We start from the raw sequence: 114,109 nt of genomic DNA, 5'->3' as shown, positions 1-114,109 counted from the left end.
TCGGCTTCTCCACCAGCACGTGCTTGCCGGCCTCCAGCGCCGCCCGCACCAGCGCGTAGTGCGCGCCGGCCGGCGTGGCCACCGCGACCGCCCCGACCCGCCCGTCCGCCAGCACCCGCCGGTAGCTGTCGGTCGCCCCGACGGTGCTGTACTCCCCCAGTACCGCCCGGGCCTTGGCCTCGTCCAGGTCGCACAGCCAGTGCAGCCGCAGCGCCGGGGTGTGCTGCGCGTTGCGGACCAGTTTGGGGCCCCAGTAGCCGGCCCCGACCACGGCCAGCCCGACCGGGTGCTCCGGCACGGGCCGGGGCGGCTCGCCCGGTGTGGGCACGTGGCCGCCGGGCGCCTGGTTGGCGGCCTGCCCGTGCTCGGCCTGCGGTTGCGACGTCATCGCGCGAGCCCCCTTGCTCAGCGCCGGCGCGGGCGCAGGCCCACCCCGGCGGCCTCAACGTCCTCGGCGGGCACCGGAGTCGGCCCCGCCGGCTGCCCGGTCGGCCGGCCGCGTCCCCTCGGCTCGCTGCCGGAACGGTACCGGCCGGCGCCCCGGCTCGGCGGCGGTTTCGGGAAATCGGCGGACAAGTCGTGACGAGGGGGTGCGCATTCGGCCAGCATCGGGTGACGCCCGCCCGGTGCGCTCCGCGGTCCGTCGCCGCCGCACCCCGGTTGTACGGATGTCGGTGTCGTTTGACAGGCTTGCCCAGGACCGGCCGCGCCACTCCGGCCGACGCCGGGCAACGAGGAGGAGGACGACGGATGACCACCGGTGAGCCGGCGGACCCGCCCGTGCTGCGCCACCACCGCGACAGCCTGCTGCCCGCCGTCGCCGCCGCGCTGTCGCTCAAGGGCGGCGAGGTGCACACCCTGGCGGGTGGCAAGGACGCCCGTCGCCCGGTGCTGCACCACCTGGTCACCGAAGTCCTGAACGGCCTGCCGCCGGAGGCCCGCGAGCGGTTCACCGGCCGCTGCCCGGAGGCCGTCCTGCTGTCCCGGTACCTGACCGCGGTCGACGGCCGGCGCTCCAAGCGCGCCGCCCGCAAGCCGATGACCCTGCACGAGGCCCGCAAGGCGCTCAAGGGCTCCCGGATGACGACCATACGGATCCGCGAGGAGGGCGATCCGGCGCACGGCACCCACGCCCCGCCGTGCCGGTCCTGCGCCCCGATGCTGGAGCACTTCACCGTGCAGAGCGTCGCCGTCGGACCGCCCGCGCACTGACCGGCCGCATGCCGCCCCGGTCCGTCCCCCGTCCCCGAGCCCTGGAGTCCGCCCTGAACCCGCCCAGCCCACCCCCGCCTCCGCCGGCCACCCTGTCCGCCGCCGGGGCCCCCGTCGGCACCGCCGACACCCTCGACACCACCGGCACCGCCGGCGCTGTCGGCGCTGTCGACACGGCCCGCCCCGTCGGCACCGCCGGGCGGGCCCGCCCGCGCCTCCCCGCCGACGTCGCCGCCGAGCTCAAGGCGGCCGGCTGGCACCCGGGCCGCTGGCAGATCCAGCAGGCCGAGGAGTGGGCCGACACCCTGGTCGGGTACGGCGCGCCCACCGGCGTGCGGCACGCGGTGTTCCCGGCGGCGGTGGAGGCCTGGGCGGAGTTCGGCGGCCTGGCCTTCGACCTGTCCGGCCCGGGCCGCCAACTGGCCCGCACCCCGTTCCTGATCGACCCGCTGTGCGGCCTGCACCAGCCGCGCACCCTGCTCGACCTCGGCCGGGCGCTGGGCACGCAGCTGGCCCCGCTCGGCGAGGAGGCGTACGGGCAGGCGCTGCTGGCCGTCGACGAGGAGGGCCGGGTCTACAGCCTGGACCACACCGGCGAGTGGTTCCTCGGCCACGGCATCGACCAGGCGATCTCGGCCCTGGTCCTGGGCACCGCCCCGGAGCGGCTGCGGACCGCGGACGAGTACTGAGCCCCGGCCCCGGCGAGGGCTGACGGCCGACCGCCCGCGGCCCACAGGCTGACGGCCCGCGGGCCGACACGCGGCTACCGCAGCCGCTCGGCCCGCACCGCCAGCCGGGACGGCAGCACCGCCTCGACCCGGAACCCGCCGTCCGCCTCCGGCCCGGACGAGAAGGTGCCGCCCAGCGCGACCACCCGCTCCCGCATCCCGACCAACCCGTTGCCCCCGCTGGGCAGCTGGGCCGCGCCCCGCTCCCCGCCCGGGCAGGCGTTCACCACGCTCACCCGCACCCCGTTCGGCGCGTACGCCAGCAGGACGGTCACCAGTGCGCCGCCCGCGTGCTTGTGCGCGTTGGTCAGCCCCTCCTGGACGACCCGGTAGGCGGTCCGCTCGGCCTCGCCGGTGAACTCCTGCCGGCTGCCGCTGACCGTCAGCGTCACCGCCATCCCGGCCGCCCGGGACTGGTCCACCAGCCGCGGCAGTCCGGCCAGCGAGTCCGGCCCGGGCTGCCGCTCGTCGTCCATCCGCAGCACGCCGAGGATCTCGCGCAGCTCGTTCAGGGCCTGCCGGCCCACCTCGCCCATCAGCTTGGCGCTCTGCGCGGCCTTCTCCGGGTCCTTGGCGACGATCCGTTCCAGCGCCCCGGCGTGCACCACCATCAGCGACACCCGGTGCGCCACCACGTCGTGCATCTCCCTGGCTATCCGGGTGCGCTCCTCCAGCCGGGCCCGGCGGGCGCGTTCCTGCGCCTGTTCGGCCAGCAGGTCCAGCTCGGTCTCCAGGCCGTGGGCGCGGTCCTTGAGCGATTCGATCAGCCGCCGCCGCGCGCCCACGTACAGGCCGGTGACCACCGGGGGGACGGTCAGTCCGACGGCCACCAGCACCGCGATCAGGACCTGTCCCCACAGCGGCGGCTGCTCCACCGCGGAGTCGCCGGGGGTCAGCATCGACACCATCATCACGGCGACCGCCTCGCCGAAGGCCAGCCCGGACAGCGCCACCACCCGCCAGCGCCGCGAGGGCCACTCCCAGGTCTCCGCCAGCGTGTACAGCGCGACCACCAGCAGCAGCACGCCGAGCATCCCGGGCATCGCGACCAGGGTGACCAGCACCGGTACGGCAGGCCAGCGCCGGCGCAGCACCAGCGAGCCTCCGGCGAGCGTGCCGAGCAGTGCGACCCCGACCTTGCCCGCGGTGGTCAGGTCCACCCGGGCGGACAGGAAGGCGATCGTGCTGGCCGCGCACTCCAGCGCGGCGAGCAGCGCCAGCCCGATGTCCAGGAAGGCGCTGCGTGGCCGCTTCCACCACCAGAACGACCGGTCCGGCGCGCGCTCCCCAGGCGACTTGCTCATGTCCGACAGACTATGCGGCAACCCCCACCCCTCCCCACCGGGATTGTCCGGCACACCTGCCCCGGTCCGCCAAGTGGTCCAGACCACAGGCGTTCCCCGGTGGCCCTGTCCGCCATCCGGCCACCTCTCGGACAGTGAACGCCCCGACACCTATGCTGGTCGCGTCGGACAGCGCGGTCCGCACGCGTCACAACCGCCACACGCGGGTGGACCTGTGACGATGAGCCGTTGCCGAACCCCCACCACCACAGGGAGCCAGCCGTGACCGCTCCGGTCCCCAATCCGGCGGACAGCGCCACCCATGTCAGTGTCGTCGCTGACAACGCCGCCCTGCGCGCGGACATCCGCCGCCTCGGCGACCTGCTCGGCGAGACGCTGGTCCGCCAGGAGGGCCCCCAGCTGCTCGGCCTGGTCGAACAGGTCCGCCTGCTCAGCCGCACCGACGGCGAGGCCACCGCCGAACTCCTCTCCGGCATCGACCTGGACACCGCCGCCAAGCTGGTCCGGGCCTTCTCCACCTACTTCCACCTCGCCAACGTCACCGAGCAGGTGCACCGCGGCCGCGAGTTCGCCACCCGCCGCGCCCGGGAGGGCTCGCTGCTCGCGCTGACCGCCGACCAGCTCGCCGAGGCCGACCCCAAGCACCTCGAGGACACCCTGGCCCACCTCGCGGTCCGCCCGGTCTTCACCGCCCACCCCACCGAGGCCGCCCGCCGCAGCGTCCTCAACAAGCTGCGCCGGATCGGCGAACTCCTCGACCGCATCCACCGCGAGGAGATCGCCTCCGGCCTGGTCGCCGCCGACGCGGCCCGCACCAGCAGCGCCAAGCGCTCCGCCGACCGCCGCCTCGCCGAGGTCATCGACCTGCTCTGGCAGACCGACGAGCTGCGCATCGCCCGCCCCGAGCCCACCGACGAGGCCCGCAACGCCGTCTACTACCTGGACGAGCTCTACCGCGAGGCCGTCCCCGAGGTCCTGGAGGAGCTGCACGAGGAGCTCGCCCGGGTCGGCCTCACCCTGCCCGACGGCGTCCGCCCGCTCACCTTCGGCACCTGGATCGGCGGCGACCGCGACGGCAACCCCAACGTCACCCCGCAGGTCACCTGGGACGTCCTCAACCTCCAGCACGAGTACGGCATCAAGGACGCGCTGGACGCCATCGACGACCTCCGCGGCACCCTCTCCACGTCCGAGCGGCTGGCCGGCGCCTCCGTCGAACTGCTCGCCTCGCTCAACACCGACCTGCGCCTGCTCCCCGAACTGAGCCCGCGCTACAAGCGGATGAACGCCGAGGAGCCCTACCGCCTCAAGGCCACCTGCATCCGGCTCAAGCTGGAGAACACCCGCGAGCGCCTGGCCGGCGGCACCCCGCACGTCCCGGGCCGCGACTACCTCGGCACCCGCGAACTCGTCGCCGACCTGCGGCTGATCCAGGACTCCCTGCGCGCCCACCGCGGCGAACTCATCGCCGACGGCCGCCTCGCCCGCGCCATCCGCACCGTCGAGGCCTTCGGCCTCCAGCTCGCCACCATGGACGTGCGCGAGCACGCCGAGGCCCACCACCACGCCCTCGGCCAGCTCTTCGACCGGCTCGGCGAGGAGGCCTGGCGCTACGCCGACATGCCGCGCGAGTACCGGCAGAAGCTGCTCGCCAAGGAACTGCGCTCGCGCCGCCCGCTCGCCCCCACCCCGGCCCCCCTCGACGAGGCCGGCACCAAGACCCTCGGCGTCTTCAACACCGTCCGCGAGGGCTTCGAGCGCTTCGGCGACGAGATCGTCGAGAGCTACATCATCTCGATGTGCCAGGGCGCCGACGACGTCTTCGCCGCCACCGTCCTCGCCCGCGAGGCCGGCCTGATCGACCTGCACGCCGGGATCGCCAAGATCGGCATCGTGCCGCTGCTGGAGACCACCAACGAGCTCCAGCAGGCCGACCGCATCCTGGACGAGATGCTCTCCGACCCCTCCTACCGGCTGCTCGTCTCGCTGCGCGGCGACGTCCAGGAGGTCATGCTCGGCTACTCCGACTCCTCCAAGTTCGGCGGCATCACCACCTCCCAGTGGGAGATCCACCGCGCCCAGCGCCGGCTGCGCGACGTCGCCCACCGCTACGGCATCCGGCTGCGCCTCTTCCACGGCCGCGGCGGCACCGTCGGCCGCGGCGGCGGCCCCTCGCACGAGGCCATCCTGGCCCAGCCCTGGGGCACCCTGGAGGGCGAGATCAAGGTCACCGAGCAGGGCGAGGTCATCTCCGACAAGTACCTGCTCCCCTCCCTCGCCCGGGAGAACCTGGAACTGACCATCTCCGCCACCCTGTCCGCCTCCGCGCTGCACACCGCCCCGCGCCAGGCCCCCGAGTCGCTGGCCCGCTGGGACGCCGCGATGGACCAGGTCTCCGAGGCCGCCCACACCTCCTACCGCGCCCTGGTCGAGCAGGAGGACCTGCCGAAGTACTTCTTCGCCTCCACCCCGGTCGACCAGCTCGCCTCGCTGCACCTGGGCTCCCGCCCGTCCCGCCGGCCCGACTCCGGCGCCGGCCTGGACGGCCTGCGGGCCATCCCGTGGGTCTTCGGCTGGACCCAGTCCCGCCAGGTCGTCCCCGGCTGGTACGGCGTGGGCTCCGGCCTCGCCGCCGCCCGCGCCGCGGGCCTGGGCGACGTGCTGGACGAGATGCACGGCCAGTGGCACTTCTTCCGCAACTTCCTGTCCAACGTCGCCATGACGCTGGCCAAGACCGACCTGCGGATCGCCCGCCACTACGTCGAGCAGCTGGTGCCCGGCGAGCTGCACCACGTCTTCGACCAGATCAAGGCCGAGCACGACCTCACCCTGCGCGAGGTGCTCCGACTCACCGGCGAGGACGAACTGCTGGAGCACAACCCGGTGCTGAAGCAGACCTTCGCCGTCCGCGACGCCTACCTGGACCCGATCTCCTACCTCCAGGTCGCGCTGCTGCGCCGCCAGCGCGAGGAGGTCGCGGCCGGCCGCCACGACGACCCGCTGCGCGCCCGCGCACTGCTGCTGACCGTCAACGGCATCGCCGCCGGCCTGCGCAACACCGGCTGAGCAAGGCCGGCTGAGCAACACCCGCCGGCGGCCGGGCCGGGAACGACGAGGGCCGGTGTCTCATCCGAGACACCGGCCCTCGCCTTCGCTTCCCGCTGCCTTTCCTACTGCGTTCGCTTCCTACTCCACGGCCTCGCCCGCGCGCCTGCGCTTCAGCCACAGCGCCGCGCCGCCGGCCGCCACCACCAGGCCGCCACCGACCGCCAGCAGCCCCGCGTCGGGGCCCATCGACTCGCCGAGCACCGGGCTGAACTGCGCCGCGGCGGGCTCCGGGGTGGCCGCCTGGTCCGGCTCCACCGGCTCCGCGTGCGCCACCGCACCGCCCGTCAGCAGCACTCCGGCCGCCCCCAGCGCACCGGCCGTGCCGACCCGCCGTCCGAGCTGCTTCAGCCGGACCACCCGGCTCCGCCGCGTTCGGCGGACCGGACGCAATCTCCGCATCGAGGACTCCCCAGGACTCGTTCGCGTACCGCTCCGACGCTATCCGATCCCGCAGGGCCTTCTCACACCGATTCAGGTGCGCTCCGGCAAGCGTTGTACGACTGTTGCGTACCCGGCGCGCCCTGTTGACGGACGTTCAGGAGTTGTACGTTCCCTGCGCCCGCTCCAGCCCCTCGGACAGCAGCGCCTCCACCGCGTCGGCCGCGCGGTCCACGAACCACTCGAGTTCCTTGCGCTCGGTCGAGGAGAAGTCCTTCAGCACGAAGTCCGCGACCTCCATCCGGCCCGGCGGGCGGCCGATCCCGCAGCGCACCCGGTGGTAGTCCGGGCCCAGCGACTTGGTGATCGACTTCAGCCCGTTGTGGCCGTTGTCCCCGCCGCCCAGCTTCAGCCGCAGCGCCGCGTAGTCGAGGTCGAGCTCGTCGTGGACCGCGACCACCGCGGCGGCCGGCGCCTTGTAGAAGTCGCGCAGCGCCGTCACCGGCCCGCCGGAGAGGTTCATGAAGGACATCGGCTTGGCCAGCACCACCCGCCGGCCCGACAGCCGTCCCTCGGCCACCTGCGCCCGGCTCTTGTGCGCCTTGAACTTGGCGCCCATCCGCTGCGCCAGCAGGTCCGCCACCATGAACCCGATGTTGTGCCGGTTCCGGGCGTACTGCTCGCCCGGGTTGCCCAGCCCCACCACCAGCCAGGGGCCCTCGTACTCGTCCGCCATGCCGCTTCCACTCCTCGTCTGCGCGCTCGTCGCCATCATCCCGGACACACCGCTGCCCCGGGCGCTCCAGCGGGAGCGACCGGGGCAGCGGTCTCAACTAAGCGGTCTCAACCAGCGGTGCGAGGCTCAGGCCCCGGCAGCGGCCTCGGCGGCCTCGGCGTCGGCGTCGGCCTGCGAGGCCTGGGCACCGATGACCTGCAGCACGACGGTGTCGGCCGCGACGGCCAGCGAGGTGCCCTTGGGCAGCTCGATGTCGCCGGCGGTGATCGAGGCACCGGCCTCCAGGCCCTCGACCGAGACGGTGACGAACTCGGGCAGGTGGGTGGCCTCGGCCTCGATCGGCAGCGCGTTGAGGACGTGCTCCAGCAGGTTGCCGCCCGGGGCCAGCTCGCCCTCGGTGTGGACCGGGATCTCGACGTTGACCTTCTCGCCGCGCTTGACCAGCAGCAGGTCGACGTGCTCGAGGGTGCGCTTGATGGCCTCGCGCTGGACGGCCTTCGGCAGCACGTACTCGTCCTTGCCCTCGATCGGCACGACCAGCAGGGCGTTCGGGGTCTTCAGGGCCATCATCAGGTCGTGGCCGGGCAGGTTCAGGTGAACCGGGGCGTGGCCGTGGCCGTAGACGACACCCGGGACGAGGCCGGCGCGGCGGGCGCGACGGGCGGCACCCTTGCCGAACTCGGTGCGGGTCTCAGCAGCAATACGGATCTCGGACACGACTGCACTCCTCGTGGAAAGTGGCGCGGGGGTGCAGGCAACGCGAAAAACCGCCGGGACCACACCCTCAGTACGTTCGGGGGTCACTCGGCGGCAACGGCCTGCCGGCGGACGGGAATCCGGACCGGCAGCGCGTCGATCACGGATCGGGCGCCCGGCAAGCAGGCGCACGGCATCCCTCGCCGAGCAGTTTCACGAGTCTAACCGCACGGGTGGCCTCTCGTGAAATCGGCGGCGGCCCCGACCCCTCACGGGCCGGGGCCGCCTGCGCGGGCCTTCGTCAGTGCACGCCCTCGAAGAGGCTCGTCACGGAGCCCTCCTCGAACACCTCGCGGATCGCGGCGGCGATCGACGGGGCGATGGACAGCGTGGTGATCTTGTCCAGCTGGAGCTGGGCCGGGGTGGGCAGCGTGTTGGTGAACACGAACTCGCTGACCCGGGAGTTCTTCAGCCGGTCCGCGGCCGGGCCGGAGAGCACGCCGTGGGTGGCCGCGACCAGGACGTCCGCGGCGCCGTTGTCGAACAGCGCGTCGGCGGCGGCACAGATCGTGCCGGCGGTGTCGATCATGTCGTCGACCAGGACGCAGACCCGGTCCTGGACGTCACCGACGACGTCGGCCGACAGGATGGTGTTGGCCTGGGTGATGTCGCGGCGCTTGTGGATGATCGCCAGCGGGGCGGCCAGGCGGTCGCACCACTGGTCGGCCACCTTGACCCGGCCGGCGTCCGGCGAGACGACGGTCAGCTTCGAGCGGTCCACCTTGCCGCCGATGTAGTCGGCCAGCAGCGGCAGCGCGAAGAGGTGGTCCACCGGGCCGTCGAAGAAGCCCTGGATCTGCGCGGTGTGCAGGTCCACGGCCATCAGCCGGTCGGCGCCGGCCTGGCGCAGCAGGTCGGCGACCAGGCGGGCCGAGATGGGCTCGCGGCCGAGGTGCTTCTTGTCCTGGCGGGCGTAGCCGTAGAACGGCAGGATCGCGGTGATGCTCTTGGCGGAGGCCCGCTTCAGAGCATCGATCATGATCAGCTGCTCCATGATCCACTGGTTGATGGGAGCCGTGTGGCTCTGCATCACGAAGCAGTCCGCGCCACGGGCGGACTCCAGGAAGCGGACGTAGATCTCGCCGTTGGCGAAGTCCAGGGCCTTGGTCGGGACGAGCTCGGTCCCGAGCGCCGCCGCCACCTCCCTCGCCAGTTCGGGGTGGGCACGGCCGGAGAAGAGCTTCAGCTTCTTCTCACCCGACGTCGTGATCCCGCTCACTGCACCGTCTCCTCGCGTTGCGGACGCTGATCCTCGACCGGTTCCGGGCAGGCGAGGCCCACGCGCGGTACGGGGTCGGGGAATTGTCGGTACGCCTGGACACGGGCGGTTGGCCCAGTGGCGCACGTATGTCCCCCAGGTTACGCGCCCGCACAGAAACCGTCCGCCTCGGGACCGTCCCTCGGACTCCGGCCCGCCCCGTCAGGCGTCCGCGGCCCCGTCCGTCGCGGCCTTGGCGGCCTGCGCGGACGCCGTCCCGGGGCGCTTGCGCTCGACCCAGCCCTCGATGTTGCGCTGGTACGCGCGGTTCACGCCGAGCGCGCCCGGCGGGACGTCGGCGGTGATGACCGAACCCGCGCCGGTGTAGGCGCCGTCACCGATGGTGACCGGGGCGATGAACATGTTGTCCGAGCCGGTGCGGCAGTGCGCGCCGATGACCGTGCGGTGCTTGTTCACGCCGTCGTAGTTCACGGTGACCGAGGCCGCGCCGACGTTGGTGCCCTCGCCGATCGTCGCGTCGCCGATGTACGACAGGTGCGGCACCTTGGCGCCCTCGCCCAGCTCGGAGTTCTTCACCTCGACGTAGGTGCCGACCTTCGCCCTGCGGGCCAGCTTCGCGCCCGGGCGCAGGTAGGCGTACGGGCCGGCGGTGGCCAGCTCGCCCACCTCGGCGCGGTCGGCCGTGGTGTTGCTCACACGGGCGCCGGCGCCGACCAGGGTGTCCGTCAGGGTCGAGTTCGGGCCGACCTCACAGCCCTCGCCGAGGTGGGTGGCGCCGTGCAGCTGGGTGTTGGGCAGCACCAGGGCGTCCGGCTCGTAGGTCACCTGCACGTCGAACCAGGTGGTCGCCGGGTCCACCACGGTGACGCCCGCGCGCATCGCCCGCTCCAGCAGGCGGTCGTTCAGCAACCGGCGGGCCTGCGCCAGCTGGACCCGGTCGTTGATGCCGAGGATGTCCCGGTGGTCCTCGGCGACCACGGCGCCCACCCGGTGGCCGGCCTTGCGCAGGATCTCCAGGGTGTCGGTCAGGTACTCCTCGCCCTGCGAGTTGTCCGTGGTGAGCTCGGCCAGCGCCTCGGCGAGCAGCTTGGCGTCGAAGGCGAAGACACCCGAGTTGATCTCGGCGATCGTGCGCTGGACGGCGGTGGCGTCCCGCTCCTCGACGATCGAGGCGACCGTGCCGTCCTCGTCCCGCAGGATCCGGCCGTAGCCGAAGGGCTCCGGGACGACGGCGGTCAGCACGGTGACGCCGTTCTGCTGGGCCGTGTGCGCGTCCGCCAGCCGGCGCAGGGTCGCCCCGGTCAGCAGCGGCGAGTCGCCGGCGGTGACGATCACCGTGCCGTCCAGCACCACACCGTCCGCGCCCAGCGCCTCCAGCGCCGTGCGCACCGCGTGCCCGGTGCCGTTCTGCTCCTCCTGCACGGCCGTGCGCACGGCCGGGTGGTGCGCCGCCAGGTGCTCCTGCACCTGCTCGCGCTGGTGCCCGACGACCACGACGAGCTGCTCCGGCGTCAGTTCCCCGGCTGCCGAGACCGCATGACCGACCAGCGACCGTCCGCACAGCTCGTGCAGCACCTTGGGCAGCTTGTTCGACTTCATCCTGGTCCCGCCACCGGCGGCGAGCACGACAACGGCGGCAAGCGAATTGGCACCCATGCGGGGAGGCTCCTCGGTCGGTTCACAGAGAGGGCGGGGCAGGCCAGAACGCAGGTCCGCACATATGCCCTGGCGCTACGAGGATAGCCGCGGAAGGGAGACCGCCCGCTGGCCAGACCGGACCACGGGACGCATACAGGGCTCCGCCGGATGGATTCGAACCATCACTGCAAGGTTCCAAAGACCTGCGGGCTGCCGATTACCCCACGGCGGATAGCTGGTCAGACCCTACCCGAGTCAGCCCCGCCCTGGGTATCGCTCTGCCCATCCACCGTTCCTCGATCCGGCGGCACGGGTCCGCGCTGCCGGAAACGCTGATCGTGAGGCAGCCGCGGCGGCCGGTCCCGGGGGTTCTTCGCGGCGCCTCCCACGAGGAGCCCCCGGCCGCCGAGGTCGAGGAGTGTGTGTGCGACTCGTCCGGTCGCGGGGCGGTTCCCGGGTTCATCCATCCAGTCGGGTGAATTCACTCGAGCGCCGCGCGGCGCCGTGTTTCGCTGGACCCGGAGCGCAACCTACGATTCCGTAAGTTACGCCAACGTAGGCTCCGCTCCTCTCCCGTACCGGGACGCCGCAAAGGGACGCCCATGACCATCCAGGCCGACGAGGCGCGCGCGGGGAACGCCGCGTCCCGTACTCCGTCTCCCGATCCCGACACCGACACCGACTCCGACTCCGACACCGACACCGATGCCGCCACCGCAGCCGCAGCCGCCACCCAGCTGTCCGCCACCCGCGGCGGGGAGAAGCAGGGCCTGGCCGAACGGGCCGCGCTCGGGCTGTTCATCCTCGTACCGTTCACCGCGCTGCTGGCCGCCGTCCCGGTGGCCTGGGGCTGGGGGATGGGGTGGACGGACGTCGCGATCACCGTCGCCATGTACTTCCTCACCTGCCACGGCATCACCGTCGGCTACCACCGCTACTTCACCCACGGCGCGTTCAAGGCCAACCGCCCGATGCGCCTCGCGCTGGCGGTCGTCGGCAGCCTCGCCGTCGAGGGCCCGCTGGTGCGCTGGGTCGCCGACCACCGCAAGCACCACCGGTTCAGCGACAAGGACGGCGACCCGCACTCGCCCTGGCGCTACGGCGAGAGCCTCCCGGCGCTGCTGAAGGGCCTGTGGTGGGCGCACATGGGCTGGCTGTTCGACGAGGAGCAGACCCCGCAGCTCACCTACGCGCCGGACCTCGTCCGCGACCCGGCCATGAGGCGGATCTCCCGGCTGTTCTGGCTCTGGACCCTGATCTCGCTGCTGCTGCCCCCGCTGGTCGGCGGCCTGGTGACGCTCTCCTGGACGGGCGCGCTGTCCGCCTTCTTCTGGGGCTCGCTGGTCCGGGTCGCCCTGCTGCACCACGTCACCTGGTCGATCAACTCGATCTGCCACGCCGTCGGGCGGCGCCCGTTCCGCTCCCGGGACCGCTCCGGCAACGTCTGGTGGCTCGCTGTGCTCTCCTGCGGCGAGTCCTGGCACAACCTGCACCACGCCGACCCGACCGCGGCCCGGCACGGGGTGCTGCGCGGACAGATCGACTCCTCGGCCCGGCTGATCCGCTGGTTCGAGCTGGCCGGCTGGGTGCGGGACGTCCGCTGGCCGGACGCCCAGCGGATCGCCGCCCGCCGCGCCGCATGAGGCGGCGCTTCCAGCATGATGTAGGGGTGAACGGGAGCAGCGCAGACAGCACAGGCGGTCACCACAGCACGCGGACGGACGCGGCGCCCGCTACGGCGCCGGCCCGTCCGCGGGCCGCTGCACCGACCGGCGGGACCGCCGACGACCCGGCCGCCCCGGCCTCGCGCCGCCGGGGCGGCCGGGTCCGGATGACCGGCAAGCAGCGTCGCGAACAGCTGCTGGAGATCGGCCGGACGGTCTTCGCGGAGCGCGGCTACGACGGCACCTCGGTGGAGGAGATCGCCGAGCGCGCCGGGGTGTCGAAGCCCGTGGTGTACGAGCATTTCGGCGGCAAGGAGGGGCTGTACGCGGTGGTGGTGGACCGCGAGATGCAGCTGCTGCTGGACATGGTGACCGGCGCCCTGACCGGCGGGCACTCGCGCGAACTGCTGGAGCAGGCCGCCTTCGCGCTGATGGACTACATCGACACCTCGACGGACGGCTTCCGGATCCTGGTCCGGGACTCGCCGGTGGCCCAGTCGACCGGCACCTTCGCCTCGCTGATCAGCGACATCGCGACGCAGGTGGAGGACATCCTGGGCCTGGAATTCAAGTCCCGCGGCTTCGACGCCCGGCTCGCCCCGATGTACTCGCAGATGCTGGTCGGCATGGTCGCGCTGACCGGGCAGTGGTGGCTGGAGGTGCGCAAGCCGGACAAGGCGACGGTGGCGGCGCACCTGGTGAACCTCGCCTGGCACGGGCTGGAGGGCCTGGAGCGGCACCCGCGGCTGGTCGGCGACCGCAAGGGCTGACCGCCGTCGCCGGTCGCCCCTGCCGCTTCGTCCGGACTGCGCCGCCTCGTCCGGGCTGCGTCGCCTACCGCCTGATCCCCACCGCGAAGATCCGCCGGAACGGGAACACCGTCCCGTACGGCCCGGCCGGGTACGCCTCGCGCAGCAGCCGCCCGTACTCGGCGAGGAAGGCGGCCCGGTCGGCCGGGTCGGCGAGCCGGGTGAGGACGGGGCGCAGGGCGGTGCCCTTGACCCACTCCAGCACCGGATCCGGCCCCGGCAGCAGGGTGCGGTAGGTGGTCTCCCAGACGTCCGGGAGGCAGCCGGCGGTGGCGAGGGCGTCGAGGTAGCGCTCGGGCGGGTGGACCCCGGCCCGCACGCTGTCGTCGCCGAGCCGGTCGCGCCAGCGGGGGCTGCGGCGCAGCCCGGCGAGCAGGGTGTGGCTGGGGGCGTCGAAGTTGCCGGGGACCTGGAAGGCGAGGGCCGCGCCGGGGCGCAGGGCGGCGGCCCAGCGCGGGACGAGGTCGAGGTGGCCGTCGATCCACTGCAGGGCGGCGTTGGAGACGATCAGGCCGGGCCGGGCCGGGGCGGGGTCGTAGTCACGGGCGTCGGCGAGCAGGTAGTCGGCGCTCGGTTCGCCCTCGGTGCGGGCGGTGGCGAGCATGGGGGCGGAGTTGTCGACGCCGGTGATCCGGGCGTGCGGCCAGCGTTCGCGCAGGACGGCGGTGGAGTTGCCGGGCCCGCAGCCGATGTCGAGGACGGTCTCGGCGCCGGGGTGCGGGAGTTCGGGGACGCGGGCGAGCAGATCGCGCAGCGGACGGGTGCGTTCGTCGGCGAAGCGCAGGTACTGCGCCGGGTTCCAGACGGGGGTGGTCATGGTTCACCTCGCAGGTATCTCGACATCAAGATATCTCGACGTAGCCTCACCGGCACATTTCTCGATGTCAAGAGACTTCACATCGACACATCCACCGATACACTGATCGTCATGGAGGACGAGGTCGACAGGCTGGTCGCAGCGTGGCGCCGGGAGCGCCCCGACCTCGACGTGGAACCACTCGAGGTGCTCAGCCGGGTCAGCCGGCTCGCCCGGCACCTCGACCGCGCCCGCCGCACCGCCTTCGCCGAGCACGGCCTGGAGCCCTGGGAATTCGACGTCCTGACCGCCCTGCGGCGGGCCGGCACCCCGTACCAGCTCTCCCCCGGCCAGCTGCTCACCCAGACCCTGGTCACCTCCGGCACCATGACCAACCGGATCGACCGGCTCACCGGCAAGGGCCTCGTCAAGCGCCTGCCCGACCCGGACGACCGGCGCGGCGTACTCGTCCGGCTCACCGACGACGGCCGCGACCGCGCCGACCAGGCGCTGGCCGGACTGCTCGCGCACGAGCGCGAACTGCTCGCCCAGCTCACCTCCGGCCAGCAGACCGAACTCGCCACGCTGCTGCGGCTGCTGGTCGCCCCCTTCGACAACATCCCGGGCTGAACCCCCGATCGGCCGGCCTCACGGCCGCTCGACGGCGGCCGCCACCGACGGCGGCGGGACGGCCGGCTCGGCCGGGCCGACCCCGGCCCGGCGGGCCACCGCGACGGCAGCCAGCGTGGAGTGCACCCCGAGCTTGCCGAGCACGTTCTGCATGTGCGTCCGGACGGTGTGCGGCGACAGGTAGAGGCGCTCCGCCACGGCCTGCCGGCCCAGGCCCGCCACCATGCAGCGCAGGATCTGCTTCTCCCGCGGGGTGAGGGTGTCCACCAGCCGCTCACTCTCGGTGCGGTCCCGCCGGGCGGTGGTCAACTCGCGGATCACCCCGGTGAGCAGCGCGGGCGGCAGGTGTGTCTCGTCCCGCAGCACGCCGCGGACCACCGCGAGCAGCCGGGCCAGTGAACTCTCCTTGGCCACCCAGCCGGTGGCGCCCGCGTGCAGGGCGCGGGCGGCGCGGTGCGGGTCGTCGACGGCGGCCAGGACGACGGCCCGCAGCCCGGGGTGGGCGCGGCGCAGCCGGGCCAGCAGGCTGATGCCGTCGGGCGGCGGGGCCGCGGGTCTGAGGTGGTCGACCCGGAGCGGCTCCACCCCCGGGCGGCCGCCCGGTGGCACGGACGACCGTCGTGGCGGGGGTACGGGCGGCGCCACCCGGCGCCGCACCTCGTCTGCGGGATCCGGCCCCGGCCGTCTGCGGGCGCCCGGCGGGGCCAACCCCGGCGGACCGGCCGGCCCCGGCGTGTCGGGGGCTCCGGGCGGCCCGGTCCCGAGGTCGGCGTCGATCAGTGCCACGTCGTAGGCCCGGCCCTCGGCGGCCGCACGCTCCAGCGCCCGTTCGGCGGCGGCCGCGCCGCCGACCGCGCCCACCTCCACGTCCGGCTCGGCGGCGAGCGCCGCGGCCAGCGCCTCGGCGAAGATCCGGTGGTCGTCGACCACCAGGACGCGAATCCGCCCCATCGTCCCTCCCCTGCTCAGACCGCCCGAGCCCGGGAGCGGGGGACCGGCCCGGCATCCGCGCTCCGGACCCGCCGCTCCGCCCACCGGTGGCCGGTGAAGCCGAAAGCGCGCCGGCCCCACCGGTGCCGCACTCAGCGTACGGGTCGGGAAACACCCTCGTGGTGATTTGGTGAAGTTACGTCAGAAGGTGCGTGTGTGACAGGACTTGCGTTACCTGCGAGCGGACCGTCCGCCGCGGCCTACCGGCCGCTCTTCCCCAGGGTGAACTTCCAGGCGTCGGCGACGATGTCGTCCAGCTCGGGGCGGCGCGGGGTCCAGCCCAGCGCCTCGTGGGCGCGGGCGGCCGAGGCCACCAGCACCGCCGGGTCGCCGGCGCGACGGTCGGCGACCTGCACCGGGATCTCCCGGCCGGTGACACGCTTGACCGACTCGATCACCTCGCGCACCGAGAAGCCGCTGCCGTTGCCCAGGTTGCAGATCAGGTGCTCGCCCGGCTTGGCGGCGTCCAGCGCCAGCAGGTGGGCCTCGGCCAGGTCCGCGACGTGGATGTAGTCGCGGATGCAGGTGCCGTCCGGGGTCGGGTAGTCGTCGCCGTACACCGCGATGTGCGGGCGCTGCCCGAGCGCGGCCTGGAAGACCAGCGGGATCAGGTGCGACTCCGGCTCGTGCCGCTCGCCGAACGTGACACCGGAAGAACTGCCGTACGCACCCGCCACGTTGAAGTAGCGCAGCGAGACGGCGGCCAGGCCGTGCGCGACGGCCTCACTGGTGATCAGGTGGTCCACGGCGAGCTTGGTGGCGCCGTAGGTGTTGGTCGGCGCGGTACGGGCGGTCTCGGCGATCGGCACGGCCTCCGGCTCGCCGTAGGTGGCGGCGGTGGAGGAGAACACGAGCTTGCGCACGCCAGCCGCGCGCATCGCGCTGATCAGCTCCAGCGAGCCGGCCACGTTGTTGCGCCAGTACTTCTCCGGGTCCACGACCGACTCGCCGACCTGCGAGGAGGCGGCGAAGTGCAGCACGCCGTCGAAGGAGCCGTCCAGCACCTTGCCGGCCTCCTGGATCCGGCCCTCGACGAACTCGGCACCGGCCGGAACGCCCTCGCGGAAGCCGGTCGAGAGGTCGTCCAGGACGGTCACCTGGTGCCCCGCCTCCAGCAGGTGGGCGGCCACCACGCTGCCGACGTAGCCGGCGCCACCCGTGACCAGGTACTTACTCATGTTGAGACCTCCAGCGGGCGATGGTCCGCGGTCGGCGGAGCCATCGACGGAATGCGTACGACTGGCGCCATTCTCCCAAGCCCGCCGGATGCTCCGGACCACCCGGGAGCCGCCCGCACGGTTTTCACCAAGTCCTCAGCCGGCGGCCATCCGCTCCAGCAGGCCGGTGCGCGCCGCCACCGCGGCCGCCTCCAACCGGGTCCGCGCGCCGAGCTTCATCAGCACCCGCTGGACGTGAGTCCGGGCGGTGCTGGCGGCGATCCGCATCCCGGCGGCGATCGCCGCGGTGTCCTCACCGTCCGCGATCCGGGCCAGCACCTGCACTTCCCGGCGGGTCAGCAGCCGCAGCAGCCGGACCGCCTCGTCGTCCGGTTCGGCCACCGGGCGCAGCAGTTGGTCGAAGGCCCCGCGCAGGATGTCCACCCCGACCGCGGCCTCGCCCGCCCGGGCCCGTCCGATGGCCCGCTCGACCACCTCGATCCGCTCGTCGCTGGGCACGTACCCCGCCGCGCCGGCCGCGAACGCCCCGGCCACGCCCCGCAGTTCACCCACCGGTCCGAGTACGATCACGGCCACCTCGGGACGCTCCCGGCGGATCCGGCGCAACCCGTCGAAGGCACCCGACCCGGTCGGTGCCGCCACCCCCAGCAGACACACCTCGGGCCGCCGTCCGACCACCAGATCGGCGGCGACACCGGCGGGGGAGCCGACCGCGAGCACCCGGTGGCCGCGCAGTTGGAGCGCGGCGGCCAGTGCCTCGGCCAGCAGTCGGTGGTCGTCCACCACCACGAGTCGAACGCCCATGACGCCCTCCCGGTCAGGGTCCGGCTCGCGCCCGAACCCGTCGGGCGGGCCGCCGATGACGCCCCATCACAGCGCATTCCGTACCCGACCCGCTAGGCCGTCGCGCGTCGACTGTCACCGGAAACGCAGAAGACCCCCGCCGCGAGGCGAGGGTCTTCCAGTTGAGCCCCCATGCGGAATCGAACCGCAGACCTTCTCCTTACCATGGAGACGCTCTACCGACTGAGCTATAGGGGCTTGCCGGGCTTTCACCGGGCCGGTCGAACGAGGAAAACATTACACGGCCGTCGGCCCGGAAGGGAAATCGGCCCCGGCCGGCCCCCGACCGGCGGCGCTCGGGCCCCTCTCCGCCTCCTCCACGCCCCCCGCGGGCTCAGCCTTCGGCGTGGGCCGCGTCGAACTCCTCGCGGGCCGCCATCATCTGCCCCGCGCGGTGCTCCGTCCATCGGCCGAGCGGCGTGACCAGCTCGGCCAGTTCGCGGCCGAGCGGCAGCAGGTCGTAGACCACCCGCGGCGGCGTCTCCGGGAAGACCGTACGGAGCAGCAGGCCGCTGCGCTCCAGGTTGCGCAGCGACTGGGTGAGCATCTTGCGACTGACCCCGCCGATCCCGCGCTGGAGCTCGGAGAAGCGCTGCGGTCCACAGGCGGCGAGGCTCATCAGGATCAGCAGTGACCACTTGTCGGCCAGCTCGGCGAACACCTCGCGGCTGGGGCAGAGCCGGCCGAAGACGTCGTACTCCTCCTCCGCCGACTCGTCCTGCCCCGCCGGCTCGTCCCGCTCCGCCGGCTCGCGCCGCGCCCGCTGCTCCTCGTGCTGCCCAGCCCGGGCCCGGGTCGCTTCCTCGGTCGTCATGCCATCCAGGGTAGCCCGGCGGTCTCCAATCCACCCCTGGTAACCAATAGAGACCTGGTCTATATTAGAGACCGCAGACGCCCCGGGGCCGCCTCACCTTGATCTGCCCCACGTCCGTCCGCACGCCCGTCCCCACTTCTGTCCCACGCCTTCGGGCCGGCTCCCGCCGGCCCACGCCCGACCCCTCCCTGGAGTGCCCGCATGACCGCCATCCGTCCGACCATCGCCCTCGCCTACCACTCCGGCTACGGCCACACCGCCGTGATCGCCGAGGCCGTCGCCCGCGGCGCCGCCGACGCAGGTGCCGAGGTCGTCTCGATCGCCGTCGACACCATCACCGAGGAGCAGTGGGCCCAGCTGGACGCCGCCGACGCGATCGTCTTCGGCTCCCCCACCTACATGGGCACCGCCTCCGGCGCCTTCCACGTCTTCGCCGAGGCCACCAGCAAGCGCTGGTTCACCGACGCCTGGAAGGACAAGGTCGCGGCCGGCTTCACCAACTCCGCCTCCAAGAGCGGCGACAAGGCGGGCACCCTCGGCTTCTTCCAGACCCTCGCCGCCCAGCACGGCATGAGCTGGGTCAACCTCGGCCTCAAGCCCGGCTGGAACGCCACCACCGCCTCCGAGAACGACCTCAACCGCCTCGGCTTCTTCAGCGGCGCCGCCGCCTCCTCCCCGTCCGACGCCGGCCCGGAGGCCGTCCACAAGGCCGACATCGCGACCGCCGAGCACCTGGGCGCCCGCGTCACCGAGCACACCGCCGTGGTGCTGGCCGGCCGCGCCGCCCTGGCCGGCTGACCCTCGCCGCGCCCACGCCACACCTGCACCGCGCCGACGCCACGGCCTACGCCGCCGGATCCGCCCCCCACCGGGGCGCCCGGCGGCGTCCGCCGTCCACCGCCCCGAGCTCGGCCCCGATCGTCTCCGGCAGCAGTCGCAAACACCCCAGGGCCAGCGCGCCCAGCCCCGCCAGGTACCAGCCCACCGGCTCCGCCGTCCCGTACGCCCCGGTCAACCGCGTCGCCACCAGCGGCGTCGCCGCACCACCGATCACGCCACCCAGGTTGTACGTCAACGCGGCGCCCGTGTACCGCACCCGGGTCGGAAACAACTCCGGCAGGAACGCCGCCACCGGCCCGAACATGCAGCCCAACACCACCATCGCGCCCGCCAGCCCGACGAACATCAGCGACCGGCTCACCGTCTCCAACAGCGGGAACAACACCAGCGACCAGCCCACGGCAAGGCCCGTCGCCCACCCCAACGTCCGCCGCCGCCCCCACCGGTCACTGCGCGAGGCACTCAGCCACACCATCCCCGCCATGCCCACCGCACCGACCAGCAGCATCGTCAGCACCACCGTGCTCGCCACCCCGAGCCCCGAGGTCGCGTACGCCAGCGAATACGTCGTGGTCAGGTAGAACAGCGCGTACCCCATCGTGATCGCCCCGCCGCCCGCCAGCACCGGACGCCAGTGCTCGCGCACCACCTCCAGCACCGGCGGCCGCTCCCCGCGCCCAGCCGACCGGAACAGCGGCGACTCCTCGATCCGCAGCCGCACGAACAACCCCACCACGACCAGCGCGAACGAGGCCAAGAACGGCACCCGCCAGCCCCACGCGCGGAACGCCCGCTCATCCAGCCCGAGTTGAAGCGCCAGGAACACCCCGTTCGCCAACACGAACCCGCACGTCGGCCCCAACTGCAGGAAGCCCCCGTAACGCCCCCGCCGCTCCGCCGGCGCATTCTCCGCGATCAGCAACGCCGCCCCACCCCACTCCCCACCCAACCCGACGCCCTGGCACACCCGCAGCACCACCAACACCACCGGCGCCCACCACCCCCAGGCCGCGAACCCCGGCAACACCCCCACCGCCGCCGTCGCCAACCCCATCAACAACAGCGACACCACCAACGTCGCCTTCCGCCCCACCCGGTCCCCGAAATGCCCGAACACCACCGCCCCCAACGGCCGGGCCAGGAACGCCACCGCGTACACCGAGAAAGCCGCCAACAGCGCCCCCACCGCGCCCAGTCCGGGAAAGAACACCACCCCGAAGACGAGCGCGGCCGCCGTCCCGTAAATGAAGAAGTCGTAGAACTCGATCGCCGTCCCGATCAGCGCCGCAGCCGCCGCCCGCCGCAACTGCCCTACCCGCCAAGCACCCTCCGCGTCCATACCACCACCCTCACCACCCGCCCCGACCCCCACCAGCCCCCACCCGAGTGACCACGGCGCACACCCGCTCCCACGCGCCGGGGCCGTACCCGATGCAAGCCACCGGCAGGTCGGCAGGAAACTGACGCATTCAACTCAATCCGCAGCAAAGCTCATCCACGGCGATACGGAAGGGAAGCGGCCGGGCAGCGCGCCCCTCCGGGGTTCCGAACCGTCCGGGACCCGGAGAACCGGGCGGGCGCCACGTGTCAGCGACCGCGCCTATACATTGGGTCACAGAGGGCGACAGGCCACGGGAAGGTGTGTCGCATAGCGGCAGGCGGGGGATTTCGATGGTTGACCTGGACTTCGAGCGACGGATGAACCCTTGGCTCTTCGACAGCTCCGGAAACCTGACGGAGGCGGCCAAGAAGCAGTTTCCGGACCTGGCGGCGGCCGCGGCCGGGGCGCCGGCACCCGGATTCACGCCGAGCACGCCCACGCCGGGCGGGTCAGCAACCACCGTGACAGTCAGTCCGGCGGCACTGAGGCAGGCGGCGACCAACACCGACACCATGAAGACCAAGTTCGGTCAGGCGTGCAAGCAGCCCACCGCACATGCCTCCACCGCCTCCGACCAGATCCCGAACAGCTGGGCCCTGCGATCGGCGATCACCACCGCGAACGGTGTCTGGACGGATCAGGTCAAGGCTCTGGAGGACGCAATCGGGAACCTGGGCGAAGTGCTTCGCGCCAACGCCGAGAGCTATGCACGGGCAGACCAGGTGAACACGCAGAATTTCGGGAAGAACTGAGGCACCGATATGAACTTCCAGGAGCTGAAGAACGCGCAGTTCACCGGTCTGGACACCCTGGCCGGAGATTACGAGGCGCTGGTCCAGAAGTGGGACTTCTCGTCCGAGCTGACCGGCGACGTGATCACGCCATTGCAGGGCTCGGGTTGGCGCGGCCAGGCGGCCGAGGCCGCGGCCGGAAGCATCACGAACATACGCAACGAGATCGACGCTGCCTTCGAGGAGGCCAGTGGCATCGCCAAGGCCCTTCGAGACGCCCACACCGAGCTCGCCGGAGCGAAGGCCGACCTGGATACGGCGATTCACTCGGCCACCGATCAGTCGCTGACGGTCGCAGACGACGGCAGCGTCCACTGGCCGCCGCCCACCAACGAGGCGGACAAGAAGGACCCCGAATACGCAAAGGTCTACCGCCAGAAGGCGTCCGACGTCGCCGACGCGATAGGCAAGGCGCTGTCGCGGGCGTCCGAGGCGGACGCCGCTGCGGCAGCCGCACTCGCGGCGGACACCGGTAGTGACCGGACGGCCTTCAACAAGAAGCCGGTGGGCGGGGTGTCCGAGCAGGAGGCCAAGCAGGCAGTGGACCTGATGCGACTGGCGGACAAGGCCTCGCCCGCGCAGATCGTCCAGCTCAACGCGCTGTTGAAGGCACACTCCGCGGATCCGCGTTTCGCCACCGTCTTCTTCGACTCCATGGGTCCGGACGGCTTCCTGAAGTCCTACGGTTCGATGTCCGAGTTCAGCGGCTACTACGGCAACGACGCGACCAAGCGGGCCCTGGCCGAGATGCAGGCCAACCTCGGCCTCACCCTCGCCACGGCGACGAGCGGAAGCAATCAACCGCACCTGTCCGACGCCTGGCAGGCCAGCCTTCGCAAGGCGGGCGCCACCCAGTACCAGCTACTGCCGGACCAGCTCCAGGGCGGCAACCCCTACGGGTACCAGATCCTCTCGAACATCCTCCGCAGTGGCACGTACGATCCGCACTTCCTCAATCCGGTGGTCGAACACATCACGCAGCTCAGCGCGGCGAACCCGGGCCGGTGGGAGGACGCGGTCAGCAAGGCCAACCCGCTCGGTCAAATTTTCTTCCTGGGCAAGGACCACTCCGGCATCAACCCGATGTCGGGTGCGCTCGAGGGCCTCGGCCACAGCCCGGAGGCGGCGACCAAGTTCTTTCACGACCCGGCGACCATCTACAACGACGACGGCACCGTCAAGGCCACTGGGCAGCCGAACACCTACCTGAAGCAGCTGACCGGCACCGGGTTCAACTCCATCCTCCAGGACATCGAGCCCGACCACTTCACCCCGCACAGCAAGACCGCCTCTCAGGAGGCGACCGCCCTCGGCCACGCCCTCGAGGCGGCCACCACCGGCCGCGCGTTCGACGCGACGGACGGTCCGATGCCCCAGCACACTGCGGAGATGAGCGCGGTGATGAAGGACGTCGTCGACCGCTTCGGAAACGGCGACGGCCCCGGCCTGCTCAAGAAGGACGGACTCTTGGCGAACATGGACTCGAACTTCGGGCACATGATGGCCTCGTACATGGGCGACGTCCAGACCGCGGTCGACCACAACAATCACTCGCTCCCGACCAACGGCGCCCCGGCCGGCCTCGACCAGAGTGCGACGCAGAAACTGCTGGGCGTCCTCGGCCGGGACCCTGACGCCTACGGCACGATCGCCCAGGCACAGCAGGCCTACACCACGGCCCACCTTCAGGACGTCATGCAGCACAAGGACAAGTACGGGGAGCTCTTCGGCGAAGCCATCACGAACGCCGCCCGGCCAGGAGGCGAAGTGGCCGGCATCCTCAACGCCGTGGCGACGGAACAGGCCTACCAGGAGAAGAAGGGGGAGATGGACGCCTACAACGCGAGCGTCGACCAGAAGGTCGGATGGGCCAAGCAGGTGTGGACGGCCACCGTGAGCAAGCCGCTCGAAGGGATACCCGGGGCGGACAAGCTCCTGGAGATTCCCACCGACGAGATGTTCAAGAACATCGCGGCGGGCTACTACATCGATACTCACCCCAGCGACACCGCGGCGGACTCGTACAACAACGGGAGGAACGCCGCCTCGGACGCAGCGGCGGCGGCAATCACCCAGGCCGGCAGGGGCCGGGACCTCGACCCGACCTATCTCAACACGCTGGCCACCACAGCCGCCAACGGCGCGAAGCAGGGCCTCGCCGACGGCGACATCCTGACGACGGCGATCCGTGCCTGACATCGCAGAGGCGTCCGTGGAAGGTGCCACCTCGTCGCGGGTGACCTGGTACCGACGGCGCTCGGTGGCGCTCGCGGTGGCGCTGGCAGTACTCGTCGGCACGGGCGGCGGGCTCTGGTGGTGGACCACCTCCCGCGACCCGCTGAAGTTGCCCACGAGCGCCTGTTGGTCGCTGCTGGACCAGAACGACCTGCGGCGGCTCGCAGGCGATGCTGGTGGAACGTTCACCGCGCGCAACGTGACGGCCGGGCACGAGGACGATCCGTCCCTCTTCCACATGGACGTGCGCATCAAGGAATGCGTGGTGTCGAGCGGCAACCGAGACCTGCTGGTCGTCAGGGTCAGCCTCATGAACGAGTCCAACTTCGGCGACTACGACCTGGGGCACCCGCCTGCGCAATACGCCCCGGAGAGAGCGCTCGACGCGGGGCCTGACATCCTGGCGCGGCAGAGCACCGGCACGATTCGGCTGGCCTTCCGGTGCGAGAACCTGACGACGGAGAACATCGGCCTCACCGGCCTGGAGGTCAGAGTCTCCGAGGACGGCCGAATCACCGACCCCAAACAGGTATCGACCCAGCAGGCGCGGTTGGACATCGCCCTGAAGGTGGCCAAGGCGGCCGCCGAACGGGCCTATCCGTGCCTGAAGAAGGTCGAGTTCCCGGAGAAGGCGACGGCAGGCGGGTTTTAAGAGCCAACACTGTACAGGCTGCCACAACACTTACGGCCGGGGTAGCAGCCGGTGCGTTCGCGCCAGGTCATATCGGCGAGTTGACCCGGATCCTGCCGTTCAAGATGGCCCCGTCGCCATCCGTAGGCCCCCGGCCCGCCACTGTTCCTGCCGACTCCGGCGATCAGACTGGCCGTCTCCGTGCCGTGCCCGTCAACGAAGGACTCAACGGCGCCGGGACTGCCGCTGAGTCCTTACCTGGAAGGAACTGCTCCACCAGATCCGGATGATCGAGCTTGAAGCCCCAGTCCCACATCCAGCGGCTCCCCATGCAATTCCCCCACAACACCGGACAGCCAGAACTACTTCGTGTGCGGGTTGTCCTCCGGCAGCGCTTGCGGCTCGTACGACGGCGGGGGCGGGGGCGCCGCCCCGGGCTGCGACTGTGACGGCACCGGCGGCACGTGAGCCGGCGGCTGCGCGTCCGCCGCCTTCCGCCGCCGCCCCACCGCGAACATCACACCCGCCAGCAGCACAAGCCCGGCCACCACACCGCCGACGATCGGCAACGTGCTACTCAACTCGGACGACGCATCAGCCTTCGGCTGCGCCGACGGCGCACCCACCGCTCCGCCGACCGGGCTCTCGGCAGGGCTCGGCACCGACGACGTGGGGGTCGGCGAACTCACAGACCTGGACGGGCTTGACGATGGGGACGGATCCGTCACCGGAACCGGAGACACGTTTGCCGGGCCAGGATCCCCCGGATCGGTCAGGGCGATCCGGGGCCGCACCGCGCCGTAGCCGACGTCATTGTTTCGCACGGATCCGTCATTCGGCTTCCCCGACGTACTGATGAGAACCCGCAAAATCTGATTTGCCGTCCAATCCTTGTGAACGGCCCAAACCAGCGCCGCCGACGCGGAGACCAGAGCAGCAGCGTCGGAGGTTCCATGACTCTGGCAGTATCCGGTATCGGCCGCACAGGCGGCAACGATATCCGTACCAGGTACGGCGAGAACCACCTGCGAACCTTGCTCGGATTCATCAGTCGCCACTGCATCGCGATTGACGGCCCCGACGCCAACGACGTTGGGCAAACCGCCGGGATAAGAGACGGGATTTCCCGTCTGCGCCTGGTTTCCGGCGCTGGCCACAACCAGGGCCCCCTGGCTCTCGCCTGCGCGAGGATACCGTTCAGCTTCCCCACGCTCTCCGCAGAGAACCTGGCCGCATCCATGCCCTGCGAAATATTGATGACCTTTGCACCCCGGTCAACCGCGAAATTTACCGCCTGGCCGATCTGGTCAAAGAAGTCGGATGGAAGAGCCGCCGAGACAGAGCCATTATTGATCTTAAGCGGTAGGATCTTGACGCCAGGAGCCAAGCCGTATGCGCCTGTCCCCCCGCCGCTCTTGCCAGTTCCGGCAATCAGGCTCGCCATCTCCGTACCGTGTCCGTCGGTGTAGGCCCCTACACCTCCGGAGCCGCCACTGAAGTCCTTGCCCGGAAGGTACTGCCCCGCCAGATCGGGTGATCCAGCTTGAATCCGCCGTCGATGATCGCCACCGTGATCCCCTGCCCCTTGGAGATCTTCCACATCTCCGGCGCGTGCATGGCATCCAGATGCCATTGATCGGCTCGGATCGAGCCATCCGCGACGGCCGGCACCACCGTAACCCCCGCCACCCAGAGGCTCGCAACCCCAACGGCCACAAGCCGCCGCACCCACATCCAGCGGCTCTCCACCCGGTCCCCCACCACACAAGACGGCCTGAACTACTTCGCGTACGGGTTGTCCTCCGGCGGCACAGGCGGCTGGAACGACGACGGAGGCGGCGGCACAGCCCCCATCGGCTGCTGATGCGGCATCGGCGGCACCTGCACACCAGACCGCCCAGCGGGCCTCCGCCGCCGCACCACGACGAACACCACACCCGCCACCAACACCAGCCCGGCCACCGCGGCAGCCACGATCGGCAGCGTGCTACTCGAACCGGACGCCGCGTCCGCCTTCGGCTGCGAGGTCGGGCCACCGACCGCCACATCGGTCGGGCTCTCGGCCGGGCTCGGCACCGAAGCGGCAGGAGCCGAGGCACTACTTGAGGGCGACGCAGTCGTCGACGGGGCAGCCGTCGCCGTCGGAACCGGCGATACGTCCGCGGAACCGGGGTCGCCCGGATCTGTCAGCGCAATGCGCGGCCGGACTGCTCCATATCCGGCGCTGTCTGTCCGAGCCTCCCCACTGGCCGGCTTGCCGGCCGTGTTGATGAGCACGCGGAGGACCTGATTCGCCGTCCAGCTCGGATGCACCGACCACACCAGTGCCGCCGAGGCGGAAACCAGGGCTGTCGAGTCCGACGTCCCGTGGCTCTTGCAGTACCCAGTCGGACCTGGGCAAGCCCCGATCATGTCCATGCCAGGAGCTACCAGTACAACCTGCGGTCCGCGCTCGGATTCGGAGGTCACCACGCCATTGCGATCCACGGCCCCCACGCCCACCACATTGGGCAGGGCTCCCGGGTATTCGACGATATTTCCCTTCTCGGCCGAGTTGCCGACGCTGGAGACCACCAACGATCCCTTGGCCCGAGCCCACGCCAAAACCTTGTTCAGCTTCTCCACGTCATCCGGGGAAGTCGTGACGGCAGCCGTTCCTTGCGAGACGTTGATGACCTTGGCCCCCTGCTCGACCGCATACGTCACGGCCTGCCCGATCTGCTCCAGGAAATCCGCCGAAATCACCGCCTTCTCGGACCCGTTGGCGATCTTCAGCGGAAGAATCTTGGCACCCGGGGCAAGGCCGTAAGCTCCCGTTCCGCCATCCGATTTCCCGGTGCCCGCAATGAGGCTCGCCATCTGCGTCCCGTGACCCTCGGCGTAGGATCCGACGCCCCCCGGGCTTCCGCTGAAGTCCTTGCCCGGCAGGAACTGCCCGGCCAGGTCCGGGTGGTCCATCTTGAAGCCGCTGTCGATCACAGCAACGGTGACGTTCTCGCCTCTGGAGATCTTCCACATCTCCGGAGCGTGCATGGCATCCAGATGCCACTGGTCTCCACGGATCGGCCCATCGGCAACCGCCGGTGCTGCGACCGGGCCGACCACGATTCCCGCTGCCAGTAGCGCCGCAGCAGCCGCTCGCCCGCGCCTTCGTGTGTTCGTCCGCCCCATCACAACTCCTCGTCAATCTCTCCAGCGGCCGGGCGGTGTGCCCCGAACAAGCCTGCCCGGCCACCGGGGAAGCCCAGTGGCCGGGCAGTCGTTGCCGTCCTACTCAATCACGTCCGGATTGCTGTGCGGCGTACCGCTGGTCCAGGTCTCCTCGTCCTCGTGCAGGTAGTCGGCCCGCTTGCGGCGGTCGCGCTCGTTGCGGCCTCCGTGGCCCGCCCCGCCGGGGGCCATCATGCCGTTCTGCCCGGACCGGGCACCGCCCTCGGCTGCTCCCGCCGCGGCCGCCCGATTGCGCAGGCCCGTGCCGCCAGGGGTGAACTCCCCACCCGCGGTAGGTCCCTTGCGGCCGCCGACCGCGCCACCGGGCGTCGAGGCCAGGCCCCGGCCACGCGAGCCGCCACCCGAACCGACGGCGCCACCGCCGCCATGGCCGCCCATGCCAGGCTGCATGCCCATGCCGTTGGGGCCGCCGACGCGGCCGCCTCCCGGCCCCGCCTCCCGTCCGCCGAAGACCGTCCCGGTAGGAAGCCCCGGGGTGCCGTTCTTCCCGGGAGTCTGGCCGCCGAACGGCGTGCGGGGGTTGACGCTGCCGCCCTTGCCCTGGAGTGAACCGCCCCCCTTGGTCTGCACAGAACCGCCACCGGGCCCGCCCGGGAACCCGGGAACCGGGCCGCCGGGGCCACCAGGCCCGCCGCCGGGACCACTGGGCCCGCCCGGGTGGATGGGTGCCGTGATCGGCCCGTCCGTCGGCAGCGGGCCGCCACCGGGGCCGGACGGACCGGTCGGGGTCGGGAGGGTGGGCACACTGTCGAGCCCGGTGCCCGGGCGGTTGACCGGGTCCGACGGGTGGGACGGCGGGATCGAGGAGCCCGGGTCCTGCGGCGCGGGCGGCACCTGGCCACCGCCATGCGGCGGGGGCGAGGTGTGGCCCGGGCTCCCAGGTCCGGAGCCGCCCGATCCCGGATCGCGAGGCGTCACCGTGCCACCGCCGTAGCTATCACCGGAGGATCCGCTGCCTCCTCCGACACTCCCGCCGCTCGAACGGGGGGCGCGAACCGACCCCCCGGATCCGCCGGTACCCCCGGCGCCGCTGCGGTGGGGGTAGTACGAGGTGTCATCCCGACTCTTTGTATCGGGCGTCCCCGGCAGCACCACATCGGAAGGGATCCCGTTCAGCGTCGTCGTCGCCGCGCCGTACGCCTGCGCCAGTTTCTCCATCTGGAGGACGGCTTCCTGGTGCTCCTTTTCGACGGTCGCCTGGGCCTGTGCGGCGCGAGTCGCGGTGACCCAGTTCTTGTTGACGGAGACCATGTAGTCGTCGACGGTCTGGCCGACGGCGAGTTGCACGCTCGACGGCATGTAGACCGTCTGCGAGTTGCGCTTGGCGACCGCGTCGATCTCCGTCTGCGGCGGCTCGGGCACGGCGGACTTGGCGGTGCTGAGCGCCTCCCCGGCCTGGTGCATCGCGTTGCCGGCGGTCGTCGCGTGGTCGCTGATGATCTGTGCCGACTGCTGGAGGTTGTTCGCCCAGGTCTTGAAGTTCTCGGCTGCCGGGCCTTCCCAGGTGACTCCGCCGACGTGCGCCTTGAGCGCCGAGCTCAGTTCCTTCAGCACCTGGCCGGCGGCCTGCAGTTGGGTGCCGCGGCTGAGGACCGTCGCGGGGTCCGTGCTGTCCACCATCTTCCGCAGGTGGGCGTGGTCGATGCTCTCGAAGTTCGTTCCGCCTGACACTACTTGCTCCCCGTTTCCCCGTAGGAATCTCCCCAGACCGCCATCAGTACTTGGTGGTGTCCGACCCCGGCTTCGGCGTGGTGGTATCCGTGCTCTTGGCGACCGTGTTCTGTGCGGCCGTCGTCTGGTCCTCGTTGGCCGCGTAGTTGGTTGCCGTCTGCGAGACGGCCGTCTGCATCGACTGGATCTGGGCCGCGAAATCCTTGTGCAGTTGGACGAGCTGGGCGTGCACCTTCTCGTAGGCGGTTGTCAGCGCCGTGGCCTCCGCGAACTGCGCACTGGCGAAGCTCTGCGCGGTGAGCTTCTGTTCCTGAAGCTTGTACGGGGCCGCCGCCGAGCCCTCCATGACCTGCAGCAGGGCGTCGACCTTCTTGGAGAACTCGGTGAGCGTGTCCAGCTCGACCTTCACGTTCTGCTTGCCGAAGGCGGCGACCAGGGCGTTGGCGTCGCCGTACGTCTGCGCCTCGCTGACGAAGGGCCCGTACGTCCCGGGGCTGGCGGGCAACACGTACGGTTTGACGTCGGCTGTCGAAGCGCCCGGGCCGGCCCCCGCCGGGCCGCCAGGGCCCGCAGGCGCCGTGGGGTTCGTCGTCGTCCCCGGCTTGCCGTCATCTGCCACAGCAGTTCACCTCTCCCCCGTACGGCGGGCCCGTGCCCGGGGCGTCCGGGTGGCTCCGCGCCGCAATACTCCGTCAACTTCTGGTTGGTGCCGTCGTCGTACCGTCCTGGTCGGCGAACGGGCCGCCCTGGGGGCGGTTTTCGCCTCCGCCATGGTAGCCACCGCCTCTGTCGGTCGGGCAGGGCCCTTGGCTCGCCCGCGCGCGATCGGTACGAACTTGACACGTACAGTCTCCACCTCCTGCCGCTGGGTAGACTGACCCGGTACGCCCCATCTGCCGCGCAACGTCGCACAGCAGCGACTGCAGGCCGCAGAACGGACGTGATCGCATGAGTTCCCTGGAGGCCACCCCGTGGTGGGCGCGTGCGGTGCGGCCGGTGCGGGTGCCGTTGCCGGTGGGGTTGATGGCGCGGGCGGCGGCGGGGATGGGGGTGCCGTTGGCGGTCGGGTTGCTGGCGCACCGGTTGGACTTGGGGGTGTTCGCGGGGCTCGGTGCGATGCACGCGACGATGAATGACCGGGTGGAGCCGTTGCGGCTGCGGGTGGCCCGGATCGGGTGGGCCGTGTCGGCGTCTTCGCTCGGCATGTTGGCCGGTACGGCGCTGCAGCGGGCGGATGTCGGCGGGGTGGTGTTGGGGGCGGCGCTGACGTGCACGGCCTTCGTGTCGGGTGCTTTGAGTGCGACGGGTCCGCGCGGTTCGGCGGCCGGGATGCTGTTGTTGGTGTCGGCGGCGTTGGGCAGTGGGATGCGGTTGCCGGATCCGTGGTGGGCGGCGGCCCCGATGTTGTCGGCGGGTGCCGTGTTCGTGGTGGTGCTCGGGTTGTTCGCCGGGGTGCCGGGTCGGCCGGCGGCCGATCCGCGGGTCCGGGCGCTCGCGACCGTGTACGACGCGCTCGGCCGTACGCTGGCCGACCTGGGTACGGCGGGGGCGGCGGCTTCGCGCCAGGTGCTGACGGCCCGTTTGAACCAGTTGCAGGATCTGCTGCCCGGCCGGAGTGCCGGTACGGGCCGGATGTACGAGGCGGCGCTGGCCGCGACGGAGGCGGCGACCGGTCTGTTGTGGGCTCGGCGTCCGGTGCCGCCCGAGGTGGCGGGGGTGCCGGTCCGGCTGGCGGCGGCGGTGCGGTTGGGCGGTGGCGAGGTCGTCGTGCCCGACTGGGGGCCGGATACGCCGTCGCGGCAGGCTTTGGACGTGGCGCTGCGGGCCGCTGCCGACGCGGTGGCGGGCCGGGGCGGGCGGCCGGGCACTGCGCCGGCGCCGCCGCCCGATCCGTGGCGGTTGCGGGTGCGGTTGTTGTCGCGGGGTTCGGTGCGGTACGGGCTGCGGGTTGCGCTGTGTATCGCGGCGGGTTCGGTGGTCACCGCCAACTATCCGCTCAGTAAGGGTTACTGGGTGCCGATGACGATCGCGTTCGTGCTCAAGCCGGATCTCGGGTCGGTGTTCCTGCGGGCGGTGAGCCGGTCGGTCGGCACGGTGCTGGGGGTGGCGGTCACGGCGGCGTTGGTCGTGTTGACCACCGACGAGTGGGCGTTGGCCGCGATCGCCGCGTTGTGCGTGGCTCTGCTTCCGTACGCGACGGCGGCGCATTACGGGCTGAACACGGTGGCGATGACGCCGATGGCGCTGGTCCTGCTCCAGCTCGGCGGGCAGAGCAGCGCGGCGGAGTTCTGGCCCCGGGTCCTGGACACCGTGCTGGCGAGTGCGATCGTGCTGCTCTTCGGCTGCCTGCTGTGGCCGGAGCGCCCGCGGCACCGGATCGAGCCCCGGTTGGTCGACGCGGCGACGGCGTTGCGGGCGTATCTGGACGCGGTCACCGGCGGGAGCGCGGACGGGGCCGGGGTGTGGCTGCGCCGTACGGCCTACCGGTCGCTGGCGGATGCCCGCCAGGAGGTGCGGCAGGGGTTGGCCGAGCCGCCGCCGACCGGTCGGCTGGCGGCGGGCTGGCTGCCGGCGACGGCGGCGTTGGAGCGGCTGGGGGGTGCGGTGGCGGCGTTCGCGGCGCAGATCCGGTACGGCGGCCGGGTGCCGGACCCGGACGAGGTCGACCGGGTCCGCCGCGCGTTGGACGAGTTGACCGCTGCCGCCCGCGCGCACCGCCCGCCGTCCGGTCCGTCGAGCGCCCCGCCGTCCGGTCCGACGGCCGTGCCGCACGACCCCGAGCGCAGTGCGCTGGGCCGTGCGGCGGACGAACTGGAGTCGCTCCTGGCGAGGCGGTAGCCCGCGACCTGCAGCCCCCGGCCCCGCCCTCCGCCGACCCCCAACCCGCGCCCCGCGCGGTCGGCGGATCAGACCTGTTCGGCCAGTTCCAGCCAGCCCATCTCCAGCTCCTCCTTCTCCTCCCGGACCGCGCGAAGCTGCGCGTCCAGCTCCGCGACCTTGGAGAAGTCGGCGGCGTGCTCGGCGAGTTGGGCGTGCAGCTTGGACTCCTTCTGGTCCAGCTTGGCGATCTGCCGCTCCAGCTTCTGCATCTCCTTCTTCGCGGCCCGCAGGTCCCCGCCGGACAGCGCGGCGCCGGCGTCGGTGGCTGGGGCGGCGGCAGCGGCGGCGGCGATGGGGGCGGCGGCGGCTTGGGCGGCCATCCGCGCCCGTCGCTCCAGGTACTCGTCGACGCCGTTCGGCAGCATCCGCATCTTCCTGTCGCCGAGCAGCGCGTGGACGGTGTCCGTGGTGCGCTCGATGAAGAAGCGGTCGTGGCTGATGACGATCATCGAGCCGGGCCAGCCGTCGAGCAGGTCCTCCAGCTGGTTGAGCGTCTCGATGTCCAGGTCGTTGGTCGGCTCGTCGAGGAACAGCACGTTGGGCTCGTCCATCAGCAGACGCAGCAGCTGGAGGCGGCGGCGCTCGCCACCGGACAGGTCGCCGACCGGGGTCCACTGCTTGTCCTTGCCGAAGCCGAACTGCTCGCACAGCTGGCCGGCGCTCATCTCCCGGCCCTTGCCGAGGTCGACCCGCCCGCGGACCTGCTCGACGGCCTGCAGGACCCGGGTCGCCGGGTCGAGTTCGGCGACTTCCTGCGACAGGTAGGCGAGCCGCACGGTCTTGCCGACCTTGATGACCCCGGAGGCGGGCTGGATGTCGCCTTCGGAGGTGTACGCGTCGCGCAGGGCGCGCAGCAGCGAGGTCTTGCCGGCGCCGTTGACGCCGAGCAGGCCGATCCGGTCGCCGGGGCCGAGCTGCCAGGTGAGGTTCTCCAGCAGGAGCTTCGGGCCGGCCTTGACGGTCACGCCTTCCAGGTCGAAGACCGTCTTGCCGAGCCGGGCGTTGGCGAACTTCATCAGCTCGGACGCGTCGCGCGGCTCGGGTACGTCGGCGATCAGCGCGTTGGCCGCCTCGATCCGGTAGCGCGGCTTGGAGGTGCGGGCGGGGGCGCCGCGGCGCAGCCAGGCGAGCTCCTTGCGGGCGAGGTTCTGGCGCTTCTGCTCCTCGGTGGCCTCGATCCGGGAGCGCTCGGCGCGGGCGAAGACGTAGTCGGAGTAGCCGCCTTCGTACTCGTGGACGGAGCCGTTCTGGACGTCCCACATCCGGGTGCAGACCTGGTCGAGGAACCAGCGGTCGTGGGTGACGCAGACGAGTGCGGAGCGGCGGTTCTGGAGGTGCTGGGCGAGCCAGGCGATGCCCTCGACGTCGAGGTGGTTGGTGGGCTCGTCGAGGACGATCAGGTCGGGCGAGCCGAGGAGCAGCTTGGCGAGGGCGATCCGGCGTCGCTCGCCACCGGAGAGCGGGCCGATGACGGTGTCCAGGCCCTCGGCGAAGCCGGGCAGGTCGAGGCCGCCGAAGAGGCCTTCGATGATGTCGCGGATGCGGGCGTCGCCGAGCCACTCGTGGTCGGCGCGGCCGGCGATCACCTCGTGCCGGATGGTGGCCTTCGGGTCGAGCGAGTCGTGCTGGGTGAGCACGGCCATCTCCACCCCGCCGGCGTGGGTGATCCGGCCGCCGTCAGGCTCCTCCAGCTTGGCGAGCATCCGGATCAGGGTGGTCTTGCCGTCGCCGTTGCGTCCGACGACGCCGATCCGGTCCCCCTCACTGACGCCGAGGCTGACTCCGTCGAGAAGGGCCCGGGTGCCGTAGACCTTCGTGACGGACTCGATGGTGGCGAGGTTGACGGCCACGTGCGCTGCGCTCCTGGGTTCGGCGGTCGGCGGGGAAGACCCCGACCTCCTCAGCCTAGTGCGCCCGGCTGCGGGGCTCAGCCGCCGAGGGCGGCGGCCCCTGCCGCCGAGGTCAGACCCCGGGTGCCGAGGTCAGCTGCCGGGTTCGGCTTCCCCGGACACCGTCGCCCCGAGCACCGCCGCCCCGGGCACCGGCCCGTGGGTGGCGTGCGCCGTCCGGCAGGTGCCGGAGGCCCGCAGTGCCGCGGCGACGGCGGCGGCCGCTTCGGCGTCCTTGGCGAGGAAGGCGCAGGTCGGCCCGGATCCGGAGACCAGTGCCCCGAGGGCGCCCGCCTCGGTGCCGGCCCGCAGGGTCGCGGCGAGCGAGGGGCGCAGTGCGAGCGCGGCGGCCTGGAGGTCGTTGGCGAGCGCGGCGGCCAGGGCGACGGCGTCGCCGTCGGCGAGGGCGGCGAGCAGCGCCGGGTCGGCGTCGGGGGTGGGCACCTGGGCGTCGCTGGAGCCGGTGCCGGCGTCCTCGCGCAGCCGGTCGCACTCGCGGAAGACGGCGGGGGTGGACAGGCCGCCGTCGGCGACCGCGAAGACCCAGTGGAAGGTGCCCCCGACGGCCAGCGGTTCCAGGATCTCGCCCCGGCCGCGGCCGAGTGCGACGCCGCCGAGCAGGGCGAACGGCACGTCCGACCCCAGTTCGGCGGCCAGTTCCAGCAGCGTCTCGAAGGGGGTGTCCAGCTGCCACAGGGCGTCGCAGGCGACGAGCGCGGCCGCGCCGTCGGCGCTGCCGCCGGCCATGCCGCCGGCCACCGGGATGGCCTTGGCGATGTGCAGGTGCACGCCCGGCTCGGCGAGGCCGTGGTGGGCGGCGAGCAGTCGGGCGGCGCGGGCGGCGAGGTTGGTGTCGTCCAGCGGGACGACGGCGGCGTCCGGCCCGGAGCAGGTCAGGGTGACGCCTTCGCCGGGGGTGGCGGTGACCTCGTCGCCGAGGGCGACGGCGAAGAAGACGTTGGCCAGGTCGTGGAAGCCGTCGGCGCGCAGCCCGCCGACTCCCAGCTGGACGTTGACCTTGGCCGGCACCCGTACGGTGATCACTCGACGTCCTTCCCGGGCGTGTGCTCTCCCGCCCCGGCATCGCCGGTCCCGGCCTCAGCGGCCCCGGCCCCGGCAACACCGGCCGTGGACTCGCCGCCCCCCGGCTTGTGCTCGGCGATCTTGGCGAACTGCTCGACGGTCAGCATCTCGCCGCGCAGCTTGTGGTCGATCCCGGCGGCGGCGAGCGCCTGCTCGGCGGCGGCGGCGGAGCCGGCCCAGCCGGCGAGTGCGGCGCGCAGGGTCTTGCGCCGCTGGGCGAACGCGGCGTCGACCACCGCGAACACCTCCGCGCGGCTGGCGCTGGTCTGGGGCGGTTCGCGGCGGATCAGCGAGACCAGTCCGGAGTCGACGTTGGGGGCGGGCCAGAACACGTTGCGCCCGATGGCGCCGGCCCGCTTCACGTCGGCGTACCAGTTGGCCTTGACCGACGGGACGCCGTAGACCTTGTTGCCCGGCTTGGCGGCGAGCCGGTCGGCGACCTCGCTCTGCACCATCACCAGGGTCCGCTCGATGCTGGGGAAGGTCGCCAGCATGTGCAGCAGGACGGGCACGGCCACGTTGTACGGGAGGTTGGCGACCAGCGCGGTGGGCGCCGGCCCGGGAAGTTCGGTGACCTCCATGGCGTCGCTGAAGACCAGGTCGAAGGCGTCCGCCTTGCCGGGCATTCGCGCGGCGACGGTGTCCGGCAGGTGCTGCGCGAGCACCGGGTCGATCTCGACCGCGGTCACGTGCCGCGCCACCTCCAGCAGCGCCAGCGTCAGCGACCCGAGTCCGGGCCCGACCTCGACCACGGAGTCCTCGGCCGTCACCCCACCCGCCCGGACGATCCGCCGCACGGTGTTGCCGTCGATGACGAAGTTCTGCCCGCGCTGCTTGGTCGGCTTCACGCCGAACGCGGCCGCCAGTTCCCGGATGTCGGCGCTGCCCAGCAGGGGGGTCCCCCCGGCCGGAGGCTGGGGGCGGCTGTCAGGGGTGGGATCGGTGGTGCTCACGGGCCAAGGATACGGGCGCGGGGGGTGCCGTCCGGACCGCGCCGATCCGGACGGCACCCCCGGTACCGGGCCATCCGGGTCAGCCGGGCCGGCCGGTTCAGTACCCGAAGGCCCGGGCGGTGTTGGCCGCGATCGCCGCCGACAGCTCGTCCTCGTGCAGTCCCAGCGTCGCGGCCATCGAGCGCACCGTGACCGGGATCAGGTACGGGGCGTTGGGCCGGCCGCGGTAGGGGTGCGGGGTGAGGAAGGGGGCGTCGGTCTCGACCAGGATCCGGTCGAGCGGGGTGGCCAGCAGGGCGTCCCGCAGCGGCTGGTTGGACCTGAAGGTGACGGGGCCGGCGAAGGAGAGGTACCAGCCGTGTTCGGCGCAGGTCTTGGCCATCTCGGCGTCGCCGGAGTAGCAGTGGAAGACCGTTCGTTCCGGGGCGCCTTCCGCCAGGAGGACGGCGATGACGTCCTCGTGGGCGTCGCGGTCGTGGATGACCAGGGCCTTGCCGTGCCGCTTGGCCATCTCGATGTGGCGGCGGAACGACTCCTTCTGGATGTCCACGCCTTCCGGCCCGGTGCGGAAGTAGTCCAGTCCGGTCTCGCCGACGGCACGGACCTGCGGCAGGGCGGCGAGCCGGTCGATCTCGGCGAGCGCCTCGTCGAGCGCGGCGGCGCCGCCCCCGGCGCGCTGCCGGCCGGACCAGCCGTCGGCGTCGCCGAGGAAGATCCGCGGCGCCTCGTTGGGGTGCAGGGCGACGGCCGCGTGCACCTGCTCGTACTGGGCGGCCAGGTCGGCGGCCCAGCGTGAACCGGGCACGTCGCAGCCCACCTGGACGACCGTGGTGACGCCGACCGAGGCGGCCCGGGCCAGGCCCTCGGCCGGGGTGCCGGACTGCATGTCGAGGTGGGTGTGCGAGTCGGCCACCGCCACTGCCAGGGGTTCCGGCAGCGGCGGCGGGGTCGACCGGTCGTCGTCCTTGACGGCCATGTCAGGCGGCCGGCTTCTCTTCGAGGCGCGGGAAGAGGATCTCGCCCTTGGTGACGGTGGCACCGGCGGGCAGCCGGCCCCAGTCGGCGGCGGTGGCGATGGTCTGCGCGGCCAGGGCGCCCAGCCCGGCCTCGGCGCCCAGGGAGTCCCACAGCTTCTCGGCGGTGGACGGCATCACCGGGTTGAGCAGGACGGCGGTGGCGCGCAGCGACTCGGCGGCGGTGTAGAGGATGGTCGCGAGGCGCGCCCGGCCCTCCTCGGATCCGTCCTTGGCGACCTTCCAGGGCTCCTGCTCGGTGATGTAGCCGTTGACCTGCTTGACGAACTCGAAGATCGCCGCGAGGCCGCCGGCGAAGTCCAGCTCCTCGCCGATCTTCCGGTCGGCCGTCGCGACGGCCTTGGCCAGCCCGTCGGCCACGGCCTGCTCGGCGTCGCCGGGGGCGGTGGCGGCCGGGAGCGCCCCGTCGAAGTACTTGCCGACCATCGCGGCGACCCGGGAGGCCAGGTTGCCGAAGTCGTTGGCGAGTTCGGAGGTGTAGCGGGCGGTGAAGTCCTCCCAGGAGAACGAGCCGTCCGTGCCGAACGGGATCGCCCGCAGGAAGTAGTAGCGGTACGCGTCCACGCCGAAGTGCGAGGTGAGGTCGGTGGGTGCGATGCCGGTCAGGTTGGACTTGGACATCTTCTCGCCGCCGACCATCAGCCAGCCGTTGGCCACGACGCGCTTGGGCAGCGGCAGGCCGGCGGCCATCAGCATGGCGGGCCAGATGACGGCGTGGAACCGCAGGATGTCCTTGCCGACCAGGTGGACGGAGGCCGGCCACAGTTCGGCGAAGCGCTCCGGGTCGCTGCCGTAGCCGGCCGCGGTGATGTAGTTCTGCAGCGCGTCCACCCACACGTACAGGACGTGCTTCTCGTCCCAGGGCAGCGGGACGCCCCAGTTGAAGGTGGAGCGGGAGATCGAGAGGTCCTGCAGGCCCTGCTCGACGAAGCGCAGCACCTCGTTGCGGGCGGACTCGGGGGCGATGAAGCCGGGGTTCTCGGCGTAGAACTCGAGCAGCTTCTCGCCGTACGCGGACAGGCGGAAGAAGTAGTTCTCCTCCTCCAGCCACTCCACCGGCTTCTTGTGGATCGGGCAGAGCTTCTCGCCCTCGTTCGCGCCGTCGAGCAGTTCGTTGGGGAGCTTGTACTCCTCGCAGCCGACGCAGTACGGGCCGGAGTAGCCGCCCTTGTAGATCTCGCCCTTGTCGTACAGGTCCTGGACGAACTCCTGCACCCGGTCGGTGTGGCGCTGCTGGGTGGTGCGGATGAAGTCGTCGTTGGCGATCTCCAGGTGCTCCCAGAGCGGCTTCCAGGCCTCCTCGACCAGCTTGTCGCACCACTCCTGCGGGCTGACGCCGTTCGCCTCGGCGGTCCGCATGATCTTCTGACCGTGCTCGTCGGTGCCGGTCAGGTACCACACCTTCTCGCCGCGCTGGCGGTGCCAGCGGGTGAGGACGTCGCCCGCCACGGTGGTGTACGCGTGGCCCAGGTGCGGGCGATCGTTGACGTAGTAGATCGGGGTGGAAACGTAGTACGCCGGGGCGCTCGTCCCGGTGGTGCTGTGGTCTGCAGTGGCCGCCATGGTCGGAAAGCTTAGTCGGGCCCGCCGCCGCCCCTCGACCGCGTGACCGCGCCGTCCTGCGGTCACGCGGTCACGAGGTCGTACGCGGTCACCCGGCCCTGCACGGTGACGCCGTCACCCGCGCCCCGGACCGGTCAGCGAAGCAGCCGCGCCCAGAACCGGGCCCAGCGCCCGCGCGGCCGCGCGGGTGCGGCGGCCCCGGCGGGCTCCGTGGCCCCGGCGGGCTGCGCCGCCGCGGGCGGCCCGGCCGGTTCGGCGTGCGCCGGGTAGCCGGGGGCGTGCTGCCAGGCCTGGTCGGCGGAGGCCACTCGGCCCTCGCGCATGATCCGGACGGTGTGGCCGCCGCACCCCGGGCAGGTCGGCTTGAGCAGCGGAGACGGTACCCGGACACCGTTGGCGTGGTACTCGAAGACGACGTGCCCGTCCTTGGCCACGTGGTGCTCGATGTCGTACGCCTGCTCCCACCCGTACCCGCAGCGCAGGCACGCGAAGGAGTAGGCCTCCCGTACGGTCTCGACGGGAGTCTGCGGCCGGCCGGCCAGGCCTGCCGTGCTCAGTGCGTTGCCACCGCGGGGGCTACCGACGATCTCGCTCATAGCCGTCTCCCAGCGCCCGCCGGACGCTCGCCCGGCTGGGTCTTTCCCTTTCAGGGAATGCCCGGACCGCCTCGGCCGATGCCGCACTTGTGAAGACTTGGATGCGGGTTGGGAAGTCCTATACGCAGGGCCTCCCGGGGGCTGGAAACCGCGACCGAAACTTCAGCTCAGCGGGCGTTTACCGGGGCCTTCCCTCCAAGGTACGACGCCCCGTGGGCAACGCAACCCCCGGGGTTCACCCCTTTTCCAGGGCCCCGTCGCCGGTCTGCTTCTTGGCTGCCACGACCGCGTCGAAGACCTCCCGCTTGGGCAGCGAGAGCTCCACGGCGACCGCCGCGATGGCCTCCTTGCGCCGTTCCCCGGCCTCCTCCCGCAGGGCGACCAGCCGGGCCAGCTCGGCCGGGGTCAGGTCCTGCGGCGCGGCGGGCGGGGCGCCCGCGACCACGACGGTGATCTCGCCCCTGACGCCGTCGGCCGCCCAGGCCGCCAGGTCGCCGAGCGGCCCGCGCTTGACCTCCTCGTAGGTCTTGGTGAGCTCGCGGCACACGGCGGCCGGGCGTTCGGGCCCGAAGGCGTCGGCCATCGCGGCCAGTGCCTCGGCGATCCGGTGCGGCGCCTCGAAGAAGACCATGGTGCGCGGCTCGGCGGCGATGGTGGCGAGCTGCCGAGCCCGGTCGCCGGTCTTGCGCGGCAGGAAGCCCTCGAAGGTGAAGCGGTCGACCGGCAGGCCGGACAGGGCGAGCGCGGTGAGCACCGCGGACGGCCCGGGCACCGCGGTGACCTTGATGTCGGCCGCGACGGCCGCGGCGACCAGCCGGTAGCCGGGGTCGGACACCGAGGGCATGCCGGCGTCGGTGACCAGCAGCACCCGGGCGCCGCCGAGCAGCGCCTCGACCAGTTCGGGGGTGCGGCCGACCTCGTTGCCCTCGAAGTACGAGAGCACCCGGCCGGTCGGGGTCACCCCGAGCGCCTGGGTGAGTCGGCGCAGCCGCCGGGTGTCTTCGGCGGCGATCACGTCCGCCGTGGCCAGTTCGGCGACCAGCCGGGGCGGGGCGTCCGAGACGTCGCCGATGGGTGTGCCTGCAAGTACGAGTACGCCTGTCACGGGCCCCATCCTTCCAGTTGCGGCCGCGCGGGGCTTTTGGTGACGATTCGGGCAGCTTCCGAGGGCGCGGACACGCGTGCGAAGAGCGCCCCTACGATGTGGCGGATGAACGGCGACACGGCGGCGCAGGCGCCCACGGGTATAGACCGGTCCGCGCAGGGCGGCGTCGGTCTGCCGTCCCCGCGCGCGGCGGAGTGGGCCGCGCCCGCGGTCTCCGGCTGGCGCGGCCGCCTGGCCCGCCACGGCTACGTCGCCCGTCCGACGGCGCCGCTGGCCGAGCGCCTGGTGCCGCCGATGCCGGACGGCCCCCGGGTGACCCCGAGCGACGTGCCGCAGTCGCCGCTGCTGCTGCGCCTGGGTCTCTCGCTGCCGCAGGGCCTGTGGTACTTCCTGTGCCGTTGGTCGGGCTGGCTGGGCCCGGTCGCGGTGGCGGTGTTCGCGGGGGCGCTGCGGTTCACCAATCTCGGCGAGCCACACGCGATCATCTTCGACGAGACGTACTACGCCAAGGACGCCTACGCGCTCTGGCACGGCGGTTACGAGATCAGCTGGCCGGATGACGCCAACAGCCGGATCATGACGCCCGGCGCGGCCGTCCCGTACCGGGCGACTGCCTCGTACGTGGTGCATCCGCCGGTGGGCAAGTGGATCATCGGCGCGGGCGAGCAGTTGTTCGGCATGAACCCCTTCGGCTGGCGCTTCGCGGTGGCGCTGCTCGGCACCCTGTCGGTGCTGATGCTGGCCCGGATCGCCCGCCGGATGTTCCGCTCGACCCTGCTGGGCTGCGTGGCGGGTCTGCTGCTCTCGGTGGACGGCCTGCACCTGGTGCTCAGCCGGGCCGCCCTGCTCGACCTGGTGGTGATGTTCTGGATCGTCGCCGCCTTCGGTTTCCTGCTGCTGGACCGGGACCGCACCCGGGGCCTGCTGGCGCAACGCCTCGGCGGGGTGGCGGACGCGGCGCTCGCGCAGCGGCTCAACCTCGGGTGGCGCCCGTACCGGATCGCGGCGGGCGTCTGCGTCGGCCTGACCTGCGCCACCAAGTGGAGCGGCCTGTACGTGGCGGCGGCCTTCGGTGTGCTGACGGTGCTCTGGGACGTCGGCGCCCGCCGGCTGGCCGGGGCCCCGCGCCCGTACCGCGCGGTGCTCGCCCGGGACGTGGTGCCGGCCTTCGTCTCGATCGTCGTGGTCTCGGTGGCCGTGTACCTGACGTCCTGGTGGGGCTGGTTCGCGAGCAGCAACGCCCCCGGCAAGGGCGGCTGGGGGCGGGACTGGGCGGTCGCCCGCTCCACCGACTACCCGTGGATACCCGAGGGCCTCCGCGCCCTGTGGCACTACCACTCGACGGTCTACGACTTCCACACCCACCTGAGCGATCCGCACACCTACCAGTCCAACCCGTGGTCCTGGCTGGTGCTGGGCCGCCCGGTGTCCTTCTACTACGAGTCCCCCAAGCTGGGCCAGGCCGGCTGCACCGCCGCCGACTGCGCCCGCGAGGTGCTGGGCATCGGCACCCCGCTGCTCTGGTGGACGGCCGTGGTGGCCCTGGCCTACTGCCTGTGGCGCTGGGCGGCCCGGCGGGACTGGCGGGCAGGGGCGCTGCTGTGCGGCCTGGCCGCCGGCTACCTGCCCTGGTTCGCCTACCAGCAGCGGACGATCTTCCTCTTCTACGCGGTGGTCTTCGTCCCGTTCCTGGTGCTCGCGGTGACGATGCTGGTCGGCGCCCTGATCGGTCCGCCCGGCGCCTCCCGGGACCGCCGGATCATCGGGGCCACGACGGCCGGGCTGCTGGTGCTGCTGATCGTCTGGAACTTCCTGTTCTTCTTCCCGCTCTTCACCGGCCAGACGATCCCGCTGGAGGACTGGCGCCGCCGGATGTGGTTCAACAGCTGGATCTGATCCGGCGCCGCGGTCCGGCACGCACCGCGTCCCCCCGATTCGTCCGTATGCGGTGCACGACACGTACCAGATCCGTCACAAGTGGCGGGCGATTCGTCGGCGCACCGATCCGCGCTGCCTAGGGTGGGGGTGTACCGCGTTTCCGGCCCCGGCCGGTTGCGCCCGGCCGCGAGACCCCTGGGGGAACTGCACCATGCGCAGTGGCGCGAAGATCGGCATCATCACCGGCGTGTCCATCGCCGTCCTCGCGGGCGGCGGTTACGGCGCGTACAGCCTGGTGGGCGGCTCGGACGACTCCGGATCCGGGGGCAAGAAGGCCCGTACGGTGGTCGCCGAACCGCCCTCGGCCGATCAGGCGGCGGCCGGGGCGAAGGACTTCCTGGCGGCCTGGGCGTCCGGCGACATCGCCAAGGCGGCCTCGCTGACCGACGACCCGGCCACGGCCACCACCGCGCTGACGGCGTTCAGGGACCAGGTGAAGCCGAGCGCGCTGACCCTCACCCCGACCGGTCCGACCACCCAGCAGGTCTTCACCGCCGCCACCGGCACCCCCGCCCCGGCCAAGCCGACCGCCGGCGCCTCCGCGACGCCCCCGGCGACCGGCACTCCGGGCGCCGGCGACTCGCCGTCCGCCACCGCGACGCCCGGGCCCACCGGGACGCTGATGAGCTTCAAGGCCCGGGCCGAGTTCGAGGGCACCGCCCGGGTCTGGGACTACCAGGGCTTCCTCGGCGTCGTGAAGATGAGCGACGACACCCCGGCCGTGCACTGGGCGCCGTCGGTGATCCACCCCCACCTGTCCGGCAACGAGACCATCGCCACCCAGCAGGTCTTCGCCCCGCCGTCCACCGTGGTGGACCGCAACGGCAAGCCGCTGCAGGGCGCCTCGCTCACCCCGGCGCTGATGAACACCCTGCAGGACAACGCCCAGAAGCTGCTCCCGCCGGATCCGGCCAAGGACCAGGACGCGGGCAAGGCGGTGGTGATCAGCGACCCGGCCGGGAAGGCCGCCGCCGACAAGCTGTTCACCATCGTGGAGCCGAAGCCCGGCAAGCCGTTCAAGGTGACCATCGACAACACCGTCCAGGCCGCCGCCGAGAAGGCGATGACCGACCTGGGCGGGAAGCCCGGCTCCATCGTCGCGATCGAGCCGAGCACCGGCCAGGTGCTGGCCTTCGCCAACGCGCCCGCCAACGGCCAGAACCGGGCCTTCACCGGGCTGCTCGCGCCGGGCTCGACGATGAAGATCGTCACCTCGACGGCCCTGCTGGAGGCCGGCGTCAACCCGGACACCGTGGTGGCCTGTCCGGAGAAGAGCAGCAACGCGGTCGCGATCCCGAACGACTTCCCGGGCGCCTTCCCGAACAACACGCTCCAGCAGGACTTCATGGTGTCCTGCAACACGGCCTTCATCAACCAGGGCCTGACCAGCCTCAAGCCGGAGACGCTGTCCGCCACGGCCAAGGACGTGTACGGCATCGGCCTGGAGTGGAAGACCGGCCTGCCGAACGCCGACGGCAAGGTGCCGCCGACGCCGGGCAGCAAGGACGAGCAGGCCATGAACTACATCGGCCAGGGCAAGGTCCAGATGAACCCGCTGGCCATCGCCTCGATCACCGCGACCGTGCAGAGCGGCGCGTTCAAGCAGCCCGTCCTGGTGGCCGGCCTGCCGCAGCAGCCGGCGGCCCGCCAGATCTCGCCGGACGTCGCCGGCAAGCTGCGCGCGATGATGAACGCCACCGCCGTCGGCGGCACGGCCAAGGACGTGATGGCCGGGATCACCGACAACGCGGGCGCCAAGACCGGCTCCGCCGAGGTCACCGGCGCGTCCACCACCAACAGCTGGTTCACCGCCTTCCGCGGCAACATCGCGGTCGCCGCCGAGGTCCAGGGCGGCGGCCACGGCGTGGACGCGGCCGGCCCGGCGGTCGCGTCCCTGCTGAAGGCGGCTGCGGGCCGCTGACCCAGGTCGTACCGGAGCCCGCTCAGCCTCTCGGCAGGGCGGGCTCCGGTGCGTCCCTCACCGGCCTGGGCGGCACCGGGCGCCGGCTGGTCCAGCGCCGGGCCGCCAGCCGGGGCCAGATCACCAGGACGACCGGCAGCGCCAGGTACCCGAACCGTCCGGCCGGGGCGAGCGTGAAGGCGATCGCGAGGCCCGCGGCCAGCAGGTCGGCGGCGCCGATCGCGGAGACCGGCGGCCGGGCCAGCAGCCAGATCCCCACCCCCAGCAGGGCCACGGTCATCAGCGCGAGGGAGATGGAGTGCCCGGTCGGCCCGAAGCCGGCCAGCACCTTGCCGGGCAGCGGGCTGCCCGCCGGGGTGCGGATCGCGGTCATCCCGAGCGGGAAGCGCACCACCTGTTCGCGCAGCGCGGCCGACTGGGTCAGGACGGACGGCAGGATCACCGCCGCGCTCACCCCGACCCCGATCAGCGCGGTCCGGGCGGCGGGCCGGCGGCCGTACAGCCGCCAGAGCAGCAGCACCGCCACCGGCAGGGCCGGCCAGGCGGTCCACTTGAGGCTGCAGGCGAGGGCGAGCACCAGTCCGGCGCCGACCGTGCGGTCCCGCTCGGCGAGCGCCATGGCCAGGCAGCAGACCCCGATCAGCGGCAGGTCCACCCCGCCGACCACCAGGGCGAGCGCTATCAGCGGCGAGGCGGTGAGGACGGCCAGCGGCAGCAGCGGCGCGCGCGGGTCGCCGCCCCCGGCGGGGCGGGTGGGCCGCAGCAGCCGCCAGGCGGCCAGCAGGCAGGCGAAGAAGGTCAGGGCGAACCAGATCCGGGCGTCCCCGGCGACCTTGGCGAAGGCGGTGGAATCGCCGAGCATCTGGCGCGGCAGCCCGAACAGGGCCATCGCGGGCAGGTACGGGTTGTAGTCGGTGACCACCACGGGGTGCGGCAGGTAGAGGTCGCCGGTGGTGAGCAGCAGGTGGGCCGAGCGTTCGACCACCATGACCTCGGACTGGTGGCGGCCGTGCAGGGCGAGCAGTCCGAGCGGTACGACGACGGCGCCGACGATGGCGACCGCGGCGGCGGCGTGGGCCGCGCAGCGGCGCGGCAGGGTCAGGCAGAGCAGTCCGGCCAGGAGGTAGGCGGGGGCCGCGATCAGGCCCCACTGCCGCTGGTTGGCCAGGTCGGAGACGAGCGGGAAGGCGCCGGCCCAGCCGGCCGCGACGAGGCAGCCGAGCAGTTGGACGGTCCGCGTCGAGGCGAGCGTGGCGGGATTCAGCCGATCGTGCGTGGGCGGGAACGTGTTCTCACCACGCTGGCGGGGGAACGGCCGGACGGAGAATCCTCTCGGCGGTCGTCCGGATCCGGGCGACGTCTCGGGCGCGAAGGTCGGGGCCGGCGTTCTGCTGCGGCCGGTGAAGCGGCCGCGCGGGCGGAGGTAGCCGGGCGTGCGGGTGCTCACCATGGTGGAAGGTTAGGGGTGCGGGCCCGGCCCTGTCGCCATGACGTCGGGCACTGGGCGGGTGGCGGCACGAAAAGGGCCGCCGGGTGTCGTACCGGTCGGCGGCCCTTCACGTCGGGTTCGTGTTCCGGTCAGCCGGCGGCGTGGTCGACCGGTACGGGCTGCTGTTCGACCTGCTCCAGCCGCGAGTGCCTGATGCTGTAGCCGAAGTACACGACCACGGCGACGGCGAGGGCGATCGCCCCGGCCCGGAAGGTGTCGGCGTGCAGGCCGGTGATCAGGTAGATGCAGAAGCCGACGCTGACCAGCGGGACGACCGGGTAGCCGGGCACCCGGAAGCCGCGCGGCAGGTCGGGCTGGGTGCGGCGCAGGACGATCACGCCGATGGAGACCACCGAGAAGGCGATGAGAGTGCCGAGGCTGGTGATGTCGGCCAGGACGTTCAGCGGGATGAAGGCGGCCAGCGCGCCCACCCCGAGGCCGACCACGATGGTGTTCCAGACCGGGGTGCCGGTGCGCGGGGAGAGCTCGGCGAAGCGCTTGGGCAGCATGCCGTCGCGGCCCATCGAGTACAGGATGCGGGTCTGGCCGTAGATCACCACGAGGGTGATGCTGAAGATCGAGAGGATCGCGCCGACCGCGAAGACCATCGCCGGCCAGCTCTGCCCGGTGATGTCCTGGAGGATCTGGGCGAGGCCGGCCTCCTGCCCGTCGAACTTGTTCCAGGGCTGGGCGCCGATGCCGGCGAGCGCGACCAGGATGTAGAGCAGGGTCACCACGACCAGCGAGATGATGATCGCCATCGGCAGGGTGCGGCGCGGGTTCTTGACCTCCTCACCGGCGGTGGACACGGCGTCCAGGCCGATGAAGGAGAAGAAGATGCTGGACGCGGCGACCTGCACGCCGCCGATGCCGAGCGGCATGAACGGGGTCAGGTTGCCGGAGTGGAAGCCGGTGAGTGCGACGCCGACGAACAGCACCAGGATGAGGAGCTTGATCCCGACCATCGCCGCGTTGACCTTCACCGACTCGCTGACGCCGCGGACCAGCAGGACGCACACCATGGCGACCAGCAGCAGCGCCGGCAGGTTGAACCAATGGGTGCTGTCCGGCGCGCCGGCGAGCTGCTCGGGGATCCTGACGCCGAAGGCCAGGTCGAGGAACTTGTTCAGGTACTCGGCCCAGCTGACCGCGATCGCGGAGGCCGAGACGCCGTACTCCATCAGCAGGCAGATGCCGACGCCGAAGGCGACGCCCTCGCCGAGGGTGGCGTAGGCGTACGAGTAGGAGGAGCCGGACACCGGGATCGCGGACGCCATCTCGGCGTAGCAGAGCGCGGTGAGTCCGGCGGTGACCGCGGCGATCACGAAGGACAGGATGACGGCCGGGCCGGCCGAGGGCACCGCGGTGTTCAGCACGAAGAAGATGCCGGTGCCGATGGTGGCGCCGATGCCGATCGCGGACAGTTGCCAGAGCCCGATGGAGCGGCGCAGGTGGATTCCGGAGCGTCCGCCCTCCTCGGGCGCGCCCGCCGGAAGGGCATCCCTGCCCTCGCTCTCCGCGATCAGTGACGAGACGGGCTTGCGTCGCAGCAGACGCGCACCGAGGGTGTTGCTGGTCAAAACCGCGATCCTTCTGGGCGGGGGAGGGTGTCCTAGCGGTCGGCCGCCCGGGACGCTGGGGGGTGTCATCGGGGACCAACCGAACAAAGATGGGACAGTACCCGTCGAAAGCACCAGTGTCGCAAACGAACAGTCCGGATCAGCGCATTGTACGAATTGGCGCATATCGATGTACAAACCGGACACTTCGCAGACGGCGCACCTGCCACCGAGCAGCTAAAGCAGCAGCTCAGAGCCCTGCGGCGGCCCCCCGCCGAACCCGCTGCCGAGCCCGTCTGCGCGGCCCGCTCCGCCACGCCGGAGGCCGCCCGCTCACTCCGGCCGCCGCCCGGCCAGCGCCGCGGCGCCCGCACAGCCCGCGGCCAGCAGGACGACGGCGAGCAGCAGGTCCACCCACGGCACCACGACCCGGCCGGTCCTGGCCGCGCCCACCAGGGCGCGCACCGCCGCGTTGGCCGGCGAGCCCGGAACCACCAGCAGCAGCGTGGCCAGCGCCAGCGCCGCCGGGATGCCGTACGGCGCGCGGACCGGCACCGGCCGGCTGGTCAGCACCCCGGTAAGCACCCCCAGCAGCGCGCAGACCACCGAGGTCAGCAGCCCCGCCGCCAGCGCCGTCCCGCCCTGCGGCCGGCTCTCCGCCCCCGGGTTGGCCACCGGCCCGCTCGACCACCACAGCACCGCCACCTGGCCCACGGCCAGCACCAGCGAGGCCGCCAGCGCCGCCAGTAGCGCCGCCAGGTGCACCCGGGCCGGGCCCGCCACCGCGACCAGGCAGGCCCGCGAGGCCGGCGGCTCCGCGGCCAGCGCAGCGCGGACGTACCAGGCGCTCACCGGCAGCAGCACCCCCGCACCCAGGCCCAGGCTGCCCAGCAGCGGATCCCCCGGCGTCACCCCGACCACCAGCAGCAGCGCGTATGCCAGGAACGGCGGCAGCCAGCCGTGCGAGCGCAGCAGCAGCTCCACGTGGTACCGCGCCAGCGGACCGATCCGCCCCGTCACCGCTCCCCCTCCGCCTTGCCCGACTCCGCCTTGCCCGACTCCGGCCGGCCCGGCTGGCCGCGCCGACGCACCGCCAGCACCCGGACGGTCGGGCGGCCCCGCAGCAGGAAGCGCAGCAGCGCGTCCGAGTGCGCGGCCGGTACGGCCAGCCGTACCGCCGTCCCGGCCAGCGCGGTGAGCTCCGGCGCGCCGGGCAGCCGGGCCGGCAGCGGGGCGCCGTCCGGGACGTCCACCTCGATCTCCATCACCGGGCCGCCCTGCGCCGGCACCGCCGCGCCGTCCTCCACGGGCCGCAGTGCACCGTCGGCGCCGACCCGGTACGCGGCACTGGTGAGCCCGGCCAGCCGGGCCGGGTCGTGGTCGACGAACAGCACCGTGCCGCCGGCCGCCGCGCGCTCGGCGGCCGCCTCGTCGAGCACCGCCCTGGCCTCCGGGTCCAGCCCGGTCCAGGCCTCGTCCAGCAGCAGCACCCGGGCCTCGGCGAGCAGCGCCTGCGCGACCGCGACCTTCTGGCAGGTGCCCTTCGACAGCCGGCTCAGCGGGGTGCCCGCCCGGTCCGCGATGCCGAACCGGTCCAGCCACTCGCCCGCCCGGCGCCGCGACTGCTCCGCCGGCAGCCCGTGCACCCGGCCCATCCGCAGCAGGTAGGAGGCCGCGTCGAACGGCAGCGCCGGCGGGAAGCGTTCGGGCACGTACGCCGTCGCGCCGGGCCGCACCACCCGGCCCGCGCTCGGCCGCTCGATCCCGGCCGCCAGCCGCAGCAGCGTCGACTTGCCGCTCCCGTTCGCACCGGAGATCCGCACCAACTCCCCCGGCCCGACGGCGAGATCGACCCCGCGCAGGATCCACCGCCCGCGCCGCCCGTACCGTTTGCCGACTGCCGCCAGCTCCATCGCGACCCCGCTCCCTCCGCCGTGCACGAAGGCTATCCGCTCCGCGTAAAGCCGCTGTGAGGCCGCCGCGAAGCCGCGGTGGGGGCCGTGGCGGGGCCGGATTCGGCACGCAGGCGCCGGAGTTCACGCCGGGGCGGCCCGGTGCGCGATCCGGACTCGTTTCGCCATGGCGAACTGATGATCCCTAGGATCGGCCGGGTGACTACCGGACGACGACCACAGACCAGGCTCGGCAGCCTGCTGGCCGCCCTGGCGATAACGGGCGCCTCGCTGCTCCTCGGCCTGCCCGCCCACGCCGACGAACCATCAGCCGGTGCCGCCGCCGGGCCCAAGGAGGCCCCCCGGGTCGACCTGGTCCTGGACGTCAGCGGCTCCATGACCGCCACCGACATCCAGGGCAAGAGCCGCATCTCGGTGGCCCAGCAGTCGCTGAACGAGGTGATCGACGCACTGCCCGCGGAGACCGAGTTCGGCATCCGCACCCTGGGCGCGACCTACCCGGGCAACGACAAGACCCAGGGCTGCCAGGACACCAAGCAGCTCTACCCGGTCGGCAAGACCAACAAGGTCGAGGCCAAGACCGCCATCGCCACCCTGCGGCCCACCGGCTGGACCCCGATCGGCCTGGCCCTGCGCGGTGCCGCGCAGGACCTCGGCAAGGGCGAGACCACCCGCCGCGTGGTGCTGATCACCGACGGCGAGGACACCTGCACCCCGCCCGACCCCTGTGACGTCGCCCGCGAACTCGCCTCCCAGGGCATCCACCTGGTGGTCGACACCCTCGGTCTGGCCCACGACGACAAGACCCGCCAGCAGCTGCTCTGCATCGCCAACGCGACCGGCGGCACCTACACCGACGTCCGCACCCAGGAGCAGCTCACCGACAAGGTGAAGCAGCTGGTCGACCGTTCCAACGACACCTACACGGTGACCCCGGTCAAGACCGCCGGCACCGACAAGTGCGAGAGCGCGCCGGTCCTCGCCCCGGGCGTCTACACCGACCGCGAGAAGTTCTCCGAGCACCGCGTCTACAAGGTGCCGGTCAAGGTCGGCCAGGAGCTGCGAGCCTCGGTCAGCGTCGGGCTCGACCGCCCGGTGGCCCGGGACTACGGCGTCCTGCTGCAGGCCACCAGTGCGACCGGCCAGGAGCTGGTCCGCGGCACCGACGCCGGCAGCGGCCGCACCGACGTGATCTCCACCGGCCTGCGCTGGTCCACCGCCGACTCCAAGGGCTACGTCACCGCGAGCCCGACCTCCTCGTCGAACTCCTCGAACTCCTCGAAGGAGAAGCCGGACACCACCGTCTGCCTGGTCGTCAGCAACGCGCTGGCCCCGCAGGCCGGCGTACAGGCCGACCCCGGCCTGCCGCTGGAGCTGACCGTGGACCTGGCCTCCTCCTCGCCCGCCCCCGAGGGCGCCGCGATGGGCCTCGGCCGCGGCTGGATCCTGCTGCTCACCCTCACCCTGGCCGGCCTGGCCTTCGGCCTGCTGTTCGGCTGGATCGCGCGCTGGCGAATCGCCGTCTGGCGGGAGAACTGACCATGCGTACGACGATTCGCGGCGCCCTCGCCGCCCTCGCCCTGCTGCCCGCCGTCGCCTTGGCGGCGCTGGGTGCGCCGGCCGCCTCGGCGGCCTCGGCCGCACCGTCGCCCTCGGCCAGTGCGAGCGGCACCCCGGCCCCGGCCACCAAGGCCGGCACCTCGTTCCTGACCGCGGTCAACCTCTCCCCCGGCCAGGACGCCAACGTCGCCATCTCGACCGGCGACTACCTGTACTGGGCGTTCGGCGCGTCCGAGGGCCAGACCCCGACGGTCCGGCTGACCGTCAACCTGGCGCCCGCGACCGACCGGCACGGCCCGCAGACCTGGTCCGTCGAGGTCTTCGACGGGCTGCGCCGCCGCCAGGCGTGCACCGCGGGCACCCAGAACGCCACCGGCGACCAGAACACCGCCACCCTGGCGCTCGACTGCACCCTGCGGGAGGTCCGCACCTGGGCCGAGCCGTGGTCCGGCGATCCACTGCCCGGCACCTACTACGTACGGCTGTCGGTCACCGACGTCCCGCAGCCGGACCTGGGCCTGGCCTCCTCCGTGCAGCTGCACGTCGCCGCCAAGGGCAACTCCGACAACGCCCAGCCGGAGGGCGGGGAGCTGAAGGCCCCGCTGGTCCCGCCGGTCGGCGGCGGCGCGAGCACGGCCAAGGCGGCCGCCCCGGTGGCGGAGGAGGAGCACTGGTACACCGGCTGGTTCTCCGGCTGGAACAGCCGCTGGTACTGGACGATCGGCGGCGGCTTCCTGGCCGCGCTGGCGGGCGTCCTGGGCTACCGCCTGACCCGGCACCCGCGCGGCCACCGGCCCGGCCACCACGGCGCCGCCGTCCCGCCCCAGGGTTCGCACCACCACCAGAGCGGCTCGTACGCCGACCGCCCCTGACCCCTGGCACAACCCCGAGGGCCGGCCGGAGACTCCTCCGACCGGCCCTCGGCCGTGACGCGTCCCGGCGGCCGTCAGCCGCGGAACAGGTCGTGCCCCACGTCCGACGGCACCACGTCCTGGACCGGCTTGCTGTCCGGCCCCGGCACGTGCTCGCCGGGGACGGGCTCGCCGCTCTCCCGGTGCAGCAGCACCACCCCGTCCTCGGCCCAGAGCTGCCGGTACCCGTGGTCCAGCAGCAGCTGGATCCGCGCGGCCTGCTCCTTGTCCGCGGCGAACGGGAAGGAGCGCTTGTTCGACCTGGTGAGCACGTACTCGCGCCCGCGCGGCGTGCCGTCCACCAGCACCACGTCCGTCCGGGCGGTCAGCCGGGGCGCGATCTGGTTGTCCGCCTCGACCGAGGCCCCGTCCGGGATCAGCGCGGCGGCCCGCACCAGCGCGGCCTCGCTGGGCTTGGCCGCCCAGGAGGACGGCAGGGCCGGCTGCAGCAGTCCGATCGGCACGGCGGCGACCAGGGCGATGCCGCCCGCGCCGAGCCCCAGCAGGCGCGCCCGCCGGACGGTCGGGGCGGGCCGCTCGGCGCTGCTCATCCGGCCCAGCACCTCGATGGCGGCGGTGAGCAGGATCGGCCAGAGCATCGAGTCGTAGTGCCGGGCGATCGACCAGTGGTTGGGGTTGCTGGACAGGATCCGCTCGGCCAGCAGCGGCAGCGCGCACAGTACGGTGGCCGAGCGCAGCGGCAGCAGGAGCGTCGTGCCGAACAGCCAGAGCAGCAGCAGCGGCTTGAGCGGCTGGTCGAACGCCGTCTGCACCAGCAGGAACGGGTTGTGCAGCAGGTGCCGAAGCGCGTCGCCGCCGTCCGCGCCCAGCGCCTGGTAGTTCCAGTAGTAGCCCGGCTCCCCGCCCATCGCCGGGATCAGCCAGGTGATGGCCACCGCCGAGGCGATCGGGCCGCCCAGCAGCAGGCCGAGGCCGGTGAAGCGGCCCGCCCGGTCCCCGGTGCGGCGGGTGCGCAGCAGCAGCACCAGCCCGTACGCGCCGACCAGCAGGCCGAGGTCCTCCTTGGTGCAGCACAGCAGGACGGCGGCGAGCACCACCGTGCCGTACCGGCGGGCCAGTCCGCGCTCCAGCATGAGCAGGGTCAGCGGCACGGCGAAGGCGACCTCGTGGAATCCGACCCGGGCGGCGACCAGCAGCGGCCAGCCGAGGGCGTAGACCAGAGCGGCCAGGTCGGCGGCCCGACGGGCGGTGCGCGGCGGTGCGGCGGCGAAGCCGTGTGCGGCGATCCGCCGGATCAGCGGCACCCCGGCCGCGAAGAGCAGTGACTGTCCGATGATCAGCGAGCGCGGGTCGTCCCAGATCCAGTACAGCGGCGCGAGCAGCGCCAGGACGGGCGAGAAGTGGTCGCCCAGCAGCGAGAAGCCGGGCGGGAATTCATGGTGGTAGCTCTTCAGCGTCGAGACGGGCAGCCCGAAGTGGGCGTAGCCGCGCACGCCCTGGTCGAAGATGCCGAGGTCGAAGCCGCCGAGCGACACGGATGTCCAGCCCTGCAGGCCGATGGCGCACATCACCGCGAAGCAGAGCGCGGTGAACAGCGCGGTGCGCCGGCCGGGGCCGACCAGCAGGGCCGCGGCCACCTTGCGGGCGGCGGGTACGGCGGCGGCCGGCGGCGCCGGAGGTGCGGTCTGGGTGGTCACGTGAGGTCTGATCCGTCCGGTGTGGTTCCGTCCGATGTGGGTCCGTCGGGTGCGAGTCCGTCCGATGCGGGTCCGCCGGGGTCCGGCCCGTCAGTTCCGGTTCGTCAGCTCGGGGTCGCGGTCGAGCTTGGCGGCCAGCAGCGCCCACGCCCCGCCGCCGCTCCCGTCCACGGCCTGCCGCCGGGCGCGGTACAGCCGCACACCCAGGACGACCAGGACGGCGACGCCCAGCGGCGGGTAGAGCGAGCCGGGCAGCTGCCAGTACCAGACGACTCCGCGCCCCCACCGGTGCGGCACCGCCCACATGAGGTGGGAGAGGAACACGGCCACGGTCACGCCGAGCAGCACCTGCCGGGCCCTGGTCCGGGCCTCGACCACCAGCAGGGCGATCAGCGGGATGCACCAGACCCAGTGGTGGGTCCAGCTGATCGGCGAGACCAGCAGCGCGGTGAACGCGGTGCAGACCGCGCCCCAGGCGTCGGCCCGGCGCAGCACCCGCGCGGAGCGCCCGGCCAGGACGGCCACCGCGATCCCGAAGGCGCCGACCAGTGCGGAGGCGGCCAGCCCCACCAGGCCCGGGTCGTTGACGTCGAGCAGCCGGCAGACGGCGCCGCGCAGCGACTGGTTGTCGACCAGGACGGTCACGCCGACCCGGCTCGGATCCCAGAGGTACTTGGTCCAGAACCCCCAGGTGGCGTCCGGCAGCGCGGCCCAGCCGATCAGGCCCGCCACCAGGAAGGTGCCGCCGGAGACCAGTGCGGCCCGGATCCGGCCGGTCAGGAGCAGGTAGACCGCGAACAGGCCCGGGGTGATCTTGATGGCGGTGGCCAGCCCGATGCCCACGCCCTTGAACCGGTTCCGGTCCGAGCGGGTCAGGTCCCACAGGACCAGGCAGAGGATGCCGAGGTTGACCTGGCCGTACTGGAAGGTGGTGAAGACCGGCTCCAGCCAGATGCCGAGGCCGGTCGCCAGGATGACCACGGCGGTGCGGTGCTGCTTCGCCCATCCGACCAGCTTGAGCGACAGGTACACGGCCAGGGCGAGCAGCGCGTAGTTGAGGAGCATCACCAGGACGCGCAGGGTGCTCACGTCGAACCAGGTGCTCGGCACGAAGAGCATCGCGGCGAACGGCGGGTAGGTGGCCGGCAGGTCCCAGCCGGGCAGCCGCATCGCGTACAGGTCCTCGCCGCGGACGACGGCCTCGCCCTCGGCCCGGTAGACCAGCATGTCGACCATGGTGGCGCCGTGGGCGTGCCGGAAGAAGGCGAACACCACCAGTGACACCGCGGCCGCGCAGGCCGCCGCGAGGTTCCAGGACTTCGGTCTTCCGGGTGCCGCGCCGTCGCCGGGGTCGTCCGGGCCGGACTGCCGTGCCCACCGTGTCAGACCGAACTCGCGCACCGCGATGGCACCCCGTTGAGATAGACCAGATCGTTCCGTCGTCCGCGTCTGGGCCCACCCACCATAACCGACCCCCCTGAGGCCCCGGCCGCGTCAGAAACCGCCCCTGGAGGGTGTTGTGACCTCGACCACGGCGGGCGCCGGATCCGATCCGGTGTCAGGAAACGCGAAATCCCGCCGGGAGTTTCCTCCTGGCGGGATTCGGTGGACCGGCCGGAGCCGGTCCGTTGGGTGGAGCTGAGGGGATTCGAACCCCTGACCCCCTCGATGCGAACGAGGTGCGCTACCGGACTGCGCCACAGCCCCAACGAGAAGAAACTCTAGCACCTTCCGGAGGGGGTCCGTGACCACCCCCGCGGCCGCCCCCGGACGACTGCCGGCCGGGGGCGACCCGAGGCGGCCCGGGTCATTCGTTGGCCGCGCGGGGCCGGCTCTCGGGGGCCTGGGACTCGGCGTACTGGTCGAAGAGCGGGGTCCTGCGGGCTTCGGCGGGACGGCCCGCGGTCCAGGTCCCGGGGGCCGTGAGGTCGAGCCCGCGGGAGACCCGGGGGGCGACCGGTGCGGTCACGTAGGTCGGCAGCGGGACGGGGACCGGCTCCCAGGAGTCGGGGCCGGCCGCGCCGCGCTCGCGCATGCCGTCGACCCACTCCTCGTGCTCGGTCGCCTCGGCGACCGCGGAGGCGGAGGGCACCGAGACGGTGGCCTCCTCCGGGTCGGCGGCCAGCCGCAGGTGCTGGCGGCGTCCGGTCCGCTCCTCGGCGCGCGCGGCCGGGGCCGGCTGCTCCGTCGCGGGGGCCGCGGCCGGGGCGTCGCCGGCCGCCGGGGCCTGGGCCCGCTGCTGCTCGCGCTTGCGCAGCCGCTCGGCCGCCTGGGCGGCCCGGACACGGTCCAGCTTCACCTCGTAGCGCTGGCGCTCCAGCTTGCGCAGGTGCCCGATGTACAGGGTGAGGAGGGTCGCCGGGACGGCCGGCACCCAGAGGAAGGCCAGTCCGGCGACCGCGGCGACCACCGCGCCGAGCGCGAAGCAGAAGAAGAGGACGGTGACCATCCGGCGCCGGCGGGCCAGCAGCCGCGCCCGGCGCTCGACCCCGGCCTGTGGCGCGGGCGCCGACCGCTCGGCCGGGCGTTCCGCCGGGGGTTCGGGCTCCGGCTCGCCGGGGTCGCCTGGGGCGGCCTCGTCCCGTTCGGGAGGGCCGTCGTCGCTGTGCTCGTCGTCACGCGGTCCGTCGCCCAGGGCCCGGGCTGCCCGCCGCTCCATCGCCGAACGCCCGGCCAGCAGGCGGATGGCGGTGCTGAAGCGTTCCGTCGGGCGGGCCTCGTTGAGTTCGTCCTGCCTGCGGAGCCACATCGGCACCAGATAGGCGGCCCAGGCCCCTACGATGACGGCGTAGATAAGGCCGCTACTGCTCACGATTCACACCGTACGGGCGGTGGGGAAGGCGTGGCAGCAATTTGGCGCGGCGTGTCGTGTGATCAAGCTGATTCTCCGACTATTTTGCCGGCATTTGTGACGGTCCGCCATCGCGCCGATGCCATATCGATATTTTTTTCGAACATGTATTCAATTATTCGATTCACGGCCGGAACTGAGGGCCCGGCGGCGCGCCAGCATGCCCTCCGGGACCTCCTCGTCGGTCAGCGCGTACACCAGGTGGTCGCGCCAGTCGCCGTCGATGTGGAGATAACGCGGGCGGATTCCCTCCGAGCGGAAGCCCAGCTTTTCCACCACGCGTCGGCTCGGGCCGTTCTCGGGGCGGATGCAGACCTCGATCCGGTGGAGTCCGAGTGTGCGGAAGCAGTAGTTCACCGCGAGTGCCACGGCGGTCGGGATGATGCCCCGGCCGGCCACCGTCTCGTCGACCCAGTACCCGATGTTGGCCGAGCACATCGAGCCCCAGGTGATTCCGCCGACCGTCAACTGGCCCACCAGCTGCCCCTTGTAGAGCACCACGAAGGGCAGCATCCGACCGGCCGAGGCCTCGCCGCGCAGGAAGCGGACCATCTGCCGGTACGTCGGGCGGGGCCCGGCGGCCTGGCCGGCCGTGCCGGGCGGCACGGTGGCCTCCCAGCGCCGCAGCCAGTCCCGGTTGCGGCGGCTCACCTCCTGCCACTCGCGCTGGTCACGGACCCGGATCGGGCGCAGCGTGACCTCCCCCTCGTGGAGTTCTACCGGCCAGCCGGCGTTCAGTGCCCTCTCCCGGATGCTGGAGCCCCGGGTGCCGGGGCGTCGGGCCGGGGGTGGTCCCCGCCGCCGAGCTGGTCGACGGCGTGGGCGAGCAGCGGCTCCAGGACGGCCAGGCCGTCCTTGACGCCGCCGGTCGAGCCCGGCAGGTTGACGATCAGGGTACGTCCGGCGAGCCCGGCGAGCCCGCGGGAGAGCGCCGAGGTCGGCACCTTCTCGCGGCCGTACGCACGGATGGCTTCGGCGATGCCGGGGATCTGCCGGTCGATCACCCGGGCGGTCATCTCGGGGGTGAGGTCCATCGGCGAGATGCCGGTGCCGCCGGTGGTCAGCACGACGTCGTAGCCGGCCGCCACGGCCTCGCGCAGGGCGGCCTCCACCGGCTCGCCGTCGGGGACGACCCGGGGGCCGTCGGCGGTGAAGCCCATCGCGGTCAGGCCGGCCACCAGCAGCGGGCCGCCCCGGTCCTCGTAGACCCCGGCCGAGGCCCGGTTGGAGACGGTCACGGCCAGGGCCTTCCCGGCCGGCGCCGTCACGCGTCCACCTCCGGCGCGAACCAGTCGCCGCTCTTGCCGCCGGTCTTGCTGAGCACCCGGACGGACTCGATGGCGGCGCCCTTGTCGACGGCCTTGACCATGTCGATCACGGTCAGCCCGGCGACCGCGACGGCGGTCAGCGCCTCCATCTCGACGCCGGTGCGGTCGGCGGTCCGCACGGTGGCGGTGATCTCGACCGCGTCGTCCGTGACGGCGAGGTCGACCTTGACGCCGGAGACGGCGATGGGGTGGCAGAGCGGGACCAGGTCCGGGGTCTTCTTGGCGCCCATGATCCCCGCGATCCGGGCCACGGCGAGGGCGTCGCCCTTGGGGACGCCCTCGCCGCGCAGCAGCTCGACCACCGTCGGGGAGACCTTCACCCGCCCGGCGGCGACGGCGGTGCGCGTGGTGGTGGCCTTCTCGGAGACGTCGACCATCCGGGCCGCGCCCTGGTCGTCGACGTGGGTGAGGCGGTCGCCGGGGGGCGGTGTCGGCACGGGTGGCTCCAGGGGCGCGCAGGTCGAATACCGCGCTACCGTACCCCGCTGTGCCGCGCCGCCCGCCTCCGGGCACGCTCGGGGGCCGGGCGCCGCCGGTCGGTGCTGCCCCGCTCCCGCCCGGGCTCAGGAGTCCAGCAGGACCACGTCCACCTCGCTGCCGGCGGGCAGTTCGGTGACGTCCTCGGGGACGGTGATCAGGCAGTCGGCCCGGGCCAGCGCGCCGACCAGGTGCGACTCCGCGCCGCCGACCGGTTCGACGGTGCCGTCCGCGGCCGAGTAGCGGCCGCGCAGGAACTGCCGGCGGCCGGCCGGGGAGCGCAGCGCCACCGGGCAGAGCGCGCGGACGACCGGGCGGTGCACGTCGGCGGCGCCGAGCATGGTGCGGATGACCGGGCGGACGAAGAGCTCGAAGGAGATGTAGGCGCTCACCGGGTTGCCGGGCAGGGCGAGCAGCGGCACCCCGGCCCCGTCGCCGATCCGGCCGAAGCCCTGCGGCTTGCCGGGCTGCATCCGCAGCTTGCGGAACTCGACGTTGGCGGCTCCGCCGCGGGCTCCGCCCCCGTAGGACTCGAAGACCTCCTTGACCACGTCGTACGCGCCGACGCTGACGCCGCCGCTGGTGACGATCAGGTCGGCCCGGCCGAGCTGGTCCTCCAGGACGGCGCGCAGCCGGTCGGCCTCGTCCGGGACGGCGCCGACCCGGTAGGCGATGGCGCCGGCCTCCTGGGCGGCGGCGGTGAGGGTGAAGCTGTTGGAGTCGGCGATCTGCCCGGGCCCAACCGGCTCGCCGGGCTGGACCAGCTCGCTGCCGGTGGACAGCACCACGACCCGCGGGCGCGGGCGGACCTTCACCGTGGCCCGGCCGATCGCGGCGAGCAGGCCGAGCTGGGTGGGGCCGAGCCGGGTGCCGGCCGACAGGACCTTCGCGCCGGCCGCGACGTCGCTGCCGCGGCGGCGGATGTGCGCGCCGTCGGCGACCGGGCGCAGGACGCGGACCTCCTCGTCCGGGACGGGCGCGGTCATCGCGGCGGCGGCCACTCCGGTGCCGGTGCCGCCGTCGGTCCACTCGACCGGGGCGACGGCCCGGGCGCCGGGCGGCACGGGCGCACCGGTCATGATCCGGGCGGCCTGGCCGGGGCCGACCCGGGGCAGTTCGTCCGCGCCGGCCGCGATGTCGCCGACCACCGAGAGCACCGACGGGTACGCCTCGGTGGCGCCCTCGGTGTCGGCGGTGCGGACCGCGTAGCCGTCCATCGAGCTGTTGTCGAAGGGCGGCAGGTCGCCGTCGGCGACCACGTCCTCGTCGAGCCGGCAGCCCTGGGCGTCGAGCAGCTGGAGCTCGATCGCGGGCAGCGGGCCGATCCCGGACAGCACGTCGGCGAGGTGCTCGTCCACCGTCCAGAGGCGGGGGGCCGCCGGTGCCGGGTCCGTTCCGGCGTCGCAGCAGGCTGCTGGCGTGGTGCTGTGCTCGGTGGACCCGGTCATCGGCGGCTCGCTCCCTGTCGTGGCGTCAGCCCTGCGTCGGCGCTGCGTCAGTCCTGCATCTCGGAGCCGACGAACTCCCGCAGCCAGGAGCGGAACTCCGGGCCCAGGTCATCGCGTTCGGCGGCCAGTCGGACGATAGCGCGCAGGTAGTCGGCGCGGTCGCCGGTGTCGTAGCGGCGGCCCTTGAAGAGCACGCCGTGCACCTGGCCGCCGGCCTCCGGCTCGCGGGTGGTGAGCTCGCGCAGGGCGTCGGTGAGCTGGATCTCGCCGCCGCGGCCGGGCGGGGTCTCGCGCAGCACGTCGAAGACCAGCGGGTCGAGCACGTAGCGGCCGATGACGGCGTAGTTCGACGGGGCCTCGCCGGGCTCGGGCTTCTCGACCAGGTCGGTCACCTGGAAGACGTCCTCGCCGAAGCCGTTCGTCTTGACGGCGGCGCAGCCGTAGAGGTGGATCTGGGCGGGGTCGACCTCCATGAGGGCGACGACCGAGCCGCCGAGCTCCTGCTGCACCTCGATCATCCGGGAGAGCAGCGGGTCGCGCGGGTCGATCAGGTCGTCGCCGAGCAGGACGGCGAAGGGCTGGCCGGCGACGTGCTGCTCGGCGACCGAGACGGCGTGGCCGAGGCCCTTGGGGTCGCCCTGGCGGACGTAGTGCATGTTGGCCAGTTCGACGGACTCCCGGACCCGGGCCAGGCGCTGCTGGTCGCCCTTGCGCGCCAGGAGCTCCTCCAGCTCGTACGCGCGGTCGAAGTGGTCCTCCAGGGCGCGCTTGTTACGGCCGGTGACCATCAGTATGTCGGACAGGCCCGCGGAGGAGGCCTCCTCGACGACGTACTGGATCGCCGGCTTGTCGACGACGGGCAGCATCTCCTTCGGGGTGGCCTTGGTCGCCGGGAGGAAGCGGGTGCCCAGTCCGGCCGCGGGTACCACGGCCTTGGTTACCGGAACTCGGGAGTTGGTCGTCGTCATGCGTTTACCTTACTCAGGCACGTTTTCGCCCGACCGCGCGCGGTGGGACGGCTAGGACAGCACGTCGCGGGGCACGGCCACAGTGGCTGGCGTATGGGAAGCGACCGGCTGGGCGAGGGTGTCCCCTCCGGCACAGGGCGACAGACTACCCGGCTTTTCCGAACGGTCACGCTCGGCAGTCGGGCCGTGCTCCGTACCGGAAATGACCGGTGCGCGGAGCCCGGCGGCGGGGCGGTCGCGGTGCGGCGCCGAGGTCCGCCAGCAGTCGCCGCCGGCCGCCCGGGCCTCGGCGAGCGCCGTGTCGGCGGCGCGCAGCAGGACGGCGGCGTGGGTGCCGTCCTCGGGCAGGACGGCGATGCCGACGGCGGCGGTGAGGCCGTTGCCGTGGGCCGGGCGGGGCGCGCGCGTGCCGGAGGACCAGTCGAGCAGCAGGTGCCGGCGGACGGACCAGACCAGCCGTTCGGCGACCTGGGCGGCGCCCTCGGCGCCGGTGTCGGGCAGCACCACCAGGAACTCCTCGCCGCTGTACCGGCCGAGGGTGTCGGCCCGGCGGATCTCCATCGCGAGGCGCTGGGCGAGGTCGCGCAGTATGGCGCCGGCACGGCCGCGGCCGTGCTCGGCGACGACCGCGTCGAAACCGGCGATCGCCAGCATCAGCACCGCGAGCGGGCGGGGGCCGTCGGCCTGGTCGGCGTGCTCGGCGCGGCGGGCCCGTTCGATCTCCCGGTCCAGGGTGAGCTGCAGGTGGCGGTAGTTCCACACGCCGGTGAGCGGGTCGCAGGAGGCGGTGCGCTCCAACTCGCCGCAGCGTTCCTCCAGTTCGGCGGCCCGGGCGCGCAGCCGCGCGGCCTCGGCGGCGGCCGCGGCCCGGTCCCGCCGTCCCCGCAGGCCGAGGACGGCGGCGCCGGCCAGCGCGGGGGCGCTGAGCGCGGCCATGGCCTGGACCAGCAGCGGGGTGGACAATCGGGGCGCCCTTTCGCGTGGCAGGCTCTGCGCGTCGACGGTCTGGAGACGTGGAGGATCCGGTGCACAACGAGAAGAGCGAGCTGAGGACACGGCTGTTGGCGCAGCGGCGCGCGCTCTCCGCCGCGGGGCGCGCGGAGGCGGCGCTCGCGCTGGCCGGGCACGCCGGGGAGCTGGCCGGGCCGGGCGCCACGGTGGCCGCGTACGTCTCGGTGGGGGCCGAGCCGGGGACGAGGCCGCTGCTGGACGCGCTGCGGGCCCGCGGGGTGCGGGTGCTGCTGCCCGTACTGCTGGCGGACAACGACCTGGACTGGGCGCCGTACGGGGGCCCGGCGGCGCTGGCCCCGGCCGGGCGGGGGCTGTGGGAGCCGGTCGGTCCGCGGCTCGGGCCGGAGGCGGTGACGGAGGCCTCGGTGGTGCTGCTGCCGGGCCTGGCGGTGGACCGCGGCGGGGCGCGGCTGGGCCGCGGCGGCGGCAGCTACGACCGGGTGCTGGCCCGGCTGGGGCGGGCGGGCGCGCGGCCGGTCCTGGCGGTGCTGCTGTACGAGCACGAGGTGCTGGACCGGGTGCCGGCCGAGTCGCACGACCGGCCGGTGGACCTGGCGGTCACGCCGTCGGGGGTGCGGCGGCTGGGCCGCCCCGGGTGAACGGCCGCCCCGGGTGAACGGCGACGGCCCCGCTCCCTGGGAAGGGGGCGGGGCCGTCGGCCGGTCGTGCGGGTGTCAGCCGGTGGTGAGCACCAGCTTGTGCTTGGTGGCCTTCTCGACCGCGTCCGGAGTGTAGGCCCAGGTCAGCAGTCGGCCCTTGAGCCAGAGGTCGGTCTGGTCGTTGTAGTTGTCGTGGAAGGCGTGCCCGGAGGCGCCGCCGACGTTGACCCAGCGCGAGGAGTCGAGGTCGTTGAGGTCGACCACCATGCGCATCGACGGGATCCAGTCCACCCCGTAGCCGGCCGCCGCGTTCCAGCCGGCCGCGTCGACGGCCGCGGAGCCGCCGGAGAGACGGTACGGGCCGCGGTTGAGCAGCTTGTGGAGCACGCCGGAGGCGATCGAGGAGTCGTCGGTGCCCAGGGTCTGCTCGCGCAGTTCCAGCTTGTGCAGCCGGCCCCAGCTCCAGGTGGAGATGTCCTTGCTGAGCAGCGAGGTCAGTTCCTGGCGGGCGTTCTTCATCGCCTCCTTGAGGAGGTTGTCCAGGCCCTTCTGGACGGTGTGCTGGGAGTCGATGTACGTCCACCAGGAGCTGTCGGGCTTGTCGAGCTGCTGGCGCACCACCTCGGTCCAGCGGTCGCCGCCGTCCGGCTGGGCCTTGCCCGGGTCGCGGGTGCCGCACTCGGTGACGATCTTGGTGGTGCTGTCGGGCTTGGTCGGGTCGTCCTGCTGGCGGACCAGCAGGCAGTTGTCCTTGGCCCGCAGGTCGGCCGGGAACTTCTGGCCGAAGGCGAGGGTGAGCAGCTGGCGCCAGACGCCGTTGTAGTAGGCGGCGGCGGCGGAGTCGGCGTCCTGGTGGTAGTTCCAGTCCTTGAGCAGGTCCTGGGCCTGGCGCACGTAGGGGTCGTCGATCTGCTGCTTGAGCAGCAGCGGGACCAGCGTCTTGGCCATGATGCTGGTGTTGTCCAGCTGCAGGGTCTGCATGTCGTCCGGCGAGATCTTGCCGTTGTTCTTGAGCAGGCCCTCGATCTGGTCGGTGATCTCCTTGGCCCGGGTGCCGTACTCCCAGTCCTTGGTGAGGCTGTACTTGTAGCTCGGGTCGACCACGGCCTGGTTGGCGGTGACGATGTAGCCGGCGGACGGGTCGAGGCTCCACGGCAGGGCGTTGAAGGGGATCGGGTCCTTCCACTGGTACGCGGAGTCCCAGCCCAGGGCGGGGTAGGTGCCGTCGCCCTTGCCGCGGACCGGGATGGTGCCCGGGGCCTGGTAGCCGATGTGCTTGGCGTCGGCGTAGATCAGGTTCTGCGCGGGGACGGAGAAGTCCTTCGCGGCGGCCCGGAACTCGTCCCAGTTCCTGGCCTTGTCCAGCTCGAAGACGGCGTCCATGGTCTTGCCGGGGCTCAGGGCCGTCCACTGCAGGGCGACGCCGTAGCCGCCGGTGCCGCGGTCCGGCGCGGAGGTGCCGTTGGGCGCGTGCTTGCCGACGTTCTGCTGCTCGCTGCTCTGGTCGGAGATGAGCGGGGCGCCGGTCTGGGTGGTGCGCACGGTGATGGTGCGGTCCTGGCCGCCGGAGACCTTGATGGTCTCCTTGCGCAGGTCGAACTTCACGTCCTTGCCGTCCACCTGGTAGGTGTCCGGGCCGGTGACCTTCTCCAGGAAGAGGTCGGTGACGTCGGCGCCGAGGTTGGTGAAGCCCCAGGCGACGTCCTTGTTGTGGCCGATCACCACGCCGGGCATGCCCGCGAAGGTGAAGCCGGAGACGTCGAACTGGCAGGCCGGGGAGGCGGTCCGGCAGTGCAGGCCCATCTGGTACCAGACCGAGGGCAGGCCGGGGCCGAGGTGCGGGTCGTTGGCCAGCAGCGGCTTGCCGGTCGTGGTGTGGGTGCCCGCCACCGCCCACGAGTTGGACCCGATGCCCTGTCCGGGACGGCCGAGCAGCTGCGGCATGCCGTCGATGCGGTCGGTGAGGCCCTGCAGCAGCGCCTTGGTGGTGGCCGCGCCCTGGGCGGTGGCGGTGCCGTTGCCCGGGCCGGACTGCGGGGAGCCGTCGGCGGGGCGGTAGGTGTCGCCGCTGACGGTGCCGGTCTTCACGATGGTGCCGTTGCGGCTGTACGGGTAGTCCGGGTACAGCTCGGCGATCTTGTCCGGGCTGAAGTCCTGGGCCAGCAGCGAGCGGTCGATCTCCTCCTGGAGGTTCCCGGAGAGGTTCCAGGCCATCGCCTTGAGCCAGGCCACCGAGTCGACGGGGCTCCACTGCTCGGGCTGGTAGCCGCTGTTGACGGCGCCGAGCAGCGCGTACTCCAGCGAGGCCTTCTCGCCGCCGGGGTGCTCGGCGAGCCAGGCGTTCACGCCGTCCGCGTAGGACTGCAGGTACTTCTTGGTCTCCGGCGTCAGCTTGGTGTCGTACTCCTTCTGCGCCACCTGCCGCCAGCCCATGGTGCGGATGAAGGTGTCGGTGTCGACCTGGCCGTCGCCGAACATCTCGGAGAGCCGGCCGGCGGTGATGTGCCGGCGGACGTCCATCTCCCAGAAACGGTCCTGCGCCTGGACGTAGCCCTGGGCGCGGAACAGGTCCTCGGGGGTGTCGGCGTACAGCTGCGGGATGCCGTTGGCGTCCCGCTTCACGTCGACCGGCGCGCTCAGGCCCGCCACCTTGACGCTGCCGTCGACCTCCGGGAAGGAGGCGCGGACCGCGGAGACCCCGCGGTAGCCGCCGTAGCCGACGCCGGCCACCAGCAGCACGACCAGCACGATCACGAACAGACGGGCGCGCCGGAACTTCTTCGAGCGGGGCATCTGGGTCCTTGCGGTCCTGACTTCGGGGCGGGCGGGCGTGTCCAGGGCCTGCGGCCATGACAGGGCACCACATTAGGCCGAGTCCGGCGGGCACCGTGAACGGGGGACCAAGCTAAAGATATGGCAAAATGTTAGACTGAGTAACGATCCGCAAGAGGAGCATTGACGCCTTCTTGACGGGTCGACACCACAGCACCACCAGACACCCCGCCCGCCCATGCCTGCCCGAGGTGCCCCTGCGTGAACGTCGCCCATCTGAACCAGCTCCTGCTCGAAGCCTCCGTGATCCTGCTCTTCGCGGTGGTCGCCGTCCGGATCTCCACCCGATCAGGGCTGCCCAGCCTGCTGATCTACCTGGGGATCGGCGTGGCGCTGGGCCAGAACGGCATCGGGGTCTCCTTCAACAACGCCGAGCTGACCCAGGTGATCGGCTACGCGGCACTCGTGGTGATCCTGGCCGAGGGCGGCCTCAAGACGAGCTGGCGCGAGATCAGACCGGTGGTGCCGGCCGCCACCGTGCTCGCCACCGTCGGCGTCGGGGTCAGCGTGTTCGCCACCGCGGCCGGCGCCCACTGGCTGGTCGGCCTGGACTGGCGGACCTCACTGCTGCTCGGCGCCATAGTCTCCTCGACCGACGCGGCCGCCGTCTTCTCGGTGCTGCGGATGGTCCCGCTGCCCCACCGGCTCACCGGACTGCTGGAAGCCGAGTCCGGCTTCAACGACGCGCCCGTCGTCATCCTGGTCGTCGCCTTCGCCACCACCGGCGAACTGGACCCCTGGTACGTCCTGATCGGCACCATCCTCGCCGAACTGGCGATCGGCGCCGCGGTCGGCTTCGCCGTCGGCAAGCTCGGCGCCTTCGGGATCAAGCACGTCGCACTGCCCTCCTCGGGCCTCTACCCGATCGCCGTGATGGCGCTCACCGTGCTCGCCTACGCGGGCGGCGCGCTGCTGCACGGCTCCGGCTTCCTCGCCGTCTACATCAGCGCGGTGATCCTCGGGAACTCCAAGCTGCCGCACGGCCCCGCCGTCCGCGGCTTCGCGGACGGACTGGCGTGGATCGGGCAGATCGGCATGTTCGTGCTGCTCGGACTGCTCTGCACGCCCGCGACCATGGGTTCCGCGGTGGTGCCCGCGCTGGTGATCGGCGGCGTGCTGGTCTTCCTGGCCCGGCCGCTGTCGGTGGTGGCCTCGCTGACCCCGTTCAAGGTGCCCCCGCGCGAGCAGGCGCTGCTGAGCTGGGCCGGCCTGCGCGGCGCGGTGCCCATCGTGCTCGCCACCATCCCGGTGGTGTCGGGCGCGCACCAGGCCGCGGACGTCTTCAACATCGTCTTCATCCTGGTCGTCACCTTCACCCTGCTCCAGGGACCGACCCTGCCGTGGGTGGCCAAGCGGCTGCGGATCGGCGAGGGCGCGATGGGCCAGGACCTCGGCATCGAGTCCGCCCCGCTGGAGAAGCTGCACGGGCACCTGCTGTCGGTCGCGCTCTCCCCCGCCTCCCGGATGTCCGGCGTGGAGGTCGGCGAGCTCCGGCTGCCCAAGGGCGCGGCGGTCACCCTGGTCGTGCGCGAGGGCAACTCCTTCGTGCCGGACAAGGCGACGGTGCTGCGCGGCGGGGACGAGCTGCTCGTGGTCACCACGGACGAGGTCGGCGACGCGGCGGAGCGCCGGCTGCGGGCCGTCGACAAGGGCGGCAAGCTCGCCGGGTGGCTGCACGGGCGGTGAGCCCGGACTCGGTCCTGGCCTGGGCTCGGTCCGGGGACGGCCAGACGGGGTGGCTGGCGGAATCTACGCGCGTAACTGTATGCTGGTTCGACTACGCCGTATAACCACCGCTAGACCACCCCAGCATCTGCCTGACGCAGAGTTGGCGCGACCGCTCGGCGGCCGCGGTCCGGCCCCCGGGAATCACACCGGGCCGACCCGGTATCTACCCCGGTCGACGCGCGAGAGGACGACTCTCGGCGCCGTCGGGGCCACCCCATGCCCTGCCGCGCTACCAGGCAGCAGGAAGGACCGACCGTGACGGCCCGCCGAACGGTCGATACCTCCGCGGACATCGCGGACACCACCGCAGCCCGGACCCCCGCCCGCGTCGGGTACGGCGAACTGCTGCGCACCCCCGGGGCCTGGACCTTCCTGTCCCCCGCCCTCGTCGCACGACTGCCGTACGCGATGCTCAGCATGGGCATCCTGCTGCTCGTCACCCAGACCCACGGCTCGTACGGCACCGCCGGTACCGTCACCGCCGTCGCCGCCGTCGCGCAGGCCCTGATCGGGCCGCAGACCGGGCGGCTCGCCGACCGCTACGGGCAGGCCGCGGTGCTCGTCCCGGCCGTCCTGGTGCACGGCGCCTCGGTCGGCGTACTGATCGCCCTGGCGCTCGGCCACGCGCCGGCCTGGAGCCTGTTCCTCGCCGCCGTCCCGGCCGGCGCCAGCGTGCCGCAGATCGGCGCGATGGTCCGGGCCCGCTGGGTGGCCCGGTTCACCGCCGACGGCCCGTCCGACGCCTCGGCGGCCCGGGTGAGCACCGCTTTCGCCTTCGAGTCCGTGACGGACGAGTTCACCTTCGTGATCGGCCCGATCCTGGCCTCCGGCATCGCCGCCCTCGCCAACCCGGCCGCCGCCCTGGTCGCCGAGGCCGCGCTGACCCTCGTCGGCGGCCTGGCCTTCGCCGCCCAGCGGCGCACCGCCCCCGCCCGGATCGTGCCCCAGCCCGGCGCCAAGCGCGCCTCGGCGCTCGCCTCCCCCGGCGTCCGCCTGCTCGCCGGGACCTTCCTCGGCGTCGGCGCGGTGTTCGGCGGGATGCAGGTGTCGGTGAACGCCTTCGCCGACTCGGTCGGGCAGCACGCCGCCGGCGGCACCGTGTACGGGATCTTCGCGGGCGGCTCGATGCTGGCCGGCGTGCTGTACGGCGTGATCGCCTGGCGGCGGGCCGTCCAGCAGCGGATGCTGATGAGCTACACGCTGCTGGTGCTGGGCTGCTCCACGCTGTGGGCGATGCCGAGCCTGGTCGCGCTCACCGTCGCCGGACTGGTCTGCGGCCTGGCCATCGCGCCGACCCTGATCAGCGGCTACACCCTGGTCGAGACGCTGGTCGCGGACGGCGCCAAGACGGAAGCCTTCACCTGGCTGACCGGCGCCATCGGGCTCGGACTGGCGGTCGGCTCGATGGCCGCGGGGAAGCTGATCGACGGGCAGGGGCCCTCGGCCGGGTTCCTGGTGCCGCTGGTCGGCGCCGGCCTCGGGTTGGTCGTGCTGTTCTCGCTGCGGCACCTGCTGGTCGCACCGGCGGCTGGGACCGACCGGATCGCCGCCGGCTCGGCCGCCGGGCCCGCTTCCGGCACCGCTTCGGGCACCGTTTCCGGTACTGCTTCCGGGCCTGCTTCCGGCTCGGCGGAGCGCGGGGGCGCCGGGCAGCTGGTGGGCGCGGCCAAGGGCTGAGCGCGACTCCGCCGCACGGCCGGGGCGACCCGGTCCGCCCGGGCGGGGCCGATCTCACACCTGAGTCGCTGGACTGATCCAGCGGAATGCCGCATCATTGACCATCGTTAGCACTCATCAGGCGAGAGTGCCAGGAGGAAGACAAGTGCCCACGTACCAGTACCAGTGCACCGAGTGCGGCAACGGCCTGGAGGCGGTGCAGAAGTTCACCGACGAGGCGCTGACCACGTGCCCCGACTGCCAGGGACGGCTCCGCAAGGTCTTCTCGGCCGTGGGTGTCGTGTTCAAGGGTTCGGGTTTCTACCGGACCGACAGCCGCTCGTCCTCCACCAGCTCGGTGGGCTCCGGATCGTCGTCCACGTCGACGTCGACCTCCTCGACGTCGTCCACCTCGACCTCCTCGCCCGCCGCGTCGGGCACCGGGTCCTCGACCCCGTCCAGCCCGGCTCCGGCCGCGAGCTGACTCGGGCGCCGGATTCGACCGGACGCCCAGCAGACCTCGGAAAGGCCCGTCGGCCCCGCTTGCACGCGGGGCGGCGGGCCTTTCTGCTTCTCTGGCCGTTCCGTCACCTCCGGCGGGGCTCTCTCACTCGCGCGAGTGCACGAAGTTGTCCACAGGGCAGGGTTTTCCACAGGCTGGGGAAAGTGCCTTTCCGAGGCCGGCGGGAGCGCTCATCGTGGGGGTCGGCCGGGCCAACCGGGGTCGGCCGACCGACCGATCCGGAGGTTCGTCCATGACGACCGTGAGCTTCTCCGTCCCGCTGCCCGCGCCGACCGTGCCGCCACGGCAGGAGGTGCCGAGCTTCCCGCCGATCCGGCGCGGGTGCGGCGGGTGGCACCGCTGGCGCAGCGCGGTCCGGCGGCGGGCCGGGGTGCCCGCGCTGGTCCTGCTCGCGGTGGCCGCGGCGCTCGCGCTCGGGCCCGCACGGGCCGGGCTGCCGCCGCCCGACGGAGGCCCGCTGGGCCGGACGGGTTGTCAATCCGGAGCCGCCGAAGATCACCCGTAACCGGGCGACGACTTCGTCGTTCGAGGCGGCATGAAGGGCTTCAAGGAATTCCTGCTGCGTGGAAATGTCGTCGAACTCGCCGTCGCCGTCGTCATCGGCGCGGCATTCACCAACATCGTCAACGCCTTCGTCAAGGGCGTGATCAACCCGATCGTCGGCGTCTTCGGGACGAAGGACCTGGGCTCCTACAGCTCCTGCCTCAAGGGGCCGTGCGAGGTGGGCCCGGCCGGCGAGGTCTCGTCCGGGATCCTCATCCTGTGGGGATCGGTGCTCAGTGCCGCCCTGCAGTTCCTGATCACCGCGGCGGTCGTCTACTTCGTTCTGATCGTGCCCATGAACAGGTTGGCGGCCCGCCGCAAGTCCAACGCCGAGGTGGCGGCGGAGGCCGAGGCCAAGGAGGTCCAACTGCTGACCGAGATCCGCGACGCGCTGGTCTCGCCGATGCGCTGACCAGCCCCGCTTCTTTCCCTACCCCTCTCCGTCGTCTCAGCCCCCGTGGTGCGGCGGGCGCTGGCTCAGATACCAGTCCAGCCCCCGCCCACCGCCCGCCCCGGGCCGGTCACCCCAGCCGGCGTCGGTGTCGTCCCGGGACGGCTCGTCCAGCGGGTCGCGGAAGACCAGCCGGGCCTTGACCGCGGCGTCCTTCCCCGGGCCCTGGTCCGGTGCCTCTGCCTGGCCCTGCTCCTGCTTTTGGCGCTCCCCCTGCGCCGGCCCCTGCGCCGTCGGCTGTTCCTGTTCCTGCTCGCTCACCGTGTCCACGACCCATCGCTCGCCTCGTCCTGTCCCTCCAGCCTAAGAGCCCCGTGGCACGCCTCGGGCCCCGCTGCGGAACACTCCGCACCAGGGCCCGGGTGAGGGCTCGACCCGTTCCACCGGCAGGGGCGGCCCGTCAGGCGGCCTCGAAGCCGGCGTGGTCGGCGATCTTCTTCAGCTCGGCCAGCGCGTGCTTCTCGATCTGCCGGATCCGCTCGCGGGTGAGGCCGTGCTGCTTGCCCACCTCGGTGAGGGTGCGCTCGCGGCCGTCCTCCATCCCGTAGCGGGAGCGGATGATCGAGGCCGTGCGGTCGTCCAACCGCCCGATCAGGCCGTCCAGTTCCTCGCGGCGGAGCATCACCATCACGGCGTCCTCGGGGGACGTCGCCCCGGTGTCCTCGACCAGGTCGCCGAACTGGGTCTCGCCCTCGTCGTCCACCGCCATGTTGAGGCTGACCGGGTCGCGGGCCCAGTCCAGCACGTCCTTGATCCGGGCCTCGGTGGTGTCCAACTCGGCCGCGATCTCGGCCGGCTCGGCCTCGCGGCCCAGCTCCTTGGACTTCTCGCGCTGCACCCGCCGGATCCGGCCCAGCTCCTCCACCAGGTGCACGGGCAGCCGGATGGTGCGGGACTGGTCGGCGATGGACCGGGTGATCGCCTGCCGGATCCACCACGTCGCGTACGTGGAGAACTTGAAGCCCTTGGCGTAGTCGAACTTCTCGACGGCGCGCACCAGGCCCGCGTTGCCCTCCTGGATGAGGTCCAGCAGCGGGAGGCCGCTGCGCGGGTAGCGGCGGGCGACCGCGACCACGAGGCGGAGGTTGGAGCGGATGAAGACGTCCTTGGCGCGCTCCGCGTCCGCGGCTATCGTCTCCAGCTCCTCGCGCGTGACGCCGCTGGGGAGTTCGCCCTCCTCCAGCAGGTGCTGGGCGTACACGCCGGCCTCGATCCGCAGGGAGAGCTCGACCTCCTCGGCGGCATCGAGCAGGGGTGTCCTGGCGATCTCGTCGAGGTACATGCCGACCAGGTCGCGGTCGGCCTCGAGGTTGGTCGGGCGGGCCGCGCGAGTCCGGTCGGCCCTGTCACGAACGACGGCACGGGTGGCCATGCTTGCTCCCTTTGCTGAGATTGCCGAGGTCTGCCTGCCTGCCCGCCATGAGGGCAAGAAGTGCGGGCCCCGTCGGGCTCACACGTAACGATCCAACGCACAGAATCCGGACAACATTCCCAAGTCACTCCGATTCTTCCCGGCGATGCAGTATCCTGCCGGTTTTCGCGCCGACTTTGGACGCTCGGTGAGCAGTTGGACACGTTCCGCGCCCGGGCTCGACCACTCGGGGAGGGATTCCTTCACTCGACCCACACGCCGGCGCCGTCCACCCGTTGAACCGGTGAACGACCGCGGGCGTTCCCGCGCACCCCCGCCCTCCGCCCGCGCCCGCGCCCCGGCGCACGCAGGACCTCCCTACAAACGATGCCAAATCGCTATCGCCCCAGCTCCTCAACGGCCCGGGACACTGGGAAGGTGTCAGCCATGCACCTGACCAACGGCACGACCTCCGTCACTGCGCGTCACCGCAGTCTCCTTCGGGACGCCGCGCTCGCGGTGGGCTGTGCCACCCTGTTCGGCGCTCTGGCGGCTCTGGTGACCAGCCACTGGCGTCCGCTGGAGCGCTTCGACCAGGAGTGGATCAGCGAACTGCACACCTACGCCCGGGAACACCGGATCTGGACCGCCGCCGTGCAGACGCTCTCCGACATCGGCGGCACCGTCACAATGCGTACGCTCCTCGGCATCGCAGCCGCCTGGCTCTGGTTGATCGGCGCACGGGTACTGGCCGGCTGGGTGGCCACCCAGGCCCTGGTCGGCTGGGGCGCCCAGTGGGCGCTGAAGCTGGCCTTCGACCGGCGGCGGCCCGCCTTCACCGACCCGGTCTCGCACGCCGGCGGCCCGGCCTTCCCTTCCGGGCACGCGATGACCTCGGCGATCACCTGCGCCGTGCTGGTCGGCCTGCTCTGGTACCGGGTCCACCGCCGCGGCCGGACCGCCGCCTGCGCGGTGGCGGCGGCGACCGTCCTCGCCATCGGCTGGACCCGGATCGCCCTCGGAGTGCACTGGCCCAGCGACGTGCTGGCCGGCTGGCTGGCCGCCGGGGTCGTGCTCGGCACCGTCACCGCCGTGATCGAGCTGTGGCGTCCCGGCGCGCTGGCCCGCGACGTCCGGCGGGTCAACTGGCGCACCAGGCCCAGGGTCCAGCGGGTCATCGTGCCCTCGGTGCAGCCGCCCCGCACCGCCGACCCGCTGGACGACGACGCCCCGGAGGGCGGCGCTCCGGGCAGCGCGACGGGTGACGGCACTGCGGGCGGCGACGCTTCGGGGGGCGGCGCTTCGGAGGGCGGCGCGACGGGCGGCGCTGCCGATCGGCCGGACCGGGCCGTCGGCTGAGGCCATGTCACCGGATCGAGGCCGTCCGCTAGCGTGACGGCCATGTCCACCGACTCCGCTCCCGCGTCCGCCGCCCCTGCCGGATACCCCGCGCAGCCGCTGCGCATCGCCACCGTCCAGGCCCAGGCCGTGCCCGGCGACATACCCGCCAACGTCGCGCAGGCCGCCGGGCTGATCCGCGAGGCCGCGCGGGCCGGTGCCCGCCTGGTGCTGTTCGCCGAGAAGTTCCTCTCCGGCTACGAGCCCGAGCTGATCCGCACCGACCCGCTCAAGTACGCCGTCCGGACCGGCGATCCGCGCCTCGCGCCGATCGCCGACGCCTGCCGGGAGACCGGCACCGCCGCCGTCGTCGGCGCCGCCGTGCAGGACGGCGCCGACCTGCGGGTCTCCGCCCTCGTCCTCGGCCCGGACGGCAGCTTCGTCGCCCGCTACGACAAGCAGTTCCTGTTCAAGACCGAACGCGACTACTACCGCCCCGGAACGGCCGGTTGCACCGTGGAACTGGACGGCTGGCGGCTCGGCCTCGGCGTCTGCTACGACTCCGGCTTCCCCGAGCACGCCCGCGCCGCCGCTCTCGACGGCTGCCACGCCTACCTGGTCGGCGCGCTGTTCAGCCGGGGCCACGGCTCCCACGAGGCCCGCACCTGGTTCCCCGCCCGCGCGCTCGACAACACCCTCTACACGGTGCTCGCCAACCACATCGGCCACACCGGCGGCTGGCACACCTGCGGCGGCAGCGCGGTCTGGGGCCCGGACGGCCACCTGATCGCCGCGGCGAGCGAGGACCTGCGCGAACTCGTCGTGGTCGACCTCGACCCGGCCGTCCTGCGCACCGCCCGCGAGACCGAGACCCTGCTCGCCGACCTCGCCCTCGCCGGCACCCGCCCGGTCGGGCAGCGCACCCGCGTCACGCTCGCCTGACCGTGCCGCCGCCCAGCCGCCGAGCGGCGGGTGGGGCGGAAAGCAGGGCGGAAAAGGGGCAGGCCCCCCGACCCGGAGTGGGCGGGGGGCCTGCGACCTGCGTGCTCGTGGTGTGCCCCAGGCAGGATTCGAACCTGCGACACCGGCTTTAGGAGAGCCGTGCTCTATCCCCTGAGCTACTGAGGCGTGGCCCGGCTGCGGCGAGGCCGATCACAGCGTACCGGATCGAGGGTGGTGGGCAGGGTGGTGGGCGGGGTGGGGAGCGGGGTGCGGGCGGGGGTGCGGGCGCCGACGGGGTGTCAGGACGGGTCAAGTAGCCTGCCCGGAAGTGTTCGCCCCGCCCCGGCACGCCGCGAGAAGGAGACGAAGGACCCGATGAGACCTGCGGTACGCCCGGTCGTCCGGCTGTTGGGGCAGGTGTGGTGGTGGCCCGCGGTGGTGATGCTGGCCGTGGGCGGGTACCGGCTGGGGACGCCGGACCTGTGGCGGGACGAGATCGCGACCGCGACGGTGTCCACCCGCTCGCTGGGCGATCTGCTGCGGCTGCTGCAGCACATAGACGCCAGCAACGGCGCGTACTACCTGCTGATGCACGGCTGGACCTCGGTGTTCGGCGACTCGACGGTGGCCCTGCGAATACCGTCCGTGCTGGCCATGGCGGGGGCGGCCGCGTTCGTGGCGCTCACCGCCCGGCGGCTGTTCGGCAACCGGGTGGCGGCGATCGGCGCCGGCCTGCTGTTCGCGGTGCCGCCGGAGGTCTCCCGGTACGCCCAGGAGGCGCGTTCGTACGCGCTGGTGACCTGCGCGATCGCGGCCGCCGCCCTCTTCCTGCTGCGGGCGCTGGAGCGGCCGACCTGGCGCCGCTGGGCGCCGTACTGCGTGGCCATGGCGCTGGCCGGCGTGGGGCACCTGGTCTCGTTCAGCACGGTGGCCGGGCAGGTCGCCCTGGTGGCGCTGCACCTGTGGCGGAGCCGGCCGGCGGCGGACCGGCGGCTGCTGTGGCAGTACCCGCTGGCGGTCGCGGTGGCGGCGCTGCCGGTGCTGCCGGTGGTGCTGCTGGGCAGCCGGCAGTCGAACCGGCAACTGGGCTGGATACCCACCCCGTCCCTCCGCGGCCTGCTCCGCTTCGGCGAGCACCTGGTCGGCTCGGATCTGGCGTTCTACGCCCTCGTCCTGCTGGCGCTCCCGGCGCTGGCGCTGCCCGGCCGGCGGCTGCAGGCCTGGCAGGTGCTGCTGCTCGCCGAGCTGCCGGTGGTGGGCGTCTGGCTGGTGTCGCGCGTGGGCGGCACCTCGTACTTCCTCGGCCGGTACCTGCTGTTCACGGTGCCCGCCTGGGCGGTGCTGGCCGGGGGCGGGGCCGGGGCGGTGTACGGCGCGGTCACGGCCCTGGCGCGCCGCGGCCGGGCACCCCGCAGGGCGCTCGCGGCGACCGGGCTGCTGGCCGTGGGGCTGCTCGCCGTACCGGCCGTGGCGGCGCTGCCCGAGCAGCCCGCCGTGCGGTACGTGGGCTCGCACAACGGCTCGGAGGAGCCGTTCAAGGCCGCCGCCCGGACGATCGCCTCCGGCTACCGCTCCGGGGACGGGATGGCGGCCCCGCTGGGTGACGAGTCCTGGGCGATGGTCTGGCCGGGCGTCAGCTACTACCTGCCGTCGGACGTCCGCCCCTACCCGGTGTTCGTCGCACAGAGCGCCGACGACGCCGAGGACCTGTCGCCGGCGCCCTGCCCGCGGCCGGAGGCCTGCCTGGGCACGGGGTCGCGGGTCTGGCTGCTGGTCCTCGGCGACACCGCGGACCCGCTGGCCGCCATGCCCACGGACCAGGCGCAGGTGCTCCGGTCCCAGTACGGCGACCCGGACCAGGTGACCGCCCTCGGCGGCTTCACGCTCGCGCTGCTCGACCGCGACACGTAGGCACGTAGGCGTACAGACGCACAGGCGCACAGGCGCGAATGCCGAAGGGGAGCCGGTACGGACCGGCTCCCCTTCGGCATTCGTTCAGCGGTTCAGCGGTGGGACGTTCACAGCGTGCGCACCAGCCGGGACTGGATGGACGGCGGCTTGAGGTCGGACTGGAGGGCCACCGGGACCTCCACCTTGTTCTCGCCCGCGCCCACCCGCAGCACGCCGACCTCCTTGCCGGCCTGCTCGCTGTGGCCGACCTTCGCCGCGTCCAGGGTGACCGTGCCGGAGATGCCGGGGAAGCCGGGCACCACCAGGTCCTTGGTCGCGACGACCTGGACCTTTCCGCCGAGCCCGTCGTCCACCGACCCGACGACGTCGCCCTTCTTCACCACGGTCTGGCCGGTCAGGCCGTTCTGGGCGGCCTGGATCTGCTTGCCGCTGACCTTCAGCACGGTGTCCAGGATGCCGTCGCCCTCCCGGGGCGAGGTGGCCGGCTGGCCCAGGGTGACGCCGAGGATCAGCCGCTTCACGCCGCCGATGTCCTTGTAGGCGGCCCACATCAGGCAGCCGCCGGCCGGGGTGCTGGAGCCGGTCTTGACGCCGATGACGCCGGTCTTCGGGTTGACCAGGTTGTTGGTGTTGCGGATCTTCGCGTTGTTGAAGTTGGTCTCCGGGGTGGAGACGATCTGCCGGAAGATCTCGTTCTGCATGACCTGCTCGGCCAGCTTCAGCTGGTCCTTGGCGGTGGACTTGGTGTCGGAGTTGAAGCCCGCCGGGTCCGCGTAGATGGTGTTGGTCATGCCGAACTTGGCCGCGGTGTCGTTCATCAGCTTGACGAACGCCTCCTCGGAGCCGGAGTGGTACCGGGCGAGCAGCCGGGCCACGTTGTTGGCCGAGGGCAGCATCAGCAGTTCCAGCGCCTGGTACTCGGTGATGGACTGGCCCTCGGTGAGCGCCACCCGGGACTCGTCGAGGTTGCCGGACTCCTGTGCGGCCGGCTTGTCGACGGTGATCGTCGGGCCGCTCTCGCCCTTCTTCAGCGGGAACTTCTGCAGGATCAGGTAGGCGTTCATCACCTTGGTGACGCTGGCGATCGGCGCCGGCGCCTCCTGGCCCGAACTGCCGAGACTGCCGACGCCGACCACCTCGGCGGTGGACTGGCCCCTGGCGGGCCAGGCGAGGTCGAGCTGGTCGCCGGTGAAGGTGTAGCTGCCCGTGGCGGTCATCTTCGTCGTGGTGTCCGGCAGCGGGCGCAGCAGTTGGGCCACCACGGCCGCGCCGAGCACGACGGCGAGGAAGACCGTCCAGATGGTCACCCGCTTGAGGGCGCGGCGCAGCGGCGAGACCGGGCGGGCGTTGAGGGAGGCCAGGACCTCCATCGCCTCGGCCGTGGTCTCGGGCGAGGGCAGCGGCTCCGGCTCCTGCTCCGGCTGCGGTTCATGCTCCGGCCTCGGCATCGGCTCGGGCCGGGGCAGCGGCGGGACCGGCGGCACCGGTCGCGGGTCCGGCTCGGGCAGCGGCTTCGGGGCCGGCGCCGGGCTCGGCTCGGGCTTGGGGGCCGGCTTCGGCTGCGGCTCCGGGACGGGCGCCGGCTCGGGCTCGGGGAGGGGCCGGGGCGCCGGGGGCTCGGGCACGGTGCCGGCCGCGGGGGCGGCAGGGGTGCGTGGCGGCTCGGGCTTCTCCAACTTCCCGGTCGGGCCCGACTTCTGACCAGGCTGCCCGGTCGTGGTCAGCGTGACGGGCTCGGCGTCGTCGGCGGGAGCAGCCTCGACGGAGGCCGCCTCGGTCTCCTTGCTGTCCTTGCTGTCCTTGCTGTCCTTGCTGTCCTTGCTGTCCTTGCTGTCCTTGCTGTCCTTGCTGTCTCCTTTGTCCTTACTGTCCTCGGTGTCCTCGGCGTTCTCGACCGTCCCCGCCTTGTCGGCCCTGTCCGCCTCGTCAGCCTTCTCGGCCTTCTCCGCCGCCACTGCCTCGGACGTCCGCATGGCGAGACGCGGGTCAGCGGCAGCGGGGCGCTCGGTGGGCGCCTTCATCCCGTCGGACGCCGACGAGGACTTCCCCTTCTCCCTCTCACCACCCGAACTCCCCTTGCCGGCATCCTTCACCAGCTCGTCGGGCAGCCGGAGCGCGGTGGTCTTGTTGTCCACCGGAAGCCGCAGCATCGTCGTCTTGCTGTCCACATCCTGGACACGGAGTTGTACCGTCGAGCCGCCCTTGGCCCCCGCCGCCGGAGCGTCGGCGGACGCCTTCGCAGGCGCCTCCGCAGGCGCCTCTGCGGCGTCGTCCGGGGCGGGTTCCGCAGCGGTGTCCGAGGAGGTCTCGGCGGTGGTCGCCTCGGCGCCGGCCGTGGCTGACGCCCCGGCAGCAGCCGGGCGGGAGCCGTGCTCCGCGGACTCGGCGGTACCGGTCTCCGCGCCCGCCGCCGGACCGGTCCGTTCGCGTTCCAGGTCCTGCTCCCGTTCGCCGTCCCTCAGCACCCTGTCGGGGGACTTGCCCACGTATCCCAGCCTCCTCAACGCCCGGCGGGGCACCGGCGAACCCGATTTCGGGAAGCCGACGCCCCGCCCCGTGTACCTGTACAGTCTCCGGCACCGACGGCCGATCCCACCGCGCACACCCCGCCCGACCGGCGCTTATTGCGATCGCACGGGCGCACCACGGCCTGTTCACCGGTCAGACGCCGGGCCCGTGGCCGCCGGTTCCGCGCCTTCACCGCAAGGTCACGATTCGGAGGCGTACTCGACAAGCCCGTGTGAGAGGCGTCACCCTGTCTCTCATCCACGCGGGGAGGCTTGGATGGGCAAGAGCCGCAGAACTGTTCCCGAGGAACTCTTGCTGCTCGCTTTGGACCCGACCACGGGTACCACGGCGCAGCCGCAGACCCTCGACCTCGGACTCGCCGGGGCACAGCTCGTCGAGCTGTCCCTGGCCGGACGGATCGTACCGGAGGGAGACCGGATCGCTGTCGTACTCGCACGGCCGACCGGCGACCCGACCCTTGACCACGCGCTGGAACTGCTGCGCCGACGCGGCAGTCCGGTCCGCGCGGCGCACTGGATCGGCGGGCCCCGGCTGGGGCTGCGGCAGACCTACCTGGCGCACCTGGAACGCTGCGGCATGGTCACGGCCGTGCCGGGCCAGGTGTGCGGGGTGCTTCCGACGATCCGGTACCAGGCGTCCGACGACTGCACCAACGGCGCGATCAAGCAACGGCTGGACACCGCGATCCGCACCGGTGTGCCGCCGGATCCGCGGACGGCCGCGCTCGCCGCGCTCGCCCACTCGGTCGGGTTGGGCAAGCACCTGTACCCGGGCAACGAGGGCCGGTCCTCGCGGTCCCGGCTGCGGGACCTGATCCGGTACGACCCGCTCGGCGGGATGGTCGCGCACGCCGTGATGGACGTGCAGAACGGCCTGCCGGCGCAGCAGAACCGTTCTGCCCAGAGCCCGGGGCCTGCCACCGGCCGCTCCGGCGCCCGTACGGCGGGCCGGGGTTCGGGCGGGCGGGTTCCCGACTCCCGGGTCGGCGTCCGATGACCGGAGCGGACGGCATCCTGAAGAGTGCTGACGAGAACTACGAGCACTACGAGCACTGAAGAACCACCGCAGCACCAGCACCACCGCACCTCCGGCAGCACCGCACCACCGGCAGCACCCAGGGGCGGTCGCCCCGCGACGCAAGTCGCCCGGCGACCGCCCCTCTGCCGTCCCCGGACGCCGCGCTGCCTGTCCGAAGTTGTCCAAGTCGCTGAGCCGCATTACCACCTGGGGGCTTTCGCTGTCTCGCGGAAGCGCTTTTCCGATGATCTGTACTACCGCGCTGCAGGGATTCCCCGGCGCCGACCTGGGCCAAGGTGTCATGCTGCTCCAAGTCAGGGGGGTTGGTCCCAATGTCCGAAGTGTTCCGAGGACTGCCGCTCCAACGATCACCAGAGGTCCGGCCGGAGGTCGAAGTGTCCGCCAACGTCAATCCCACCGTGCGTCGCCGACGCCTCGGTTCGGAGCTGCGCAAGCTCCGCGAGGGCCTCGGCATGACGGCGGAAGAGGTCGCCGGCCGGCTGATGGTCTCCCAGTCGAAGATCAGCCGGCTGGAGAACGGCCGCCGCAGCATCAGCCAGCGGGACGTGCGCGACCTCTGCGACGTGTACGGCGTGCCCGACGACCAGATGCGCGCCAGCCTGATGGAGATGGCCAAGGAGTCGCGTCAGCGCGGCTGGTGGCACGACTTCAACGACATGCCGACTCCGTACAGCGTCTACATCGGCCTGGAGGCCGAGGCCTCCTCGATCCGCGCGTACGAGTCCTCCTTCGTGCCGGGCCTGCTGCAGACCGAGCGGTACGCGCAGGCCGTGGTGGAGGGCACCCAGCCGGACACCGACGCCGTCGCGGTGCAGCGCCGGGTGCAGGTCCGGATGAAGCGCCAGGAGCGCGTCCACGGGGAGGACCAGCTGGGCAGCCTGTGGACCGTGATAGACGAGGCGGTGCTGCGCCGCGAGGTCGGCAGCAGGGAGGTGATGGCCGCCCAGCTGCGGCAGATGCTGGAGTTGAGCCATCGCCCGAACATCACCATCCAGGTGATCCCGTTCTCGCACGGCGCCCACCCCGGCATGACCGGGACATTCTCCCTGCTGGAGTTCCCCGAGTCAGCCGATTCGACGGTTGTCTACTTCGAAGGTGTGACGAGCGATCTCTACCTGGAGAAGGAGGCTGATGTGCGCCGCTATACCGGTCTCTACGACTACCTGAGAGCGGCCGCACTCGGTGTCGCGGAGAGCCGGTCGCTGATAGCCGACATCGAAAAGGAATTCAACGCATGATCACCCCGTCCGAGTACGGAACCCGATGGCGCAAGAGCAGTCACAGCGGGGGCCAAGGCGCCTGTGTGGAGGTCGCCGGACCAGCCGGGGGCGCGGTCGCGGTCCGGGACTCCAAGGACCCGCTCGGCCCGCACCTGCGCTTCTCGACCGAGGCCTGGAACGCTTTCGCCTCGGCGGCGGCCGCGGGCGCCTTCGGCAGCCCCTGACGCCGGCGCGGGAGCCGTCTCGGACCGGTTGTCCGTGGCGTCGGCCACCGCCGAGGGGGCGCCGGCCGACGCCACGGGCGACCGCCGGTCCCGGTCTCAGCCCACCACCGGGTACCGGGCGCACCAGTTGGCGCCCTCCTGGGTCCGCCGGTCGTGCAGTTCGCTTCCGTGCATCAGCTCCAGCACGAAGTCGTCGGCGAGTTCGAGGATCGCGGCGCGCCCCTCGACGCCGGCCACCAGGCCCGGCGGCAGTGCGGTGTCCCCGTGCAGCGCGCCGAGCAGGTTGCCGCAGATCGCTCCGGTGGAGTCGCTGTCCCCGGAGTGGTTGACGGCGAGCAGCAGGCCCGACCGGACGTCGTGGGCGACCAGCGCGCAGTAGACCCCGATCGCCAGCGCCTCCTCGGCGACCCAGCCCTCCCCCAGCGCCTCGACCCGCTCCGCGGAGGGTTCGCCGGCCCGGACGGCGTCCAGGGCGCCCCGCAGCGCGGCGGTGGTCTCCTCGTGCGCCTGCCGTTCGGAGAGCAGGGCGAGCGCGAGGTGGACGCCCTCCTCCAGGGTGCCGCCGCGGGCGACGGACTGGACGATCACGGCGAAGGCGGCGGCCGCGAGGTAGCCGGTGGGGTGGCCGTGGGTGAGCACCGAGCACTCCGCCGCGAGTTGGAACACCAGGCCCGGCTCCCAGGTGGTGAGCAGACCGAACGGCGCCGCCCGTACGACGGTGCCGCAGGCCTTGGAGTGCGGGTTCTTGGGCTGTTCCAGGGTGCCGAGGCGGTCGGCGTTCGGCCCGGTGAGGCCGGACAGGCAGCCCTGGCCGGGGGCGCGCTGGGCGTACAGCCATTCCTCGCGGCCGAGCCAGCCGAGGTCGGGGCGGCGCTCGTCGGGGCCCCAGTCGCGCTGGGTGGCGGCCCAGCGCAGGTAGGCCAGGTGCAGGTCGGTGGGCGGGTGCCAGCTGCCGGTGTCGCGCCGGATGTGGGCACGGATCAGTCCGTCGACGGTGAACAGGCTGAGCTGGGTGTCGTCGGTGACGGCGCCGGTGCGCCCGTACGCCGGGGCGTAGCCGGTGACGCCCTGCGGGCCGTGCTGGGCCCGGATCTTCTCCAGCGCGTCGAACTCGACGCCGGCGCCGAGCGCGTCGCCGATGGCCCCGCCGAGCAGGCAGCCCCGCACCCGGCTGCGGTAGTCCTGCTGCTGGGCGCGTGACCACAGTGGCATCACGACGGGGCGCCTTTCGTCGGGGTGGGGGACCGCACGACGATCGGCCGGTCGCGCGCCCTCGCACTGTACTTCGACCACCCGTACGGATCGACGGCATCCCTCGAACTCCGGTGCCCACGGACTGCCCGTCGCCCGCCCACACGCCCCACACACACGGCCGCCGCCCGCGGGGGCGGCGGTCGGGGCCCCGTGGTCAGTCCAGGACGGGCAGCAGCTTCGGCAGGTGTCCGTCCGAGGCCTTGGCGGCGGCCCGGCGCTCGGCCGGCACCTCGCCGTAGGTGGTGGTGCGCTGGCGGTGCGGGCGGCCCGCCAGGTCGGCGATCGCCTGCAGGTCGCGCACGGACTTGTAGCTCCCGTACGCCGAGCCCGCCATCCGGGAGATGGTCTCCTCCATCAGCGTGCCGCCGAGGTCGTTGGCGCCGGAGCGGAGCATGTCGGCGGCGCCCTCGGTGCCCAGTTTGACCCAGCTGGTCTGGATGTTGGGGATGTGCGGGTGCAGCAGCAGCCGGGCCATCGCGACGACCGCGCGGTTGTCCCGGGCGGTGGGACCGGGCCGGGCGATGCCGGCCAGGTAGACCGGGGCGTTGGTGTGGATGAACGGCAGGGTGACGAACTCGGTGAAGCCGCCGGTCCGTTGCTGGATCTGCGCGAGCAGGCGCAGGTGGCCGAGCCAGTGCCGCGGGGTGTCCACGTGCCCGTACATCATCGTGGACGAGGAGCGGATGCCCAGTTCGTGCGCGGTGGTGACGACGTCGACCCAGGTCGCGGCCGGCAGTTTGCCCTTGGTGAGCACCCAGCGGACCTCGTCGTCCAGGATCTCGGCGGCGGTGCCGGGGATGCTGTCCAGGCCCGACTCCTTGGCCTGCTGCAGCCAGTCGCGGATGGACAGGCCGGTGCGGCTGGCGCCGTTGACGACCTCCATCGGCGAGAAGGCGTGCACGTGGATGCCGGGCACCCGCTCCTTCACCGCGCGGGCGATGTCGAAGTAGGCGGTGCCGGGCAGGTCCGGGTGGATGCCGCCCTGCATGCAGACCTCGGTGGCGCCCACCTCCCAGGCCTGCGCGGCCCGGTCGGCGACCTGTTCCAGCGACAGGGTGTAGGCGTCCGCGTCGGTGCGCCGCTGGGCGAAGGCACAGAAGCGGCAGCCGGTGTAGCAGACGTTGGTGAAGTTGATGTTCCGCGTGACGCAGTAGGTGACCTCGTCCCCGACGGCGGCGCGGCGCACGTCGTCGGCGATCCGGCAGAGCGCGTCCAGGGCGGGGCCGTCCGCGTGGAACAGGGCGAGCGCCTGGTCGTCGGTCAGCCGGGTCGGGTCGTCGGCGGCCACCGCCAGGGCTTCGCGCAGGTCGCCCGCGAGGCGCTCGGGCGCGCCGGCGGTGAGCACCTGTTCGCGCAGCACGTCCCAGTCGCCGTAGACGTCCTCGAAGTCGGCCCGGCGGTCGCCGGTGCGGCCCTCGGTATCGATGGCGGTGTGCAGGTCGGTCCGGCCGTACGACTCCGGCAGGTCCTCGGGCTCCTGCCAGGGCAGTCCGCGGACCACCGCGTCCGGGTCGGCGAGCCCGGTCTGCGGGTCGGCCAGGGCGCGGACGTGCGGCAGCACCCGCGGGTCCAGCCAGGGCTCGCCGTGGCGCACGTACTCGGGGTAGACGGCGAGGCGTTCGCGCAGTGCGAAGCCGGCCGCCGCCGAGCGTTCGGTCAGCAGCTCGATCTGCGGCCAGGGGCGCTCGGGGTTGACGTGGTCGGGGGTGAGCGGGGAGACGCCGCCCCAGTCGTCGATGCCGGCGGCGATCAGCCGCTCGTACTCGCCGTCGACGAGGTTCGGCGGGGCCTGGAGGCAGGCGGTCGGGCCCAGCAGGTGCCGGGCCACCGCGACGGTCGCCACCAGTTCGTCCAGTTCGGCGTCCGGCATGCCGCGCATCGCGGTGTCCGGCTTGGCGCGGAAGTTCTGCAGGATCAGTTCCTGGATGCCGTGGTAGGCGCGGGAGACCTTGCGCAGCGCGAACAGTGACTCGGCGCGCTCCTCGTACGTCTCGCCGATGCCGATCAGCAGGCCGCTGGTGAACGGGGCGGAGCTGCGTCCGGCGTCCTCCAGCACCCGCAGGCGTACGGCCGGCTCCTTGTCGGGGGAGCCGAAGTGCGGGCCGCCGGGTTCGCTCCACAGCCGGGTGGCGGTGGTCTCCAGCATCATGCCCATCGAGGCGGAGACCGGCTTGAGCCGCTGGAAGTCCGTCCAGCCCAGCACCCCGGGATTGAGGTGCGGCAGCAGGCCGGTCTCCTCCAGGATGCGGATCGACATCGCCCGCACATAGGCGATGGTGTCGTCGTAGCCGTGCGCGTCCAGCCACTCGCGGGCTTCGGGCCACCGGTCCTCGGGTTTGTCCCCGAGCGTGATCAGGGCTTCCTTGCAGCCGAGTTCGGCTCCGCGGCGGGCCACTGCCAGCACCTCGTCGGGGGACATGAACGCCCCGTGGCCGGCGCGGCGCAGTTTGCCGGGGACGGTCGCGAAGGTGCAGTAGTGGCACTTGTCGCGGCACAGCCGGGTGAGCGGGATGAAGACGCTCTTGGAGTAGGTGATGACGCCGGGGCGGCCGGCCGCTTCGAGGCCGGCGTCGCGCAGCCGGGCGGCGCCGGAACAGAGGTCGCGCAGGTCCTCGCCTCTGGCTTGCAGCAGTACGGCGGCCTCGGTCACGTCGAGGGCGACGCCGTCCCGGGCACGGCGCAGGGCGCGGCGCATCGCGTTCGCGGTCGGGGGGTTGCTCGCGTCCATGGCGGTTCCGTCCATGGCGCGACCCTACGTCAGGGGTGGTACTCCGGGAGGAGCAACCCTGAGGCCGCCTCAGGGTCGGCATACCCGAGAAGGCCAACATGATCTGGCCCTACAGGGCGATGACGGCGCGGGCCCGGCACCATCTAATGGATGGGCAAGGCCAAGCGCACGTGTTCGCAGAGGAGTTGAGGACGCCATGACCAATGAGACGGCGACAGGGGACGACCTGGACGGCGGCGTGCCGTACCGCTCGCGACGGCGCGTGCTGGTGCGCGCCGGGGTGCCGGTGGCGGTGGCCGCCGTGATCGCCGCCGGCGTCGGGCTGGTGCCCGCGCTGGCCGCCGACGCGCCCCCGGACCTGCCGTCGCTGACGGCGGAGCAGGTCGTCGCCAAGGTGCTCGGCTCCGAGGCGCAGACCCTGTCGGGAACGGTCTCGGTCACCACCGACCTCGGCCTGCCCAGCCAGCTGCTGGGCGCGGCCGGCGGGCTCGGCGCGGCGGCCGGGCGCGGGCAGGGCGCGGACACCTCGGCGGACCCGCAGGCCAAGCTGCTCGGCCTGCTCGGCGGCGACCGGACGCTGCGGGTCGCGGTGGACGGCCCGGACCACCAGCGGGTGGACCTCATGGAGGACATGGCCGGCTACACCGTGGTCCGCAACGGCGACCAGTCCTGGGCCTGGGACAGCTCGACCAACAGCGCCGTGCACCTGACCGGCCGGGCCGGCGACCGGCACCCGGAGGCGCCGAAGGCCGGGCTGGCGACCACCCCGCAGGAAGCCGCCCGGCAGTTCCTGGCCGGGAGCGCCGGCACCACCTCGGTCACCGTCGACGGCACGGCCAACGTGGCCGGCCAGAAGGCCTACCAGCTGAGCGTGAAGCCGACCCAGCAGGGCTCGACCGTCGCCGAGGTCCGGATCGCGGTGGCCGCCGAGAACGGCGTGCCGCTCGCCGTGGTGGCGAAGTCCACCGACGGCAGCACGGTGCTGGACGTCCGCTTCACCGACGTCTCCTTCGCCAAGCCGGCCGCCAAGACCTTCGACTTCACCGTGCCCAAGGGCGCCAAGGTGACGGAGAAGAAGGCCGACGGGGCGGACGGGGCGGCCAAGGCCGCCGGGGCCCGGCCGGGCGGCACCGGGGCCGGGGCCCACGAGGGCGTGAACGTGGTCGGCGAGGGCTGGACGGCCGTGCTCACCGCGCAGCTGCCCGCCGGGGCGGTCGAGGCGCCGAAGGGCGACGGCGGCAGTGCCGGCAAGGGCGGCGGCAAGCACGGCGGTCGCGGCTCGGTGAACCCGCAGGCGCTGATCAAGTCGCTCGGCAAGCAGGTCGACGGCGGCACCCTGATCGGCACCAAGGTCGTCAACGTGCTGCTCACCGACGACGGCCGGGTCTTCGCCGGCGCGGTCACCCTGCCGGTCCTGCAGCACGCCGCCGGGGTGAACTGACGGATGCCCGAGACTCCCGTAACGGGGGACGTTACGGAGTCGGCCGGGGGTACGGGCGCCGAGCAGCGCCCGGCCCCCGTTCCCGTTCCTTCCGCTTCCCCCTCCCCCGCCGCTTCACCCTCCCGCGCCGCTTCCCCCACCCCCTCCGCTTCGCCTGCCCGCGCCGCTTCGCCCGCCCGCTCCGACGACGTGATCAGGACCCGCGGTCTGACCAAGCGCTTCCGGGGCGGCCAGTTCGCCGTCGACGGCCTCGACCTGGCCGTGCCGCGCGGCTCGGTCTTCGGCTTCCTCGGCCCCAACGGCTCCGGCAAGACCACCACCATCCGGATGCTGATGGGCCTGATCGCCCCGACCTCGGGCGCGGCCGCCGTCCTCGGCGAGCCCATGCCGCGGTCCGTCGCCACCGTGCTGCCCCGGGTGGGCGCGCTGATCGAGGGCCCGGCGCTGTACGGCTACCTCTCCGGGCGGGACAACCTGGTGCGGTTCGACTCCGCCGATCCGACCGCCGACCCGCGCACCCGCCGGCAGCGGGTCGACACGGCGCTGGAGCGGGTCGGCCTGAGCGCCGCGGCGGGCAAGAAGGCCCGCGCGTACTCGCTGGGCATGAAGCAGCGCCTGGGCCTGGCCTCCGCGCTGCTGCAGCCGCGCGAGCTGCTGGTGCTGGACGAGCCGACCAACGGGCTGGACCCGCAGGGCATGCGGGAGATCCGGGCGCTGGTCCGGGAGGTCGCGGCGGAGGGCACCACGGTGTTCCTCTCCTCGCACCTGCTGGACGAGATCGAGCAGGTCTGCAGCCACGCGGCGGTGATGTCCCGGGGCCGGCTGGTGGTGCAGGGCACCGTCGCCGAGCTGGCCGCCCGGGCCCAGGGCCGGCTGGTGGTGCGCACCCCGGACGTGGCGCAGGCCGCCGAGGTGCTGGCCGCCCACGGCGTCAGCGGCCTGGTGTCCGGCGAAGGCCGGGTGGACGGTGGGCTGGGCGACCGGGACGACGAGGCGCTGCCCAAGCTGTGCGCGGCGCTGGTCGAGGCCGGGGTGCGGGTGCGGGGCTTCGGGTTGGAGCGGGGAACGTTGGAGGACGCCTTCGTGGCGCTGACCGGGGAGGGCTTCGATGTCGCGGGCTGAGGCGGTGGCCGTCAGTGGCCGACGGCCGCTGACGGCGGCCGGGTTCCTGGCGCTGTTCCGCAACGAGCTGCACCTGACCTTCCGCCGGCTGCGCACCAGGGTGCTGCTGGGGATCCTGGCGGTGCTGCCGGTCCTGATCGGGGTGATCGTCAAGCTCAACACGGGCAGCCCGCACGAGGGCGGCGGCGGCCCGAGCTTCATTGCGCAGACCACCCAGAACGGGCTGTTCCTGGTGTTCACGGCGCTGGCCGTCGCGCTGCCGGTCTTCCTGCCGATGACGGTCGGCGTGGTCGCCGGGGACGCGGTGGCGGGCGAGGCGGCCACCGGGACGCTGCGCTACCTGCTGGTCGCCCCGGCCGGGCGGACCAGGCTGCTGGCCGCCAAGTTCGCGGCCGCGCTGGTGTTCTGCCTGGCCGCCACGGCGGCGGTCGCGGCGGCGGCGCTGGCCGCCGGCGCCGCGCTGTTCCCGCTCGGCGAGGTCACCCTGATCTCCGGGGACACCATCGGCTTCGCCGACGCGCTGCTGCGTGCGGTGCTGGTCGCCGGGGTGGTCGCGGCCTCGCTGGCCGGGCTGGTGGCGATCGGGCTGTTCGTCTCCACGCTCACCGGCAGCGGCATCGCGGCGATGGCCGCGACCGTCGGGCTGGTGATCACCGTCCAGATCCTGGACGCCTTCCCGCAGCTGGACGCGATCCGGCCGTTCCTGTTCACCCACTACTGGCTCAGCTTCTCGGACCTGCTGCGCGAGCCGATGTACTGGGACGGCGTGCTGAAGGACCTCGGGCTGCAGGCCGCCTACGTCGCCGTGTTCGGCGCGGCGGCCTGGGCGCGCTTCACCAGCCGGGACATCAGCGCGTGACGCTCGGTTCGGGCGCCTCCGCCGGTACGGGCCGCGGCACCGCCGCGGCCCGCGCCGCGCGGTCGGCCCGCACCTGGCGCAGCGCGTCCCAGGTGAGCACCGCGAGCGCGGCCCAGACCAGGCCGAAGCCGGCCCAGCGGGCGGGCGGCATCGACTCGTGGAAGACCGCGACACCGATCAGGAACTGGAACACCGGCGCCAGGTACTGCAGCAGCCCGAGCACGGTGAGCGGCACGCGCACGGCCGCCGCGCCGAAGAACAACAGCGGGATCGCGGTGATCACCCCGCTGAGCAGCAGCAGCGCGGAGTGCCCCCAGCCGTACGATCCGGCCACCGTGTGCCCGAAGGTGCCGCGCCCGGTGACCTCCAGGTAGACGAGGTAGCCGAGGGCGAACGGGAACATGAAGGCGCTCTCCGCCGCCAGGCTCTCCAGGCCGCTCAGCCCGACCTTCTTCTTCAGCAGGCCGTACGTGGCGAAGGAGAGCGCCAGGGTCAGCGCGATCCACGGCAGCCGCCCGTAGGCGGCGGTGAGCACCGCGACGGCGAGGGCGCCGACGCCGACCGCCGTCCACTGCGCGGTCCGCAGCCGCTCCTTGAGCACCAGGACGCCGAAGCCGATGGTGACCAGGGGGTTGATGAAGTAGCCGAGGCTGGTCTCGACGACGTGCCCGGCGTTGACGCCCCAGATGTAGACGCCCCAGTTGACCGAGATGACGGCGGCGGCGCCGGCCAGCATGGCGAGCCGGCGGGGCTGGCGCAGCAGCGGGCGTATCCAGCTCCAGTGCCGCTGGGCGACCAGCAGCAGGACGACGGCGACCAGGGACCAGACCATCCGGTTGGCCAGGATGTCGTCGGCGGCGCCGGGCTCCAGCAACGGCCAGAACAGGGGGAAGAGCCCCCAGATGCCGTAGGCCGCGAAGCCGTACCAGAGGCCCCGGCCGTTGTCCTGCTGGTTCGTCTGTGGCATGGCCGAGTGCCCTCCCGCGCGCGTGTGGTCCAGGCGACCGTAGCGGGCGGGAGGGCGGACTGTCATCTCCGTTTCCGGAGTTTGGTCATGACAGTGCTTGCATGCTGGACATCCGGGCGCCCCACCTGGGCTTTCAGGCCTTCAGGGCGGCGCGGACGGACTCGGCCAGCGGGACGGTCGGGCGGCCGATCAGCCGGGCCAGGTCGCCCGGGGTGCCGGCCAGCTCGCCGCGGGCGATGCCGGCGTCCACGTCGACCAGGACCTCGGCGAAGCCCTCGGGCAGGCCCGCGCCGACCAGGGCGGCCAGGTGCTCGGCCGGGGTGACGTCCCGGTGTCCGACCGGCTCGCCGGAGGCCTTCGCCAGCTCGGCGGCCAGCTCGGGCAGGCTCCAGGCGGCGTCACCGCTCAGCTCGTACACCGCGTTGGCGTGGCTGCCGCCCTCGCTCTTGCCGTCGCCCTTGTCCTCGCCCTTGCCGAGGAGCACCGCGACCGCCGCGTCGGCGTAGTCGCGGCGCGGGGCGGTCGCGATCCGGCCCTCCCCGGCGCTGCCGAGCACCACGCCGCGGGCCACCGTGCCGGCCGCGTCGCCCAGGTAGTTCTCGGTGTACCAGCCGTTGCGCAGGAAGGTGTACGGCAGACCGGAGGCGAGGATCAGCTCCTCGGTCGCCTTGTGCTCGTCGGCCAGCCGGAAGGTGGCCACGCCGGGCGCGCTGGTGTAGGCGAGCAGCGCGACCCCGGCGGCCTTGGCGGCGTCCACCACGGCCCGGTGCTGCGGGATCCGGCGGCCGACCTCGCTGCCCGAGATCAGCAGCACCCGGTCGCCGGCGGCGAAGGCGCCCGCCAGGGTCTCGGGCCGGTCGTAGTCGACCACGCGGACGGCGACGCCGCGCGCGGCCAGGTCGGCGGCCTTCTCGGCGGAGCGGACGGCGACCGCCACCTCGCTCGCGGGGACCTCGGCCAGCAGGCCCTCGACGACGAGACGGCCGAGCTGGCCGGTGGCACCGGTGACGACGTACATGGTGATGGCTCCTTGGGATGCGGGTTCTGGCCTCGGAACTCACCTTAGGGGTGGCACTAACCTTTCGAAAGTACGCACTTCAAAGTAGGGTACAAACATGAAGGTAAGCGAGCAGGTCCGTGAGCAGGTGCAGGTGCGCGAGCTTCCGCCCGCCAACGTCTTCGACCGGATGTGCCCGTCCCGGGGCGTGCTGGAGCACGTCACCAGCCGCTGGGGCGTCCTCGTCCTCGGCGCGCTGCAGGAGCGGGGCTACCGGTTCAGCGAGCTGCGGCGGCAGGTCTCCGGGGTCAGCGAGAAGATGCTCGCCCAGACCCTGCAGACGCTGGAGCGGGACGGCTTCGTCCTGCGCGAGGCGCATCCCGTGATTCCGCCCCGGGTCGACTACAGCCTCACCCCGCTCGGCCGGGAGGCGGCCGAACTGGTCGCCGCGCTGGCGCACTGGTCGGAGCGGCGGGTGCCGGCCGTCCTCGCGGCCCGCGAGGAGTACGACGGGCGGGCTACCGGCGTGCGATGAGGGCTTCGAGCCCGTCCAGGACGCGGGCCAGGCCGAAGGCGTACGCGTGGTCCGGGTCGTACGCGCCGCCGTGCGCCTCCCCGGCCGCGGCGCCGACCCGGGCGGCCACCGGGTAGCGCTCGGGGTCGAAGACCCGGGCGAGCAGGTCGGCGTTGGCGGCCCACCACTGCTCGTCGGTCATCGCGCTGTCCTGCTGCGCGGCGCGCTCGTCGGCGGCCATCCGGGCGCAGGTCTGGACGAAGCCGAGCAGGTGGGTCAGCGCGGCGTCCAGCTCGACGTCGGGCAGGCCGGTGCCCTCGAAGGCGCGCAGCTCGTACTCGTACTTGGCCATCAGCCCGGGCCCGAGCGGCGGGCGGCTGGTGGAGACGGCGGCGATCCACGGGTGGGCGCGCTGGAGCGCGCGGTTGTCGTCCGCGACGGCGGTGACCCTGGCCCGCCAGTCCCCGCCGGCGGGGGCGCTGCGGGGCATCGTGGCGTAGACGGTGTCGAGCATCAGGTCGAGCAGTTCGGCCTTGCCGGGCACGTAGGTGTAGAGCGCCATCGGGGAGACCCCGAGCTCCTGCGCCACCCGGCGCATGGTGACGGCGTCCACGCCCTCGGCGTCGGCGAGGGCGACGGCGGCGGCGGCGATCTCCCCGGTCGAACGGGCCTGCCGGGGCCCGCGCCGACCGGGCTTCTCCTCGGTGGTGAGCCCCCAGAGCAGGGCGAGGGTGCGCGCCGGATCTCCTGCGCTGCTGCGGTCGGTGGCCATGGGAGCCATCGTGTCACGCACCGTTTCCCGCATCGACCGGGGTCTTCCCCGGCGCCGGGCGACTACCGTCTCCTCATGACCAGCCCTGAGCCGCTTCCCGGGACGGACACCGCGCAGACCCTCCGGTCCCGGGTGACCTGCCGCCGCTGCCACCGGCCGCTGCACGACCCCGAGTCGCGGATGCTGCGGCTGGGGCCGGAGTGCCGCGACCCGGCGGAGCGGGTCGCCCGGTTCGACGTCGACCAGGACCCGCTGCCGGGCATCGGGTAGCGCGCCGGGGGCGCGGGGGGGGCGCGGGGGGCGCAGGTGCCCTCAGCCTCGGCGGAGGATCCGCCCGAGGAGGCCCGGGCGCTGCGGCTCGCGAGCCGGCGCCGGTGCCGGTGCTGATGCAGGCTCCGGAGCCGGTGCCGGTTCGGACTCCCCGGCCGAGTCGACGGCCTGCTCCGCGCGGATGGCCGCCCGGGCGAGGTCGAGGTCGGCCGGCGGCATCCAGGGCGCGGCGAGCACCAGGCGGCACACCGAGCTCAGGACCGTCACCACCCGCGTGTGCCGGGCGTCGACGCAGTGGTTCATCAGCGTCCGGAGCAGCGCGGCGATGTCGGCGCGGGTCTCCGGGTGGGTCCAGCCGATCGCGACGAGCGCCAGGCCGGCGGCTTCGGCGACCCAGTCCTCGGGCCCGAGCAGCAGGTCGCGCAGGACGCGGCGGCGTTCGGAGCCGTCCCACGGCTGGTCGGTGCGGTGGTGGGCGATGCCGAGGCAGGCGAAGGACTGGACGGCGCGGACCCACAGTTCGGGCTGGTGGGCGAGCAGGGCGCGGCCGAGCTCGTCCTCGCGCGGCTGCGGCGGGTGGGCGAGGACGCCGAGCAGGTCGGTGAGCGGCAGCCCGGCGAGGCGGACGGCCTCGTCGTAGGCGGCCGGGATGCTCGGCCAGACGATCCCGGTGATGGCGCGGACGAGTTCGGCGCTCTCCGGGGCGGGCGGGGCGACGGCGGGCCTCGGGTCGGTGCCGTCCCAGGTCCAGATCCGGGTGGTGGTCCCGGTCAGGGTGGTCCCGGTCAGCGGCAGCCGGGGGTCGGGGTGGCCGACGGACTGGTAGACGACGGTGCAGCGCGGCAGGGCGAGGTGGAGCGCGAGCCGCGAGCTGGGCGGTTCGAGGGTGGAGACGGTGCAGTCGATCTCGGTGTCGCGGTTGGTGTCGGCGGCCGCGAGCACCTGGTGCAGCAGGTTGACGGTGGCCTCGGAGGTGCCGGGGACCATGCCGAGCCAGGGCTCGCGGTGGCTCAGCCGGGCCAGGAGGTCCTGGGCGTACTCGTGGTCGGGGTGGGCGCGGTGGTGGTCGGCCAGGCCGAGCAGGTGGACCGGGTCGCCGTCGACGGCGTGGCGCAGCCCGTACCGGGCCGGGGCCGCCTTGGGGTGGTCGGGCTCGGTGGCGAGCACCCGGTCCAGCCAGGGCAGTCCTTCGGCGGGGCGGCCGAGAGCGCCGTACAGCTCGGCGACGTCGACGGCGAGGTAGCTGCTGGAGTTGTCCCGCTCCGGTGCGACTCTCGCCAGTTCGGCTTCCCAGACGGTGAGTGCCCGTTCCGGGTGGCCGTCCGAGCGCAGGGCGTTGCCGAGCATCACGGCGGGCAGGTAGCCGGGGGCCAACCGGTGGGCCAGTTCGGCGAGTTCGACGGCGCGGGCGGGGGCACCGAGGCGGCGGGTCAGGCCGGAGGCCATCGCCAGCAGGAGCGGGTGGTCGCCGTGCCGGGCCAGCACGGCCTGGACGAAGGTGTCGAAGGGCCGGACGGATTCGGCCAGTTCGGCGGGGAGCGGGTCGGGCAGGGCGCCGGCCGCGCGGGCCACCGCCTGGGCGACCGCGTCCGGGTCGACCAGGCCGGGCAGGTCCTCGCGGGCGAGCCAGGCGGTGTGCGCCCAGGGGCGGCCCGGCTCGTACTGGATGGCGGAGGCGAGCAGGCCGACGGCGGCGTCCCAGTCCCCTGCGGCGGCCTCCACGTGGGCCCGGCAGGCGACGGTGCCGAGGTACACCTCGCCGTCCAGCGGGAACAGGTCGCGCGCGCCCGCCGGGCCGCCCGCCGCCGCGCACAACTCGGCCAGTGCCTCGTGCAGTTCGGGCAGCTGGGGGTCGGCGAGGATCGCGTCGGAGAGGTGCTCGGCGGCGTGCGGGAGGTCGCCGGAGTGGATCGCGAGCCGGGCGACCGCGACCTCCCCCTCGGCGGCCAGACGCTCGTCGCCCGCGTCGTCGGTGTGACCACCCATGCCCTTACCCCCCGGTTGCACCGTCTCGCTCCGCACGAGGCTATCCGGTGCGCCCGACGGCCCGGCGATCACCCCGGGCGCCGGTTTCGCCCAACTCCTCGGTCGGATACGACCCGTACGAGTGGTTTAGACCTCCGAAGGGTACGGATCCCCACTGCCGACCACCACGATGGCCGGGGTGCTTCGCGAGCGAAGTGCCCACCCTCCCCTAGTAATCGAGGACACCGTGAAGCTTTCGCGTTCCCTGGCAGTGGCGGCCTCCGCCGCCGTCCTGAGCACCCTCGCCCTGGCCGGCCAGACCGCACCGGCGAACGCCGCCGGCTCGTTCGTGGTCAGCGAGTCCCAGTTCAACAAGATGTTCCCGAACCGGAATCCCTTCTACACGTACAAGGGCCTGGTCGACGCCCTGAGCGCCTACCCGAAGTTCACCACCAGCGGCAACGACGCCACCCGCAAGCGCGAGGCGGCGGCCTTCCTCGCCAACGTCAGCCACGAGACCGGCGGCCTGAAGTACGTGGTCGAGCAGAACACCGCCAACTACCCGCACTACTGCGACACTTCGCAGCCCTACGGCTGTCCCGCCGGCACGTCCGCGTACTACGGGCGCGGCCCGCTGCAGCTGAGCTGGAACTTCAACTACAAGGCTGCGGGCGACGCCCTGCACATCGACCTGCTGCACGACCCCTCCCAGGTCGAGAAGAACCCGGCCGTCTCCTGGAAGACCGGCCTCTGGTTCTGGAACAGCCAGACCGGCGCCGGGACGATGACCGGCCACGACGCGATCGTCAACAACAAGGGCTTCGGCGAGACCATCCGCAGCATCAACGGCTCCCTGGAGTGCAACGGCAAGAACCCGGACCAGCGCAACGACCGCATCAACCTCTTCAAGTCGTTCGTCGGCGTCCTCGGCACGGACGTCGGCGGCGGCAACCTCTCCTGCTGACCGGCGCCGCCGAGCCGCAGCGGATGGGGGGAGCAGGAAGTCGGCCGGGCCGACTTCCTGCTCCCCTCCGTCTACGCAGGTCACAAGCCCGGCCGCGCACATCGGCCCCCGCCGGGCGGGCGCTACGATCAGCCCCGCTCATGAGCCCCCGGACGGCCGGGGCCGAGCTTCTCGAACGGGGGATCCTGGGATGGACATCGACACGGCTGGCGCGGCTGGCACTGCTGGGGCAGCGGAGGAGGCCGACCAGGCCAACGCCGAGGGCACCGAGGGTGCCGGCACGGACAACGACCGGACGGGCCTCAAGCTGGCCGCTGTGGTGGCGCTGGCCGCCGCCGTCCTGGCCGGGCTGTGGGGGGCGGGCGTCATCGGCAACACCCCGAAGCCGGTCGACAAGCCGGTCGAGTGTGCTGCCCCCAGACCCACGGATCCGCCCGGGTACCCGGCGCTGTGTGCCGCGCTCGACCGCCCCGACCTGCCCGCCCTGCTGGGCACGCCGGACGACCGCGTCTCCACCGCGCACCCGGCACCCCTCGCGCTCGGCAAGGACGTCATGGTGGAGGTGCGCCTGACCCGGACCGTCGTGAGCCTCATGGACAACTCCCCGTCGGTCGAGGACATGCTCGGCATGCCGCAGTTCCTCGCGAAGCCGACCACCCTGCTCGGCCACCCCGGCGCGATCTACTCGTCCAGCACGATGGTGCTCGCCCCCGGCGGGAAGGCCGGCCCCGCCAGCCGGAACCTGGTCGTCGCGCAGGACGCCAAGGCCGCCGGCGGCCGGGCCGTGGAGATCGCGGTCTTCCGCCAGGACGGTCAGGCCCCGGACGACGCCACCCTGTCCCGGGTCGCCGAGACGGTGATGCCCACCCTCCCGGGCTGGGTCGCGGCTCCCTGAGGTGCCCGGCGGCCCGGAGGCCTGGAGCCCGGAGCCCGGAGCCCGGACTGAATATTTCAGCACGAGAAATATTCAGGTCGGCGAACGCGTTGACCTGGGCAGTCGGCGCGGGAGAGGCCTGTGCGCGACGGGACCGAGAGAAGGAGTGCAGCGCCGTGCGCGTCGAGATCTGGAGTGACATCAACTGCCCGTGGTGCTACATCGGCAAGGCGCGGTTCGATCAGGCTCTGGAGCGGTTCGAGCACCGCGCGGAGATCGAGGTCGTCCACCGCTCCTTCGAGCTGGACCCGCGCGCACCGCACGAGGCCCGCCCGCTGCTGCCGCTGCTCGCCGCCAAGTACGGGATGAGCCTGGAGCAGGCTGAGGCGGCGGAGGCGCGGATCGCCGAGAACGCGCGCGCGGAGGGGCTGCCGTACCTGAGCGAGGGGCGCGACGCCGCGAACTCCTTCGACATGCACCGACTGCTGCACTTCGCCAAGGAGCACGGCCGACAGGCCGAGCTGCTGGACGCCCTGTACCGGGCGAACTTCGCCGATGAGCGCTCGGCGTTCGCGGCGGGCCGGCTGGTCGAGCTGGCCGTCGAGGCGGGCCTGGACGGCGAGGCGGCGGCCGCCGTGCTGGCCGACCCGGAGGGGTACGCGGACGCGGTCCGCGAGGACGAGACGACGGCGAGCGCGATGGGGGCGACGGGCGTGCCGTTCTTCGTGCTGGACCGTCGCCTCGGCGTCTCGGGCGCTCAGCCTGCGGAAACGTTCGCCCGCGCCCTGGAGCAGGCCTGGGAGAGCCGGGTCACGGTGCCGCTGATGCCCCTCACGTCGAAGGAGTGAGTGGGGTGGTGGAGTGGGAAGTCGGACGGGCCGACTTCCTGCTCACTCGTGGACGTCCTCCGTGGACGCGCTCGCAGAATTCGCGCAGCCGATCCCTTGGACCGAACACTCTCTTGATCTCAACCGTGCTTGAGGTTGCACCATGGTCCACATGACCACGGAACCCACGGCGTACGCCGCAGACATCGAAGCCGTCAAGCAGGTCGTCGCCACCGTCGAGCACTCCCAGCAGCACAAGGACCCCGACGAGTTCCTCGCCCTCTTCCACCCCGACGCGATCTGGACGACGGCCCACGGCAAGGTCCTCATCGGCCTCGACGCGATCGCGGAGTTCACCCGCAAGGTGCTCCCCGCGGCCGACTGGGACGGCAAGGTCAGCTACGAGGTGGTCCACGTGCTCTTCATCCGCCCCGATGTCGCGGCGGTCAAGATCCGTCAGCGCTACCTGAGCCCGGACGCCGAGAGCGAGGGCGCCCCGCTGTACGTGATGACCAAGCAGAACGACGGCCGCTGGCTGCTGACTGCCTGCCAGAACACGGGAGTCGTCGCCGACTGATCGATTCGGACGGATTGGCCGCAAGGGTTGTCACCCGCGTCATGCAGCGCATCCTCACGCTCACCGCCGCGATCGGCGTTCTGCGCGGTCCTGTTCCGGCCAGTCGCGCATCAGGAGACTGTAGAGCTCCTGACGGGATCGGTGCACCGCCGTCGACAGCTCGTCTGCGGCGGCGGTCAGTTCGAGGTGAATGCGCCGCCGGTGTCCTCGACCTGCCGGGCAACACCGAGGCCGACGGCCAGCGGATCGGCCTCTACACGCCCAACGACTGGTCCACCGCGCAGTCCTGGTCGTTCTGGGGCTACTGCGACGGCACCACCGCCATCTCGCACGGCGGCGACGGCAAGGTCGTCGACCTCGACACCCGCGCGGGCGCCGTCCGGCTCTGGGGCACCCCCAACGGCTGGGACGGGCTCAACAGCCCGTCCGGCGAGTGGATGCCGGCCAACCAGAAGTGGCGGCTGACCGACGAGGACCGCGGCTGGTACCTGCTCCGCAACGCGGCCACCGGGCAGTGCCTCAAGGGCAACGGCGTCAGCCAGTACACCTCGATGGTCGGCTGCAACACCGCCGACCCGGCCCAGCGCTGGCTGGTCTGACCCGCCCCTCCCGGGCCCGGTCCGTTCGTCGGCGCCGACGAACGGACCGGGCTCGACGGCAGCGGAAGTGGACGCTCTGATCCGCCTCCCGGCGGCCCGGCGACCGCCCGGCCCCCGATCACGACTCGATATCCCTTGTCACAGACTCGCGAGAGACTCGTCACGGCCGGGTCAAAACGACGCCAAAATCATGGCGCCCGGCCTGCGCACTGCGCTATGAACATCCCTCAGGAGGGCCGCCGACTGGCGGCCCGCAACGACGGGGGACGTCCACATGAAGCCCATCCGCAGCAGTCGCCGCGCCGTGGCCCTGGCCGCGCTGGCCGCGGTCGGCACGCTCACCATGACCGCCTGCAACGACGACGCGTCGTCGTCCGACACCGCGACGACCCCGCCGGCCGCGACGACCGCGCCCACCACCGCCGCTTCGTCGCCCAGTGGCGGCGCGATCACCCCGGCCGCCCCGACCTCCGCCCCGGCGGGTGGCGCGGCCTCCGGCTCCGCCGCCGCCCCGGCGCCGGCCGGCTCGACCCCGGCGCCCGGCACCACGGTGAAGGTCGGCGACGCCGTCACCATCCCGTTCAGCTCGGGCAGCACCAAGGGCACCATCGCGCTGGCGGTCACCTCGATCGAGAAGGGCGACCCGGCCGACCTCGCCTCGCTCAACCTGGGCGACAAGGCCAAGGGCCTGGTGCCGTACTACATCCACTACAAGATCACCAACGCCGGCAGCACCGACCTGTCCTTCACCAGCGTCACCCACATGAAGGGCCTGCTGGCGGACGGCACCGAGGCACAGGACCTGATGATCATCGGGTCCTTCCCCAAGTGCAAGGGCGATTCGCTGCCCAAGGGCTTCACCAACGGCCAGTCGTCCGAGTCCTGCACGGTGTCGATGTCCCCGGAGGCGTCGAAGGTCGCCGGCGCCGAGTACTGGGGCGACCCGTACACCCTCGGCAAGGGCGTCAACTGGAAGTGACCTGCACGGACACCGGGCGGGGGCGGCGCACTGCCGCCCCCGCCCGGTGTCATGTCCGGGGCGCCGCAGGGGCGCCGTAGATCCGCCGGAAGGCGTCGATCACCAGCAGCCCCCGGACCCCACCCCGGCGGACCCGGCCGTACCGCCGCGAACACGTGATCTATGCTGCCTACGATCCCCGAACCCGCGTAGCGGCACGGGGAAGCGCCTGCCGCCGACACGGAGCAGCCGGCCGCGCACGGGCCCAGGCGACCGCGCACGGGAACCAGCCGACCGGCATCGGCGTCCAGAACTGGCAGCGCCACGAACGGACTTACGGACGGGCAACCGGCGCGGGCGCCACCGTGGCGCCCGGAACACGGGAACACCGGGGGTGAGTGCGTGGCGGGGCAGCGAGGACGGTCGCCCGACCGGGGACGGTCATCCGACCAGGATGCGCGGCGACGGGCCGCGGACCGGCCTGCCACGGGCAGGCCGACCGCCGACAGGGCGACAGCGGACCGGGCGACAGCGGACAGGCCGGCAAGCCGGCAGGCGAGCAGGCCTGCGGCCCGCCCGGCGGACCGCCCGAAGCGCCCCTTCTCCGGCGGGCCCGCCCTTCCCGCGGTGGCGGCCGTCGGACTGCCGGTCATCGGCGCGGCGATCAGCGAACTCTCCGGCCCGGGCATGGGGCTGGCGTTCGCGGTGACCGCGGTGCTCGGCACCGGCCTGGCCGCCGCACTGAGTACCCGCAACGGCTGGTGGTGGGTCCTCGCGACCTCCCCGCTGGTCGTCCTGGGCGTGACGGCCGCCGCCGAGCTGCTGGCCAACCGCGACCTATACCAGGGCAAGGGCCTGGCCACCGGCGCCGCGAAATGGGTGGTGCACGGCTTTCCCGTGATGGCTGAGGCCGCGGCGGCGGCTCTCGTGGTGATCGTGGTCCGGGTGGTCCGGGACCGGAGGAGGACCGGTGGCTGAGAACAGCGAGCAGCAGGAGGGCGGCCGCGCCGCCGCCCGCAGGACCGCCCGGCCCCCGGCCCGCCGCAGGCCACCGCTGCTGATCGCGGGCCGGGTGGTGGCCTGCACCGCCGGCCTGGCGGTCTTCGCCGCCAGCGGCGTGGTCTGGTACGAGTACAAGCAGCTCACCGACGGGATGACCACCTCCAACGTCATCGCCCAGACCAAGAAGGACGCCCCCAAGCACCTCGACAACTCGGTGAACCTGCTGCTGATCGGCCTGGACAGCCGCAAGGCCATGGACGGCACGGACCTCCCGCCGCAGTTCGTCCAGGACGAGCTGCACGCCGGCCACAGCTCCGACATCGGCGGCTACAACACCAACTCCCTGATCCTGCTGCACATACCGGCGGGCGGCGGCAAGGTGCAGGCGGTGTCCGTCCCCCGCGACGACTACGTCATGACGTACAACGCCGACGGCTCCCAGCTGGGCATGGCCAAGATCAAGGAGGCCTACGGCAACGCCAAGGACAAGGCCGACGCGGGCCTGCGCGCCAAGGGCCTCAAGGGCGCGGACCTGGAGAAGGCCGGTCGCGACATCGGCCGCGCCGCCACCATCCGCACCGTGCAGAAGTTCCTGGACCAGCCCATCGACCACATCGCCGAGGTCAACCTGATGGGCTTCTACGACATCGCCAAGGCGGTCGAGCCGATCCAGGTCTGCCTCACCCACGACACCAAGGACCCGGCCATGGAGGGCCAGGGCTCCGGCGCCGACTTCAAGAAGGGCATCAACACCCTCAACGCCTCGCAGGCCCTCTCCTTCGTCCGCCAGCGCCACAACCTCGACGGCCCCGACGGCAACTCCGGGGACTTCGCCCGCACCCACCGCCAGCAGGCGTTCATCTCCGCCGTCGTGCACAACCTCAAGCAGAAGGGCATCGTCGGCGACCTCGGCAGGATGCAGGAGCTGATGAGCGTCGTCCAGAAGGACCTCGTCATCGACAACGAGTGGAACATCCTCGACTTCGCCCAGCAGGCCCCGGCCCTGACCGGCGGCAACGTCGAGTTCAACACCCTGACCTTCGACGGCTTCGGCACCCGGAACGGCCAGGACGTCAACCTGGTCACCCCGTCGAAGATCCAGAAGGTGGTCAAGCAGCTCTTCGGCTACGCCGACGCCGCCCCCGCACCGGCCGACCCCGGCGCCGCCACGCCCGGTCAGCCGGGCGACACCCCGGCCCCGCCCCCGCCCGCGACGCCGACGCAGACGCAGACCACCGCCAAGCCGGCCACCGTGGACGTCTTCAACGCCTCGTCGGCCACCGGGGTCTCCTCCACCGCCGAGTCGAAGGCCCTGGTCGCCATGGGCTTCAAGGAGGGCCGGACCGGGCCGGCGGCCACCAAGCCGAAGACCACCACGGTCACGTACGGCAAGGGTGCCAAGGACGCCGCCGACCAGATCGCCGCCCGCTACGGCGTGACCGCCACCGAATCCGCGTCCGCCGGCGCGGACCACGTCGTCGTCACCCTCGGCACCTCCTTCACCGGCGTCGCCGCCGACAAGGCCGCCGCCCCGCCCGGCGCCCCGTCCGACCCGACGGCCAACCTGCCCATGCAGGGCCCCGGCGTCGACGCCCAGTCCGACGGCGGGATCCCCTGCGTCTACTGACCGACCCACACCGCTTCGCTTCGCTGCACTTCGAGGGAGGCTCCCACCCGGGAGCCTCCCTCGAAGCATGTCGGGCGGACCCCTGGCGCAATTCTACGTACTATGTATAGTGTACTGCGTACGGGATAACCGCCCGCGCACTGACGAGAGGGTCCATCTCCTTGCAGATCACCAACACCGCCGTGTCCCTGACCGTCGAGGACGTCACCACCTCCGCCGCCTTCCTCCAGCGGCACTTCGGCTACTCCGAGCAGATGTCGGCCGACGGCTTCGTCTCGCTCACCCACCCGGGAGGCGGGGTCGACGTCGTCTACCTGCGGCGCGGCCTCGAAGTCCTGCCGGAGGAGCAGCGCCACCGGACCGCGGACGGCGTGATCCTCGCGTTCGTCGTCGAGGACATCGCCGCCGAGGAGCAGCGGTTGCGCGGCGAAGGGGTCGCCATCACCCTGCCGCTGCGCGAGGAGCCGTGGGGCGAGAAGCTGTTCCAGGTCGCCGACCCGAACGGGGTCGTGGTCGAACTGGTCGAGTGGGTCAAGCAGTAGCCACGGCGGACGCCGAGCGGTAGCCGAGCAGTAGCCGCGGTGGACGCGCAGCGGTAGCCGCGGCGACGGGCGCCGAACAGCAGCCCGCGCAACGACAGGCGCCCCTCGTCCCGGCCGGGACGAGGGGCGCCGACTCGCGTCCGGGAGCGGTCAGTCCACCGTCCAGGTGTCGTTGCCCGCGAGCAGCGCGGCCAGGTCGCCCGGGCCGCGCTGGGCGACGGCGGTGGCCAGCTGGTCCGCCATCAGCTGGTCGTAGACGGGCCGTTCGACGCTGCGCAGCACGCCGATCGGCGTGTGGTGCAGGGTGTCCGCGTCGGCGATCCGGGAGAGCGCGAAGGCGGTGGCCGGGCCCGCCGCGTGCGCGTCGTGGACCAGCACGTCGGCCGCGTTCGCCGCGGTGACCGGCGCGGTGCACAACTCGCCGTCCGGGCCGCGGAAGACGCCGTTGGCGCCGTCCGCGCCGAAGCGGATCGGCTGCCCGTGCTCCAGCCGGATCAGCGCCTCGTCCCGGGTGCCCGGGTCCTTCAGCACCTCGAAGGCGCCGTCGTTGAAGATGTTGCAGTTCTGGTAGATCTCCACCAGCGCCGTGCCCTCGTGCTCGGCCGCCGCCCGCAGCACCGACTGCAGGTGCTGGCGGTCGGAGTCGATGGTGCGCGCGACGAAGGTGGCCTCGGCGCCGATCGCCAGCGACAGCGGGTTGAACGGGGCGTCCAGCGAGCCCATCGGCGTCGACTTGGTGATCTTGCCGAGTTCGCTGGTCGGCGAGTACTGGCCCTTGGTGAGGCCGTAGATCCGGTTGTTGAACAGCAGGATCTTCAGGTTGACGTTGCGCCGCAGGGCGTGGATCAGGTGGTTGCCGCCGATCGAAAGCGCGTCGCCGTCACCGGTCACCACCCACACGCTGAGGTCCTGCCGCGCACTGGCGAGCCCGGTCGCGATCGCCGGCGCCCGCCCGTGGATCGAGTGCACCCCGTAGGTGTTCATGTAGTACGGGAAGCGCGAGGAGCAGCCGATGCCCGACACGAACACCGTGTTCTCGCGCTTGATGCCGAGCTCCGGCATGAAGGACTGCACCGCCGCCAGGATCGCGTAGTCCCCGCAGCCGGGGCACCAGCGCACCTCCTGGTCGGTCTTGAAGTCCCGTGCGCTCTGCGGCGCTTCGGCCTTGGGCACCAGCCGCAGGGACGGGAAGGCGTGCTCGCCCGGTCGCTGCTCGCTCATCGGTGGTCCTCCTCGTCCAGGGTGCCGATCGCGGCCCACAGCACGTCGGCCAACTGCGCCGCCTTGAACGGCAGTCCGCGCACCTGGTTGTAGGACTCGGCGTCCACCAGGTACTTCGCCCGCAGCAGCAGGGCGAGCTGTCCGAGGTTCATCTCGGGCACGATGACCTTCTCGTAACTCCTCAGCACGGTGCCGAGGTTGGCCGGGAAGGGGTTGAGGTTGCGCAGGTGCGCCTGGGCGACCTCGCCGCCGTCCGCCCGCACCCGGCGCACCGCCGCGGTGATCGGCCCGTACGTCGAGCCCCAGCCGAGCACCAGGACCCGGGCGTCGCCGGTCGGGTCGTCCACCTCGACCGGCTTCACCGTGATGCCGTCGACCTTGGCCTGCCGGGTGCGGACCATGAAGTCGTGGTTGGCCGGGTCGTACGAGATGTTCCCGGTGCCGTCCTGCTTCTCGATGCCGCCGATCCGGTGCTCCAGGCCGGGCGTGCCGGGCACCGCCCAGGGCCGGGCCAGCGTGTGCGGATCCCGCAGGTACGGCCAGAAGGCGCCGTCCTCGCGGTTCGGGCCGGTCGCGAACCGCGGGTCGATCCCCGGCAGGTCGTCGACGGCGGGGATCCGCCAGGGCTCCGAGCCGTTGGCCAGGTAGCCGTCGGAGAGCAGGAAGACCGGGGTGCGGTAGGTGACCGCGATCCGGGCCGCCTCCAGTGCCGCGTCGAAGCACTCCGCCGGCGTGGCCGGGGCGACGATCGGCACCGGCGCCTCGCCGTTGCGGCCGAACATCGCCTGCAGCAGGTCCGCCTGCTCGGTCTTGGTCGGCAGGCCGGTGGAAGGGCCGCCGCGCTGGATGTCCACGACCAGCAGCGGCAGTTCGAGCGAGACGGCCAGGCCGATCGTCTCGCTCTTGAGCGCCACGCCGGGCCCGGAGGTCGTCGTCACGCCGAGCGCCCCGCCGAAGGCGGCACCGAGGGCCGCGCCGATGCCGGCGATCTCGTCCTCGGCCTGGAAGGTGCGGACGCCGAAGTCCTTGTGCTTGCTCAGCTCGTGCAGGATGTCCGAGGCGGGGGTGATCGGGTACGAGCCCAGGTACAGCGGCAGGCCGGAGCGCTGGGCGGCGGCGATCAGCCCGTACGACAGGGCGAGGTTGCCGGAGATGTTGCGGTAGCGGCCGGCCGGGAGCTTGGCCGGCGGCACCTCGTAGGAGACCGCGAAGGTCTCCGTGGTCTCGCCGAAGTTCCAGCCCGCCCGGAACGCCTGGATGTTCGCCTCGGCGATCTGCGGCTTCTTGGCGAACTTGGTGCGCAGGAACGCCTCGGTCCCGTGGGTGGGGCGGTGGTACATCCAGGACAGCAGGCCGAGGGCGAACATGTTCTTCGCCCGTTCCGCGTCCTTGCGCGCGAGGCCGCTCTCCTTGAGCGCCTCCAGGGTCAGCGTGGTCAGCGGCACCTTGTGCAGGTGGAAGCCGTCCAGGGAGCCGTCGGTCAGCGGGTCCGCCGGGTAGCCGACCTTCGCCAGCGCCCGCTTGGTGAACTCGTCGGTGTTGACGATGATCTCCGCGCCGCGCGGCAGGTCCGGCAGGTTCGCCTTCAGCGCGGCCGGGTTCATCGCGACCAGCACGTTGGGGGCGTCGCCCGGCGTCAGGATGTCGTGGTCGGCGAAGTGCAGCTGGAAGGACGAGACACCCGGCAGGGTGCCGGCGGGGGCGCGGATCTCGGCGGGGAAGTTCGGCAGCGTGGACAGGTCGTTGCCGAAGGACGCGGTCTCCGAGGTGAACCGGTCACCGGTGAGCTGCATGCCGTCACCGGAGTCGCCCGCGAACCGGATGATCACGCGGTCGAGTCTGCGGATCGGCTTGGCACGCCCTGGTGGTGGGCCGCCCGGGGCCGACGGGCCGGCGGGCGTGTCCGGGCCGGGGCGGGCGTCGCCGCGCACGGTGCGGGCCCCGTCGCCGTCCGGGCCGTCCACTGCCTCTGACTGATCGACCTGACTGGTCACTGCCGCGGACCTCCTCGTGGGCACACCACTGCGGGCGCGGCCCCGTGCCCCGTCCGCCTGGTGCACCTCCCGCATCCTATGCGGGAGGGGTCGGCCTGGGACGGAACTCCCGCGTGCGGCGGGAAATCACCGGCCCGCGTCCGTACCGCACCTAGCAAGAACGTCCGGCCGCCGGAGATCATTCCGGATCCGGCGGCCGTTCCGTGCCCCCGCGGGCGGAGGTGTCGGGGCTGAGGTGCCGGGTCTGAGGCTAGGAGTTGAGGTACGTCAGCACGGCCAGCACCCGGCGGTGGTCCTCCGGGCTCTGGGCCAGGCCCAGCTTGAGGAATATGTTGCTCACGTGCTTCTCCACCGCGCCGTCGGAGACCACCAGCTGCTTGGCCACCGCGGCGTTGGTACGGCCCTCGGCCATGAGCGCGAGCACTTCGCGCTCGCGCGGCGTGAGGTTGGCCAGCACGTCACCCTTGCGGCTGCGGCTGAGCAGCTGCTGCACCACCTCCGGGTCCAGCGCGGTGCCGCCGTCGGCGACCCGGACCACCGCGTCGGCGAACTCGCGCACCTCGGCGACCCGGTCCTTGAGCAGGTAGCCGACGCCCCGGGTGGATCCGGCCAGCAGCTCCGAGGCGTAACGTTCCTCCACGACCTGTGACAGCACCAGCACGTTCAACTGCGGGTAGCGGCCGCGCAGCTCGACGCAGGCACGCAGGCCCTCGTCGGTGTGGGTCGGGGGCATCCGCACGTCGGAGACCACGACGTCGGGCAGGTCGTCGGCCGCGGCCAGGTCGTGGATGGTCTTCACCAGCGCTTCGCCGTCCCCGACCCCCGCGACGACCTCCAGGCCCCGATCGGTGAGCAGCCGGGTCAGTCCCTCCCGCAGCAGTACGGAGTCCTCGGCGATGACGACGCGACGCATGGCGACCTTCCCGGCTGGGGTGAGCTGACGGGAGTCAGTCTCCCCCATCGCGGGGGCCGGCCGGCCCGGTCCGTCGGGACGTCCGCCTCCGCCGGCCCCGGGGCTGGCCCCGCGCACCGACGACCCGAAGACCGACAGCGCCGAAGGCCCGAGCCCGGCCCGGCCCGGTGTGACCCGGCCCGGCCGGGGTCACATCGTGCGGATGGCCACCGCGTCGCAGAGCCCCTCCAGGGCGGCCTTCGCCGGGCAGGCCGGCAGCGGGGCGAGCAGCGCCCGGGCCTCCTCGGCCCGGCGCAGGGTCTCCGCGCGGGCGCGCTCCAGCGCGGGGTGGGCGCGCATCAGGCGCAGCGCCTCGGCGTGCAGCGCGTCGTCCGACAGGTCCTGGGCGACCAGTTCGCGCAGCCGGGTGTCGTCCGGGTCCGCCGGATCGGCCGGCATCTGCTGCAGCAGCAGGGTCGGCAGGGTCGGCACACCCTCCCGCAGGTCGGTGCCGGGGGTCTTGCCGGACTCGTGGCCGTCGCTGGCGATGTCCAGCACGTCGTCGGCCAGCTGGAAGGCGATGCCGATCCGCTCGCCGAACTCGCCGAGGGCCTCCACCAGCTCGGGCCCGGCGCCGGCCATCAGCGCTCCTATCCGGCAGGAGACCGCGATCAGCGAACCGGTCTTGCCCTCCAGCACGTCCAGGTAGTGCAGCAGCGGGTCCATCTCCGGGCCGGGGCCGCGGGTCTCCAGGATCTGGCCGGTGACCAGCCGCTCGAAGGCCTCGGCCTGCATCCGTACGGCCTCCGGGCCGAGGTCGGCCAGCACCTGGGAGGCGCGGGAGAACAGGAAGTCACCGGTGAGGATGGCGACCGAGTTGTCCCAGCGGGAGTTGGCGCTCGGGGCGCCGCGGCGCACCGGGGCCTCGTCCATGACGTCGTCGTGGTACAGCGTGGCCAGGTGGGTCAGCTCGACGACCACCGCGGCCGGCACCACACCGGGCGCGCCCGGATCGCCGAACTGGGCGGCCAGCAGCAGGAGCAGCGGACGGAAGCGCTTGCCGCCGGCCTCGAGGAGGTGACTGGCGGTGACGGTGATGAAGGGGACGTCGCTCTTGACGGCCTCGCCGAGCGCCGCCTCCACGGCCTCCAGTCCGGCCTGGACGTCCCTGGTCAGGTCGCGGTCCTGCACGCTGAGCCCGAAGGGTTCCACGACGGTCACGAAGACCACTCCTCTGTCCCTGGTCGATCTAGCGGCCTGGTCCCTGAGTGCCGCCGCTGGCCATACAGGCAGGGTATCCGGTCGCGAGTGGATCACTGCACGGGCGTGCGGATCCTGTCATGATCGGGCCGGACGCCCTGGTCAGGGCGGCTGCGCGGGCCGTACGGCGGTGGGGGCGAATTCGGCGGGAAACCGGGGCGGGAACACCCCCGGAACTCCCCCGCCCCCGGATCCGGACCAGGGCCCGTCCGGGCCGCGCGGACGGGGCGCGGCCCGGACGGGCCCTGGTCGGCAGTGTCGGACGGAAAAGTCAGCGCACGAACAGTGACGCCTTCGACGCGAGGTCGAGGAAGTACTGCGGCAGCACGCCGAGACCCAGCGTGACCACCACCCCCAGCCCGATCGCGGTCGCCGTGAAGGCACTCGGGATCGCCACCGTCGGGCCGCCCGGCTGCGGGTCCGAGAAGAACATCAGCACGATGACCCGGATGTAGAAGAACGCCGCCACCGCCGAACTCAGCACGCCGACGATCACCAGCGGTGTCGCCCCGCCGCTCGCCGCCGCCTGGAACACCGCGAACTTCCCGGTGAAACCCGAGGTCAGCGGGATCCCGGCGAAGGCCAGCAGGAACAGCGCGAACACCGCCGCCACCAGTGGCGAGCGCCGCCCCAGCCCGGCCCAGCTGGACAGGTGGGTCGCCTCGCCCTTGGAGTCGCGCACCAGGGTGACCACGGCGAACGCGCCGAGCGTCACGAAGGAGTACGCCAGCAGGTAGAACAACACCGAGGAGATGCCCTGCTTGTTGACGGCGATCACGCCGGTCAGGATGAACCCGGCGTGCGCGATCGAGGAGTACGCCAGCAGCCGCTTCACGTCCTGCTGGGTCACCGCCAGCACCGCGCCCACCACCATGGTGAGGATCGCGACGCCCCACATCACCGGCCGCCAGTCCAGCCGCAGGCCCGGGAAGGCCACGTAGAACAGCCGCAGGAAGGCCCCGAAGGCCGCGACCTTGGTGGCCGCCGCCATGAAGCCGGTCACCGGGGTCGGCGCGCCCTGGTAGACGTCCGGCGTCCAGGAGTGGAAGGGCACCGCGGCGACCTTGAACAGCAGGCCGACCGACAGCATCGCCAGGCCGGTCAGCACCAGTGCGTCGCTCTGGGTGCTGCTCAGCTGCGCGGGGGTGGTCATCGCCTTGCCGGAGATGACGTCCCCGATGTCGCCGAGCTTCACACTGCCCGCGTAGCCGTACAGCAGGGCGGTGCCGAACAGGAAGAACGCCGAGGCGAAGGCGCCGAGCAGGAAGTACTTGACCGCCGCCTCCTGGGACAGCAGCCGGCGGCGCCGGGCCAGGGCGCACAGCAGGTACAGCGGCAGGGAGAAGACCTCCAGCGCCACGAACATGGTCAGCAGGTCGTTCGCGGCGGGGAACAGCAGCATGCCGCCGACCGCGAACATGGTCAGCGGGAACACCTCGCTGGTGGCGAAGCCGGCCCGGAGCGCGGCCCGCTCCTGCTCGCCGCCGGGGGTGGCGGCGGCCTGGGCGGCGAAGGCGTCGGCGGGCAGGCCGCCGGCCCTCGGCTCCAGCTTCCGCTCGGCGTAGGTGAGCACCGCGACCACCGCGGCCAGCAGGATCACGCCCTGCAGGAACAGCGCCGGGCCGTCCAGCGCGACCGACTCCATGGCCAGCAGGTCGATCCGGGTGAAGCCGTGGCTCTGCACGGCCAGCACCACCACGGCGACGAAGGCGCCGACCAGCCCGGCCAGGGCGAGCGTCACCTGCGTCCAGTGCCGGTACCGGCGGGGGACGAACGCCTCCACCAGGACGCCTGCCACGGCGGCGCCGAACACCACGAGCATCGGGGAGAGTTGGCCGTACTCGATGTGCGGTGCCGGAATGCTGGGGGTGTTGCCGCCGGCGGCGGCGAGCACTGCGGTGGCGCTCACTTCTGCTCACCTCCTGAGGTGGCGGCGACCGGGTGGGCCGGCGCCGGGTCGGTCTCGTGGACCTGCGACAGCGTCGCGTTCACCGAGGGGTTGACCAGGTCGGTGAGCGGCTTGGGGTAGACGCCGAGCAGGATCGTCAGCGCCACCAGGGGGGCGACCACGGCGAGTTCGCGGGCCTTGAGGTCGGGCATCGCGTGCACGCCCTCCTTCACCGGGCCGGTCATGGTGCGCTGGTACAGCAGCAGGGCGTACAGCGCGGCCAGCACGATCCCGAAGGTCGCGACGATCCCGATCGCCGGGTAGCGGGTGAAGGTGCCCACCAGCACCAGGAACTCGCTGACGAACGGGGCGAGGCCGGGCAGCGACAGGGTCGCCAGGCTGCCGATCAGGAACGTCCCGGCGAGCACCGGGGCGACCTTCTGCACGCCGCCGTAGTCCGCGATAAGCCGCGAGCCCCGGCGGGAGATCAGGAAGCCGGCCACCAGCATCCACGCGGCGGTGGAGATGCCGTGGTTCACCATGTAGAGGGTGGCGCCGCTCTGGCCCTGGCTGGTCAGGGCGAAGATGCCCATGATGATGAAGCCGAAGTGCGAGATCGAGGCGTAGGCGACCAGGCGCTTGATGTCCTTCTGGCCGATCGCCAGTAGCGCGCCGTAGACGATCCCGACCAGCGAGAGGACCAGGATCGCCGGGGCGAAGGTCTTCGAGGCGTGCGGGAACAGCCCGAGGCAGAAGCGCAGCATCGCGAAGGTGCCGACCTTGTCCACCACGGCGGTGATCAGCACCGCCGTGCCGGCGGTGGCCTCGCCCATCGCGTTCGGCAGCCAGGTGTGCAGCGGCCACAGCGGGGCCTTCACCGCGAAGGCGAAGAAGAAGCCCAGGAACAGCGCCTTCTCGGCGGTGCCGCTCAGCTGCAGCTTCCCGTCGGCGACGGCCGAGGCCAGCGTCGGCAGGTCGAAGGTGCCGAAGCCCTGGTCCTGCGCGACCACGTACAGGCCGATCACCGCGGCCAGCATCACCAGGCCGCCGAGCAGGTTGTAGAGCAGGAACTTCACGGCCGCGTACGAGCGCTGACGCGCCGACTCGGGGCCGCCCGCGCGGTCCCCGAAGCCGCCGATCAGGAAGTACATCGGGATCAGCATGGCTTCGAAGAACACGTAGAACAGGAAGACGTCGGTGGCGTAGAAGGAGACGATCACCATCGCCTCCACCGCCAGGATCAGCGCGAAGAAGGCCTGGGTCCGCCGCCGGTTCTCGAAGGTCCCGTCGGGCCGGGCCGGGCTGAGCCCCTCCTGCCCGTCGGCGGGCAGGGAGGGAGGGTCGGCGTCGTGCCAGGAGGCGAGCATCACCATCGGCACCAGGACGGCCGTGAGCAGGGCGAGCACGGCGCCGATGCCGTCCACGCCGAGCGAGAAGGTGATCCCGAAGGAGCGGATCCAGCTGTACGACTCGGTCAGCTGGTAGCGGGCGCCGTGCGGGTCGAACCGCGTCGCCACCACGGCGGCCAGCACCAGGGTGACGGCCGACACGCCCAGGGCGACGGCCTTGGTGGCCCTGCGCCGGGCCTCGGTCGACCCGGCGGGCAGCGCGGCGGTCAGCACCGCTCCGGCCGCCGGGACGGCGCAGGTGACGGTCAGCAGCACACTCATGCCACTCCTCCCCCGCGGGTTGTGGATTCCTTGTCCATCACACGGACCTCATCAGGAGAGTCATGGCGACCAGCACCAGCGTGCCGCCGAACATGGAGAGCGCGTACGAGCGGACGAACCCGTTCTGGACCCGCCGCACCCGACCGGACAGGCCCCCGATCGTGGCGGCCAGACCGTTGACGAAGCCGTCCAGCCCGCGGCTGTCGAAGAAGACCAGCATCGCGGTGAGCGCCGAGCCCGGCCGCACCAGCACGGCGTGGTTGAAGTCGTCCTGCAGCAGGTCCCGGCGGGCCGCCCGGGTGAGCGGGGAGCCGACCGGCGGCACCACCGGGACGGGCGAGCGCCCGTACATCAGGTACGCGAGGCCCATCCCGGCCAGCATGCAGGCCACGGTCAGCCCGGTGACGACCCCCGAGGCGAGCGGGGAGTCACCCTCGCTGTGGCCCGTGACCGGCTCCAGCCACTTCAGGAAGGAGTTGTCGTAGGCGAACAGCCCGCCCGCGAAGACCGAGCCGAAGGCCAGCAGCACCATCGGGACCGTCATGGTCTTCGGCGCCTCGTGGGGGTGCGGGACGTTGCCGTCGGCGTCCGGCTGCCAGCGCTTCTGGCCGAAGAAGGTGAGCACCACCACCCGCGTCATGTAGAACGCGGTGACCGCCGCGCCGACCAGCGCGCACAGTCCGAGGATCCAGCCCTCGGTGCCGCCCTTGGCGAAGGCCGCCTCGATGATCTTGTCCTTGGAGAAGAAGCCGGACAGGCCGGGGAAGCCGATGATCGCCAGGTAGCCCGCGATGAACGTGCCGAATGTCCACGGCATGTACGTGCGCAAGCCGCCGTAGTGACGCATGTTCACCTCGTCGTTCATGCCGTGCATGACCGACCCGGCGCCGAGGAACAGCCCGGCCTTGAAGAAGCCGTGGGTCACCAGGTGCATGATCGCGAAGGCGTAGCCGATCGGGCCGAGCCCGGCCGCCAGCACCATGTAGCCGATCTGCGACATCGTCGAGCCGGCCAGCGCCTTCTTGATGTCGTCCTTGGCGCAACCGACGATCGCACCGAACAGCAGCGTGACCGCGCCGACCACCACCACGGCGGTCTGCGCGTCCGGCGCCAGGTCGAAGATCGCCGAGGAACGGGTGATCAGGTAGACGCCCGCCGTCACCATGGTCGCCGCGTGGATCAGCGCCGACACCGGGGTCGGGCCCTCCATGGCGTCCCCGAGCCAGGACTGCAGCGGCACCTGCGCCGACTTGCCGCAGGCCGCCAGCAGCAGCATCAGGCCGATCGCCGTCAGCTTGCCCTCGCTCGCCTGGTGGGCGCCGTCGAAGACCGGCCCGAAGGCGAAGGAGCCGAACTCCGCGAACATCAGCATGATCGCGATGGACAGGCCCATGTCGCCGACCCGGTTGACGATGAACGCCTTCTTCGCCGCCGTCGCCGCGCTCGGCTTGTGCTGCCAGAAGCCGATCAGGAGGTACGAGGCCAGGCCCACGCCCTCCCAACCGAAGTACAGCAGCAGGTAGTTGTCGGCGACCACCAGCAGCAGCATGGCGGCCAGGAACAGGTTCAGGTACGCGAAGAAGCGGCAGCGGCGCTCGTCGTGCGCCATGTAGCCGACCGAGTAGAGGTGGATCAGCGTGCCGACGCCGGTGATCAGCAGGACGAAGGTCATCGAGAGCTGGTCGAGCCGGAAGGTGAAGTCGGCCTGGAAGCCGTTCACCGGGATCCAGCTGAACAGGTGCTTGGTGACCACCCGGTGCTCGGCGTCACGGCCGAGCATGTCCGAGAACAGCGCCAGGCCGAAGCCGAACGAGAGCGCCGCGAGGGCGGTGGCCAGCCAGTGGCCGAAGCGGTCCAGCGCCCGGCCGCCGAGCAGCAGCAGGGCGGCGCCGGCCAGTGGAGCCGCCACCAGCAGCGGAATGAGAGAGTTCACCGAAGGTCCTCCGCCTACAGCTTCATCAGGTTGCTGTCGTCGACCGAAGCGGAGTGCCTGGTCCGGAAGATGGAGACGATGATGGCGAGGCCGACCACGACCTCGGCCGCCGCGACCACCATCGTGAAGAACGCGATGATCTGGCCGTCCAAGGTCCCGTGCATCCGCGAGAAGGTCACCAGCGCGAGGTTCGAGGCGTTCAGCATCAGCTCCACGCACATGAACAGCACGATCGCGTTGCGCCGGATCAGCACCCCGGACGCACCGATGGTGAACAACAGGGCCGACAGGTAGAGGTAGTTGACCGGGTTCACTCCGTGCCCTCCTCGCCGGCCGCCGGGTGGTTCGTCCCGTGGTTTTCGCCGTGGTTCGCCGCTTGGTTCGCCTCGCGGCTCGTTTCTCGGTTGGCCTCGCGGTTGGCCTCGCGGTTGGGCACCGGCTCCAGCGACCTGCGCGGACCGGTCACCGCCGGCCGCTCGGAGGACGGCCGGCCCAGCCAGTCCGCCGTCGCGTTCTCCAGCTCCGCCATCCGCTGCAGCATCGCCTGGCTGACGTCCCGGACCTGACCGCGCTCGCGCAGCGTCGCCATCACCGAATCCTCGGCGATCGTGCCGTCCGGCAGCAGGCCCGGCACGTCCACCGCGTTGTGCCGCGCGTACACGCCCGGCGCCGGCAGCGGCGGCAGCTGGATGTTGTCCTTGACCCGCTGCGCCGCCAGCTCGCGCTGCGTCTTCGGCGCCTTCACGTGCTCGCGGTGGGTCAGCACCATCGCCCCGATCGCCGCGGTGATCAGCAGCGCGCCGGTGACCTCGAAGGCCCACACGTACCGGGTGAAGATCAGCCGGGCCAGGCCCGGTACGTTGCCCTCGGCGTTCGCCTCGGACAGCCCGGTGAAGTGGTCCAGCTTCGCGTTGGCGATCCCGGTGATCAGCAGCACGCCGAAGCCCAGCCCGCACAGCACCGCGGCGATCCGCTGGCCCTTCAGCTGCTCCTTGAGGGAGTCCTCGGTGGTGACGCCGACCAGCATCACCACGAAGAGGAAGAGCATCATGATCGCGCCGGTGTACACCACGATCTGCACCACGCCCAGGAACACCGCGCCCTGGGCCATGTAACAGACCGCCAGCGCCAGCATGGTGGCCGCCAGGCACAGCGCGCTGTGCACGGCCTTCTTCATCAGCAGCATGCCGAGCGCGCCGCCGACCGCGACCACCGCGAGCACCCAGAACTGGACGGCCTCACCAGTGGAGGTCGTCCCGGTCGCGGCGAGGCTCCTGCCGCCTTCGAGGAGGCCCGTCACTGCTGCACCTCCTTGTCCCGGTCGGTGCGCTCCTGCTGGACCGTCCCCGGCGCCGCCGCGGTGATCTCGCCCCGGTAGTACGCGCCCTCGTCGGCGCCCGGGAAGATCGCGTGCGGGGTGTCGACCATCTCCTCGGAGAGGCCCACCAGCAGCTGCTCCTTGGTGAAGATCAGGTCCCGGCGGGAGGAGTCGGCCAGCTCGTACTCGTTGGTCATGGTCAGCGCCCGGGTCGGGCAAGCCTCGATGCACAGCCCGCACAGGATGCAGCGGGCGTAGTTGATCTGGTACACCGCGCCGTAGCGCTCGCCCGGCGAGTAGCGCTCCTCGTCCCGGTTGTCCGCGCCCTCCACGTAGATCGCGTCGGCCGGGCAGGCCCACGCGCACAGCTCGCAGCCGATGCACTTCTCCAGGCCGTCCGGGTGCCGGTTCAGCTGGTGGCGGCCGTGGAAGCGCGGAGCGGTGGGCTTCTTCTGCTCCGGGTACTGCTCG

Annotated in this window: 98 protein-coding genes, 4 tRNA genes and 2 pseudogenes (2 of these 104 cut by a window edge); 41 read left to right on the top strand and 63 right to left on the bottom strand. The window is 72.6% G+C overall.

The window, feature by feature from the left end:
• A protein-coding gene (locus AC0B61_RS05810) for a Gfo/Idh/MocA family protein (protein ID WP_471739347.1) crosses the window boundary here: on the bottom strand, window positions 1-388 show its 5' portion. 782 nt of this gene lie to the left of the window's left edge; 388 of the gene's 1,170 nt are visible here — the first part of the coding sequence; its start codon is at window positions 386-388; its stop codon lies beyond the left edge, outside the window.
• A gap of 362 nt (window positions 389-750) precedes the next feature.
• On the opposite strand from AC0B61_RS05810, the gene AC0B61_RS05805 reads away from it, so the two are divergent.
• Window positions 751-1,212 (top strand): YwqJ-related putative deaminase, encoded by a 462-nt coding sequence (locus tag AC0B61_RS05805; protein ID WP_471739346.1) that lies wholly within the window; start codon window positions 751-753, stop codon window positions 1,210-1,212.
• A gap of 8 nt (window positions 1,213-1,220) precedes the next feature.
• Window positions 1,221-1,901, top strand: coding sequence for an SUKH-3 domain-containing protein (locus AC0B61_RS05800; protein WP_471739345.1), 681 nt, complete (start codon window positions 1,221-1,223; stop codon window positions 1,899-1,901).
• Window positions 1,902-1,975: 74 nt separating this feature from the next.
• Here the strand turns inward: AC0B61_RS05800 and AC0B61_RS05795 are convergent, their stop codons facing one another.
• Window positions 1,976-3,244 carry a sensor histidine kinase gene (locus AC0B61_RS05795; protein WP_471739344.1) on the bottom strand — a complete coding sequence of 423 codons (1,269 nt, stop codon included), beginning with the start codon at window positions 3,242-3,244 and terminating at the stop codon, window positions 1,976-1,978.
• 261 nt (window positions 3,245-3,505) lie between these two features.
• On the opposite strand from AC0B61_RS05795, the gene ppc reads away from it, so the two are divergent.
• Entirely contained in the window at window positions 3,506-6,310 is a 2,805-nt protein-coding gene (gene ppc, locus AC0B61_RS05790) for a phosphoenolpyruvate carboxylase (protein WP_471739343.1), read from the top strand.
• 120 nt (window positions 6,311-6,430) lie between these two features.
• Here ppc and AC0B61_RS05785 read toward each other — a convergent pair whose 3' ends face one another.
• The 6 genes from AC0B61_RS05785 to AC0B61_RS05760 form a co-directional block, all read right to left on the bottom strand.
• Window positions 6,431-6,751 (bottom strand): hypothetical protein, encoded by a 321-nt coding sequence (locus tag AC0B61_RS05785; RefSeq protein WP_471739342.1) that lies wholly within the window; start codon window positions 6,749-6,751, stop codon window positions 6,431-6,433.
• A gap of 136 nt (window positions 6,752-6,887) precedes the next feature.
• Window positions 6,888-7,466: an aminoacyl-tRNA hydrolase gene (gene pth / locus AC0B61_RS05780; protein WP_471739341.1), complete on the bottom strand. Its 579-nt coding sequence runs from the start codon at window positions 7,464-7,466 to the stop codon at window positions 6,888-6,890.
• 126 nt (window positions 7,467-7,592) lie between these two features.
• Window positions 7,593-8,183 carry a 50S ribosomal protein L25/general stress protein Ctc gene (locus tag AC0B61_RS05775; protein ID WP_471739340.1) on the bottom strand — a complete coding sequence of 197 codons (591 nt, stop codon included), beginning with the start codon at window positions 8,181-8,183 and terminating at the stop codon, window positions 7,593-7,595.
• Window positions 8,184-8,463: 280 nt separating this feature from the next.
• Entirely contained in the window at window positions 8,464-9,441 is a 978-nt protein-coding gene (locus tag AC0B61_RS05770; RefSeq protein WP_471739339.1) for a ribose-phosphate diphosphokinase, read from the bottom strand.
• A gap of 201 nt (window positions 9,442-9,642) precedes the next feature.
• On the bottom strand, window positions 9,643-11,097 hold the full coding sequence (gene glmU / locus AC0B61_RS05765) for a bifunctional UDP-N-acetylglucosamine diphosphorylase/glucosamine-1-phosphate N-acetyltransferase GlmU (RefSeq protein WP_471739338.1): 1,455 nt from the start codon (window positions 11,095-11,097) through the stop codon (window positions 9,643-9,645).
• Between the two features lie 141 nt (window positions 11,098-11,238).
• Window positions 11,239-11,311 (bottom strand) — tRNA-Gln (locus tag AC0B61_RS05760).
• Between the two features lie 370 nt (window positions 11,312-11,681).
• On the opposite strand from AC0B61_RS05760, the gene AC0B61_RS05755 reads away from it, so the two are divergent.
• Together AC0B61_RS05755 and AC0B61_RS05750 are read left to right on the top strand one after the other, a co-directional pair.
• A complete protein-coding gene (locus AC0B61_RS05755) occupies window positions 11,682-12,722 on the top strand; it encodes an acyl-CoA desaturase (protein WP_471739337.1) in 1,041 nt (346 codons plus the stop codon).
• Window positions 12,723-12,748: 26 nt separating this feature from the next.
• On the top strand, window positions 12,749-13,513 hold the full coding sequence (locus AC0B61_RS05750) for a TetR/AcrR family transcriptional regulator (RefSeq protein WP_471739336.1): 765 nt from the start codon (window positions 12,749-12,751) through the stop codon (window positions 13,511-13,513).
• A gap of 64 nt (window positions 13,514-13,577) precedes the next feature.
• Here the strand turns inward: AC0B61_RS05750 and AC0B61_RS05745 are convergent, their stop codons facing one another.
• A complete protein-coding gene (locus AC0B61_RS05745; RefSeq protein WP_471739335.1) occupies window positions 13,578-14,369 on the bottom strand; it encodes a methyltransferase domain-containing protein in 792 nt (263 codons plus the stop codon).
• Between the two features lie 111 nt (window positions 14,370-14,480).
• On the opposite strand from AC0B61_RS05745, the gene AC0B61_RS05740 reads away from it, so the two are divergent.
• Window positions 14,481-14,978 (top strand): MarR family winged helix-turn-helix transcriptional regulator, encoded by a 498-nt coding sequence (locus tag AC0B61_RS05740; RefSeq protein ID WP_471739334.1) that lies wholly within the window; start codon window positions 14,481-14,483, stop codon window positions 14,976-14,978.
• Window positions 14,979-14,996: 18 nt separating this feature from the next.
• On the opposite strand, the gene AC0B61_RS05735 is transcribed toward AC0B61_RS05740, so the two are convergent.
• The 5 genes from AC0B61_RS05735 to AC0B61_RS05715 form a co-directional block, all read right to left on the bottom strand.
• Window positions 14,997-15,929, bottom strand: coding sequence for a LuxR C-terminal-related transcriptional regulator (locus tag AC0B61_RS05735; protein WP_471739333.1), 933 nt, complete (start codon window positions 15,927-15,929; stop codon window positions 14,997-14,999).
• Window positions 15,930-16,168: 239 nt separating this feature from the next.
• Window positions 16,169-17,146, bottom strand: coding sequence for a UDP-glucose 4-epimerase GalE (galE, locus tag AC0B61_RS05730; RefSeq protein WP_471739332.1), 978 nt, complete (start codon window positions 17,144-17,146; stop codon window positions 16,169-16,171).
• 135 nt (window positions 17,147-17,281) lie between these two features.
• Window positions 17,282-17,950 carry a helix-turn-helix domain-containing protein gene (locus tag AC0B61_RS05725; RefSeq protein ID WP_471739331.1) on the bottom strand — a complete coding sequence of 223 codons (669 nt, stop codon included), beginning with the start codon at window positions 17,948-17,950 and terminating at the stop codon, window positions 17,282-17,284.
• A gap of 164 nt (window positions 17,951-18,114) precedes the next feature.
• Window positions 18,115-18,187: transfer RNA gene (locus AC0B61_RS05720), tRNA-Thr, on the bottom strand.
• A 136-nt stretch (window positions 18,188-18,323) separates the two neighbouring features.
• On the bottom strand, window positions 18,324-18,803 hold the full coding sequence (locus AC0B61_RS05715) for a winged helix-turn-helix transcriptional regulator (RefSeq protein WP_471739330.1): 480 nt from the start codon (window positions 18,801-18,803) through the stop codon (window positions 18,324-18,326).
• 201 nt (window positions 18,804-19,004) lie between these two features.
• On the opposite strand from AC0B61_RS05715, the gene AC0B61_RS05710 reads away from it, so the two are divergent.
• Window positions 19,005-19,601: a flavodoxin family protein gene (locus AC0B61_RS05710; protein ID WP_465616700.1), complete on the top strand. Its 597-nt coding sequence runs from the start codon at window positions 19,005-19,007 to the stop codon at window positions 19,599-19,601.
• A gap of 46 nt (window positions 19,602-19,647) precedes the next feature.
• Here the strand turns inward: AC0B61_RS05710 and AC0B61_RS05705 are convergent, their stop codons facing one another.
• Entirely contained in the window at window positions 19,648-20,982 is a 1,335-nt protein-coding gene (locus AC0B61_RS05705) for an MFS transporter (RefSeq protein WP_471739329.1), read from the bottom strand.
• A gap of 332 nt (window positions 20,983-21,314) precedes the next feature.
• Between AC0B61_RS05705 and AC0B61_RS05700 the strand changes: the two genes are divergently transcribed.
• From AC0B61_RS05700 to AC0B61_RS05690, 3 genes are read left to right on the top strand one after another with little or no spacing between them, the layout of a single operon-like run.
• Entirely contained in the window at window positions 21,315-21,776 is a 462-nt protein-coding gene (locus tag AC0B61_RS05700; protein ID WP_471739328.1) for a WXG100 family type VII secretion target, read from the top strand.
• Between the two features lie 9 nt (window positions 21,777-21,785).
• Window positions 21,786-24,011, top strand: coding sequence for a hypothetical protein (locus AC0B61_RS05695; RefSeq protein WP_471739327.1), 2,226 nt, complete (start codon window positions 21,786-21,788; stop codon window positions 24,009-24,011).
• Window positions 24,004-24,702 (top strand): hypothetical protein, encoded by a 699-nt coding sequence (locus AC0B61_RS05690; RefSeq protein ID WP_471739326.1) that lies wholly within the window; start codon window positions 24,004-24,006, stop codon window positions 24,700-24,702. The genes AC0B61_RS05695 and AC0B61_RS05690 overlap by 8 nt, the downstream gene beginning before the upstream one ends.
• Window positions 24,703-25,043: 341 nt before the next feature.
• On the opposite strand, the pseudogene AC0B61_RS05685 reads toward AC0B61_RS05690, so the two are convergent.
• The 6 genes and pseudogenes from AC0B61_RS05685 to AC0B61_RS05660 form a co-directional block, all read right to left on the bottom strand.
• Window positions 25,044-25,850 (bottom strand): annotated as a pseudogene (locus tag AC0B61_RS05685) (S8 family serine peptidase); the annotation flags it as partial.
• Between the two features lie 77 nt (window positions 25,851-25,927).
• A pseudogene (locus AC0B61_RS05680) lies at window positions 25,928-26,209 on the bottom strand (S8 family serine peptidase); the annotation flags it as partial.
• Window positions 26,155-26,430 carry a hypothetical protein gene (locus AC0B61_RS05675; protein WP_471739391.1) on the bottom strand — a complete coding sequence of 92 codons (276 nt, stop codon included), beginning with the start codon at window positions 26,428-26,430 and terminating at the stop codon, window positions 26,155-26,157. The gene AC0B61_RS05675 and the pseudogene AC0B61_RS05680, both read right to left, overlap by 55 nt.
• 30 nt (window positions 26,431-26,460) lie before the next feature.
• Window positions 26,461-27,852, bottom strand: coding sequence for a type VII secretion-associated serine protease mycosin (gene mycP, locus AC0B61_RS05670; RefSeq protein WP_471739325.1), 1,392 nt, complete (start codon window positions 27,850-27,852; stop codon window positions 26,461-26,463).
• A 99-nt stretch (window positions 27,853-27,951) separates the two neighbouring features.
• On the bottom strand, window positions 27,952-29,583 hold the full coding sequence (locus AC0B61_RS05665) for a WXG100 family type VII secretion target (protein WP_471739324.1): 1,632 nt from the start codon (window positions 29,581-29,583) through the stop codon (window positions 27,952-27,954).
• A 43-nt stretch (window positions 29,584-29,626) separates the two neighbouring features.
• A complete protein-coding gene (locus AC0B61_RS05660; protein WP_471739323.1) occupies window positions 29,627-30,088 on the bottom strand; it encodes a hypothetical protein in 462 nt (153 codons plus the stop codon).
• Window positions 30,089-30,579: 491 nt separating this feature from the next.
• On the opposite strand from AC0B61_RS05660, the gene AC0B61_RS05655 reads away from it, so the two are divergent.
• Window positions 30,580-32,421 (top strand): FUSC family protein, encoded by a 1,842-nt coding sequence (locus tag AC0B61_RS05655; protein WP_471739322.1) that lies wholly within the window; start codon window positions 30,580-30,582, stop codon window positions 32,419-32,421.
• A 68-nt stretch (window positions 32,422-32,489) separates the two neighbouring features.
• Here the strand turns inward: AC0B61_RS05655 and AC0B61_RS05650 are convergent, their stop codons facing one another.
• The 7 genes from AC0B61_RS05650 to rsmI form a co-directional block, all read right to left on the bottom strand.
• Window positions 32,490-34,313: an ABC-F family ATP-binding cassette domain-containing protein gene (locus tag AC0B61_RS05650; protein WP_471739321.1), complete on the bottom strand. Its 1,824-nt coding sequence runs from the start codon at window positions 34,311-34,313 to the stop codon at window positions 32,490-32,492.
• A 132-nt stretch (window positions 34,314-34,445) separates the two neighbouring features.
• Window positions 34,446-35,396, bottom strand: coding sequence for a 4-(cytidine 5'-diphospho)-2-C-methyl-D-erythritol kinase (locus tag AC0B61_RS05645; RefSeq protein WP_471739320.1), 951 nt, complete (start codon window positions 35,394-35,396; stop codon window positions 34,446-34,448).
• Window positions 35,393-36,388 carry a 16S rRNA (adenine(1518)-N(6)/adenine(1519)-N(6))-dimethyltransferase RsmA gene (gene rsmA, locus AC0B61_RS05640; protein ID WP_471739319.1) on the bottom strand — a complete coding sequence of 332 codons (996 nt, stop codon included), beginning with the start codon at window positions 36,386-36,388 and terminating at the stop codon, window positions 35,393-35,395. Before rsmA ends, AC0B61_RS05645 begins: the two co-directional genes overlap by 4 nt.
• A gap of 97 nt (window positions 36,389-36,485) precedes the next feature.
• Entirely contained in the window at window positions 36,486-37,364 is an 879-nt protein-coding gene (locus AC0B61_RS05635; RefSeq protein ID WP_471739318.1) for a TatD family hydrolase, read from the bottom strand.
• 1 nt (window position 37,365) lies between these two features.
• The gene (gene metG / locus AC0B61_RS05630; RefSeq protein WP_471739317.1) at window positions 37,366-38,985 is read right to left on the bottom strand and encodes a methionine--tRNA ligase; all 1,620 of its coding nucleotides are present in this window, start codon (window positions 38,983-38,985) and stop codon (window positions 37,366-37,368) included.
• A 134-nt stretch (window positions 38,986-39,119) separates the two neighbouring features.
• Window positions 39,120-39,581 carry a hypothetical protein gene (locus tag AC0B61_RS05625; protein ID WP_471739316.1) on the bottom strand — a complete coding sequence of 154 codons (462 nt, stop codon included), beginning with the start codon at window positions 39,579-39,581 and terminating at the stop codon, window positions 39,120-39,122.
• A gap of 235 nt (window positions 39,582-39,816) precedes the next feature.
• Complete coding sequence (gene rsmI / locus AC0B61_RS05620; protein ID WP_471739315.1) at window positions 39,817-40,686, bottom strand: 16S rRNA (cytidine(1402)-2'-O)-methyltransferase; 870 nt, start codon at window positions 40,684-40,686, stop codon at window positions 39,817-39,819.
• A gap of 105 nt (window positions 40,687-40,791) precedes the next feature.
• Here rsmI and AC0B61_RS05615 point away from each other — a divergent pair, with 105 nt between their 5' ends.
• Window positions 40,792-42,582, top strand: coding sequence for a dolichyl-phosphate-mannose--protein mannosyltransferase (locus AC0B61_RS05615; protein WP_471739314.1), 1,791 nt, complete (start codon window positions 40,792-40,794; stop codon window positions 42,580-42,582).
• Window positions 42,583-42,775: 193 nt separating this feature from the next.
• Complete coding sequence (locus AC0B61_RS05610) at window positions 42,776-44,545, top strand: penicillin-binding transpeptidase domain-containing protein (RefSeq protein ID WP_471739313.1); 1,770 nt, start codon at window positions 42,776-42,778, stop codon at window positions 44,543-44,545.
• A 22-nt stretch (window positions 44,546-44,567) separates the two neighbouring features.
• Here AC0B61_RS05610 and AC0B61_RS05605 read toward each other — a convergent pair whose 3' ends face one another.
• The 4 genes from AC0B61_RS05605 to AC0B61_RS05590 all read right to left on the bottom strand — a co-directional run bounded on the left by AC0B61_RS05605 (window position 44,568) and on the right by AC0B61_RS05590 (window position 49,506).
• Window positions 44,568-45,995: a glycosyltransferase 87 family protein gene (locus tag AC0B61_RS05605; protein ID WP_471739312.1), complete on the bottom strand. Its 1,428-nt coding sequence runs from the start codon at window positions 45,993-45,995 to the stop codon at window positions 44,568-44,570.
• A gap of 128 nt (window positions 45,996-46,123) precedes the next feature.
• Window positions 46,124-47,683: an amino acid permease gene (locus AC0B61_RS05600; protein ID WP_471739311.1), complete on the bottom strand. Its 1,560-nt coding sequence runs from the start codon at window positions 47,681-47,683 to the stop codon at window positions 46,124-46,126.
• Window positions 47,684-47,926: 243 nt separating this feature from the next.
• Window positions 47,927-48,613: an ABC transporter gene (locus AC0B61_RS05595; protein WP_471739310.1), complete on the bottom strand. Its 687-nt coding sequence runs from the start codon at window positions 48,611-48,613 to the stop codon at window positions 47,927-47,929.
• Window positions 48,610-49,506, bottom strand: coding sequence for an ATP-binding cassette domain-containing protein (locus AC0B61_RS05590; protein ID WP_471739309.1), 897 nt, complete (start codon window positions 49,504-49,506; stop codon window positions 48,610-48,612). Before AC0B61_RS05590 ends, AC0B61_RS05595 begins: the two co-directional genes overlap by 4 nt.
• Before the next feature lie 198 nt (window positions 49,507-49,704).
• Here AC0B61_RS05590 and AC0B61_RS05585 point away from each other — a divergent pair, with 198 nt between their 5' ends.
• Entirely contained in the window at window positions 49,705-51,045 is a 1,341-nt protein-coding gene (locus AC0B61_RS05585) for a VWA domain-containing protein (protein ID WP_471739308.1), read from the top strand.
• Between the two features lie 2 nt (window positions 51,046-51,047).
• Window positions 51,048-51,938, top strand: coding sequence for a peptidase (locus AC0B61_RS05580; protein WP_471739307.1), 891 nt, complete (start codon window positions 51,048-51,050; stop codon window positions 51,936-51,938).
• A gap of 74 nt (window positions 51,939-52,012) precedes the next feature.
• On the opposite strand, the gene AC0B61_RS05575 is transcribed toward AC0B61_RS05580, so the two are convergent.
• The 10 genes from AC0B61_RS05575 to AC0B61_RS05530 form a co-directional block, all read right to left on the bottom strand.
• On the bottom strand, window positions 52,013-53,635 hold the full coding sequence (locus AC0B61_RS05575) for a DUF2079 domain-containing protein (RefSeq protein ID WP_471739306.1): 1,623 nt from the start codon (window positions 53,633-53,635) through the stop codon (window positions 52,013-52,015).
• Window positions 53,636-53,725: 90 nt separating this feature from the next.
• Window positions 53,726-55,036, bottom strand: a complete 1,311-nt coding sequence (locus AC0B61_RS05570; RefSeq protein WP_471739305.1) for a glycosyltransferase 87 family protein — start codon at window positions 55,034-55,036, stop codon at window positions 53,726-53,728.
• A 232-nt stretch (window positions 55,037-55,268) separates the two neighbouring features.
• A tRNA-Ala gene (locus AC0B61_RS05565) sits at window positions 55,269-55,342 on the bottom strand.
• A 100-nt stretch (window positions 55,343-55,442) separates the two neighbouring features.
• Window positions 55,443-56,447, bottom strand: a complete 1,005-nt coding sequence (sepX, locus tag AC0B61_RS05560; protein WP_471739304.1) for a divisome protein SepX/GlpR — start codon at window positions 56,445-56,447, stop codon at window positions 55,443-55,445.
• Between the two features lie 150 nt (window positions 56,448-56,597).
• Window positions 56,598-57,224, bottom strand: a complete 627-nt coding sequence (locus AC0B61_RS05555; protein ID WP_471739387.1) for a GNAT family N-acetyltransferase — start codon at window positions 57,222-57,224, stop codon at window positions 56,598-56,600.
• Window positions 57,221-57,754 (bottom strand): MogA/MoaB family molybdenum cofactor biosynthesis protein, encoded by a 534-nt coding sequence (locus AC0B61_RS05550; RefSeq protein WP_471739303.1) that lies wholly within the window; start codon window positions 57,752-57,754, stop codon window positions 57,221-57,223. The genes AC0B61_RS05555 and AC0B61_RS05550 overlap by 4 nt, the downstream gene beginning before the upstream one ends.
• The gene (gene moaC, locus AC0B61_RS05545) at window positions 57,751-58,191 is read right to left on the bottom strand and encodes a cyclic pyranopterin monophosphate synthase MoaC (RefSeq protein WP_471739386.1); all 441 of its coding nucleotides are present in this window, start codon (window positions 58,189-58,191) and stop codon (window positions 57,751-57,753) included. The genes AC0B61_RS05550 and moaC overlap by 4 nt, the downstream gene beginning before the upstream one ends.
• Window positions 58,192-58,377: 186 nt before the next feature.
• Entirely contained in the window at window positions 58,378-59,739 is a 1,362-nt protein-coding gene (glp, locus tag AC0B61_RS05540; RefSeq protein WP_471739302.1) for a molybdotransferase-like divisome protein Glp, read from the bottom strand.
• Window positions 59,740-59,786: 47 nt separating this feature from the next.
• Window positions 59,787-60,707, bottom strand: a complete 921-nt coding sequence (gene galU / locus AC0B61_RS05535) for a UTP--glucose-1-phosphate uridylyltransferase GalU (RefSeq protein ID WP_471739301.1) — start codon at window positions 60,705-60,707, stop codon at window positions 59,787-59,789.
• A 51-nt stretch (window positions 60,708-60,758) separates the two neighbouring features.
• Window positions 60,759-61,670 carry a GGDEF domain-containing protein gene (locus AC0B61_RS05530; RefSeq protein ID WP_471739300.1) on the bottom strand — a complete coding sequence of 304 codons (912 nt, stop codon included), beginning with the start codon at window positions 61,668-61,670 and terminating at the stop codon, window positions 60,759-60,761.
• 62 nt (window positions 61,671-61,732) lie between these two features.
• Between AC0B61_RS05530 and AC0B61_RS05525 the strand changes: the two genes are divergently transcribed.
• Entirely contained in the window at window positions 61,733-62,317 is a 585-nt protein-coding gene (locus AC0B61_RS05525; RefSeq protein WP_471739299.1) for a 5-formyltetrahydrofolate cyclo-ligase, read from the top strand.
• Window positions 62,318-62,392: 75 nt separating this feature from the next.
• On the opposite strand, the gene AC0B61_RS05520 is transcribed toward AC0B61_RS05525, so the two are convergent.
• Complete coding sequence (locus AC0B61_RS05520; RefSeq protein WP_471739298.1) at window positions 62,393-65,110, bottom strand: penicillin acylase family protein; 2,718 nt, start codon at window positions 65,108-65,110, stop codon at window positions 62,393-62,395.
• 240 nt (window positions 65,111-65,350) lie between these two features.
• Between AC0B61_RS05520 and AC0B61_RS05515 the strand changes: the two genes are divergently transcribed.
• The 5 genes from AC0B61_RS05515 to mscL all read left to right on the top strand — a co-directional run bounded on the left by AC0B61_RS05515 (window position 65,351) and on the right by mscL (window position 70,011).
• Entirely contained in the window at window positions 65,351-66,835 is a 1,485-nt protein-coding gene (locus tag AC0B61_RS05515) for a potassium/proton antiporter (RefSeq protein ID WP_471739297.1), read from the top strand.
• Between the two features lie 297 nt (window positions 66,836-67,132).
• Window positions 67,133-68,554, top strand: coding sequence for an MFS transporter (locus tag AC0B61_RS05510; protein ID WP_471739296.1), 1,422 nt, complete (start codon window positions 67,133-67,135; stop codon window positions 68,552-68,554).
• A 145-nt stretch (window positions 68,555-68,699) separates the two neighbouring features.
• On the top strand, window positions 68,700-69,017 hold the full coding sequence (locus AC0B61_RS05505) for an FmdB family zinc ribbon protein (RefSeq protein ID WP_471739295.1): 318 nt from the start codon (window positions 68,700-68,702) through the stop codon (window positions 69,015-69,017).
• A 271-nt stretch (window positions 69,018-69,288) separates the two neighbouring features.
• Window positions 69,289-69,561 (top strand): hypothetical protein, encoded by a 273-nt coding sequence (locus tag AC0B61_RS05500; RefSeq protein WP_471739294.1) that lies wholly within the window; start codon window positions 69,289-69,291, stop codon window positions 69,559-69,561.
• Window positions 69,562-69,591: 30 nt separating this feature from the next.
• Window positions 69,592-70,011 (top strand): large conductance mechanosensitive channel protein MscL, encoded by a 420-nt coding sequence (gene mscL / locus AC0B61_RS05495; protein WP_471739293.1) that lies wholly within the window; start codon window positions 69,592-69,594, stop codon window positions 70,009-70,011.
• Window positions 70,012-70,047: 36 nt separating this feature from the next.
• Here mscL and AC0B61_RS05490 read toward each other — a convergent pair whose 3' ends face one another.
• Both AC0B61_RS05490 and AC0B61_RS05485 read right to left on the bottom strand, forming a co-directional pair.
• A complete protein-coding gene (locus tag AC0B61_RS05490) occupies window positions 70,048-70,320 on the bottom strand; it encodes a hypothetical protein (protein WP_471739292.1) in 273 nt (90 codons plus the stop codon).
• Window positions 70,321-70,450: 130 nt separating this feature from the next.
• Window positions 70,451-71,422 carry a sigma-70 family RNA polymerase sigma factor gene (locus tag AC0B61_RS05485; protein ID WP_471739291.1) on the bottom strand — a complete coding sequence of 324 codons (972 nt, stop codon included), beginning with the start codon at window positions 71,420-71,422 and terminating at the stop codon, window positions 70,451-70,453.
• Between the two features lie 426 nt (window positions 71,423-71,848).
• Between AC0B61_RS05485 and AC0B61_RS05480 the strand changes: the two genes are divergently transcribed.
• Both AC0B61_RS05480 and AC0B61_RS05475 read left to right on the top strand, forming a co-directional pair.
• Window positions 71,849-72,760: a phosphatase PAP2 family protein gene (locus AC0B61_RS05480; protein WP_471739290.1), complete on the top strand. Its 912-nt coding sequence runs from the start codon at window positions 71,849-71,851 to the stop codon at window positions 72,758-72,760.
• Window positions 72,761-72,802: 42 nt separating this feature from the next.
• On the top strand, window positions 72,803-73,681 hold the full coding sequence (locus AC0B61_RS05475) for a carbon-nitrogen hydrolase family protein (protein WP_471739289.1): 879 nt from the start codon (window positions 72,803-72,805) through the stop codon (window positions 73,679-73,681).
• Window positions 73,682-73,794: 113 nt separating this feature from the next.
• On the opposite strand, the gene AC0B61_RS05470 is transcribed toward AC0B61_RS05475, so the two are convergent.
• A tRNA-Arg gene (locus tag AC0B61_RS05470) sits at window positions 73,795-73,867 on the bottom strand.
• 189 nt (window positions 73,868-74,056) lie between these two features.
• Here AC0B61_RS05470 and AC0B61_RS05465 point away from each other — a divergent pair.
• Entirely contained in the window at window positions 74,057-75,592 is a 1,536-nt protein-coding gene (locus AC0B61_RS05465) for a glycosyltransferase family 39 protein (protein WP_471739288.1), read from the top strand.
• 107 nt (window positions 75,593-75,699) lie between these two features.
• Here the strand turns inward: AC0B61_RS05465 and AC0B61_RS05460 are convergent, their stop codons facing one another.
• Complete coding sequence (locus AC0B61_RS05460; protein ID WP_471739287.1) at window positions 75,700-78,078, bottom strand: D-alanyl-D-alanine carboxypeptidase; 2,379 nt, start codon at window positions 78,076-78,078, stop codon at window positions 75,700-75,702.
• Between the two features lie 298 nt (window positions 78,079-78,376).
• Between AC0B61_RS05460 and AC0B61_RS05455 the strand changes: the two genes are divergently transcribed.
• The 3 genes from AC0B61_RS05455 (at window position 78,377) to AC0B61_RS05445 (ending at window position 80,603) form a co-directional block, all read left to right on the top strand.
• Entirely contained in the window at window positions 78,377-79,117 is a 741-nt protein-coding gene (locus tag AC0B61_RS05455; protein ID WP_471739286.1) for a GOLPH3/VPS74 family protein, read from the top strand.
• A 416-nt stretch (window positions 79,118-79,533) separates the two neighbouring features.
• Window positions 79,534-80,397, top strand: a complete 864-nt coding sequence (locus AC0B61_RS05450) for a helix-turn-helix domain-containing protein (protein WP_471739285.1) — start codon at window positions 79,534-79,536, stop codon at window positions 80,395-80,397.
• Window positions 80,394-80,603 carry a DUF397 domain-containing protein gene (locus tag AC0B61_RS05445; RefSeq protein ID WP_471739284.1) on the top strand — a complete coding sequence of 70 codons (210 nt, stop codon included), beginning with the start codon at window positions 80,394-80,396 and terminating at the stop codon, window positions 80,601-80,603. The genes AC0B61_RS05450 and AC0B61_RS05445 overlap by 4 nt, the downstream gene beginning before the upstream one ends.
• A 96-nt stretch (window positions 80,604-80,699) precedes the next feature.
• Here the strand turns inward: AC0B61_RS05445 and AC0B61_RS05440 are convergent, their stop codons facing one another.
• Together AC0B61_RS05440 and AC0B61_RS05435 are read right to left on the bottom strand one after the other, a co-directional pair.
• Window positions 80,700-81,815 carry an ADP-ribosylglycohydrolase family protein gene (locus AC0B61_RS05440; RefSeq protein WP_471739283.1) on the bottom strand — a complete coding sequence of 372 codons (1,116 nt, stop codon included), beginning with the start codon at window positions 81,813-81,815 and terminating at the stop codon, window positions 80,700-80,702.
• A gap of 196 nt (window positions 81,816-82,011) precedes the next feature.
• Window positions 82,012-84,600, bottom strand: coding sequence for a bifunctional FO biosynthesis protein CofGH (locus AC0B61_RS05435; RefSeq protein ID WP_471739282.1), 2,589 nt, complete (start codon window positions 84,598-84,600; stop codon window positions 82,012-82,014).
• A 181-nt stretch (window positions 84,601-84,781) separates the two neighbouring features.
• On the opposite strand from AC0B61_RS05435, the gene AC0B61_RS05430 reads away from it, so the two are divergent.
• Genes AC0B61_RS05430 through AC0B61_RS05420 form a run of 3 tightly spaced genes read left to right on the top strand, consistent with a single transcriptional unit; the run spans window position 84,782 to window position 88,007 of the window.
• Window positions 84,782-86,026 carry a LolA family protein gene (locus tag AC0B61_RS05430; RefSeq protein WP_471739281.1) on the top strand — a complete coding sequence of 415 codons (1,245 nt, stop codon included), beginning with the start codon at window positions 84,782-84,784 and terminating at the stop codon, window positions 86,024-86,026.
• A gap of 3 nt (window positions 86,027-86,029) precedes the next feature.
• A complete protein-coding gene (locus AC0B61_RS05425; RefSeq protein ID WP_471739280.1) occupies window positions 86,030-87,148 on the top strand; it encodes an ABC transporter ATP-binding protein in 1,119 nt (372 codons plus the stop codon).
• Window positions 87,135-88,007 carry an ABC transporter permease gene (locus tag AC0B61_RS05420; protein ID WP_471739279.1) on the top strand — a complete coding sequence of 291 codons (873 nt, stop codon included), beginning with the start codon at window positions 87,135-87,137 and terminating at the stop codon, window positions 88,005-88,007. Before AC0B61_RS05425 ends, AC0B61_RS05420 begins: the two co-directional genes overlap by 14 nt.
• On the opposite strand, the gene rarD is transcribed toward AC0B61_RS05420, so the two are convergent.
• Window positions 87,997-88,974, bottom strand: a complete 978-nt coding sequence (gene rarD, locus AC0B61_RS05415; protein WP_471739278.1) for an EamA family transporter RarD — start codon at window positions 88,972-88,974, stop codon at window positions 87,997-87,999. The genes AC0B61_RS05420 and rarD overlap by 11 nt on opposite strands.
• Window positions 88,975-89,107: 133 nt before the next feature.
• Entirely contained in the window at window positions 89,108-89,992 is an 885-nt protein-coding gene (locus AC0B61_RS05410) for an SDR family oxidoreductase (RefSeq protein ID WP_471739277.1), read from the bottom strand.
• 169 nt (window positions 89,993-90,161) lie between these two features.
• Here AC0B61_RS05410 and AC0B61_RS05405 point away from each other — a divergent pair, with 169 nt between their 5' ends.
• Window positions 90,162-90,506, top strand: a complete 345-nt coding sequence (locus AC0B61_RS05405) for a winged helix-turn-helix transcriptional regulator (RefSeq protein ID WP_471739385.1) — start codon at window positions 90,162-90,164, stop codon at window positions 90,504-90,506.
• On the opposite strand, the gene AC0B61_RS05400 is transcribed toward AC0B61_RS05405, so the two are convergent.
• Window positions 90,490-91,257 (bottom strand): TetR/AcrR family transcriptional regulator, encoded by a 768-nt coding sequence (locus AC0B61_RS05400; RefSeq protein ID WP_471739276.1) that lies wholly within the window; start codon window positions 91,255-91,257, stop codon window positions 90,490-90,492. The two genes, AC0B61_RS05405 and AC0B61_RS05400, sit on opposite strands and share 17 nt — an antisense overlap.
• 75 nt (window positions 91,258-91,332) lie before the next feature.
• On the opposite strand from AC0B61_RS05400, the gene AC0B61_RS05395 reads away from it, so the two are divergent.
• Window positions 91,333-91,527 carry a DUF6011 domain-containing protein gene (locus AC0B61_RS05395; protein WP_471739275.1) on the top strand — a complete coding sequence of 65 codons (195 nt, stop codon included), beginning with the start codon at window positions 91,333-91,335 and terminating at the stop codon, window positions 91,525-91,527.
• 42 nt (window positions 91,528-91,569) lie between these two features.
• On the opposite strand, the gene AC0B61_RS05390 is transcribed toward AC0B61_RS05395, so the two are convergent.
• Window positions 91,570-93,513 (bottom strand): tetratricopeptide repeat protein, encoded by a 1,944-nt coding sequence (locus tag AC0B61_RS05390; protein WP_471739274.1) that lies wholly within the window; start codon window positions 93,511-93,513, stop codon window positions 91,570-91,572.
• Window positions 93,514-93,682: 169 nt separating this feature from the next.
• Between AC0B61_RS05390 and AC0B61_RS05385 the strand changes: the two genes are divergently transcribed.
• The 9 genes from AC0B61_RS05385 (at window position 93,683) to AC0B61_RS05345 (ending at window position 101,462) form a co-directional block, all read left to right on the top strand.
• Window positions 93,683-94,456, top strand: a complete 774-nt coding sequence (locus AC0B61_RS05385; protein WP_471739273.1) for a chitinase — start codon at window positions 93,683-93,685, stop codon at window positions 94,454-94,456.
• Between the two features lie 190 nt (window positions 94,457-94,646).
• Entirely contained in the window at window positions 94,647-95,351 is a 705-nt protein-coding gene (locus AC0B61_RS05380) for a DUF6215 domain-containing protein (RefSeq protein WP_471739272.1), read from the top strand.
• A 155-nt stretch (window positions 95,352-95,506) separates the two neighbouring features.
• The gene (locus tag AC0B61_RS05375) at window positions 95,507-96,178 is read left to right on the top strand and encodes a DsbA family oxidoreductase (RefSeq protein ID WP_471739271.1); all 672 of its coding nucleotides are present in this window, start codon (window positions 95,507-95,509) and stop codon (window positions 96,176-96,178) included.
• 142 nt (window positions 96,179-96,320) lie between these two features.
• Window positions 96,321-96,734, top strand: a complete 414-nt coding sequence (locus AC0B61_RS05370) for an SgcJ/EcaC family oxidoreductase (protein ID WP_471739270.1) — start codon at window positions 96,321-96,323, stop codon at window positions 96,732-96,734.
• A gap of 41 nt (window positions 96,735-96,775) precedes the next feature.
• Window positions 96,776-97,333, top strand: a complete 558-nt coding sequence (locus AC0B61_RS05365; RefSeq protein ID WP_471739269.1) for an RICIN domain-containing protein — start codon at window positions 96,776-96,778, stop codon at window positions 97,331-97,333.
• 274 nt (window positions 97,334-97,607) lie between these two features.
• The gene (locus AC0B61_RS05360) at window positions 97,608-98,312 is read left to right on the top strand and encodes a hypothetical protein (protein ID WP_471739268.1); all 705 of its coding nucleotides are present in this window, start codon (window positions 97,608-97,610) and stop codon (window positions 98,310-98,312) included.
• A gap of 606 nt (window positions 98,313-98,918) precedes the next feature.
• On the top strand, window positions 98,919-99,269 hold the full coding sequence (locus AC0B61_RS05355) for a DUF6542 domain-containing protein (RefSeq protein ID WP_471739267.1): 351 nt from the start codon (window positions 98,919-98,921) through the stop codon (window positions 99,267-99,269).
• Window positions 99,262-100,920: an LCP family protein gene (locus AC0B61_RS05350; RefSeq protein WP_471739266.1), complete on the top strand. Its 1,659-nt coding sequence runs from the start codon at window positions 99,262-99,264 to the stop codon at window positions 100,918-100,920. Before AC0B61_RS05355 ends, AC0B61_RS05350 begins: the two co-directional genes overlap by 8 nt.
• A gap of 161 nt (window positions 100,921-101,081) precedes the next feature.
• Window positions 101,082-101,462, top strand: a complete 381-nt coding sequence (locus AC0B61_RS05345) for a VOC family protein (RefSeq protein ID WP_471739265.1) — start codon at window positions 101,082-101,084, stop codon at window positions 101,460-101,462.
• Between the two features lie 150 nt (window positions 101,463-101,612).
• On the opposite strand, the gene AC0B61_RS05340 is transcribed toward AC0B61_RS05345, so the two are convergent.
• The 10 genes from AC0B61_RS05340 to nuoI form a co-directional block, all read right to left on the bottom strand.
• Window positions 101,613-102,683, bottom strand: a complete 1,071-nt coding sequence (locus AC0B61_RS05340; RefSeq protein ID WP_471739264.1) for a 2-oxoacid:ferredoxin oxidoreductase subunit beta — start codon at window positions 102,681-102,683, stop codon at window positions 101,613-101,615.
• Window positions 102,680-104,677, bottom strand: a complete 1,998-nt coding sequence (locus AC0B61_RS05335; protein ID WP_471739263.1) for a 2-oxoacid:acceptor oxidoreductase subunit alpha — start codon at window positions 104,675-104,677, stop codon at window positions 102,680-102,682. The genes AC0B61_RS05340 and AC0B61_RS05335 overlap by 4 nt, the downstream gene beginning before the upstream one ends.
• A 250-nt stretch (window positions 104,678-104,927) precedes the next feature.
• Window positions 104,928-105,590 (bottom strand): response regulator, encoded by a 663-nt coding sequence (locus AC0B61_RS05330; RefSeq protein WP_471739262.1) that lies wholly within the window; start codon window positions 105,588-105,590, stop codon window positions 104,928-104,930.
• 189 nt (window positions 105,591-105,779) lie between these two features.
• A complete protein-coding gene (locus AC0B61_RS05325; RefSeq protein ID WP_471739261.1) occupies window positions 105,780-106,790 on the bottom strand; it encodes a polyprenyl synthetase family protein in 1,011 nt (336 codons plus the stop codon).
• Between the two features lie 310 nt (window positions 106,791-107,100).
• Window positions 107,101-108,738, bottom strand: coding sequence for an NADH-quinone oxidoreductase subunit NuoN (gene nuoN / locus AC0B61_RS05320; protein ID WP_471739260.1), 1,638 nt, complete (start codon window positions 108,736-108,738; stop codon window positions 107,101-107,103).
• Entirely contained in the window at window positions 108,735-110,387 is a 1,653-nt protein-coding gene (locus AC0B61_RS05315) for an NADH-quinone oxidoreductase subunit M (RefSeq protein ID WP_471739259.1), read from the bottom strand. The genes nuoN and AC0B61_RS05315 overlap by 4 nt, the downstream gene beginning before the upstream one ends.
• 37 nt (window positions 110,388-110,424) lie before the next feature.
• Complete coding sequence (gene nuoL, locus AC0B61_RS05310; RefSeq protein WP_471739258.1) at window positions 110,425-112,320, bottom strand: NADH-quinone oxidoreductase subunit L; 1,896 nt, start codon at window positions 112,318-112,320, stop codon at window positions 110,425-110,427.
• Between the two features lie 14 nt (window positions 112,321-112,334).
• Entirely contained in the window at window positions 112,335-112,634 is a 300-nt protein-coding gene (nuoK, locus tag AC0B61_RS05305) for an NADH-quinone oxidoreductase subunit NuoK (protein ID WP_030235394.1), read from the bottom strand.
• A complete protein-coding gene (locus AC0B61_RS05300; protein ID WP_471739257.1) occupies window positions 112,631-113,620 on the bottom strand; it encodes an NADH-quinone oxidoreductase subunit J in 990 nt (329 codons plus the stop codon). The genes nuoK and AC0B61_RS05300 overlap by 4 nt, the downstream gene beginning before the upstream one ends.
• A protein-coding gene (gene nuoI, locus AC0B61_RS05295; RefSeq protein WP_471739256.1) for an NADH-quinone oxidoreductase subunit NuoI crosses the window boundary here: on the bottom strand, window positions 113,617-114,109 show its 3' portion. It continues 164 nt past the right edge of the window; only the last 493 of its 657 coding nucleotides appear in the window; the start codon falls outside the window, past its right edge; the stop codon is at window positions 113,617-113,619. The genes AC0B61_RS05300 and nuoI overlap by 4 nt, the downstream gene beginning before the upstream one ends.

The sequence above is a fragment of the Kitasatospora sp. NPDC023385 genome (assembly GCF_055664045.1).
The sequence above is the reverse complement of the archived record's forward strand: the minus strand, read 5'-3'. Positions and strand labels throughout refer to the sequence as shown.

What these genes read in the sequence shown, in the direction of transcription:
- AC0B61_RS05635 (WP_471739318.1), bottom strand. Translation starts at nt 37,364, where the DNA reads ATGGCCGTCAAGGACGACGACCGGTCGACCCCGCCGCCGCTGCCGGAA.
- galE (WP_471739332.1), bottom strand. Translation starts at nt 17,146, where the DNA reads ATGAGTAAGTACCTGGTCACGGGTGGCGCCGGCTACGTCGGCAGCGTG.
- metG (WP_471739317.1), bottom strand. Translation starts at nt 38,985, where the DNA reads ATGGCGGCCACTGCAGACCACAGCACCACCGGGACGAGCGCCCCGGCG.
- glmU (WP_471739338.1), bottom strand. Translation starts at nt 11,097, where the DNA reads ATGGGTGCCAATTCGCTTGCCGCCGTTGTCGTGCTCGCCGCCGGTGGC.
- AC0B61_RS05600 (WP_471739311.1), bottom strand. Translation starts at nt 47,683, where the DNA reads ATGACACCCCCCAGCGTCCCGGGCGGCCGACCGCTAGGACACCCTCCC.
- AC0B61_RS05480 (WP_471739290.1), top strand. Translation starts at nt 71,849, where the DNA reads ATGCACCTGACCAACGGCACGACCTCCGTCACTGCGCGTCACCGCAGT.
- AC0B61_RS05605 (WP_471739312.1), bottom strand. Translation starts at nt 45,995, where the DNA reads ATGGTGAGCACCCGCACGCCCGGCTACCTCCGCCCGCGCGGCCGCTTC.
- AC0B61_RS05420 (WP_471739279.1), top strand. Translation starts at nt 87,135, where the DNA reads ATGTCGCGGGCTGAGGCGGTGGCCGTCAGTGGCCGACGGCCGCTGACG.
- AC0B61_RS05695 (WP_471739327.1), top strand. Translation starts at nt 21,786, where the DNA reads ATGAACTTCCAGGAGCTGAAGAACGCGCAGTTCACCGGTCTGGACACC.
- AC0B61_RS05315 (WP_471739259.1), bottom strand. Translation starts at nt 110,387, where the DNA reads ATGAGTGTGCTGCTGACCGTCACCTGCGCCGTCCCGGCGGCCGGAGCG.
- AC0B61_RS05455 (WP_471739286.1), top strand. Translation starts at nt 78,377, where the DNA reads ATGGGCAAGAGCCGCAGAACTGTTCCCGAGGAACTCTTGCTGCTCGCT.
- AC0B61_RS05580 (WP_471739307.1), top strand. Translation starts at nt 51,048, where the DNA reads ATGCGTACGACGATTCGCGGCGCCCTCGCCGCCCTCGCCCTGCTGCCC.
- pth (WP_471739341.1), bottom strand. Translation starts at nt 7,466, where the DNA reads ATGGCGGACGAGTACGAGGGCCCCTGGCTGGTGGTGGGGCTGGGCAAC.
- AC0B61_RS05380 (WP_471739272.1), top strand. Translation starts at nt 94,647, where the DNA reads ATGGACATCGACACGGCTGGCGCGGCTGGCACTGCTGGGGCAGCGGAG.
- AC0B61_RS05485 (WP_471739291.1), bottom strand. Translation starts at nt 71,422, where the DNA reads ATGGCCACCCGTGCCGTCGTTCGTGACAGGGCCGACCGGACTCGCGCG.
- AC0B61_RS05725 (WP_471739331.1), bottom strand. Translation starts at nt 17,950, where the DNA reads ATGGGCGTTCGACTCGTGGTGGTGGACGACCACCGACTGCTGGCCGAG.
- AC0B61_RS05425 (WP_471739280.1), top strand. Translation starts at nt 86,030, where the DNA reads ATGCCCGAGACTCCCGTAACGGGGGACGTTACGGAGTCGGCCGGGGGT.
- AC0B61_RS05390 (WP_471739274.1), bottom strand. Translation starts at nt 93,513, where the DNA reads ATGGGTGGTCACACCGACGACGCGGGCGACGAGCGTCTGGCCGCCGAG.
- AC0B61_RS05365 (WP_471739269.1), top strand. Translation starts at nt 96,776, where the DNA reads ATGCAGCGCATCCTCACGCTCACCGCCGCGATCGGCGTTCTGCGCGGT.
- galU (WP_471739301.1), bottom strand. Translation starts at nt 60,707, where the DNA reads ATGACGACGACCAACTCCCGAGTTCCGGTAACCAAGGCCGTGGTACCC.
- moaC (WP_471739386.1), bottom strand. Translation starts at nt 58,191, where the DNA reads ATGGTCGACGTCTCCGAGAAGGCCACCACCACGCGCACCGCCGTCGCC.
- AC0B61_RS05745 (WP_471739335.1), bottom strand. Translation starts at nt 14,369, where the DNA reads ATGACCACCCCCGTCTGGAACCCGGCGCAGTACCTGCGCTTCGCCGAC.
- glp (WP_471739302.1), bottom strand. Translation starts at nt 59,739, where the DNA reads ATGACCGGGTCCACCGAGCACAGCACCACGCCAGCAGCCTGCTGCGAC.
- AC0B61_RS05590 (WP_471739309.1), bottom strand. Translation starts at nt 49,506, where the DNA reads ATGGAGCTGGCGGCAGTCGGCAAACGGTACGGGCGGCGCGGGCGGTGG.
- AC0B61_RS05795 (WP_471739344.1), bottom strand. Translation starts at nt 3,244, where the DNA reads ATGAGCAAGTCGCCTGGGGAGCGCGCGCCGGACCGGTCGTTCTGGTGG.
- AC0B61_RS05400 (WP_471739276.1), bottom strand. Translation starts at nt 91,257, where the DNA reads ATGGCCACCGACCGCAGCAGCGCAGGAGATCCGGCGCGCACCCTCGCC.
- AC0B61_RS05710 (WP_465616700.1), top strand. Translation starts at nt 19,005, where the DNA reads ATGACCGCCATCCGTCCGACCATCGCCCTCGCCTACCACTCCGGCTAC.
- AC0B61_RS05755 (WP_471739337.1), top strand. Translation starts at nt 11,682, where the DNA reads ATGACCATCCAGGCCGACGAGGCGCGCGCGGGGAACGCCGCGTCCCGT.
- AC0B61_RS05715 (WP_471739330.1), bottom strand. Translation starts at nt 18,803, where the DNA reads ATGACGACCGAGGAAGCGACCCGGGCCCGGGCTGGGCAGCACGAGGAG.
- AC0B61_RS05405 (WP_471739385.1), top strand. Translation starts at nt 90,162, where the DNA reads ATGTGCCCGTCCCGGGGCGTGCTGGAGCACGTCACCAGCCGCTGGGGC.
- AC0B61_RS05360 (WP_471739268.1), top strand. Translation starts at nt 97,608, where the DNA reads ATGAAGCCCATCCGCAGCAGTCGCCGCGCCGTGGCCCTGGCCGCGCTG.
- AC0B61_RS05625 (WP_471739316.1), bottom strand. Translation starts at nt 39,581, where the DNA reads ATGAGCGAGATCGTCGGTAGCCCCCGCGGTGGCAACGCACTGAGCACG.
- AC0B61_RS05705 (WP_471739329.1), bottom strand. Translation starts at nt 20,982, where the DNA reads ATGGACGCGGAGGGTGCTTGGCGGGTAGGGCAGTTGCGGCGGGCGGCG.
- AC0B61_RS05465 (WP_471739288.1), top strand. Translation starts at nt 74,057, where the DNA reads ATGAGACCTGCGGTACGCCCGGTCGTCCGGCTGTTGGGGCAGGTGTGG.
- rarD (WP_471739278.1), bottom strand. Translation starts at nt 88,974, where the DNA reads ATGCCACAGACGAACCAGCAGGACAACGGCCGGGGCCTCTGGTACGGC.
- AC0B61_RS05615 (WP_471739314.1), top strand. Translation starts at nt 40,792, where the DNA reads ATGAACGGCGACACGGCGGCGCAGGCGCCCACGGGTATAGACCGGTCC.
- AC0B61_RS05340 (WP_471739264.1), bottom strand. Translation starts at nt 102,683, where the DNA reads ATGAGCGAGCAGCGACCGGGCGAGCACGCCTTCCCGTCCCTGCGGCTG.
- mscL (WP_471739293.1), top strand. Translation starts at nt 69,592, where the DNA reads ATGAAGGGCTTCAAGGAATTCCTGCTGCGTGGAAATGTCGTCGAACTC.
- AC0B61_RS05610 (WP_471739313.1), top strand. Translation starts at nt 42,776, where the DNA reads ATGCGCAGTGGCGCGAAGATCGGCATCATCACCGGCGTGTCCATCGCC.
- AC0B61_RS05435 (WP_471739282.1), bottom strand. Translation starts at nt 84,600, where the DNA reads ATGGACGGAACCGCCATGGACGCGAGCAACCCCCCGACCGCGAACGCG.
- AC0B61_RS05805 (WP_471739346.1), top strand. Translation starts at nt 751, where the DNA reads ATGACCACCGGTGAGCCGGCGGACCCGCCCGTGCTGCGCCACCACCGC.
- AC0B61_RS05520 (WP_471739298.1), bottom strand. Translation starts at nt 65,110, where the DNA reads ATGCCCCGCTCGAAGAAGTTCCGGCGCGCCCGTCTGTTCGTGATCGTG.
- AC0B61_RS05385 (WP_471739273.1), top strand. Translation starts at nt 93,683, where the DNA reads ATGGCCGGGGTGCTTCGCGAGCGAAGTGCCCACCCTCCCCTAGTAATC.
- AC0B61_RS05440 (WP_471739283.1), bottom strand. Translation starts at nt 81,815, where the DNA reads ATGCCACTGTGGTCACGCGCCCAGCAGCAGGACTACCGCAGCCGGGTG.
- AC0B61_RS05475 (WP_471739289.1), top strand. Translation starts at nt 72,803, where the DNA reads ATGTCCACCGACTCCGCTCCCGCGTCCGCCGCCCCTGCCGGATACCCC.
- AC0B61_RS05445 (WP_471739284.1), top strand. Translation starts at nt 80,394, where the DNA reads ATGATCACCCCGTCCGAGTACGGAACCCGATGGCGCAAGAGCAGTCAC.
- AC0B61_RS05500 (WP_471739294.1), top strand. Translation starts at nt 69,289, where the DNA reads ATGACGACCGTGAGCTTCTCCGTCCCGCTGCCCGCGCCGACCGTGCCG.
- mycP (WP_471739325.1), bottom strand. Translation starts at nt 27,852, where the DNA reads ATGGGGCGGACGAACACACGAAGGCGCGGGCGAGCGGCTGCTGCGGCG.
- AC0B61_RS05370 (WP_471739270.1), top strand. Translation starts at nt 96,321, where the DNA reads ATGGTCCACATGACCACGGAACCCACGGCGTACGCCGCAGACATCGAA.
- AC0B61_RS05785 (WP_471739342.1), bottom strand. Translation starts at nt 6,751, where the DNA reads ATGCGGAGATTGCGTCCGGTCCGCCGAACGCGGCGGAGCCGGGTGGTC.
- AC0B61_RS05430 (WP_471739281.1), top strand. Translation starts at nt 84,782, where the DNA reads ATGACCAATGAGACGGCGACAGGGGACGACCTGGACGGCGGCGTGCCG.
- AC0B61_RS05330 (WP_471739262.1), bottom strand. Translation starts at nt 105,590, where the DNA reads ATGCGTCGCGTCGTCATCGCCGAGGACTCCGTACTGCTGCGGGAGGGA.
- AC0B61_RS05735 (WP_471739333.1), bottom strand. Translation starts at nt 15,929, where the DNA reads ATGGGGCGGATTCGCGTCCTGGTGGTCGACGACCACCGGATCTTCGCC.
- AC0B61_RS05740 (WP_471739334.1), top strand. Translation starts at nt 14,481, where the DNA reads ATGGAGGACGAGGTCGACAGGCTGGTCGCAGCGTGGCGCCGGGAGCGC.
- AC0B61_RS05700 (WP_471739328.1), top strand. Translation starts at nt 21,315, where the DNA reads ATGGTTGACCTGGACTTCGAGCGACGGATGAACCCTTGGCTCTTCGAC.
- AC0B61_RS05395 (WP_471739275.1), top strand. Translation starts at nt 91,333, where the DNA reads ATGACCAGCCCTGAGCCGCTTCCCGGGACGGACACCGCGCAGACCCTC.
- AC0B61_RS05800 (WP_471739345.1), top strand. Translation starts at nt 1,221, where the DNA reads ATGCCGCCCCGGTCCGTCCCCCGTCCCCGAGCCCTGGAGTCCGCCCTG.
- AC0B61_RS05410 (WP_471739277.1), bottom strand. Translation starts at nt 89,992, where the DNA reads ATGTACGTCGTCACCGGTGCCACCGGCCAGCTCGGCCGTCTCGTCGTC.